Raw genomic sequence first — 115343 nt, 5'->3', positions numbered from 1 at the left:
GAACGTGGATACCCAAATGTCGCGGCCTTGGGAGCCACCAACCAGTTGGGATACACGGTCTTGCATCTCACGGGCGGCTTTGTTCGTAAATGTAATCGCTAAAATGCCCCACGGGGGTGCCTTCCGTGTTGCAATGAGGTAGGCAATCCGGTGTGTCAGCACTCGCGTCTTGCCAGAGCCCGCTCCGGCCATAATTAGCAGCGGGCCATCCGTCGCCTCGACGGCTTGCCGTTGAGGGGTGTTAAGTCGTGCAACGGCATCATGTATATTTACAGGTTGCATGCATGCATGCTCCTTTCGTTGGTTGGTCGGTATAAATGAACTATCCATTACACTTGGACTTCGATTGCAGCAGCATCTTCCGATCGTCGTTACCCCCAGATTTTTTGATTCCCTTTATCAAAGGGAAAATCCGGTGATAAATACGAACACTTCGTTTCTTCAGATTGCTTCTGCACTCTCCGTTTCTGTGTAAACATAGTCCGTGTATACGAATTTCTTAGTAAAAAAAGAACAATATCGGGTAATAAAAGTAGGCTTAGGATTTAGCTTTCTTACAGAAAGCTTTTAACGAGCATTTCGTTTCTCCAGCTCACTTCTCTCCTCTTCGTTCTCGTGTAAACGACATTACGCTCATATAACTTCTTTAATTAGTAAGGGCAAAGTTCTATTTTAACAGATCATAAAGGGAAAATGGGGGATTGGTAAACTAAACCGATTAAATGGTTCCTTTTACAGCCAACACTGTCTCAAGCGCCTTAGTCAAATCGCTGTATACAATGTTACCTACCACGACGGTATCTGCCACCTGGGCAGCTTGCGTGGCTTTCTCCGGATCATCAATTCCGCCGCCGTAGATAAGGTGTGCCCGATCCAATTGTCTGTGTGTCTCACCAACAAGCTCCATATCTCCAAACGTTCCGCTGTACTCCATGTATACAATTGGAAGATTGAGCAGACGCTCCGCAGCCTGGGCGTATGCCACCGCAGCTCCTGTCGTCAGATCCGTATCTGCACCAGTCAACCGAGCTACCGTGGAGTTTGCATTAAGCACAATATAACCCTCGGCAATCAGCAGATCCCAAGGGATAAGATAACCGTAACGCTCTATGGCTTGCTGGTGGTGCCCAATCATCCATTTGCTGTCCGTTGCATTCAGGACCATTGGGATCAAATAGCCATCAAAGCCAGGAACAACAGCCTCTAGGTCAGATACTTCAAGCACACAGGGCAACTCATAGCGACGCACACGGGACATCAGGTCTACCGTGTTATCATAAGTAATTCCGGAAGATCCACCGACGATAATTGCATCGGTCCCCGAGACGCAGACCAGATCGAGTTCTTCGTCTGTAATCTCCCGGTCCGGGTCAAGCTTAAATACATGTCTCCACTGCTTAATCATGTCTATCAACGAACATTCCTCCAGAGGTTCTTCTGCATCCTAGAAAGCTTGTAAACTAAGTCTAAGTCAGCAGGCATCGAGTGTCAACGTTCGTATAAAAGGGGAACAGAAAATCACAGGTATTTCCCTCTTCTGGTATGGAAAAGCCTGTGATTTGGATTCTGTAATGATTATAATTAAGACATTTTACGGTTTCCAGACAAAACGTGTATTCATCTCATCCAGTTCCTGCTCCGTTAACACGTCCGAGTAAACCCCGTACACGCCCCATTTCTCATAATTAGCCACCTGTTCAGTATCATTAATGGTGTGTACGTAAGTGACCGCCCCCACACTATTCAGATTGGCTACGAAATTCTGGTTTACTTTATATTCCGGCATGGTTACGGCATCGATATCATTTTTTTGCACGAAATCAACAACCTGAGCTTCTGTATCCTGTGTTGCATATAACGTATAGATAATGGAAGGGAATGCATAGACTTCTTTCACCGTATCAAGCATCGGTTCGTTATATATCTGTACCACCACCCGATCCAGCACGGAGGGATCATGTTCTTTGGCTGCATCCACCAGGGATTGTAATACCTGCTGAATGTCCTCGTCCTTCTGTTCCTTGGTGTCGGTTACGATATACATATCCGGGTACTGAGCCAGTACGTCAATAATGCCATCGGCATCCATAGGTTGATACATGCCCAAGATTGGCGTATCCATGAACTCATCATGTGTCAGCGCCCCGGCCTGTTTATCCTCCGGAAGCTCTTCGTCTTGTCCTAGCATTTTGCTCATATTAGCAGTCCATTCATGTCTGGCTACGGCTTTACGATCCGAGGTCAGCATAAAGTCGATTTCAAATACACGTGTGCCTTTCTCATAATTGGCTATCATCGCTTCATAGGCGTTGGTATATGGTTGATCACGAATGCTGCCCATTGCATGGGCTATTAATCTATAAGCGGTAAATCCGTCCCGTTGTTCTTCACTCTGGCTTTCATAGGCAAAAAAGAGTGTACCTACGGTAACGATTAATAATGTTAAAACGGCGGCAATGCGTTTCATATAGCATTCACATCCTCAGTACCTTTTTGATAGCTAACTACCCGAATTGAAGAGGTACAAAACAAAACAGCCGCCCGGAGGCGGCTGTTAAATGGTGGGATGAAATTGTAAATCAATACCTTCAGGTAATCCTAATATGCATTCTTGAGACCATTTCGAATGGTTTCCCATATGATTTTGATATCGAATAATAAAGACCAGTTTTCAATATAAAAGATATCTTGTTCAATTCGATCCTCGATTGAGGTATCTCCTCGTAGTCCCTTACTCTGGGCCAACCCCGTGATTCCTGGGCGGACATGGTGTTTGATCATATATTTCGGTATTTCATCTCGGAATTGATTCACGTAGTAAGGACGTTCTGGCCTAGGGCCAACTACACTCATATGACCAAGCAAAACGTTAAAAAATTGAGGTAACTCATCTAGACTTGTGCGTCTTATAAAAGTGCCAAAAGCCGTTCGTCGCGGATCATTCTTGGTAGACCACCCTGTGTCCATTGTGCCCTCAGGAATGACTTTCATCGAGCGGAATTTGAACATCATGAAGTTGCGTCGGTTAAGTCCTACTCGCTCTTGTTTGAAGATGACGGGCCCAGAAGAAGTAAGTCGTACTCCTACCGCGACAACGAGCATTACCGGAGAAGTTAAGAGGATCGCAGTGAGAGAGAAAAGAATATCGAAAGTTCTCTTCATCAATCGGTTCACCGCAATATCCAGTGGAATGTCGCGAACGTTAATCATCGGCATGCCTGCAAAATTATCAAAATGAGGCCGTGCTGGCAAGTAATCAAAGAAGTCAGGAATGATTAGTGTCCGAACGCCTGCCTTCTCACACACATTGATAATATGCGAATACTTATCGTGAGCATCCAGAGGTAATGCCAGAATGACTTCATCAACAAGATGCGTAGACAAGAACTCTTCCAGTTCGTCGATTCGGCCAAGAATGGGTTTGTATCTTTTCTGTTCACTCTGATCCCAGTGACGGTAATCATCCAAGAATCCAGTCACTTCATATCCAAGTTCGGGATAATTTCTAAGGTTGTCATAGAAACGCTTGCCTAGTGATCCAGCACCAAGGATGAGCACAAACTGACGGTTGAAGCCTTTTTTGCGCAAGCGTTTCAGTTGCACTTTCACTATATAGCGATAAAACAGTGTGAATGATACATTGCCAATCATATACATGGCGAGATATGCACGTGAGATGTTTACTTCTTTGAAAAAGAACATCAGGCTCAGCAACATGAAGAAGGCTATGCCATGAGACTGAACGATTTTCCAAAGTTCGTCTACAAATCGTTTTTTTCGCTTGGCTATATACAGAGAGGACATCAGTCCTGTGATAATGGTAAGAACTGCGTAAACCAAGCTCCACATCATATACTTCTCTATAGGTAGTGGATTTTGGTTCGTTAACAGGTCACTCTCAAATTTCAGCCACCAGGCTAGCAAAAATGAAATCTGAATCACGCCAAAATCAGCCGCAATATACAATTGGGTTAGAAATCGTTGATTACGCCGAATCATGGGTTCACCTCGGAAGATGCTTCATTCTCCGCTCTCAGGCGGGTTGCAGTCTGCCCTTGTCGAGAAGGAAGGGACAATTTGCTGCGCAGCAGGGACAAGGTAAATTTGAGAGAGATACCCACCCACACAGCGGTATTCGTGAGTAGATTGTACTTCTTCGCGTAATGTTTGCGGTGGAACACCCACATCGCTCTATGAAACTCATACGTTATTTTCAAAGGTTTACGACGAGCACTGCCGCCCTTATAGTGCACAATATATGTACGCGGATAATAAAAAATGCCCCATCCCGCCTCTTTGATGCGATAACACCAGTCAATATCTTCTCCATACATAAAGAACGTCTCATCCAACCCGCCAACCTGCTCAATCGTCTCACGCCGCACTAGCATGAACGCACCGACAAGACAGTCTACAGGATATTCATCATCCGGACTAAGATGCCCCAGTTGGTATTGATTGAACTTTGGCCGATCCGGGAAAAGACGAGAAATACCGAATGCATAATAAAATGATGCCGATGGTGTAGGAAATCCACGCTTACACGCCTTATCTAAGGAGCCATCCGGAAGAATGACCTTGCAACCAGAAGCACCCATCTCTGGATGACGATCCATGAATCCAACCATAGTTTGCAGCGTATCCGGCTGAATGACTGTATCAGAATTGAGTAACAGGATATAGCGTCCTATGGCTACTTTTATACCTTGGTTATTGGCAACAGCGAAGCCTGTGTTATGGTTATTGGCAATCAATTGCACACTTGGGTAAACCTCACGAATAGCTTCCACTGAGCCATCATGCGAAGCATTATCGATAACAATGATTTCAAGGCGATAGGAGGTGTGAGTAGCATACACTGAAGCCAGACAATCCAGCGTCAGCTGACGAGTGTTGTAGTTGACGATGATGATGCTGGCGTCTGGGGGGTGAACTGTATTGCTGATTTCCGATCCTACCCGCGGAGCACCTATGAATCCAGTCATTGTGTAAAAACTCCTGACATTTTTTTACTGTAACAACAGAATTTGATATTCAAGAATTCATAAAAATCCTTTTTATGAATTCTAATACTAATACTTATTTATTGAAAGTATAGCACATTATTCTGAACGAGAGGAAAGGAGATCTATCACAATTACCACATAATACTAAAATAAACAAACCATTCTCCACTTAATCTTTGAAGGTTGGTCATATTATTAACTCTGCCAACTGAATTTTGATCTAAGACGGATTCATGCATGTAATCGGATTGCATTAAGGCCTACTTTATTTACTATCTATCCTTTTTTTTGTAATATGTTGTTCCTGCTTTAATAAAGGAATTGTCTTCTATAGTGTTTCCGTTAATAATTATAGAGGAAGCCCCTAAGAAACAATTACTACCCACATGAACAAACCCGCAAACGTTTACTCCTGGTGAAAAGAAACTATTATCCCCAATTGTTGAATCGTGATTTATGATTACACCTGGCCAAATAAAATTCGCTTCCCCCAACTTAGCATTGAAATCTACGACTGAACCAACAGAAATTATGGTTCCCCTTCCAATACTAGCTGATTTACTGACATATGCTCTGGGGTGAATCAGCGATACCACTTCGTAACCCTGATTGATGATTTTCTCGTATACATCCCACCTGGCTGCCAAATTGTTGTATCCAATGGCTATTGCAATTTCATATTCATTTGGACTATATTTTTTGATAACATCCTCAAAAGAGCCGAGAACTTCCGTCCCTCCATTGAAATCATCAATAAATCCAATAAAATTATGCCCGCACTCCAGAACGAGTTCTCTCACATAACAGGCAAAACTTTGTGAACCATAAATAATCACATTTTTTTCTTTCATCAACTTCCACCACCTCAGTAAGTCCCATAACATATTGGCATATTATTAATTTCATACGTGGTTCTTACCACATTAAAAATAAGGTGCATAAGGTATATTGTTTTTAACAGCTTGCCTACGCCATTTGCCCAATCTACACGGCCTTCCAAACACTAAACCAATTTACTCAGTGCCAGACTGTCTGTAAGATAACTACATATGAAAGTTCTTTCACAACACTCCATTTTGATTGATTACTAAACTATAGATTACGGTAGCTATTTATTAATATCCTCCCATACTTTAACCTCTTCGGAAAAAGCATGGAGGATCTACTAAAACAAAGTACCAACTAAATATGATGGATCTAATCTTTTAATTTTGAAATCAAAAAACTTTTCAATCCTTCACGCCAAGGACGCAAATCGTTAAAACTGTTAGTCCGAATAGACAAATGGTCTATCACTGAGTTGCGTGGGCGTGGTGCCGGACGCGGAAAATTTTCGGTTGTACATGGCTCTAATTTTGCTTGAATGCAGATTCCCGCTACAGCTTGCGCTTCCTCAAAAATTGCTTGCGCGAACTCATACCAAGTGCAGGCCCCGCTGTTGGATGCATGATATACACCATACTTCTCCGTCATCATGAGCTCAAGTAGTAGCCCAACCAAATCCACGGTATACGTTGGTGATCCTTTTTGGTCATGGACTACTTGCAGTTTGGGCTTCTCTTGACCAAGCTTCAGCATCGTTTCGACAAAGTTATTGCCATGAAGTCCGTATACCCAGGATGTCCGCACAATAAACCATCTTGACGACAACGTCTGTACTAGTAATTCTCCTGCTCGCTTGGACTTCCCATATACGCTTTGTGGGTTGGTATTGTCATACTCCTGATAAGGCTTATCCGAGCTACCATCAAAGACATAGTCTGTACTGATATAGATGAGCTTCGCTCCTACCTTTTCTGACGCTACAGCAACATTGCGAGTTCCCACCGCATTCACCTTATAAGCTCTATCTGTATCTGTTTCAGCAACATCAACGGCTGTAAAAGCAGCACAATGGATAACTACCTCTGGTCCAAAGGAAACGATGACATCATTAACCTTTGATTGATCAGTAATATCCATCTGATCACGATTGCATGCTAGAATGGAATGTCCCTCCTTTTCCAAAAGCAGCACTACATCCCGTCCTAGTTGTCCGCTGGCCCCTGTAACTAGTACCTTCATTGCTTCGCATCTCCCAAGCGAGAGCCGTATTGTTTGGAGTAATACTGTTGGTAAACCCCCGATTGTATCCGCGTCCACCACTCTTTGTTGTCCAGGTACCATTGAATGGTCTCCTTGATCCCGGTCTCAAACGTGTGCTTCGGCTTCCAGCCGAGTTCGGACATCATTTTGGTCGGATCAATGCCATATCTGCGGTCATGTCCAGGACGATCCTGAACATATTTAATCAGAGACTCTGGTTTGCCAAGCTGCTCCAGAATGGTTTTTACAATGTGCACATTGGTTCTCTCGTTATTGCCGCCAATATTGTACACCTCACCATCCCGTCCCTGGTGGATTACCAGGTCGATAGCACTACAATGATCTTCAACATAGAGCCAATCCCGAATATTCAAGCCGTCTCCATATACAGGCAAGGCCTCATCTGCCAAGGCACGGGATATCATCAGCGGTATCAACTTTTCAGGAAACTGGTAAGGACCATAGTTGTTGGAACAGCGAGTAATGTTTACTGGCAACTCAAAGGTTTCATGATACGCTCGTACAAGTAGGTCTCCACCTGCTTTGGACGCCGAATACGGACTGTTAGGCTGCAGTGGCGTCTCCTCCGTAAACAAACCTGTAGGACCGAGCGAACCGTAGACCTCATCCGTTGATACCTGGACAAACTTGGTGACGTTATGTTTTTTGGCTGCTTCTAGCAGTGCTAGGGTACCATTCACATTGGTCCGCACAAACACATCTGGTTCCAGAATGCTTCGATCCACATGTGATTCCGCTGCAAAGTTAACAACTACATCTATGCCTTGACCGATCAGGAGATCCATCTTGACAGTATCTGTAATGTCAGCTTTGATAAAGGTATGTCGCGTATTACCCTCGAGTGACTTCAGATTTTCTAGATTTCCTGCATAAGTTAAGGCGTCCACATTGATAATTTCATAATCCGGGTGCTTCTGCAGCATATACATCACAAAATTGCTTCCAATAAATCCGGCACCGCCGGTAACGAACAGCTTCATAACATCGAAACCTCCTGTATCTCACTATCCAAAATTGAAGTTGATCTCTGCATCCTGCAAAAATGGGTGTTTCTCGTCCTTCACCGATAAAATAGGATTGGAAATAGGCCAATCTATTCCAAGCGCCGGATCATTCCATAATATGCCGCGGTCATCTTCCGGGGAATAGTATTCGTCCACTTTGTACAAGACTTGGGTGTTTGGCAAGAGAGTACAAAATCCATGAGCAAAGCCCTTTGGTACTAGTAACTGTCGATAGTTATGCTCACTTAGAATAAACCCTTCCCACTGTCCAAATGTTGGCGAACCTCTACGAATATCTACAATTACATCATAGATTCCTCCGGAAATGACTCGAATGAGCTTCGTCTGTGCTTTGGGGTTTAGCTGATAGTGCAAACCGCGTAATACGCCAGCCTGTGCGGACAAGGATTGGTTATCTTGCACAAAGTGGTAGTTGAGTCCATGCTGCTGCATGTGCTGATCATTATAACTTTCCATAAAAAAACCACGATGATCCCCGTGAACCATCGGTTCCAGTAGACTGGCTCCTTGCAGCTTCAAAGGAGTTACTTTCATGAGCAGGTTCCCCCTGACTTAAATTTTCAGTTTACCAAACTCTTCGCTAAAAATTAGCTCTTGGGCAAGTTCATTGGCTTTAGCCAGTGATGCATGCGTACCTGCATCTGTCCACCAACCTTGAAGGACATCGTATGTAAGCTGCCCTTTTTCAATATATGCATTATTAACATCTGTGATCTCCAATTCACCTCTTCCAGATGGTTTTAATGTCTTTATAATGTCAAACACATTGTGATCAAACATATATATCCCTGTTACAGCAAAATTACTTTTGGGTTTTTCGGGTTTTTCTTCGATAGATAAAATACGATCTTCCTGGATTTCAGGTACTCCAAATCGATTTGGATCATTCACTTCCTGTATGAGGATTTTAGCACCGTTAGCTTGAGCTTTAAAATTTTCAACAAAGGGTCCTATATCATCAGCAAATACATTGTCACCTAGAATGACAACCATTTTTTCACTCGCTACAAATTGTTTAGCCAGATTCAAAGCCTGAGCGATTCCTCCAGCTTCATCCTGTACTTTATAAGTAAAAGAGACATTCATCTCGCTACCACTGCCCAGTAGATTAACTACATCTCCCATATGTTCTTTACCCGTGACAATAAGAATATCTTCTATCCCTGCCAATTTAAGTTTATAAACAGAATGAAAAATCATAGGGTATTTACCGACGGGGAGTAAGTGCTTATTTGTTACTTTAGTTAAGGGGTACAAGCGAGAACCAGTACCACCTGCAAGAATTATACCCTTCATTTTAAAAACACCCTTCTATTAATGGTAAAAATTATATATTGCTTCAATAACTTTACCAATATTATTGTCATCTATATTATAATACATTGGAAGTCTTAGGATTTTGTCGCTTTCTGAAGTTGTAAATTTATCCACCCCATGAAACCTACCAAATTGTAAGCCACCAGTTGATGAGTGTAACGGAATGTAATGAAAAACGCTTTGAATTTCTTTACTTCTTAAAAATTGAATTAATCGTGTTCTTTCCTCAAGCGATTTACACTTAATATAAAACATATGGGCATTATGTTCACATTCACCGGGGATAAAAGGGAGTTTGATTAATTCCTCCTGTTGTAATTGCTCTAAGCCGGTGTAATATTTAGTCCAGCTCTCTTTGCGACTGTCATTAATAACGTCCGCCATTTGCAATTGAGCGTACAAAAACGCAGCATTTATTTCGCTGGGTAAATAGGAAGACCCTATATCTACCCAAGTATATTTATCTACTTGACCTCTAAAAAAAAGGGAACGGTCTGTTCCTTTTTCTCTGATTATTTCTGCTCGTTCCACGAACGATGAATCATTCACAAGTAAGGCCCCGCCTTCCCCGCAATTGTAGTTCTTGGTCTCATGAAAACTATAACAACCCATATGCCCAATACTACCTAGGTACCTGCCCTTGTATCGACTCATAACCCCTTGTGCTGCATCTTCAATAACAAGCAGGTTATACTTCTTTGCTATCTCCATAATCGTGTCCATTTCACAAGACACTCCTGCATAATGAACGGGAACTATAGCTTTAGTTCGTGTAGTTATCGCAGCCTCGATCAATGTTTCATCAATATTCATCGTATCTGGACGGATGTCGACAAACACAATGTTTGCACCCCTTAAAGCAAAAGCGTTAGCTGTTGAAACAAATGTATAAGAGGGAAGAATCACTTCATCTCCTTCTTTAATATCAGCTAATATAGCCGCCATCTCCAGAGCATGGGTACAAGAAGTTGTCAGCAATGTTTTAATTGTATCGAATTTAGATGCCATCCATTGGCTGCTTAATTTGGTGAACTCTCCATCCCCAGAAAACCGGCGATTTTCAACAACTCTCTGGATATACTCTTGTTCTTTACCAGTAACTCCAGGTACATTAAATAGTATCATGAGAAAAAAAGCCCCTATCGTTTAGATTCATCACACAACCTCATAAATTAAATATAATTACCCCAGCAATAATGAAGAAACTTGCAATAATCTTTTGTTTAGTAAACCTCTCTTTTAAGAAAATATATGAAAATAGCAGAGTACCCACATAGTTAAGTGCAATGATTATAGTGAAATTTTTCAAGGCTATGAATTTCAACAAATATACCGACAACACGGTCGATATCAAGAAGAGCATATACCCCGCCACTATAGGAAGATTAATAGACACTATAGCCTTATTCTTCTTTCCTTTTACTGCACCTACCTTCAACAAAATTTGAGCAAAGCTGTTGATTAAAATCAATAAGGCACTAACCAATAGAATCATGATTTTTCGCTCTTTATATTTAGGATAATGATGCCTGTCATAATAGTAAGCACTCCGATTATATTATTAAAAGTAACTTCTTCATGAAACAAAAAATAGCTAAAGGCAACAATAATAATATTGTTTAGTGCAGTTAATGGATATGCAAAGGACAGGTCTAGATCCTTTAATGTGCGCTGCCAAAAAATGGCTTGAAAAAACAAGCAAGCTACAGACGATATATAATAACTATTTGTAAAAACCAGTAATACATGACCTTCTCCCACAGTATCTGCTGCAAACTTTGAAAAAAGGGAAGCAGTAGATTGAAAAATTATGCTTAATAAAAGGAAAAGATAGCTTTTTCTTATTTCAAATTTCATTTTTTCTCCAGCCCCAAATATAATAGGAAGCATCCGATCCAGTCTGGAATAACAAATCAAAAATCGTGACATAGTGATCAAAAGGAGGGTGAAATTGATTGTATTCTGGATAATGATTGTAATCCTTATATACTAACTCAATCCCTTCTTCTTCAAAACGAGCATCGTCAATATAGTCCTTGGCAGCGGGCCCTGAAACGTAAAGATCCGTTTCAGATCTGTGGAGCAGTTCCATTAATCTGTCTAATTTTTTCCCTTCACTTCTAAACTCCCTTGAATCCTTAAACGTTGTTGAAATACCTAATATATCTTTAGAAATATATCGAATTAAATATTGATTGAGCTCGGATAGACTACTCCATTTTTGTTCCAAATAAACATGCTCAAGGAAATCTTTATACAATTTAAAATACGGCGCTTTTGAATACAACGCACTTATCGTTTTATAGTGCTTTACATTCCAATTCGAATTAGGCAACATCACTTCACAGATCAAGGAATCATTCGAATTATTCACGGGGATTGTAAGCCACTGAGCACCCGTCGTGCTTTTGACTTTATTGCGATTTCTCCAATCGTTTTTTGTATACTGAACATCGTCATAGAAGATGAATGTGTCCACATCATTAATGATATCGAAATAGCCTTTCCACGGTAAATAATTCGATTGAAGCACAGCTACTTTGTTCATAATTCATCCTCACTTATTTTTATACTTAAAAACATTCACACCCATTTACACCAATCTCATATAATTGAATAAACAATCCTTTAATTCCAATCACGTTTCGCTTCCCTGTTCATATACTTTTCTAACAACAGAGACTGGCCGATCTTTAGTCTCATTGAAAATTTTGGATACATAGACCCCTACTACTCCTACGGAAAAAATAATAAGACCACTCATTAACCATATAGAAACCATAACACTAGTCCATCCACCTATCACTGATTGGAAAAACACCTTTCGGAACACTAAAAATATAGCATAGACGAACGAGAAAAAAGCAATTAAAGAGCCACTTGCCATAATAAGCAGAAGAGGCCTGCTGCTAAAAGAAGTAACCCCATCCATCATGAGTGTCAACTTCCTAATTAAATTATAGGAACTTGAGCCTTTGTAAGTCTTTTTTATGGCATAAGACTTCTGTCTGTACCCTACTTTTTCAAACATCGCTGCTAAGAAAACGTTTTGATCTTTGAACTCCAATAGACTACTCACATAACGTTTAGTCATTATACGAATCGTACAAGGGTTTTTAGGGATTTTTTCATCCGAAATCGAATTAAAAAACTTATAAAACAAATCCCCAGCGATTTTTCTATAGAAGGTCCCTTCTCTTTCGCGCTGTACCCCGTAAATAACATCGTATTCTCCGTTCCCCCGTAACCATTCATTATAAAACAATTCCAGATTCTCGGGTTCCTCTTCTAGGTCACAATCCAACAAAAATATCAAATCACCTCTAGCATAAGAAAGTCCACTTAAAATGGCCTTATGATGACCAAAATTTTTAGATAAATCTATTACTTTCACACAAGGATCCTGTTGTTGAATTTTTATTGCAACATCTAAGGAGTTATCCGGAGAACCGTCATTTACCATGATAATTTCATGAGATAATCCAAGTTTAGTGATATTTTCTTTTATTCTTGCATAAAATTCAGGAATATACGCAGCGGAACGGTACATTGTAGTAACAATAGAGATATTCATAATTACTCCATTCTTGAAAATTAATTACCTTTAACAACTAATTAACCTTAAGGCTATTAATTATTAAAGATAACTCCCTTGTATCTTCTCCAATACCAATTTTATTTGGAATGAACGATTTATCTGATTCCAAACGTAATTCCATTTCTTCATTTTTCTCCAAATCATACTTTAATTGAAATTGCCCTTTTTCTAAGAACTCTGTCCGATATAACTGGTTATTAATATAGATTCTAAGTGTAGCCTTTTGTGAATTATCCGGTAAACTACCATTTATATCTACAATGCCTTTACTTCCAGTTGTAATCAATGCGGTTGCTTTTTTGCTTATCCACCTGTAACCTCCTTCATCATTGTACCAACCATCTAAATACTCAACATCATTACTCAATTTTTTTTGAATTTCAGCAAAATCAATTTTAATTAGATCATACTCATTGTCAGCTATTATATTTCCGTTAGCTTGACTTGAAGATCTTATTTGATCAAGTAAATTATAAACCAATGGCCATTCTCCAGAATTAGAGTGAGGCATTATTATATATTTCGTATCATTCCATTTCAGATATTTAATCAAACTTTCCATATCAGAGAACACTTTAGAGTTACCTAAATAATCGGATGCCGAAGCGTTAACAGTTTCCATTCGACATGAAAGCTGATTCAAGGCGACATCATCACCAAAGCCCAAGCATTTCTCCATGTTCCCAGTATTTTTTAAATAATTCTCAATACCTAACATACCCTTATATTCGAATAGTTTACGTTCAAATTTTTGTGTGTTATTTTCGTGAACCGGAAGTTGTAATGGTGAGAGGCCATAACTCCACGATGGATGTGATATAAACATGGTCAAAAATTGTAAAGGCACAAATAGAATAAGTGAAACTAACACTACTTTTCTTAATTTGAGCATTGAAACTGTCGAAATAAATTTAAATAAACCTATCATTGATAAAATCAAAGGAATTTGATAAACATTACCATCTCCTCCGTTTGGCAATGTAGTTCCATAATACAACCACGCAAGGAAAACTGGTAATACTAAAAGAAGAAAGCTATCTTTTGATATTCTCTTAACATTGCAAACATTAAAAACCAAGAAAAGAAAGAATAAAAATAAAAATATATTTCCAATCCAGAGCATTATTACGTGCCCAAAGGGTTGAGGATCAAGAAACATATGATACCAGCGACTAAAAATATCAGTTAACTTAAAAGAAGCAGATGTAGAAGTATCACCAACATTTTTCATAAGAAAGGGATACTTCACTTTAAACCCTAGAAATTCCCACAATCCACCCACTATTGGATACATAGGAACCCCCGTTATCCTGTATGTCCGATAACAAATCCCTATAAATACAGCAACTGAGACCACAAATAGTGTTAAATAATTATAATTAGTACGAACTCCACGAAGTATTGTTTTGATACCAAACAACTTCCCATTAATCATTAAATAAATTATAACTCCAAATATAACGAGTGGCGCATACAATATGCTCGTTGACTTTCCGCCTAGAGAAAGAATAAAAGCAATTATCGCTATCCAGAAATATCCTGTTTGAACGTTATCCTTTGTTTGCAAACTAATAATCCATCTCCATATATAGAGAGACCCAAGAAGAACTAGTGCAGTAGAAAATAAATCTGTTTTAGCTGTTGAGGCCATATTGGAAAGAGCGGGCATACAGCTTATTAAAGAGGTAAAAAACAGAGATTTAAATTTATCTAAATTTAGTTCTCTTAGTAAAGAATAAATAATGAAAATTATAAATAAATAAAACATAACATTTATAGAAAGAATGTAACTATAATTCCCTAAATTACTTAGCGGAATACTAAATAGCTCAAAGAGCTTAGGATACACATGTACGAAACTCAAAAAACCAAGATTGTCAAAAAAGGAACTATTACCAACTAGAACCGCTTCTGGTCGTAAACCGTACCACACAGAATCATATTCATATGCTAATAAAGTATTAGATTTTCCGAATTGAACCAAAACCAAAAGCAATAAAAAAAAGGAAAGCAACAACTCTCTTGGATTAAGTTTTGTTGCTCTAATATAGAGACTTATAACAAAAGGAGTATTAAATCCATTTAGGAAACTTGCTAATGTTAAAACTACAGTTATTATTCTCAAATCACTAAAGGTTCCGAAGTTAAAATAAGAACTGACAATGGCTATAAAACTCCATATTAGGAATCCAATCAAGAAAAATACTAAGTACTGATTCTTATTATCTTTGATGAATAAGTATTTTGAAATTGACCGTCCGACCGATATCATAGCTTCAAAATACAATAAAACAAGAAGTGCAGATACGAACACCCCATGAAAAATCAAAAAAATAACACTAACTAAGGTCGCAAAAAAAGTACTCCAGTACCCTTTTAAAAACAGGACACATGCCAGAAATAGAAGTGCAATCAATGAAATCTCTATAACTCCATGAATTGTTTCTGGTTGAACTAACTGCCATTTATATACTTTATATATAATATTTTTAAAAGTAGTGAACTGTAACAATAACGAAATCGAGATTATCGAAACGAACAACACATAGTATTTTTTCTTCTTAAGGCTGTGAATAACTTCCTCCATATGTTCCTCCAATCATAAAATCAATAAAAGAATAATGAATGCGTAATCTATATTCCAAATGAAAATTTATGAACTCAAAGAATACAAACAACTTTATAGAATTCTCAAAATTTATATCATTAGGACTCACACAGAAAATAATTCATAATACCCACAAATAAAAAACTTAAAATAGCCACGCTGTTCGGAGTAATGAATCACAATCTCAGCAAGTTGTGAAATGAAGAGTTCTATATCATTAATTTTCCAACCTTATCCAAAGACTTCTTTTGGGTCATAGTAACAACAGACGCGGGCTGGAGGCATCAATCTGTCCTACTGCTTTTTTCCTCGAACAATTATTTCACTTGGATCTTACTGATCAGTGCACTCATCTTACGCTGATCCTCGCTAGCTTGATCAGGAGAATGAACATCATTGAATTCCATTAGTATTATAGAATTTCCTTTCCCGTTACTAATGGGTATGTCAAGAAAAAAGCCTTCACCGATTACAAGTGCAGTATTGTATATCTCCTCATCATTTAAATATACTTTTATCGAATTTATTTCAGTAAATGTATCTGGAACAAAACCATCAATTAACAAATGACCATTGGTCGGCAAGTCAAGAACAATACCTGCCTGCTTTGCAACCCAACGATATTTCTCACTATTACTCTGGGGAAGCCAATCTCCTTTAAGAATATTCTGATTCTTTGTATATGGAAATTCGATAGCTGTAGGCTGTGATTGATAAGTAAGAAATATCGTAGCAGCAACTATAAGATAAGCGCCAAACTTGATCCAATTCATACGAAAGAAGTAACCGGAAACCTTAGCTATCCAACCATTCCAATGGTTATTCAATTGTAACATTGTCAAAGTAAGATGCTCCCCAAAAAAATTTCGTTTTTTGAAAAGAAGAGCTCTTTTTTCTATTACATACCATGAGATAACAGCCAAAATGTATGTAATTGGAACCGAAATTAAGAAGTTCAACCATACATAGGTGCTTCCTCCATAAAAATAAGTCACCATTTGTTGAACAGGGAAAGCGTACAAATACAAACCGTAAGAAAAATCTCCGTATTGGGTCAGTACATGCGCTCTGGATTTAGGTAAATAAGCGATATAAAGAATCAAATATGTTCCTGCAATAACAAAGACAGGCTTAAAGCCCTCATTGAAAAATGAAATCAATAATAATGAAAGGCTGAGCATTGCTATCTCTTTTTTTATTATGATTACATCCTTGAATAAATAAACTATGCTTCCTGCCATAAAATAAACAGATAATTCAATCAAAGTCTTAATTTCCATACCAAATAAATGTCCACTATTAGCAAGCAGGGAATCACCCAACGTATAAAAATAATACAAAATAACAGAAAATGAAAGAACTACATACTTATACCTTAGAATCCCTAAGAATCCTAGAAGGCCCACTAAAAGATAACAAATGAATTCAAATGGAATAGTCCATAAAGATCCATTAACTACTCCTTTATATACATTACTTTCGAATACCCCAGGTAAACTCCACTGCATAGGAAACAAGAAAACCGCTTTAAGATATTGCACAATTCCTTCACTTGTAAAGTAGTCTGCTAACGGAAGTTCTGTAACTATCGGTCCTATGATAAATACAGAAAATAGCAGAACCCCCATTAAACCAGGGAAAATCCTTAGGAGCCTAGATTTAAGAAATACAATTAAATTATTAGAATGTAAATAACTTTGAGTGATCAGCAATCCACTTATTACAAAAAATATAAATACAGCCAAGTTTCCAAAATTAATTTGACCGTTCGAGAAACGACTTAACGGTTCACCGGATCCATCACCCGACAATGGATAAGCATGAGAAAAAATTACAAGTATTGCTGCAACCACTCTGATGAGATCAAAATAGTTATTTCTCCCCATCAGCAGTTCACTTAACCTACGCGATACGTCCTGTCTTTTATCACCATTCACTTTATTCATTCTATACTCCCAACATTGTTGATTTAAGTATCAACTTCTGACCACATCATCTTCCCCAATGTACTCCCCTACTTGAACCTCAATTAAATGTAAATCGATCTTCCCTGGATTCTCAACCGTATGATCATCGCCCATATGAATGAAGGTTGATTCATTTCTTCGAAGCAGGGACTGTTCCCCATTCACTGTAATTAAAGCAGTCCCGCTTACAACGATCCAATGCTCATTACGGTGGAAATGTTTTTGCACGCTAAGCTTTTCTCCTGGCTTCACCACCACTTTTTTAATCTTATAGTTCGGTGAAATGTCTAACTCCGTATGATTTCCCCACGGTCTGTATGCAGTAACGTGGTTATCGCAAAGATTAGATTTTCTTCGTTTCAGTTCAGTAACGATTTCTTTTACTTTTTGAGAGGATCCTTGTTTGGATATCATTAATGCATCAGGCGTATCTACAATCATGAGATCTTCCACATCGATGGTTGCAATCATCCTGTCATTTGACAGGATGAGATTTCGCGAAGAATTAACGCTAATATAATGATCAGCCAGAGAATTACCTGCCTCATCTTTGGGCAGTTGTTCATATAAAGCTTCGAAGCTGCCAAGATCGGACCATCCAATGTCGGACGAGACGACTTTTACATTTGTACTGTATTCCATAACCGCATAATCTACACTGTTAGAAGGTATGGCCTCCATCTCTTCTTTGGATATGCGAGTGGTGTCATAATGCACTCTTGCATTGTTGAAAGCCAGGAGCGTTCTATCATAAATCTCATTGGCTGAGGCCTCTAATTCCTTGAGGAATACCCCTGCTTTAAATAGAAACATTCCGCTATTCCAATAAAAGTTTCCTGATTTCAAATACCTTTCAGCAGTTAATAGATCTGGTTTTTCTTTAAAGGAAACCACAGTCTGACCATCCGCTTCTATGTATCCGTAACCTGTTTCAGGATAATTCGGGTTAATCCCAAAGGTTACCATGTATCCTTCAAGAGCAAGTCCCTTGGCTGTTTCGAGACAACGATTATATTCTTGCTGATTTTGAACAACATGATCAGATGGTGTAATCAATACCAATTCATCTTCTTCTGCAGCAAAACAAGCCAAAGCTATAGCCGGCGCGGTATTCCGGCCGACTGGCTCCAGGATAAATTTATCTGCTTTCGTCTCTAACTCATTAAGATGATCTAATGCCAGGAAATACTGTTCTTCGTTAGATACAATATATGTTTGATCACAAAGGGAGGCATTTCTCTCCACGGTCATTTGAAATAAAGAGCGGTCTCCTATCATTTTATTAAATTGTTTAGGATACAAAGTTCGAGACAGCGGCCATAACCGGGTACCATTCCCTCCGCATAACACAACATTTATCATATTCGTATCTCCTAGTCTTTAAAATCGAGAGCAAGGATCTTACTAGCAGCCTCTCGCGTGAAATATTTTTCTATATATTGGACTGATGCTTGGAAATGGGCATTCCACATCGTTTCGTCTTGATACAATTGAATGACGGAATGAGCAAACTGCTGTGCATCATTGGCTATTGTCATTACTATCTCAGACTCTTCCAATCCTTCTGAACCGATTGATGTTGTAATAACAGGTACTTGATAATAAATCGCTTCGACTACTTTTCCTTTAACGCCCGCTCCATAACGTAGAGGCACAATGACAAGCTTGGACTGATTATAATATCTCTCTAGTTCTTCATCGGATACAAACCCAGTAACGATTACATCCTCTGCGGATCTTGCTTTTAAATCATCAGGAGGATTCGAACCCACAATATAAAGCTTCACATTTGGAATATCCCTCTTGATGGTATCGAAGATCTCATCCAAAAACCATACGATTCCGTCATAGTTCGGAGCATGGTTAAAACCACCAACAAATAGCAAATCTTTTCTAGCATCAAAACCCTCAATCTTTTTAGCGTAATTATAAGAATGTTCATACGGAAATAGCGGAATATTTCTTACTGGTTTATTTGGGAACTCATTTTGAAGCAGTGATTGTTCATACGAACCTACAACATGAATAACATCAGCATCATTAAATAGGGAAAACTCCATTTTCTTCCATTCTTCTGAGGACTTTATAAGATTTGTATTTCCCGTTAATTCATAATTTCTCATTTCTCTAAGAAAATGAAGATCGTGGCCGAAATAGATGATTTTCGCTGAAGTGAATTTCTTAAACGTTTCCATGTATTTTATAGAAATATGTGGACGATTAAGATAAACATAATCAATATAGGCACCATTATTTTTTATCCATTTGTTTATATTTTTCGCATAATAGTCTCCATACAAGACTTCTATTCCCAGTTCTTGTAAGTTCGAAGTGTAAGGCTCATGTTTAAAGAAATTATCTCCTATGAAAATCACATGGAAACCCATCGAAACAAATAACTGTAAATAGAAATACGTCGCTCTACTACCTGCATCTTTGTCATAATGCGGCACATAGTGGTCCACGACTACAATGGTTTTTCTACCTCCAGATCTGTCTCTTGCCCAAAAAATATGTTCTGCATTTGGAAAATGTTCTTGCTTCAGCACCGACTCCCATTTATGCAAAAACTTCTCTTTATTTTTGATCTGATAGCTTTTAATCCCACTGTTTGTATCTGTCCCATGAGATATTCCTTCGAAATGGACAATGACAGATTTGGGTTGGAATACAACTTTATATCCTAAATCCCTAATGGAAAACGCCAGATCTGTATCTTCAAAATAAGCGGGCACATAGCGCTCGTCAAATCCGCCCAAATCCTTCCATATATTGTGTCTAACTAAAATTGCCGCCCCTGAAATGTAGTCAACTTGCTTCACATAGTTGTATTCTGGCTTGTTTGGATCGTCCAATCTTCCGAAATTCCAACCACTCGCATCATTCCAAATAATGCCGCCTGCTTCCTGTTGTCTACCATCCGGATAAATCAACTTGGATCCTGCCATTCCAATTTGGGAATCTGAGTCCATCAGTTCCACTAGTGAACTTAACCATTTAGGCTGTACATTCGTATCGTTGTTCAGGAAAAATAGATATTCTCCTTTAGCACACGCCGCTGCATTATTGCAGTTAAGTAGGAACCCACGGTTAACTCCATCTCTTACTACTCTAATGTTAGAAACATATTCATTTATCTTTACGGTATCATCATCGGACATGTCATCGGCAATGATTATTTCGTAGGTTACATCAGTGGTGTTTTCAAGAATGGACTCCAAACAAAGATACGTATATTTCCATTGATTATACACAGGAATAATAATGGACACTCTTGGCTTCTCTTCAATTGGGAAGCTCAACTGTTCAAAATTCACAATGTCAGGCTCTGCAACTTGAAGAGTTGGAAGTGGCGTTTCATTATGTTTCTCAATATAGTTATTAATCCTGCCGTTAATTCGACCCGTGTCTTCCGCTTTTAAATAATATTTAAGTTTCCGAAAATTGGCTTTGTTCAAGGCGGATAACATGATTTGAGGTCTTTTTATAGTCATTTTGGTGAGTTTTAACAACATACGACGCTTGCTGTTCGTAGGAACCAGACTATCACGCAACCTATAATAACTGCTCAGAACTTTCCAACCGCTGGACTTGTAAATATTTTGGAGTGTCCTCTCTTCTTGAAGCAATAGATCGATATGCCCTTTCTGGTTCTCGATCCGAACTAAGTGTTCACTCACCTGCTGTGAGAGATATTCGTTCTCTTTTTTCACTTTTTGAAGTTCGTTCTCGGCCTCCTGCTTTGTGCCGTAAAGTTCATCAAGTTTCTTTTGAATTGCCTCATATTCTTTATTAGAATGTTCTAATTGAAAATTTAAATCTTCTTTCACATTCTTCATTTGCGCGAGCCTTATCCGGATTGATTCGAGTTGCTTATACTGTTCTCTTAAAAATTCAACTTCTTTGTCTTGAAGAGAAATATGATTATTCCGTTCTTCAACTTCATCCTGAAGAGTGATAACTCGTTCAATAAGATTTTGATATTGCCCTGACTGTACATTAATGGAGTATGCAGGTTCGGCATTCTGAGAATCATTAGAGCAAAATGCAATCATATACTTTTCATAAAATCCCTCTTTTTGCTCCTGTTCTTGCATAAAAAATTCAGTCTCTCTTGCGGTTGAAGGGTTATCGATTAGTGATACCACTTCGAAACGCTGAGAGACCATATTTACATAAATAAAGTATTCTTTTAGCAGTTCAAAAAATTCTTCTTTATATAATTCTTTCACATGAAAATTGTTACTGTATCCTCTTTGATCAGAATAGTATTTCTTGTTCGGGGTAGAGATAATGAAGGTTCCATTTTTCTTCAACAACCGTTGAACCTCTTTCAAAAATGCTAACTGCATTTGTTCATCTACATGTTCCAATGTTTCGAATGAAACAATGATGTCAAATGAGTGATCAGGAAAGGGCATATGATCTATACTCGTTACAAAGTAATCCAAATTATCCTTCACATATCTATTCTTCGCATGATTAATTGTCTCTGAATCAATGTCTATACCGATAACCTTAGCCGCGGAATTAGATAATAAAAATGAACCATAACCTTCGCCACATGCGGCATCCAGAACTGATTTATTTTCGACTAATTGATTTAGCATATTGTACCTTTGAGTATGCTCAATCTCTAACTCCTCATCTGATTCATTAGGTATAAATCGCTCCCCCGTAAAATCCAAGTTTATCCCCACTTTCTATACGATTGCTGAAAAAGAAACATCTTTCAAACACAGAATACCACTAACAGATTCATAGCCGAGAGGTAACACTTCAACGACCAAAGCATCGTGGACCCAGCTATGTTGCTTATGTTCTTGTTGCGTCCCGGAAGCAATTGCTGGCGATATTGTATAAGAACCATGATTAAGGCTTGGGAATCGGAAACCAAAGCTAAAAACGTAACTTTCACCAGGCTGAAGTGACTCGATTTCGTCTCCAAGGATATAATTGTTTGTTTGAACAATAATATTTCCAAGTCGATCCTTCATTGAAAAACCAACAATGGGATAATCAATAATTTCATAAATATCCAGTCTAATCAGGACTTCCACTTCTTGCTCCGCTTCTACAAGAGTGACCTTATCTTGCCCGTTGGCTTCAAACATTGATATTCCAGTGATAACTGCTTTTTCATCACCCATCATATCTAGATTACCTTGTAATGAATCTACCAAGTGTGCCTTCGAAGAACCAGTAAACTCTTCCCCGGAATCAGAGAACTCACTAAGATCTAGCTTTTTGTAATTAGCGCCAATCATAAACGCTTGGTATTTTTTTGAGATGTCTCTTGGCGAACCTTCCTCCACAAGTTTCCCCTCATTGATCCATACAACTCGATCACAATACTTGTTAATTACTGACATATCGTGAGTTACAAACAAAATGGTCTTCGTTTGCTTCAGCTCATCAATTTTTCTGTAACATTTCTGCTGGAACCGTAGATCACCAACACTAAGTGCTTCGTCTACGATCAATATATCAGGGTCAACGTTTATGGCTACTGCGAAAGCAAGTCTTACAAACATACCACTGGAATATGTTTTAACTGGTTGGTATATAAATTCACCAATGTCCGCAAATTCCAAAATCTCGTCAAGCTTCAACTGCATTTCGTCCCTGGAAAAGCCCATTATCGTTCCATTTAGATATATATTCTCCAGTCCTGTAAGATCAGGATTAAAGCCTGCTCCCAGCTCTAATAACGCAGAAATACTACCTTCTACATGAAGTGAACCGGATGTTGGGGTGAGTACACCCGTAATCATTTTAAGTAACGTAGATTTGCCAGATCCGTTTTTACCAATAATGCCGAGACATTCCCCTCTATATACCTGAAAATCAAGATGATCTAGCGCAGTGAATTTTTTATGATATATTTTGTTTGAAAAATGTAAAGCTTCTTTCAATCGATCTATCGGCTTATTATACAGTTTATATTGTTTAGTTAGGCCTTTAGCCTCAATCACATAATTGTTCATTATATTCCACCCTTAGAGAACATCAGCAAAATGCGGTTTCAGTTTGCGATATAAGAAGTACCCCACTACAAGTGTAACAAGAGTAAACGACCAAAAATAAATTGTAAGTTTCATGTCTTGCCAGAACCACTGCCGATAAATAAATACTCTCCGGTAACCGTCTGTAATATAGTACATAGGGTTAGCCTTAAAGAGAAACATGTATTTTTCTGGAATCATTTTTAGTGGATACATAATTGGAGTTAACCAAAACCCAAATTGAACGATCAAGGCCACAATCTGTGCGGTATCCTTAAAAAAAAGAAGCACTGAGCTTGTTATCCAAGATAGACCTACAACAAGCAATACTGTAGCAATCAGATAATAGAATATTTGGAGATAGTATAGCGTGAATTCATATTTATATATTGTAAACATGAGTATAAGGAAAACTAAAAAAAACAAATGGACAAACAATGAAGAACAAATACGAATAATCGGCAGTATCTCTAATTTAAATACAACTTTCTTAACGAGAAAATTGTTGTCGGTCACGGACGTAGTTGCCGTTTGAAATGCATCTGAAAAGAAATTCCAAGGAATCATGGCACATATCAACCACAGGATAAAAGGTGCATCATCTACTGGAGTTGATCTAAACCCAACTTGAAACACAAACCAAAACAATAGGATAGTCACCAGAGGCTGGATAAACGCCCATACAGCACCGAAATAAGATCCCAGATACCTTTTTTTGAAGTCACTTTTGGCCAAATCAAAAATTAGCCTTCTCATCTTTACAAACTCCGAATACATATGTTAAGTCCTCACTCACTTTTTATTTGAAGTGGAATAGCTGAATAATCCTATGTTAGAATATTGTCGTATCTACAAGAAAAGGAGACTCAAACCTTGTCGAATCCAGTATACGGGAAACAAAGGAAGACGTCGAGCAAAGTAAGTACTAGCTCAACTTCGCCTCTACTATGGACCCTGACCATAGGACTGATCATATTTTTACTCTGGTCCGCTTTTCAAGTTGCGCTATTCAATGGGCAATTGCTGCAATTTGAAGCTCCCATTTATTGGGCGGTTGCAATCACTACCCTCCTATTTATCATCTGGGTGGCCATTTACTTCAAACAAATCAAGTTAGAAACACAGCAAGATTGGCTCAAAGTGGCCGTGCTATTGATTCCACTTACCTATGTACTATCCCTCATCAATGCTGCATCGGAATATTTGGCAGTCAATATGATCCTCATCCAGTGCATTTATGCGATAATTTTTGTGATGATGATGTACCTGCTTCAAAACAACAAAATCAATCATATCATACAATCTTCTTTAATAGGAATTGCATATGTTATTGTGGGTTTTGGTTTGTTAAACTGGCTGGGAGCCTTCAGTTTCGCAGGCAAGCTGGTGGGTTGGTTTTCTGCAGGAGTTATTAACGGTGTATACAACCAAGCGATCTGGAATGATTCAAATGGACCACGACTTGCATCAGTATTTCAGTATCCTAATACATACGCCGCATTCCTGATGGCATTTTTATTTATCACCATTTTTAGTATGATCCGTTCCAAAAAAGTGTACACGCAGTTTCTACATAGTTTTATGCTTGTACCTATTATTTTGTCGCTACTGCTGACACTTTCCCGGACTGGGCTTGTCATGCTTCCGATTGTGTTCGTTATACTGTTATTATTGTTAAAACCCGCTAAACAAATTCTATGGTTTATCTATAGCGGAGTAGCCGCAATCGGCACACTGGTTGTATTGAATCCAATAAATACAGCAGGACTTGAATTGCAACTGCAATTTTCCGGCTCACTCGCAGCCAAGGGTTGGATTTATCTGATAGCAGCATCCATCATTGTGGCAATAGTAAGTTGGGTTATCCAGCGTTGGATCGCACCACAACTAGAGCATGGCATTCAATCCTGGTCAGCTCGAAAAGGCTCCAGTTTATGGATTCCACTAGGATCTGTTATTCTCACAGTTGTTGTTTCCGTGCTTCTGCTCGGTACGAGTGTGCGAAATATTTTACCTGATAGCATTAGTACACGACTTGAAAATACTAATTTCCAACAACACAGTGTACTCGAGCGAATTACGTTTTATAAAGATGCCACAAAACTATTTGCTGACTATCCAATCATAGGTGCGGGTGGTGGAGCATGGACCACTTTGTATGAAAAGTACCAGAACAATCCTTATGTCAGTGCTCAAGCACACAACTTCTTCATGCAATACCTCGTAGAAGTTGGGATCATTGGATTTGTTATCTTTATGGCATTTATACTCTTTGTTTTCTATCAGTATGTGCGTGCTTTTTTAAGGCGTAGTGAAGAAGAGCGTGAATCCCATTTTGTGTACTTTATCCTGTCCATGTCCATTCTGATACTGAGTTTACTCGATTTCAATATGAGCTATGTCTTTATTGGAATGTTGGTATTCCTTGGCCTCGGCGGTATGACTGCTGCGATGGATCCCAAACCACTACGTCGATTGAAGTTTAGCAAATCTGCGGTACGTGGGATCTACAGTGTAATTGCCGGGATAGCAGCAATTGTCCTGCTCATTACATCCGTTCGCTTCCTGCAAGCAAATCATTACGCTTACGAGGCGAAAAAGGTAGCTCAAACTAGCCAGGACTTCCAAGAGATAAAGGTGCCACTCGATAAAGATCTATCGATTCGCAGTACACACACAGATTCATTGCTAATGCTTAGTTCCCTCTATCAACAAGGCTTTCAGCAAACACAAGATGATCAGTTCTATTCGAACTCCATACAGTTACTCCAACGTGGTCTTGAAGCAGAACCATTTAATAAGAACATGGTTAAACAACTCATGAGTCTATATGAAATGAAAGGGGAATCTGTCCAAGCCTATAATCTCAAAAAAGAATATGCCAACAACTATATCTGGGATATGGATTGGTACGAAACACTGATAAGCCGCTCATTTGATCTAGGATATCAAGCACTTGGACAAGGCGATACAGCTAATAAGGAATCTTATTTCACTTCAGGTGTTGAAGCCTATCAGCATGTTGTTGATGGAGTAGAACATCTACAGACTCTCCCTGAAGGACAACTTCAAGGGCAGCCGTTCGAGCTGACCCCAACAATGATTCTGAACGCGGGAAAAATAAAATACATGTTAAACGATTCAGCTGGAGCTGCTTCTATCCTTAAGGGTGGGATTGCAGAGGATCTGACCGATGCTACCAACCGTGAAATTGCTCGTTGGTACCTTGCCGCTCTAACGAAGGATGGGCAACAAGATCAAGCTATATATGATAAGCTTATCGCTGTCGCACCTAACGAAGCAGACGAGATAAAACAGATAGCAGAACTGAATTTCTAATAAAATGCACTACTAGTAGCTCCATACAAAAAAGGTTTGCCCTCTTCAATAAACTGTACCCTATAGAGTAGATACTTTAAAAAAGTCTCTCTATGGGGTATTTTTGTTATATACCATGTACGAGACAAGGACGGAGAACGATTAATGAGTAAGAAAACATTTACAACAAGCGAACTAGAGCAACTTGCTACAAATCCCTATGTGAAGTCTGTTTCGACCAAGGGAATCACTTATACGGACGAGTTCAAACAACTCTTTATTACATTAAATCAGCAAGAAAGGCTGCCAAGAGAGATCTTTGAGACTTGTGGATTTGACGTTCAGATCATTGGGATGACTCGGGTCAAAGCCGCAGCTGACCGATGGAGAGCCAGTTACAACGAGCAAGGAGCTCTAGGCTTACAAGATACACGAGGCAAACATTCAGGAGAGTCTCTAAAACGTGAGTTAACCTTGGCAGAAAAGAACGCGAAACTCGAAGCACAGATTCACCTGCTCCAAGCAGAGAATGAACTCTTAAAAAAGATTCGCCTGGCCGAACGGGGGTGGAACCACGAGTAAAACTAACGTCTAGTCTTCGATACAGGTTAATCCGAACCGTGATTGAGAAATACCATCTTCAGCGAATGGTAAGTGTTCTGTGTGAGACCGCCGAGGTCTCCAAAAGCGGATACTACCGATACTGGAGCACTTCAGCCATTCACAGACGCACGAAGAAGGAACAGGTTGATGAGGAAATAGGTGTGTACATCCGTCGAGCCTTCCAATTTAAGAAACGTAACAAGGGCGCTCGCTCCATTAAGATGACGCTGCAAGGACAATTTCAGATCATGTGGAATCTCAAGCTCATCCGAAGAATCATGAAAAAATACGATATTGTATGTCCTCATCGACGAGCTAATCCCTACAAACCAATGATGAAGGCAACCCATGAACATCGAACCATGCCTAACCTGTTACAACGCAACTTCAAACAAGGCATCCCGGGCAAAGTACTTCTAACAGATATTACATACTTAAGTTACGGCCAAGGGAAACGCGCCTATCTGTCCACCATTAAGGATAGTTCCACCAATGAAATTTTGGCTTATCATGTGTCGGAGCGAATGACGATGGATCTGGCGACAAACACGTTGCTTCACTTACAGAAAAATCGCAAATTCAAGAAGAGTCGTAATGCCTTCATTCATTCCGATCAAGGTACACACTACACTCATCCGGATTTTCAGAAGAAAGTGAAACGGATGGGGCTTGGACAATCCATGTCCAGACGAGGAAATTGTTGGGATAACGCACCGCAGGAGTCGTTTTTTGGTCATTTTAAGGACGAAACTTCCTTAAAGAGCTATGCCACGTTAGACGAAGTCAAACGTGAAGTTAAAGCCTATATGACCTACTATAATCACTATAGATACCAGTGGAACCTAAAAAGGATGACCCCTGTACAATACAGAGATCATCTTCTTGAAGCCATATAGTTTTTTTTAGAAATGTCCTTTACATAGGGTACAGTTTATCAAAGGGCAAACCTTTTTTGCGATCTTATTCATTAGAAATATATTAGTTAGACGCCACTATCTTCTTCAGGTACGCCAACAAATCCTCCCGCAAATCCGGGCGCTGCAATGCGTAGTGAATCGATGTCTCAATAAAGCCCAACTTCTCACCAACATCATGACGAAGTCCGTCAAAATGATATGCGAGAATCTGCCGCTGTTCATTCAATCGGGATAAGGCATCTGTGAGTTGGATTTCGCCCCCGACACCAGCAGATTGTTGACCTAGTATCTCAAAGATATCCGGTGTAAGAATATAACGTCCCATAATAGCCAGGTTGGAGGGAGAGTCTTCGGTCTTTGGTTTCTCAATTAAGCGGCGGGCCCGAAAAACACGATCATCGGTAGGGGTCAGCAACTCTCCGTCTACAATCCCGTAGCGAGATACCTCATTCCAATCGACAGGCTGTACTCCAACAATCGGAGATTGCAGTTCATCGTAGACATCGATCATCTGCTTCAGGCAGGGATGTTCCGCTTCCACAATATCATCCCCTAACAGGACGGCAAAAGGCTCGTTGCCGATAAACTTGCGGGCACACCAAATGGCGTGACCAAGTCCCTTCGGTTCCTTTTGACGGATATAATGAATATCTGCCATCTCGGAGGGTTTGCGTACTTCGTTAAGCAAGTCCCACTTCTGTTTACCAGCCAGATTTTGTTCCAACTCGAATGAGTAGTCGAAGTGATCTTCAATGGCCCGCTTCCCTTTACCTGTCACAATAATGATATCTTCAATGCCAGAAGCGACAGCTTCTTCAATAATGTACTGGATCGTTGGCTTGTCCACGATGGGCAGCATTTCCTTAGGCATTGCCTTGGTGGCAGGCAGAAACCGGGTACCCAGCCCTGCGGCTGGAATAATCGCTTTGCGAATACGCACACGAACCCACTCCTTTTGCTAAACAAGTTGAACTAAAGCATATTTACACTTACTACTCCGATGACAGAACAACCTTCCGATCGCTGTTATCCACAGATTTTTTGATTACCTTTTCTAAAGGTGAAAATCCGGGGATAGCGTATGCTTCCGATGCAGCTTTCTTTCAGAAAGATTTTAGGCGAACGCTCCGCTTCTCCAGCCTTTTTCTGTCCTCTACGTTTCTCGTGTAAATGATTAGTCCCACTTGTAGAGATTCATATATTTAATGATTCTTATTGCTACGATGCTTGGACTCCATTATACCATCAATAATTCGCGAATATCCTGTTCGGATAAGGTCGTCGATCCCCCGTCTCCCGGTTCGATTACTTCGGCAATCAAGTCCTTCTTCCGCTGCTGAAGTTCCAAGATCTTCTCCTCGATCGTACCTTCGGTAACCAGACGGATGACTTGCACCACTTGTTTCTGTCCCATGCGATGGGCACGGCCAATTGCCTGTTCTTCCACGGCGGGATTCCACCATAGATCATATAATATAACGGTATCTGCACCCGTTAAGTTTAGTCCTGTACCGCCAGCTTTCAGGGAGATTAAGAACAGTTCAGCTTCGCCCTCATTAAATCTCTGGCACATCTCAACGCGGCTCTGTGCAGGGGTCTGACCATCGAGGTAGAAAAGATTCCTTCCCTGTGCCGAGAGGGTCTGACGAATCAGATTCAACATGCTCGCAAATTGGGAGAAGATGAGAATTCGTTTCCCAGCAGCCAAACAATCCTCGACCGTTTCAAGCAACTGTTCCATTTTCCCGGAATCGCCTTGATATCCTTCAACAAAGAGGGCCGGGTGACAACACAACTGACGCAAGCGTGTGATGCCTGCCAGAATTTTGATGCGATTCTTCTGGAATCCGTTATCCTCCATGTCCTTTGATGCTTCATCCTGAAGCTGGGAGAGGTATGCCGCATACAATTTCTTCTGTTCAACCGTAAGCTCTGACCGCTGTACCGTTTCAATGCGGTCAGGCAATTCTTCCAACACATCCTTCTTCAGGCGGCGCAGAATAAACGGACGCACCATCCGCGAGATCCGTTCCGGAGGAAGATCGCGGAATCTTCTGTAACTTGGAAACAACCCAGGGAATACGGCTTCAAAAATGGACCACAGTTCATCCAGCGAGTTCTCTACAGGCGTTCCTGTGAGTGCAAAACGACGCGGAGCCTGAATTTGTTTCACTGCCTGCGCAGTCTGGGAAGAGGCATTTTTGATTGCCTGAGCTTCATCCAGAATGAGCGTATGAAAGGTTCGGCCCAGGTAGGTGTCCAAATCCCGTCGCAACAGAGGATACGACGTCACAATCACATCTGCCTCATCCATGCCTGAAAGCATATTGGCTCGTTCTTCTTTCTGACCGGCTGCGATCAAAACTTTCAGATGCGGGGCGAACCGCGCAAACTCATTAGCCCAGTTGTAGGTCAGCGAGGCAGGCGCAACGACAAGTACCGGGGGATGAATAACTCTCGTTCGGATTGTTAGTCCATCCTGCTGCATCGTAGACCATAGGCCATCCGTATTCTCTGAAGCCATCTTATCCAATGGAAGCCCAGTTTTGGGATCGATGTCGGAAGTCGCCAACGTTTCACCGCCCCGTAATGATCCGCTCTCCCGGTATTTATCACCGCCCGTATGGTCCATATTGTACTCAGGCTTCTCCTGAAGCACCGCTGTGATATAGGCGATGCTTTGCAACGTTTTGCCAAGTCCCATATCATCCGCGAGAATGCCGCCAAAACGATAATAAGCGAGGGTACGCAGCCACTGGTATCCGCTGTTCTGATAATCCCGCAGGATGGGGGTCAGAGATCCCGGTAGTGCAAAATCCATCCGCTCAGGATCTCGGAGATCATCGAGGAAACGTTTCAGAGAACCTCCCCACTTCACATGACCGGAAACTTCATCCCTGCCCGGCAATTGTAACGCCCGAACCGCTGGCAGCCGGATATGGCTGCTCTTAATATCATCCGCTCCCAGTCCGAGTGAATCGGCCATATGAGCGAAGCTATCTGCACCTTCATTTTCAAGCGAGAGAAAAACACCGCTCTTGAGACGGAAATATGGTTTCTTTTCCACAATGCGGCGCATGAGTTCCTGAAGTTCCTGCTCGTCCACACCTTCCATCTCAAATGAAATTTCCAGCCAGTCCAGTCCTCTTCCCAAATCTGCTCGTACTTTCGGCGGTGTTGGATAGGATTGCACCATCGCCTTCACGGCGTTTGGCATATAGATATCTACCTGTTTTTCAAGTTCAGGCAACAAATGATACATAACATCATAGATCGCATCTTCCCGTTCACTCGCCCAGACACTACCATCACGTTCCAGAAAAGAACGATCGAGCCGTTCAATTAGATTCCGCTCTTTGTATCGATCACGCACCAAAATAACCTTTTTCTCTTCTTCATCTATCAAATACTCTGCAAGCGGATTAATGACCATGACCTCATAGTCGAATTCCAGACGTGCTGTAATACGCTCACGATAGAAGTCGATGTACAACTTGGGTGAAAGTTCCGGTTCCGCGATCTGTTCACGCACCTGTGAATCAATGGACAGATGTCCAAGCGTACGCAGTTCTGGCACGACATGCTGTACAAACTCATCCACCTGCTGGGTCGAAATATCGATGCTTTCCTTGATTCCATATGAAGTGAGTGCTCCACTCAAGTCCTCCAGACTTCGCATCTGCATCGGCTCCAACATATGCAACTGTCCTTCCACCACAGCGGCATCATAAGCAGGGAGAAGAATCAGCTCACGTAGTCCCGAAATTTCAAGCTGATACCCTTCATTCGCTCCCTGGGCGATCCGGTAAAATAAAGGCAATACTCCCTCACCCAGCGTGAGTGGTCCATTGGCGAATCCTGTACCCTCCATCCGACTATCAGCCTGCAGCAGCAATTCCAGCAGTGGCTTCCATACGAGTGGAGCAATCAATATATCCCGTCCATCTGACGCCCCCAAATAACCGGAAATGGATTCGCGGTATGCCTCTTCACTCTGCCTCATTCGAATGAGCATCGAGAGAATCGCCTGATCCTGCGGAGTGAACACATGCATTAATGGATCATAGTGGAACAGTTTGGTAAATGACATGGGCTCGCCCTTTTCGATGCAGTTCAGGAATTGCTTCACTTTCTGCACCACATACAGACGTTTGTTACCCACTTTCAGTTCAAGAGCGAGTTTCCCACCACCCTTGTGAACTTGTATCAGCTTGCATATAAACTGAACCTGCAATTCTTCCCGCAGGGAGGAACGGCTGACAGGGGCCGTGTATTTACGGTCATTTCCATGCAGCGGTCTCCGATCCTTGGCAAACATGGACAGAATCTGATCCGCCGTACGGTAAGAAGGTTTATCTGCCGAGCGGCCCCAACCCGAAGCTGAGCTTGGCCGACCTGCTTGGGCAAAGTGAACGGGCGGACGCTCTGGAGCATCATTCAGTTGCTCTCGTTGTGAAGCAGACTGGGGGCGCTCCCACATGCTCTCTTCGACCAACGTCCCAACCCTGGACTTGGAACCTGAGTTGGAACTGGTATTGGCTCCTTGGCCTGTAGCAGGTTGAGAAGGCTTCCCAGAGGCAATCGTCGCATTACGCTCCTGCTGCTCACCCCATTCGTGAATAGCCAACAGGACAGCAGCGACATGTTTGCAATAGTCATAATGCCTGCCGTCACCCGGACAACTGCAGTCTGCCACAATCTCACCTGATGCATCTATATCCACCGTCACCTGATAGCGCTCCGATCCACGTACCTGTGCTTCGTAATGAAGCTGATCCTCACTAACCACCAGATTAGTCACCCTGCCAGATTGGTTATAATCTTCTCCGCGCTTGAATGCCGTGACCCCGCACAGCAATTTGATATCCATAATTGTGAATGGTGCCACGCTTCTTCGCCTCCTGTGTCATGATGTAAAAAAACCCCAAGAGCTCCTTGAAGCAGAGATTGGGGTTCCTTCATGCTTGTAACTGTTGTTGTACCATACAATCGTTATTTCACCAATTGACCACGTGTAACGCCCAGTTGGTTCGTTGCTTTGAGTGTTTTCCAAACTTGTGTACCACTGATCTCGCCGCGCAGTGCACGGTTGTACAGATCGATAACTTCGCGTACCTGCTCCGGTGTCTCTTCCAGGAATTCCACACGGTAACGGGATACACCCAGATCCATAAAGTTGGTCAGATACTCGGCACCCGACTGCTCCACTGCGTTGTATACCGTATTACGGCAGCCTTCATCCACCCGTACGGGGTGTGACATGCCGATTCGGTCTTGCAGGGATGCACGCTGTTCCTCACAAGGACGGCCACAGTTCGTGAAGTCCGTTCCCTCACTCATGAATGTACAATATACACAGTGCTCGGTGTGGAACATCGGCAGATGCTGATGGATAACCACTTCGGTCTGACTTGTACGGGAGTGGCCCAGCAAATCAACCATTTGTTGAATGTTCAGGTCATAGGATGGCGTAATCCAGTCACAGCCTGCTTCCAGGAACAATTCAACTGCTTTGTGATTGGCGATGTTCAATGAGAAGTCGCCGATCAGTTCCGGGTGCTTCGCATCCGGGTTTTCCATCCGGTGGCGCAGGTAGAAGTACAGTGCGCCTGTATTACGAACCAATACCGCATCTGGCTTCAGACGCAGGATGTTGTTATGATATCCGTTCTCCCCAGGCATATGAATACGCGGTGTTGCCAACGCGATCTTGCGACCAGCGGCATGCACAGCTTCCACGGCTGCCGGGAACTGCTTGATGAACTCGAAGTCGGCATAGATCATGCCGATCCCTGCTTCAATCGCTGCCTCCACTTGTGGCAAGCTGCGGCAGAGCGCGGTCAGTTCTGCTTGACCGCGAGCGACTGGCGATGCCGGTTTAACCGAATCGCCGTACACATCTACCGCTCGTTTCACGTAGACGGGTGGTTTAGGACGCTCGCCCGCGAGTTGTTCTACCGCCTGACGGCGAATGTTATTCAACTCGCGCATCGGGATGATGACGTCACCGTGCAGGTTGACGTCCATTCCTTCCAACTGGAACACGGTGCCTCCCAGACGTCCGAACTGCTCTTCGAGCAATTCATGTGTCATTGGACGCTTCTGCGCGATGTCCAGTTCCATCTCGGAATCAATCCGGACAGTCGTGCCCTTCTGCACGTCTGTCCACCATGTGCTAAGCGGCTGCCCCGGGCTGCCAATGACCTTCACCTTCACTGGGAATACACGGTACGGCTTCTCCGTCTCAAAGCTTTGACGCAGTCGTTTGTCCAGCGCCGGGTCATTCGTTTTCCACACTTTGTCGCCAACTTTCACGCGGCGCAGATCCACGTCACTGCGGCCTGGCACGACATCAACGATCCAGCCCTCTTCGGCTTCACCTTCGAGTTTTACGCCTTTACGACGTACATCGTATACGCGTCCGCCCTCTTCCTTCTGAGTCGGGTCTCCGGCGTCAAATACAATTCCATCTCCACGTTTCACGGGTGCATCCAGCTTCAGAACCACACCATCGCGCAACACTTGATCCACACGACCAAGGTAGACACCACGGCTTTTCGGGAATGTTCCATCCACCAGTTCTTTGTTATTTGTACCGCTCAGGAAACCATGTGTGAAGCCACGGGAGAAGCTTTGCTGCAATTCGCGAACTTCTTCCTTGCTTGGCGGCGTGTTATCTCCATCAAAATAACGGTCAATCGCTTTACGATATTTGCTTACTACGTTTGCTACGTATTCCGGCGTTTTGAGACGTCCTTCAATTTTGAAAGAAGTTACTCCTGCTTCGATCAGTTCCGGCATCAGGTCAATCGCTGCCAGATCCTTCGGAGACAACAGATAGGCTACATCACCCATCGGCTTGTGCACCCCATCCACCATCAGGTCGTATGGAAGACGACAAGCTTGTGCGCACTCCCCACGGTTCGCCGAACGTCCTCCCCACATTTCGGAAGTAAGACATTGCCCCGAGTAGGATACACACAGCGCACCATGAACGAATACTTCCATCGGAAGCTTCGCCTGCTCCCCGATCTTCTGGATCTGCTTCAGGTTGTTCTCCCGTCCCAGAACGACACGTTCCATATCAAACGGCTTCGTAAACTCGACCGCTTCCGGGGACGTAATCGTCATCTGTGTTGAACCGTGAATCGGGAAATCCGGCGAGATCTCGCGGATCATCTTCACCAAACCCAAGTCCTGAACAATTACTGCGTCCACACCTGCATCGACACATGCATCAATCAGTTCTTTGGCATCCGTCAATTCATTTTCAAAAATCAATATATTAAAGGTCAAAAAACCTTTTACGCCATAACTGTGCAAAAACGCCATAATCTCCGGCAGCTCGTCCATGCGGAAATTGTTGGCCCGTGCCCGTGCATTAAACTTTTCGACTCCGAAGAAAATTGCATCTGCGCCATTAGCTACCGCCGAACGCATACAATCCCAGTCACCAGCAGGCGCCAGAAGTTCAACGTCTTCTCTTCGTATTGTTGCTGTTTTCATGTAGATCCTCCCCATAACCGGCTATCCGCCGGATTTCATCCCTATATCCTTAAACGCCTGAACATACCAAGCCTAAGACTGCACCTTATCGGGTACACCTGCATTGTCACATTAATTACAATATCTATCTATTATGTCTGTATTGCCCGAACTCCAAGCTTACAGTCATTCATATTCATCAGATCAGAGGTCATAACTCCTGAACTAGTATATTGTAACACTTCTGCACCGACTCTTCTACGGTTTCCTGAAAAAACCGTTTACCATTTTCATTTCCAGTACAACGAAAAAAACCGAAAGGTCTTTTGACCCTCCGGCTCCACTACAATTATTTAATAAAAGTAAATGAGTTCACTGCTTTTTCCAAGGCTGCCGCCTGAACTTCTGTTTTGTTAGCATCATTCAGCCCACTTGTGATCGTATAGGTTGTTCCGTCCTTCTCAAACACGATCTGGCGACCCGCATATGGCACACCTTTGTCCAGTTCATGATACGTAAAGGAAAATGCAGGCACACCCGCAAATGTCAGCTCCTCACTGCGAAGCAGCTGGAAGTTTTTCCGCGTTTTGGTGGCTTCGGCATAAGCTTCTCTCAGTTGGCTGACCGTCATCTCGATCGACTTGTCTTCGCTCGCCGCAATGGAGAATTCTCCGCCCGTAAAGGTGTATACCACAGGTGAATATTCGAATCGATCACTATACGGCGTCCAGTAACGCGGAATATCTACACTGTAATGATAACGTTTGGACGTACGTGTAAGTGTCTTCGTTTTGTCTGTCAAATAAGGATCTTCATCCAGCTGACCGAAATTATCGGCAACCGTATCAAAATCAATCTCCACACTCTTCATAATCCGTTCAAACCATGCCCGATCTGCACTTTGCTCCTCAGGGAACGTATACTCTGCATAATATCGATACCCATTCTTCTGCAAAAGAACATCAAACTCGGTCTGCCAGCCCCCGCCAAAGTTATAACGGAATTCATTCACCTCGGCAGTCTCTCCCGAGATATCCATCGTATATGAGCCAATTGGCTCGTAACTCTCTGGTGTAAATGTCTCGCGCATCCACTTATCCAGTTGGCCGCTCCAGTCTTTAACCGTAGTACCTGCCTTCGCCGAAGTGACACGCCATTGCAGATATGCACCGTCCTTGGCTTCGTAGATCATCTGATTGTTATCCATCGACCAGCCGGCTGGAATCATCAATTCAATACCATAGTCATCGTTCCATGCGGAGCGCATGCCATTATCTACGGTGGACAGATCCTTGATCGTTCGATCCGATTCCGCATAGGTTGGCTGGAATGAATTGAGCAGCGCTGCACGTTTGCCCAGATCTTTATAATTCAGGGCTTCGTAATCCGCGAGGTACACATCATATTGACGACCTTCGCTCAGATACTGACGCATCTCCCATAACATGCCGTCTACATCTTTCACGATAATCCGTGCATAAGGCGTTTTGCCTTTCGACACCGCTTCACGATCCAGCACCGTATCTCCCGATTGTTTGGCCTCCTGGACAAGTTGCTGCAACAAATCATCCGCATCCAGAGCTACATCCTGATCGCTAACATACACTTCAAGATAATAACTGTTGTCCGCAGCGCCAAAAGTCATCATGCGCTCCTGCTCACCGGTCTGGAAAACCATAAGGTCTGCCGGGTAGTTAATGGACCAACCGTAAAAACTGTTGCCAATTCTGGTTTTGCCTTCATCCGGATGAAGGCCATCCTCCTCATCCACCGAATCATCGGTTTGCAACAGACGAATGACCATTTCTCCAGAGCTGGTTGGAGCTAGCGTCGCTCCTATACCGGCAGCAACCGGACGAAGTGGAACCATAAGTACGCCATTCACCATCTTGGGAGCGGCACCCATCTCATGTTTTACACCATCCACCCAGGCAATGGAACTGCCAATCGTTAGGGTGACCGTGTGTGGACCTTCCTTGATTTTGACAACATCATTTTTCTCCAGCCGGATTTCACTGCCAAATGCTTTCTTGAACACACCAACAGGCACCATCGTAACACCCTTGAACTTGTAAGGTTTGGCTATGGCCTGCTTATCGCCGTTAATGTAGGCGCTCGTGCTCCCCGCTTTGACTCGTAGTTCACTTGTCGTCAGATCAGATGCCCATACAGGCAATGCCGCGCCAATGGTCAGCATCCCAGTTAATACACCTGTTCTTAGCACACGTATCCATGACTTTTTCATTCCGTTCTTTCGTCCTCTCTCCATCCGGGCTGATCGCCGGGCTTTATTGTTCTTCATCTGCAAGGAACGCTTCATCTTCCTCGTCTACGATGTCTGCGCGATCAGCAAGCACCAACGTGCGGGTGACGATATCGCCATCCGATTGCATCAACAGCTTTACCTTTTGTCCAGGCAGATACTTTTTGAGCAACTCATTGATATCCACTACTGAAGAGACACGTATGCCCGCGACACTGTAAAGGACATCGCCCTCTTTGATTTTGGCTTTCTTGGCTTCAGTAGACAGTACGCCCGTAATCGTTAAGGGATCATCTGTAGGCAGTCCCACAATCGCAGACCAACTTTCTTCCAGCTGTAGTCCCAGACTTGCACGTTTTATTTTGCCATATTTAAAAAACTGATCAATGATATATTGAACGGTATCCACTGGAATCGAAAATCCCAAACTCTCTACGCCGACCGCAGAAAATTTCATGGAATTGATACCAACCACTTCACCCTTCAGGTTGACCAGCGGTCCTCCGCTATTTCCTGGGTTAATGGCCGTATCGGTCTGAATCAACCGGTAGGTCGCCTCAACACCACGATTCAAGCCACTAATTACCCCTACCGTTGCCGAGTTGCGCAAAGAAAAGGAAATCGGCGTACCCAAGGCGATCACCGTTTCTCCAACAGTAGTTTGTGAAGCTTTGGCAAAGCTCGCCGGTTTGAGTGATTTGGCATTGATTTTGATTAGCGCCAGATCACTGAGTGCATCACTGTATGTTTTCGTAATTTTGTATGTATTGCCATCCGTTGTTACGACCACAGGGTTCATTAATCCGTCGACCACGTGAGCATTCGTTACAATCCATCCGTTCGACCGGATAATGACACCTGTACCATGTGCAAGATTATAACGGTCGTCTGATGTTGCCCCGTCCTGCACTTCGGTAGATTTCCCAATAATGCCTACGACCGAAGGAGATACCTTTTCGATCACTTTGGGAATGGCTTCACTTCCCTTGTACGTGTACGTTCCGGATTTGGCATCATATTGTCCACTTCCACCAACTGCCTTGAGCAGATCCTTGGTGTTCACATAGACTTGACCGTCTACCACTTTAGCTTGCATCGCCGCTTTGGATTCAGCTGCACCGGCCGTTGCCGCTACACTAATCGAGAGTACAGCAGCCATCAGTATGGCTATCCCCTTTTTACCCAACACGCTCATATTCTCACCTGACCCTCTCTATACATCCTTCTTGCGCGACTCGACAACGGATTCATCGCTGAATCCATTCTCTTTTTCTCTCATCTGCAATTCCGGTATCCCTCAATGTATCATACAGAATCTGGATATACAATTGTTTTAAGTCCTATTTTAGTAGAGAAGGTATAATCTTGTTCAATCGCTCGATATAAACGAAAAAAACACCCTCCATGTCTCCCGTGGAAAGTGTTCCTTCATACTCTTTTGGCTTAAATTCCATTCACTTCAGTGGCATTCCTACTGAGCAAACCAACCTGTTATCATCGCATAGTCTGTCATCAGAAATACCAGTAGGCTGACTACTGCAAATCCGATCGCAAACAGATTTTTCTTCGGTGCCCGAAGAAGCCGAACAACTCCGATGAAAATCAGGATCGTAAATAAGATGACAAAAATATCAAATGCATTAAAATTCGATGTACTCGCCGTGGCAGCTTCTGCAAACAGCATGGATAGACATACCTCCTTACCATAGTTGAACAGCTAACGCATACCCTAATATCTTCCTCTATGTTATCTGTACCCTGCTTGTAATGCAAGCCCTATCATCCATAAAAATGAAAAAAATCCAATTTGGCTGAATATTCCTGTAATGCTCGTCATCATGCATATGTAAACAGTTTCACGAAATAACCTTAGTTCAAAGGAAACACTGTTCCTACTCAAAATGAAAAGCCCTTCTTCTCGGAAGGAGAGCACATCAGATCGTAATCCAACGTCTCAACCTTTTCGAAAAGAAGGGCCAATACTGCCACTTCATATTGATATAACTACTGGTTAGAGGACCTTAGTCTACTAATTGCAGTGCCTTGCTCCGCTCGGTATCCCGCTCCAGAACCGGCTTCAAGTACTTGCCGGTATAAGAAGCTTCCACTTTAACGATATCCTCAGGTGTTCCAGTTGCAACAATGGTTCCTCCACCGCTACCGCCTTCTGGACCCAGATCAACAACATAGTCTGCCGTTTTGATCACATCCAGGTTATGCTCAATCACCAAGACTGATTCCCCGGAATCAACCAGACGGTGCAATACGTTCAGCAAACGGTCGATATCATCGACATGCAAACCCGTAGTCGGTTCATCGAGGATGTAGATGGTTTTCCCCGTACTGCGGCGATACAGCTCGGAAGCAAGCTTCACACGCTGGGCTTCACCACCAGACAATGTGGTTGCAGGTTGTCCCAGATTGATATAACCCAGACCCACATCCATCAGTGTCTGCATTTTGCGATGGATCTTCGGAATGTTCTCGAAGAATTGGGTTGCATCTTCAACCGTCATTTCCAGTACATCGGAAATATTTCTGTTTTTATATTTCACTTCAAGCGTTTCCCGATTGTATCGTTTGCCTTTGCAGACTTCACAAGGAACATAAACGTCCGGCAAGAAGTGCATCTCGATTTTGATAATGCCGTCTCCACGGCAGGCTTCACAACGTCCACCTTTGATATTAAAACTGAATCGACCTTTCTTATATCCACGTACTTTGGCTTCATTCGTCTGAGCAAACAGATCCCGAATATCATCAAAGACACCTGTATACGTAGCCGGGTTGGAACGTGGTGTCCGCCCGATTGGCGACTGGTCAATATCGATAACTTTATCGATATGCTCCAGACCACGAATTTCTTTATGTTGACCCGGGCGTACCCGAGCACGGTTCAGATCACGTGCCAGCGTTTTGTAGAGAATCTCATTAATCAATGTGGATTTACCTGAGCCAGACACACCCGTTACCGCAGTAAATACGCCCACTGGAATCTTCACGTTCAGATTCTTCAGGTTATTTTCTTTGGCTCCACGTACTTCCAACCAACGGTCTCCTACACTTCTACGTTCTGTACGAATCGGAATGAACTTGCGTCCACTCAGATATTGACCGGTTAAGGAGTTCTCATCGTTCATGATCTCCTCCGGTGTACCCTGTGACATGATGGTACCACCGTGGATACCTGCACCTGGGCCAATATCAATAATATAATCGGCAGCCATCATCGTATCCTCATCATGTTCAACCACGATCAACGTGTTACCAATGTCTCGCATATGCGCAAGTGTTGAGATCAGACGGTCATTATCCCGTTGATGCAAGCCAATACTTGGCTCATCGAGAATATACAGCACACCCATCAGGCTGGAACCGATCTGTGTAGCCAGTCTGATCCGTTGGGCTTCCCCACCGGACAATGTTCCGGCAGCACGACTCAGTGTAAGGTAATCCAGACCAACATTCACCAGGAAGCCGAGACGGCTGTTGATTTCTTTCAAAATCAGTTTGGCAATCGTCTGCTCCTTCTCCGTCAATTCCAATGAATCGAAGAATCGGCCAGCTTCACCAATGGACAAACTAGTCACATAGGCCATGTTGTGATCATTGATCGTAACCGCAAGACTCTCGCGTTTCAGACGCTGACCTTTACATGTACCACAAGGCTTCGCACTCATGTAACCCTCAATAAATTCACGGATTCCTTCCGATGCTGTATCACGATATCTACGCTCTAAGTTATTCACAATACCTTCAAAGGTAACCAGTGCTTCCTTCCGTTGTCCAAAATCATTCTCATAACGGAAACGAATTTTCTCCGTACCTGTACCCTGCAACAACTTGTTCATCTGCTCAGCTGGCAGATCTTCGACAGGTACATTTTGCGGAATGTTGAAGTGCTCACATACTGACTTCAGGAACTGCGGATAATAGGTAGATGTACCACCTGTCCAAGCATCAAAAGCTCCATCTTCGATGGTCTTAGTCCGATCTGGTACCAGCAGATCAGGGTCAACGATCATTTTGACACCTAACCCATCACAATCCGGGCAAGCCCCGAAGGGACTGTTAAATGAGAACATCCGTGGTGCAAGTTCTTCAATACTGAATCCACACACCGGGCAGGCAAAGTTGGAACTGAAGCGCAGCTCTTCTTCGCCCATAATGTCCACCAGGAGTTGTCCTCCGGACAAATTAAGTGCTGTTTCAATAGAGTCGGCCAGACGCGCCTGTACATCATCTTTAACAACGATCCGGTCAACAACGACTTCAATCGTATGCTTTTTGTTTTTCTCCAATTGAATATCTTCTGACAGGTCACGAAGTTCCCCGTTCACCCGCACACGGACAAAGCCCTGCTTGGACACATCAGCAAATACACTTTTGTGCTCACCCTTACGACCAGAGATAATGGGTGCCAGTATTTGTAGCCGGGTACGCTCTGGATATTGCATAATGCGGTCAACCATTTGTTCTACGGTCTGGGAACTGATCTCTACGCCGTGGTCTGGACAATGTGGATGACCCACACGTGCAAATAACAGGCGCAGGTAATCATAGATTTCCGTCACAGTTCCAACCGTGGAACGTGGGTTACGGCTTGTTGTTTTCTGATCTATTGAAATGGCAGGAGATAATCCTTCGATGGAATCAACGTCCGGTTTCTCCATCTGTCCCAGAAACTGCCGTGCGTAAGCTGACAATGATTCGACATACCGCCGCTGTCCTTCGGCATAGATTGTGTCAAAAGCCAGCGAGGACTTGCCTGAGCCACTCAGGCCGGTCAATACAACAAAGCGGTCACGCGGGATGGTAATGTCGATATTTTTCAGGTTATGCGCTCGTGCGCCTTTAATGACAATGTTATCGCTCGCCAATAGTATTCATCCTCTCAGTGTGTTAATCCAAACCTTTAAAGGCCTTTCGATCCCTCCCAAACCCTCCCTTCCAAGGGAGGGTTTGGGAGGGCGCAGCCCTCTGGACACCCGAAACAAGCGGTGCAACGGTGAGGGGTCGGGTCTTGCTATGTGAAGGGTGGTTGTGTGCCCGCGGCTCCGTATAAGGTTCCGGCTCATTGCCGGAACCTTATACGGCCGCTCTACTGCGAGGTGACGCTCTCGGCTTCGCCACGTTCGCGGCTAGGTCGCCATTGCCTTCGGCTCGGCTCCAAGGTCAACACCGGAACGCTCTCGGCTTCGCCACGTTCGCGACAGGTCGCCATTGCCTTCGGCTCGGCTCCGAGGTCAACACCAGGGCGCTCTCGACTCTCAGGGGGACACGACTCCCAATTGCTTTCCTATAAACCTTTTAACCAATTTCAACATTTCTATCAGTATAGACCCGAATTCAAGATTTCAACATCTCTTATTATCGGTATATATCAACGAATTCCTTACTCAACAAGAGAACGGCCAATTGGCCGTTCTCTTGTTACAGATCCATCATTACTGGAGCATATGAATGAGCAGTATCTTATTCAGCGCGAAGTTCCAGCAACGCATCGCGAAGCTCGGCAGCACGCTCAAACTGCAGGTTTTTGGCTGCATCTTTCATCTCTACCTCTAGGCGCTGAATAAGTGCCTGGCGATCTTTCTTCGACATCTTCTCGGCTGCGCCTGTGAGATAGTCTTTCTTGGATTCGGCAACTTTGGTTGCCTCAATCACATCACGCACTTTTTTGCGAATCGTCTGTGGTGTAATTCCATGTTTCTCGTTGTACTCGATCTGGATTGCACGACGACGCTCTGTTTCCTTTATCGCTTTATCCATCGAATCCGTCACTTTGTCACCGTATAGAATAACGCGACCCTCGCTGTTCCGTGCCGCACGACCAATCGTTTGGATCAGTGAGCGTTCGGAACGCAGGAATCCTTCCTTATCAGCATCCAATATAGCGACGAGGGAAACTTCGGGCAGATCAAGACCTTCCCGGAGCAAGTTGATTCCGATCAGGACATGGAACACGCCCAACCTTAAATCACGTAAAATCGCCATCCGTTCCAATGTTTTAATCTCGGAGTGCAGATAACGAACCTTGATTCCAACTTCCTTCAGATAATCCGTCAGGTCCTCGGACATCTTCTTCGTTAATGTTGTAATCAACACACGCTCGTCTTTGGCAATCCGGTCGTTAATCTCACCAATCAAGTCATCGATCTGTCCCTTCGTTGGACGCAGTTCAATGATTGGATCGAGCAGTCCGGTTGGACGGATAATCTGTTGCACCATCGTATCGGTGTGCTCAATCTCATACGGGCCTGGTGTTGCTGATACATAAATAATCTGATCCATCTTGCCTTCGAACTCTTCGAATTTGAGTGGACGATTATCCAATGCTGACGGCAGACGGAAACCATGTTCAACCAATACTGTCTTCCGCGCCTGGTCACCATTGTACATCGCACGGATCTGCGGCAGAGTCACGTGAGACTCATCAACCACAATCAACATGTCATCCGGGAAGTAATCCATCAATGTGTATGGGGTATCGCCGCGTTCGCGGAAAGTCAGTGGACCGGAATAGTTCTCAATCCCCGAACAGAAGCCAACTTCCTTCATCATCTCGATATCATACCGTGTGCGCTGCTCCAGTCGCTGAGCCTCCAGCAACTTCCCTTGTTCACGCAACACTTCAAGACGTTCTTCCAGTTCACGCTCAATGTTCACTAGCGCAACCTTCATCGTCTCTTCTTGCGTTACGAAGTGAGACGCCGGGAAGATGGCAATATGTTCACGTTCGCCAATCAGTTCTCCGGTTAACACATCAATCTCCGTAATTTTCTCGATCTCATCACCAAACAATTCAACCCGAATTGCATGTTCGCCCTTGGAGGCAGGGAAGATCTCTACGACATCCCCACGGACACGGAATGTACCCCGTACAAAGTTAATATCATTCCGTTGATACTGAATCTCTACCAGACGGGACAAAATCTGATTGCGCGGTTTCTCCATGCCTACCCGAAGTGACAGCAACATGCTTGAATACGAGTGCGGTGAACCCAAACCATAAATGCAAGAAACACTCGCTACAATGATGACGTCCCTGCGCTCAAACAACGAACTTGTCGCTGCGTGCCGCAGTTTGTCGATCTCTTCATTAATACTTGAATCCTTCTCGATATACGTATCGGAGGACGGGATATATGCTTCTGGCTGAAAATAATCGTAATAACTGACGAAATACTCAACCATGTTATTAGGAAAAAAATCTTTGAACTCACTTGCAAGCTGCGCTGCCAACGTTTTGTTGTGTGCAATAATCAGCGTAGGACGTTGCAGTTGGGCTATCGTCTGGGCTATCGTAAACGTCTTACCCGTACCCGTTGCACCCAGCAGTGTCTGGTACCTCTTCCCCTCCTGAACACCCTTCACCAATTCTTTAATGGCTGCAGGCTGATCACCTTGGGGAGAAAACTCTGACTCGATTTCGAACGTTTTGTCGCTCATTATAATATCGCTCATTGCCGTATCTCACCCTATCGTCTAAAATAATAGTCACTATATATTGTCGAAGTTCCCCGAATTTTCATATGGGAAAACTTATAGTAATAGGAATATTTGTTCCCGTTTAATTATACCTCGTTCGTTTTAGTGATGCAAACGTGAAATGAAGATAGGAGTGGGTTAATTTATGGATATTGCGACACTTATCGGTATTATTGCCGGAATTGCCGCAGTCATTAGCGGTTTTTTGTGGGAAGGTGGCCAATTGTCCGGTCTCCTGCAAAAAACGGCTGCTTTAATTGTATTCGGTGGAACGATTGCTGCTGTGGTTGCCAGTTTTCCGGCGCATCGCCTTCGTACGATTCCAGCTGCTCTGCGTATGGCTTTTGGACGTAACAATAATGAATCAGGCTTATGGGTCGAAGAACTGGTGGAGATGTCTTCAATCGCACGCCGCTCAGGTGTACTTGCATTGGAACGCAAAGTTATGGATCATCCGCATCCATTTTTGCAAGATGGTATTCAGATGGTTGTTGATGGTACCGATCAGGATGTGGTTCGCCAGATCCTGGAGATGGAGATTGACTCGATTGAACAAAAACATGAGGGTTATGCCAAAATATTCGAATCCGCTGGTGGGTATGCTCCGACCATGGGGATCATCGGAACCGTGATGGGACTTATTCAGGTACTTGGCAGTTTGACCGATCCCACAGGACTTGGACCTGCCATTGCTGTTGCCTTTACCGCAACCCTGTATGGGGTCGCCAGTGCCAATCTTATCTTTTTGCCCATTGCCTCCAAGATCAAATCCAGAGGTGCCGATGAAGTGCAGACCATGGAAATGCTTCTCGAAGGTGTACTTGCCATTCAGAACGGTGAAAATCCCCAGCTTGTACGCAAAAGACTGGAGTCCTTCACCCTCACGCATCGTCAGCATATACGCCCCCTAGCAAAGGAGGGATTGGATGAGTCGGCGCAGTAAACGGCGCGGAAAACGTGAAACTATCGATCATCGGGATCGCTGGATGATTACTTATGCCGATCTCATAACTCTGCTTTTGATCTTTTTTGTCATCATGTATGCCATGAGCAATCTGGATTCAGGTAAATATGACGTCGTTACTCAATCGTTACAAAATACATTCAATGCGTCCGACTCTATCCTTGAGCTTGGTGAGGGACTCGGTGAGAAGCCCGGACAGACGATTACAGAGACTCCGCCATCCGAGGTGCAGGGTGAAGACCCTTCAGAAGGTGAAGAAACTGCAACACCAGATGATGACAACAAACCCCTCACAGAACGGGAAGAACAGTTCAGGTCACAGGAGCAGGAATTGCAAAATCTGTTCAATGTGATTACCCAATATATTGAGGATAATAAACTGGAAAATCAGATTTTTGTTGCGGACAAGCCACAGGGCCTATCCATTACACTTAGTGACCGCTTCCTGTTTGATCAGGGACAGGCCGCTCTAAAGGATGGTGCAGCACCAACGCTCAGTAAACTTGCCAGCCTGTTCCGTGATCTAAATACCGTTGTCAGCATTGAGGGTCACACCGATAACATTCCTGTGGGAGCAAACTCCGCCTATACCGATAACTGGCAGCTTTCAGGAGAACGTGCACTGTCTGTATTGCGATTCTTTCTGGATACAGAGAAGCTTAACCCGGACAGCTTCCAGTATGCCGGATATGCGGATACTCGCCCAACGGGTGACAACACCACAGCCGCCGGAAGACAAAAGAACCGTCGGGTTGAAATAACGGTCCTGCGTCAGCTCCAGCCTTAATCATCCATATCTCACATAATGCAACATTACTCATGCAAAGAAAGCACGCTCTAACTGAATTCAATTCAGCAGAGCGTGCTTTCTTTTATGTCGTATAAACCTTATTTATGCCTCTACTCCTGGCTGGCTAGGGCGTAGAATCGCAGAGCCTACAGTCAGCAAAATGGCAGCCATGCCAAACAAAATCAATAACGGCAATGTAATATCCGACAATGTACCGCCAGCAGAGATCGTCTCCACCGCCTGAATCGCCCATTTCTGTGGAACAAAGTTAGCGAGCTTCTGCATATAATCCGGCATCAACGAGATCGGCCAGAAACAACCACCTATCATACAGGTTGGCATAATGACAAGTGAATTCAACATATTCGCATTTTTGGGATTACGAATTAATCCTGCCACGGTACTTGCGATCCCCATGGAGACCAGCATGAATGCGGCCAAGATGACGAAATGAATGCCAAAAGAAATACCGGCATCATAATGCAGCAGCCATCTGCTGACTCCTAGAACCATCACAATCTGAATCATGCCAATGACAAAGCTGCCCAGGAAATTGCCAAGCGCAATCTCATATGCACGGACGGGTGCCGTATATACTCTGGCCATCGTACGTTTTCTGCGATCTTCCATTATCACAGCCACTGCACTGGTCAACAGCCCCATCATAAACATGATTGTAAATCCAGTCACATTGTTCAGGCCTGGCTTGGGGTAGATCTGCAAATCGGTGACTTCACCAGCGACTTGATGTTTTCCTATCTCCTGTAAAAGCTGTTCAAATGGCTTCTGTATACTCGATAGTATATCCGTCTCACTTGAGACAGGACCTGCTGCCACCTTAACAGCTGAAGCAGATTGTAACAATCCGCTCGTTAAACCTTCAACTGCTGCTCGTAGGGTATAGGAACTTTCACTTATACGCAGTTCCACCAATTGAATTTCGGTTGGCTTTCCTTGTAACAGATCCTCTGTATAATGTGCCGGAATGATGATGCCAGAGCTTCCTTTTTGCTGAGCGATGGCTTCCTTCACTTCTGCTTCGTTTGTCATCGGCTTGAGCAGATATTCCTCTTTGTCAGCAAGTTCATGAATCATCCATGTCCCTGCCACCCCTCCATCCTCATTGACATAGGGAATAACAGTACGTGTACTCTGCTCGCTTCCAAATAGAGCAACCGCTCCTGTAACCACCAGGCAAGGCAAAAGCAGAAACGTAATGAAGCCCATTTTACGGCCAAGTGTACGTCTAATCATCAACCAGGCGATGTGTAGACTATTCATATCGGTATCCTGCCTTTCTATAGATCAATCCTGAGATGAACAGTAATACAGCGCATACCACGCCTAACATTAGAATGTTATATACAATCTCTCGTACAGGTGCATCCAGCATCATTCTCAGAAAACTCTGGAGCGCCCAGTGGTTAACCGTAAATTCGCTAAGCCGCTGTACAAAATCAATTGGAATGGGCATGAACCCACCGCTGATGAATGTCATGGCAACGATGATACCTTGTAAGGTTGCACTGGCCGATGTCGTGCTTTTGCATACCAATGCCACGATCACGCCAAGAGTCATGGATGCCAATGTGATACATACACAAGTCAGCACAATATACCAAGGATGGGTTCCCCAATCCACACCGTAGAACCAATACGTCATAAGAATGATCGTTGTTGCTTGTAAGAAAGCGAGCAGACTATTGCCTGCAATTTTTCCAGCGAAAATAACTCCATTGCCTATAGGCGCAGCCTGAAGGCGGATCAACGTTTTGTTATCACGCTCTCCAAAAAGGCTGGTACTGGTAGTCATGCCTGAGTACAACATGAACATTGCCAGCATGGAAGCTGCATAGTATTGGGAGGCACTATACGCCGTACCTGTCTTACCGGGATTAGTGACAGCAATGGAGGCAGAATTCGCCGTACCAGACTCCGAAACAGAGGCCATGGCAGCAATTACTTCCGGACCGAGCACTTTGGTAATCGCCATCTGTTGATTCCATTCATCCGTAAAACGTGTGAACAAAGTTTCACCCAAGGTATTAAGTGTGTTGTCCTTTCCTCGTATCCACTGTAACCTGGCCTCTTTCCCCATCATCACGTTTTGCTCAAAATCCGAAGGAATCATTACAGCAAAGTCCAGCTTGCCGGTACGCAGCGAATGAACGGCCTCTTCTTCAGTCGTAAAGTTCTGCACCTTGATCATCTCAGCCACTTCCGGGGATTTAACGAATGTATCCATCGCTTGATTAACCGTACTTGATCCTCCGCCAGATTCAGTACTCAATTGGATGATTCCCACACGTACAGTATCCGGAATAACATCCGCCGCCGTACCCATCGTACTGGAAAGTGCCGTACCCAATATAAAAATCAGTAACAACGGCAAAATAAACAGGTTTAACACCACAGATCGAATCTTAAGTATACGTTTCAATTCAAAGATGCAAATATGCCATATATTCATTTCTTGCTCCCCCTAGTCCCGAAGCGTACGCCCGGTCAGATTGAGGAACAACGTTTCCAGATCCGGCTCTTCTACCTTGAGCGACTGAATGGATACTTCATGTTTGCTGCAAATGAAGAGCAAATCCTGGAGATCCTGCTGTGCCGAAGGCAGCGTAATGGTCAGTGTATTCTCTGAAACGTCTACCATCCGCACACGGGGGTGAAGTTTCAGTTCTTCCACGACGTCGGGACCGATACCGGAAGTGGAGAGCACTACTTTTTCCTCCGATGCTACCCGTTCTCTCAGCTCTGCTTCAGTCCCACAGGCAATAATTCGCCCCTGATCCATAATCGCAACCCGATGACTAATTGCCGCCACTTCCTCCATGTAATGACTTGTGTATATGATCGTCGAACCCATCTTGTTAAGTGTGCGTACCGATTCAAGAATATGATTCCGAGATTGGGGATCAATGCCAACTGTCGGTTCATCCATAATAATGAGATCCGGGCGATGTGTAATCGCACATGCGATGTTTAACCTGCGTTTCATACCACCAGAGAAGGTCGAGGGGGCATCCTTTGCTTTATCCTGCAACCCTACAAATTCAAGGGACTCCTGCACTCTTTCCTTAAGCAACTTACCACGCAGTCCATACAGTCTGGCAAAAAAGGTCACATTCTCCGCAGCAGACATCGTTTCGTATAAAGCCAGATCCTGTGGAACCAGTCCGATCTTGCGCTTCACTTCAAGCGGTCGCTCCTTGACCGAGATCCCATCTAATCTGATTTCACCCTGATCCATATTCAGGAGCCCTGCAATCATGCTGATGGTGGTACTTTTTCCTGCTCCATTGGGACCAAGCAATCCAAAAATCTCGCCTTTGCCAACACTAAGGTTCAAATGATCCACGGACAGCTTGCTGCCGTATCGTTTTACTACATGATCTACTTCAAGTATGCCCATCCCTTTTACGCCCCTTTTCCGTTTCGGCCTTCGCCGCTGGATCTCATAATTTTATTGTAACGGATCGTAATCTGTAGCGAAGGTACAAAAGGTCATGAATCGAAGGTGACTTAAGTCATCTCCTGATTCGAATGCTGCTTATGGTATAATCAAGGGCGCATTACCAAGAGATTTTCTACTCCACTTTTTATATAAAGGATGTCATTTACATATGCCGATGCGGCTTCTGCAATATGGATTAATTATCGTTCCAGCAGTACTGTACATGTTGATGCTGCCCTTGGAAAATGAAGCCGTCTACACCCTGTATATCATCATTGCACTTGGACTCTCCGTGTGGAAAGATTTCAATCGTTCAAGTACACAGCAGTGGCTGTTGCTTCTGGCCGAAATACTCTGGGGCTGCTGGCTGATTGCTTCGTATGGACCATTCCTGCTATTCCTCTCTCTATCCGTACTCTACGTGTATATATACAGACTGGAGGGAAGTCGGAGATGGTTGATGTTTGCAATTCAGCTTATCGCTAACAATGTCGCTTTGCATTGGCATTATTCTGTCCCACAGGCACAGCAGCCAGGGTTAACCACACTAAATACAACCGCCACTACATTACTCTCCGCAGAGACAACTGCGATGGTTCTTGGCAACCTGCTTCTGCTCATCACAGCGGCTCTGTCCTGGCAGGGATCAAGAACGGCGAGCAGCCGCGGACAACTGGAACAAGTCTATGACGAGCTTCGCAGCAAACATTACGAGCTACAGGAAGCGCGTGCGCAATTACTACTATTCGCAAAGCAACTTGAAGGAGCGGCTCAGGCAGAGGAACGCACCCGGATCTCAAGACAGCTTCATGACGATATCGGGCATCGACTGATTCGCACCAAAATGATGTCGGAAGCCGCCCTGCTGACCCTCCCCCTGAATATGGAACAAGGAACGGAAATGGTGAGACAGATTCGCGATCAATTGGCCGATAGTATGGATGATATGCGCAGCACACTGCACAAACTGCAACCTAATTCCTATGCATCCCAAGCCTACGACCTGGATCGTCTCCTAGAGGAAGTCGGTAGAGATACCGGCGTGAAGACAAATTATCAAGTTCATGGCCCATCTCATGTGCTGTATCCCAGCATACAGATTGTTTTATACAAAAATGCCAAAGAAGCCCTGACCAATGCCCTGCGACATGGAAATGCTTCTTCGATCACAGTGGAGTTGGTATTCGGGGATCAGGAAGTGTGTATGAGTATAAGTAATGATGGCAAAATCAATCCTCATTCTTCCAAGCGAAACGGCATAGGACAGGAAGGCATGCTTCTGCGCACACAAATGGTGGGAGGAGTCCTGGAGATTCAATCAGCTTATCCGTATACAGTGATTACACGCATTCCATTAACGAACCAGATGGATATACTCTGAAAAAAGGAAGTGAATGTTCTCATGTCCGAACGGAATGATGTGAACAACAAGAATGATTCAGGCCAGCCCCCACTTATTCAGCTGATTCTCGCCGACGATGATTACTTCATTCGTGAGAGCCTGAAAGTGCTGCTCGGACTGGACTCCGGCATTCGCGTTACAGGCACAGCCTCAAATGGACAGGAAGCGTTGGAATTGCTTGAAGCAGGAACGCCTGCGGACGTGGTTTTAATGGATATTCGGATGCCGGAATGTGACGGAGTTGAAGGTACCAAACACATCAAGGCACGCTTTCCTGAAATCCAGGTGCTTATGCTGACTACGTTTGACGACGACGAGTATATCATTCAGGCATTACAGAATGGAGCAAGCGGTTATTTACTCAAGAATGTTCCACCTGAACGAATTGTTCAAGGTATCAAGACAGTACATAACGGCGATATGTTAATCCATCCGGATATTGCCCGCAAATTGGCAGGCCTTCTCCGTCCCTCTGCGATTCCCCTGACACAGAACCCAATCGAAGCCTATGGACTGACACGTATGGAGCTGGCGGTTGCCGAGGCCATATCGGAGGGGTTGTCCAATAAGGAAATTGCCGCCAAACTGTTCCTCAGTGAAGGCACGGTCAAAAACTACGTCACAGATATTCTCGGCAAGCTGAGCTTGCGCGATCGGACCCAAATCGCCATCTTTATGCTAAAACAATAACAAAAAAGGTATTTCCCTTGCCCGTGACGGCGCTCGGAAATACCTTTTTTCATTGCTTGATTTATGCAAACATACTTCATCACGTATGTTAGTTACATCTCCACGGACCCTTTATCACTGGCCACAGGGGCTGGCGGTAACGCCAAGGGAGCTTCGTCCCTTTGTGGTTTTTTCAGACGGGCAAACAATTTGAGGTTGATGACATGGAACAACGTCAGTGGACGTAACCGAATCGCCCAAACCTCGTGATTGTCCGGTGCCATAATGACCCCAAGCTGATGATGCTCCCCTTCATAGATCGCTCGTTGCATGAACTTGCTTTCTCCCTGATGATTTCGTACCTCAAGTTTGCAAAAAGCCGGGTTCATCCGCAGAGCACGATGCAACTCTTCTGGTGAATGAACCAACTTACCATTCACCTTGTACAAGGTCTCTCCTGCTTCAATCCCCAAATCTGCAGCAGGACTCTCCGGAATAACAGCCAGTACCTTCAATCCATGCTGCGGATGGACAAATACTGGACTGCGGTTTTGCTCTTCAAACGCACTGTACCATACCAGAAATTCATGTCCAATAAATGCGATTAGTGCAGCAACCACCATGAGTGGAGACCACCATACAGCAAGCAAACTGAACACGAGCAAAGTTGCCCCATATATCATCAACCGTTTTGATGAGATCTGTACCTTTTGTCCGGGAAGCATACTCTGCGTTATCTCACCAAATCCGAGCATAATCGGCAATGCAATCAGCATGTAACTATGTCCTGCATTCATCAGTGGATTCCAAGCCAGTTCCGCGCCACTGCCTGTGACAGGGACAAGAATCAGTAGAGGAATGGCCCAGAACTGTTGCAGTTGATATCCACCAACCAGTTTCCCGCGTTTTCCCTCGAAGAGAAGTGGTGATGCCATCGATACCCCCTGCATGCGTACCAACAGGGCTTCACCCATATGTAGAAGCGCCGCCAGGACAAGCAGTGCAGGCATATCCAGGGTACGTAGCGTTTCCGTTACACTACCCATCCAACCTGATGGTTGCCAGCCTGAAGCCAGATTCAAACCAAATTGCAGCACACCCAGTAACCCGGCTGCGTAAGCAAAACACAGATACCGGATACGGAACAAGGATAGAATTAATGTTGCACCCCATATGCATATCAGGCTTCCCAGTGTAAGATGTGCACCGAGGAATAAGGACACGATCGAGACAATGGTACCGATGAGTATACCTCCAAGCACCGCACGAATCGTCTGTGTTATCGAGCTTTGCAATCGGACATGAAATAATTTACGCTCCTGCAGTAACTGACGATGATAGATCAGCGCAATCAGGATCACCGCAATATAATAAAACGGCTGAATAAACAACTGCAACAAAGCTTCCCCTAATGTAGTTAACCACGGCCATACCCATTCCATTGTGGTCGGTCACCCCTCTCTTTCAGCCGGTTCAGAAAAAAAGAAGGCTGAAAATCAGCCTTCTTTATGGCTTCGACACAGCGGACGAAATATCCTTCGAGACATTTTCGATCGCGCGTTTCAGCTGTGCATCATATTGAGGATTGGCAATACGTTCAATCAGAGCCGCTTCCAGTGATTCAGCGGTTTTCTCGTCAATCTGGCCTGTAGCCTGAATGCCTTTTTGCTTCTGGAATGCCTTGACCGCTTCTTCCGTCTTCTGGTCGTAGTATCCATCCACACGATCCGGTTTGAAATCGAGTCCTCTCAGCATCGTCTGCGCACTTTTCACATCCGAGCTATTGCTGTCATATTTCAGTGGTAACTTCTCTTTGTTAATCGGTGCCACCGAGAAATAATCCGGCTGGTCTACCGCAATATCCGGTTTGATTCCTTTTTCATGAATCCAGTCTCCGTTCGGAGTGAGCCACTTGGCAATAGTGATTTTCAGCAAGCTGCCATCACCCATCTGCTTGTCATAACTCGTCTGGACGGTTCCTTTACCAAAGGAGTTTTCACCAATCAACTTAGCACCTGCTGACTGTTGTAATGCACCGGCCAAAATCTCCGACGCACTCGCACTGCCTTTGTTCATCAGGACTGTGACTGGATAAGCTTTGGCTGATCCATTGGACTTACTTTGTTCCTTTTTGCCGTTCTTGTCTTCCACTTGCACAATAACCTTGCCTTTAGGAACAAACTGCTCAGCGATATCAATAACAACTTGCAACACACCGCCTGGGTCATTCCGTACGTCGATGACCAGACCTTTCATGTTCTGCTTCTCAAGCTTCGCCAATTCTTCCTTAAAGCGATCGCCCGTATTCAAAGAGAATTGAGTAATGGCAATAACGCCAATTCCGCCATCCTCCATGTGCGCATATACGGTCTCCAGATCAATGTCATCCCGTACAATCACAAATTCAATCAGCTCGGAAGATCCGGCACGTTTGACCTGTACCTTCGCTTCACTGCCCTTGGGACCTCTGATTTTGTTAACAGCCTTGTTCAGTTCCAAACCTTGCAGGGATTCGCCGTTGACCGACATAATCATGTCTTTTGCACGAATACCCGCTTTCTCGGCAGGAGATCCTTTGATTGGGGAAACAACAACAACGTTTCCATCCTGAGAGGATACCTCTGCGCCAATACCGGTAAATGAACCTTCGATCGACTCTTCAAACTGAGCAGCCGTTTCCTGCCCCATATAGTTGGAGTACGGATCACCAAGCGATTCCATCATGCCGTTGATCGCACCGTCAATCAATTTGGTCTGATCCACGTCTTTATAATAGTTGCTGGAGATCAAATCCATCGCAGTTTCAATCTTTTTCAAATCGTTCTTCTGCTGTGTATTGCCGGTTACACTAGCCAGCAAACCTTCGCCCGCTGTGGTTTGGTTTGCTATTCCCGGGTAAGTCATTAGTACCAGGGTTAGCAAACTACCACCCAGGAGACCCACAATGACAAGCAGTAGCGCCGATCTTTTCTTCATCATCCGTTTGTCACCGCCTTTAGTTTTGAAGCGTGTCCGATTCCATTCTTGCCAGAATCCATTCCCTGAACATGCCAGCTTATTATATGTCTAGCTTGTACGGAATATGTTTTTTCCATTCGAACGATGGAGCAATAATTACAAATAGTTCATCGGATTTACAGCGGTACCGTTATCTCTCACTTCAAAGTGCAAGTGAGGTCCAGTAGAGTTCCCTGTATTTCCTGACTCAGCGATGGTATCCCCTTTGCTTACTGTGTCTCCCTTGCTGACTTTGAATCCACCTTCGCGCAAGTGACCATATAACGTCCATAGTCCACCGCCGTGGTCCACAATAACCGTATAACCATAACCGCTATACCATTCAGCCATGATCACGATTCCGCCAGAGGCAGCGTGAACCGAAGTTCCCACAGGAACAGCGAAATCAACACCGGCATGCATCTTACCCACTACACCCGTAATTGGATGGGTACGGGGACCGAATGGAGAAGAAATGCGACCTCCAGATACCGGTCTTGAGAAGATACCATTACCGGATGAGTACGTTACCTCACTGCTGCTATCCGAACTCACTCTGGTTGGTGTCTTGGCTGCAGCTTTCGCCCGAGCGGCGGCTGCGGCTTTTGCTTTGGCTGCGGCGGCTGCCTGTTGTTCACGCAATTTATTTTTCTCTTGAAGAAGTGCCGAACGTTTGCTGGCAATCTGCATTAATACATCTTCCTGCTCTTGTGTCAGCTCTTCTGACTCTTCAATTTTAGCATCATATGAAGCGAGAAGCACTTGCTTTTCCGCTTCTTTTTCATTCAATTGGGACTTGCGCTGTTTCTTCTGTGCATACAGACTCTTGGCTTCCGCATATTGCACATCCAGTTCTGCCTTTTTGTCCACAACCAGTTGCTTGTCCGCTTTGTGCTCATCCAGCAGATGCTGATCCTGATCCACAATCGTTTTGAGTGAATCCGCACGGGTCAGGAAGTCAGTGAAGCTAGTAGAGGACAACAATACATCCAGATAGGATACAGCACCGTCCGTATACATCAGGCGTACGCGTGACTCCAACAATTTTTCCCTTGCAACAATGCGTTCTTCTGCCGCTTGCAGATCTTTTTTTGTTGTACGGAGATCTTCCTCCGTGTTCTCGATCTGCAAGGATACACTCGCCAGTTCATCACTAACGACATTGATCTGTTCCATGACAACCTTCAGATAAGCGTTGGTTTTGTTCTTGTAATGCTGTGCTTCCTTTTTGTTGGAAGCAGCTTTTTTTTGCTCCTGCTTGGCAGAAGCCGCCTTGCTCTCCAGTTGCTGAATCTGTTGGTCAATATCGCTGATGCTACTCTTGGCATATCCGTCAGAAGGTTGAAGCGTCAAACTGGCCAATAACGTAAAGGCCAGCAGCGAAGCGGTTTTTTTCAAAATGATGATCCCCCATCCTATGATTTCACAAGAAAGCAACCTGCACAGGTGGTGAACAGCATGTTCTTTGCTTTCTTCAATCTTAAAAGACTCCGTCTTTCCTACATATCGTCAAACAGCGTCCATTAATGAACCTGCTTTGCCATTCTTATCGACATATTCTGCAATTCGATCGTTGAAAACAAAATTAAACGTTGAGTGATTTCCGAATGGACAGTGTACTTCCCAAAATACCTACCAGCACGCCGAGTCCGATCAACAGTGTTCCAAACAGCAACCAGATTTCGCCCAGCGGAATCAAGTTAAGCATCTGCATGAAGACATCCTGACCAATCGTCTTCATCAACTGGCTGTATCCAACAAACAGCACACCAACCGTAATGACCGAGCCAATAAATCCAATGAGTGCACCTTCAATAAAGAAAGGCCAGCGAATAAAGGTATTGGTTGCGCCAACCAGCTTCATAATTCCGATCTCCCGGCGACGTGCCAGAATCGTTACGCGAATCGTATTCGAGATCAGGAACATGGACATCAGACCCAGTCCCCCGACAAAAATAAATCCGATGTTACGAACAAGTTTCGTAAATTTGAATAACACTTCCACCGTTTCCTTGCCGTAGTTCACTTTCATGATCGGCTTCTCCGGGTGTTTTTCGTTCAAAGCTTCGATTTTTTGCGCCACAAAAGCGACGGTTTCCGGTTCAATGACCTCAACTTCAATGGTCTCCGGCAGTGGGTTGTTATCCACATCGAAACCGCTAAGCACGTTATCTGCACTCTCTCCAAGACGTTCACGGAACTCCTTGAGCCCTTCTTCCTTGGACACAAAACGAATCTCACTTACTTCAGGCATCGCGCTGATTTCTTGCTCCAGTGTATTACGCAGGTTCTCGTCCACATTCAGTTCGAGGAACGTGCTGATCTCCACCTGGCTATCAACCTGGTTCGCCATGGAATTCACATTGAGCACCAGCAGCATAAACACACCAAGAATCAGCAGTGACACAATGATCGACATAATGGAGGCTACAGACATCCAACCGTTGCGGAATACGTTTTTGAATCCCTCCCGCAGATGGCGCAAGAGAGTACTAAAATTCATAACCGTATTCCCCTCTCATCTGATCCCGTACAATCTGTCCACGTTCAATGGCGATAACCCGTTTACGCATCGTATTCACGATATCTTTGTTATGAGTCGCCATAACAATGGTTGTTCCCCGGAAATTAATCTCATCCAGCAGTTGCATAATGCCCCACGACGTCTCCGGATCGAGGTTACCTGTAGGTTCATCCGCGATAATAACCGATGGGTTATTGACGATAGCCCGTGCAATGGCAATACGTTGCTGTTCTCCACCAGAGAGCTGTGAAGGTTCACGACCCGCCTTGCTGCGCAGTCCCACCAGATCAAGCACTTCCATCACTCGTTTCTTGATATGACGCTTCGGTGCTTCAATAACTTCCATCGCAAATGCCACATTCTCAAATGCTGTCATCCGTGGCAGCAGACGAAAATCCTGGAACACAACGCCGATGTTACGACGCACATAAGGAATCTTTCTTGGCTTCAACTTACCAATATTAAATCCGTTAATGGATATTTGTCCTTTGGTCGGAACTTCTTCTCTGTACATCAATTTCATAAATGTTGATTTACCTGCGCCGGACGGACCGACGATATAGACAAATTCATTGCGGTCGATCTTCACCGACACCCCTTGTAATGCGTGGGTCCCATTGGCGTAGGTCTTCCACACGTCCTGCATTTCTATCACATCATCACTTCCTGCTCGCATAGTTAGCCATTATCATTTCGACACAATCCCGGCATTTCCTTTAAAAAGACCTGAATTTCATCAGGAAAAAATCCACTTCGTTCCTGTTTCAATGGTGAAGCATGGATTCATATGAAGTTTATTGTAACAAATTTGTTACCTATTGAGTACCCGAAAGTTTTCCTGCATTGGATCATATATATAGAAAGTGTTACAAAGTCGGGAACAACCGAAGTATAAAGGAGCGTACGGTTATGAAAAAAATACATTTGACGGTCATTGTTCTATTCTCTATCCTCTTGATCGGCTCCGCGTCTTATGGATTGCTGTATATGTACGTGAATCAACCTGCCCTGCCCAAGGACGTTCATGTTGGCGGCATACTGGTGGAGGAGAAGAATCGCAAGAACGTATTGCATGAATTGGATGAACAGATCCAAAAGCTGGAGGACTGGCCTGTCACCTTTGAAGTGACTGAACCCAACCCCCAGACGGTGTCGTATACCGCAGCTCAGGTGGGGGTGAGTTACAACGTTAACAGCTTGGAGGCCGCGATACAGCAGCTGGAGGAAGGTAACCTGTGGGAACGCGCTTATGCACGTTATCATTTTCCGAAAGAGTTCTCTCTCGATATGACCTACAGCTCAAGACCACTCCAAGAACATCTCAGCCCTGCCTGGGAAAAAGAAACCTTCGGTACACCTGCGGACGCTGTTCGCCGCATTACCACAAGTGACAAAGTCCAGTATATCCCGGAAAAGGGCGTCCGCCGGATTGATTGGGATACACTCACAAATCTCATACAGACGAAGCTGCACAGGGATTTCAGTGTACTCAACCCGGATGAGAAACCCGCCCCATTGCTGATCCAGGTACCACTTTATACGCTGAAGCCTGAAGTAACCCTTGATTCGCTGCGCCAGGAAGGCATTGACCGAAAGATCATCCAGTTCTCCACGGGTCTGGGCAATAGTAGTGAAGGCCGGATACATAATGTCAGCGCAGCGGCGGAAGCGATTAACGGCATGATTTTGCCACCGGATGCCACATTCGATTATGAGAAGGTCATCCGTAAAGCTGAAAAGGAGTATGGGTTTCGTGAGGCACCGGTCATTGTTAATGGAAGACTAACCCCCGGAATTGGCGGGGGAATCTGCCAGGTATCCAGTACGGTGTATAACGCAGCGCTATTGACGGGTCTTGATATTATTGAGCGTCGCAACCATTCCCTGCCGGTCAAATATTTGCCGAAAGGACTGGATGCCACCTTTGCCTCGGGAGCCATCAATTTTCGCTTCAAGAATAATACCGGAAAATCCTTACTCATTCATGCAGAGGTGAAGAACCACCAATTGATGGTGAAATTTTTCGGCACATTCCCGGAGAATGTCAGCTATGCACTTGAATCTCGTACCATTGAAACATTAAGTGTTCCAGTAAAATATGTGTCCAGTACTGTACTACCTGATGGTGTACAGCAGGTGTTGCAAGACGGACAGCCTGGATATATTGTGGAGACGGTAAGAACCAAGAGGCTGGACGGCAAAGTGGTCGAATCCAAAACGATTACACGGGACACGTACAAAGCTCAGAATCGCCTGATTGCCCGCTCCGGTCATAGTAGCCTGCCTGATCCACAAGGGCCATCTGTGGTCGAGGACGGGATTAGCGATACGAAGCAACCTTAGGCTCCTTTTCTGAAGCATCCAAAAGAGTTCAATCCGTAATTCATGCATTCTAGGATAAACTGATCCTACGAAAACAAAAAGACACACTTCCCGTCCCTTTTAAGGATACGCGAGAAGTGTGTCTTTTCATGGTTTAAGATATGTTCTTCGAGTTTTACCAAGCTACGATCAGCTGTACTACCTTAACTTATAGTTAGTTTACTGCATAACGGTTTAGTGACCGCCGGTGTATTCGCCTTGCTCTTCGCCTATAACCATCTTCTCTTTTCCCATGAAGAAGGAAGCGACCAACGCGAGTGCAGCCGGAATCACAGCCCAGGCAAATAACTGCACGATGGAAGAAGACAGGGCATGTGTGATGGTATCCAGCACCTGAGGCGGAATCGCCTGTCTGAGTTCTGGTGAGAGCAACGCATGTGGATCGGTCAGATCCACTCCCTGAGGCACGCCACCCGCTGAAGCACCGCCTGCTTCCGCAGCTGAACCAGCGAGAGCATCGTTCATTTTACGCATAAAAACCTGGCTCTGTACGATACCAAAGATCGTAATGCCCATCGTCATACCGAGGGACCGCAAAAAGTTAAGTGTGGAGCTTGCTGCTCCACGTCTTTGCGGTTCAAACGCATTCATGGCTGCATTGCTAAGTACGGAGAACGAAGCACCGACACCCAGACCAACCATCACCATGTAGATACGTATCGTCCAAAGGGATGAATTCTCATCCAGTGTAGTCAACAATCCAAGTCCAATGACAAGTAAAGCCAACGTAGGAATCATGATATTACGATACTTGATTTTGGTCATCAGCACCCCGCCCAAGGACGCCGTCACAACGGACCCAAGCATCATCGGTAGCAACACAAGACCGGAGTTGGTCGCTTTACCACCAAGTACCCCCTGTATGAAGATCGGAATGTACACGGATGCTGTAATGAACGCCGCACCACTGAACATCCCAATAACGTTACTGGACCAGTAGACCCGGTTGCGGAACATGCTGAAGGAGATGATTGGTTCTTTGGCTTTGGTTTCTGCAAAAAGGAAGAGCAGCGCTAATGCTACAAATCCGGCAAACAAGCCAAGAATCTGCCACGAACCCCAGGCAAATGTTTTGCCGCCCAGTTCCAGACCAAAGATCAGGCACACAACAGCACCGATCAGCGTTACGGCACCCAGCCAGTCGATCTGTTGAGATTGATGCTGATGAGACTCCTTGTAGAAGAACGCAATAAACACAAATGCAATCAAGCCTAGCGGCAGGTTGATATAGAATACCCATTCCCATGTCGCATATTGGGTAATGTAAGCACCGAGCAGAGGTCCGAATACGCTGGACAGGCCAAAGACGGCTCCAAACAATCCACCCAATTTACCACGAGATTCTGGTGCAACGACATCAAACATGATCGTAAAGGCAATCGGGACCAGGGCCCCCGCACCAATACCTTGAATCGCTCTGTACATCGTCAATTCCACAATAGACGTTGCCGTTCCGCACAGCGCTGAGCCAAGCATAAACACAATAATACCAAATACAAAAAACTTCTTCCGTCCATACATATCGGATAGCTTACCAAAGATCGGCATCCCTGCCATCTCAGCCACCATGTACGCGGAGGTAACCCAGACGAACTTGTCGAGCCCACCCAGCTTCCCGACAATGTCCCCCATAGCTGTTGCCACGATGGTGTTATCCATCGAAGCCATTAGTATGCTGAGCAGTAACCCTGCCAGCACCAATCCAATACTGTTTTTACGTGCAACCATTGTACTCAATCTCTCCATTCACGCTCTATTCATATGACTGCATTAGTATATCCGAAAAGAAGTTTTCGTTAATCAGTCCAAGGACCGATTGCTTTGCAGCAAAACTTCCGATTGCGGATGAATTTGCAGAGATGAACGGTATTCCACTGTACCAATCCGGCAGCCAGGACCGATTTTTATTTTATCGCCACGGACAATCTCGGCCTCCGTATTCTCTAATTCAATGTCATCACCTTCGATAATCTGTGCCTTGAGAATTGATTTATTCCCTGTAAACAAGTCATTCAACCGACCGCTCTTCACCGAAATGATGGAACCACCCATTTCCTTGACCTCGGATGGACCCATGATTTTGAGCGTCATGTGTTCAGCGCTGAGCATCCCCGCTATCGTCAAACGCCCGTTCAGCTTGATATTTTCCGCCTGACAATCCCCTGACAGATGAAGTTCACCGACCACTTTTATATGCTCAGCTTTGGCATGCAGGCCAGATGCCTGGATTCCATCATCACCATCGTTGCTGGCCTCTCGCTCTGTCAGAGTAAGGGTTCCGGTAATTTTAATATCTGTGGATTCAAGCGATCCGTATATGACCGACGTACCCGTGCATTTGAAACGATCACAAGATAGATTGTCGTTAAAGGACGCGTCCCCTACAACCTTGATCTTGCCGTACACGCCCCCAGAAGAACTGCCATCACCAACGATGCTGATATCCATTTTTTTGTCCAATGAACGCCCAGGATTGTTATTCATGTCCATCCCATCCCTTTCTCTCCATATCCAAACTTTATATTCGCTGACTGCTGCCCACCTTGGCATCCTGATCTACTTCAAGTTCACCTGAATACTCGACCAGCCTGATGTTACAGCCGCGACCGATAAAAATGTTACTCCCCCGAACAATGTCAGCTTCGGTATCTTCCAGCACAATCTCATCACCTTCAATTAAGGATGTCTTAAATGAAGGTGTCCCGCCCAGACCAATACTTTTCCAAAAGCCATTCTGTTGTTCCTTGCGACGAATATCGATGCGCTCTCCGCCAATCTCTTTAGCTGAAGAAGATGTGTGCAGCCTGATCTCCACTGTTCCCGCATTCAGTAAACCGCTGATCTTAATATTGCCCCGTACATTCAGGGACTCACATTGGACATCCCCTTCAATATCGATCACACCGCCAATATCAATTCGTTCCCCATCCACTCTTCCACGTACAGTACACTTTCCGTTCACCTCAAGCTCAGGGCTATGGAGATCTCCGTTAATCGTCGTCATGCCATCTACACGAACACGAGAACTGGTAAGAGGTCCATTCAACGTACACATGCCGTTAATCGTTGCACTCTCGGAGGTCAAAGCGCCGTGCATCTTCAATGTTCCATTCACTTCCATAGAGGTGCAGTCCAGGTTACCGTTCACCTTAGCCATGCCATCAATAGATACACGGTGAAAATTCCCGCCTGCCGTTTGACTTATGCCCGCCACATTCAGATCATTCCGCTTATTCCGCTCTTCCATAGATGATCCTCTCCTTATCCCAATTTGAGTTTTAATTCTTCCATAAATGTTCCCATCGGCTGTCTAAGAACCACTTTCACACCATTGTCAAAATAAAACTCCGTTCCTGCTGTTACCAGCATGAATGAAGGAACACCCATCTTACGAATAAGCACGAGTTCGCTGGGTTTGCCTGTAAAACGGTAATAATGTTCGGACATCACTTCGATCAGCAAAGCACCCTCTTGCCGAGTAATATCTCCGCTCATTAACAGCTTATCAAGGACGTAGAGCATCATAATCTGCTCCAAAGCATACAGCGATTGCTCTCGACCTGCTTCTTTCAATAGATCCAGGGATATTTGTGAAACAATGTTTCGCTCTAATAGTTGCTCTGCAGACATCTCCACTTCACCCAACGTAGGTGAGAACACGTCTGCCAGCTCATCCAGCGATAATCCGTCTTTCATATTGAGAATCTTGTCAATGCGCAGTAAAATCTGTTGTTTGGGAAAAAAGGTTTCTTGTCCGGTGTAGGAAGACTTCCGAATGAACCATTCTTCCGGAATGAGATTTTTCCGCTTCCAGCGGTATAACTGACCGTATGAGATTCCTGTCAGGTCCAACAATTCTTTCTTGGAGATCAAATCATCCGTCATATATGGTCCCCCTTTTTATTGAAACGAGCGTAACATAACATTGTTACGTTGTAAAGTGTGTTAAAGATCGATGATCAGATTACAGATTTCCACTTTAACCACTGGTGTGAAATTCTTTGTTTTCTACTGTAGATCTTGTTATTGCAATGGGAGAGTAATGCGTATAACCTGTTACATATAAACACTTTGGAGGCTTAGGCATCCGACTTCCATCCCATCGTCTCATGTCAGAACACGTGGTTAACGAACTTATGAAAGGGGTTTCTTATACTCATGGCACTTATTAAATGTGATTTTTACTCGGATACACTCGGGCTTAGCACCAGCATGCATGTCATTCTGCCGCAACAAACCCACAATCAGATCGGTATGGAGAATGTGACTGGCAAAGGGCTGCACCCAACTCTGTACCTGCTGCACGGTCTGTCTGATGATGATTCCATCTGGCTGCGCCGGACTTCCATCGAACGTTATGTGGCCAACCTCGGGATCGCCGTTGTTATGCCACAGGTACACCGCAGCTTCTATACAGATATGGTAGAAGGCGGACGTTACTGGAGCTTTATCAGTGAAGAACTGCCGGCACTTGCTCGTTCTTTCTTCCCGCTGTCAGATCAACGGAAGGACAATTTCGTTGCCGGATTATCCATGGGTGGCTATGGGGCTTTCAAGCTGGCCCTTCGTAAACCAGATCAATATGCGGCTGCTGCCAGTTTGTCTGGAGCACTCGATATGTCTGCACATATGGATAGAAATGCATCCTCAGCATTACAACAGACGGAGTTACAGCGGATTTTCGGACCCGAGGTCGCAGGTACAGAGAACGATCTGATCCATCTACTTAAAGAGAGTCAAGCCAGCCAAGGGCCACAGCCCCTGCTCTATCAGTGCTGCGGAACGGAAGATTTCCTGTATGAGGATAATCAAACCTTCCGTCAAGCCTGTGAACAGACGAACTTCGAACTGACGTACGAGGAAGGGCCTGGTGAACATGAGTGGGGCTACTGGGATGCCAAGATTCAGGATGTATTGAAATGGTTGCCTTTACAAAAGCGCGATTAGTGGAGAATTGCATTGGAGCTACCGCGAGTAACTAAACTGGTACTCCGATAGTAGAACAACATCCGTCGCGGTTGAGTAGAATGTATCTAGAGCACATTGCTGTAAAACACAAAGAAGCAGGCCGTTGAGAACAAAGTTCTCTGGCCTGCTTCTTTGTTGTACTGTTGTATCTGTAAGGGTACCTTATAGTAGCGGTGGTATTAACCGCGGTTCGTAATCCATTGCTCGGTGATCTCCAGTACCTTCTCACTGCGTCCAATCGCTTCAGCAACTTGACCCGAAGCTGTCCCGCCGTAAACATTACGAGCGTTCACAACCGCTTCCGGTTGCAGTACATCATAGATCCGGTCATCAAACAGTGGTGAGAACTGACGGAATTCATCAATCGTCAGATCCAGCAAATACTTGCTGTTCTGGATGCAGTACAGCACCGTTTTACCAATCACTTCATGCGCCTGACGGAAAGGCAAGCCTTCGCCTACGAGGAAGTCGGCAATATCCGTAGCATTGGAGAAATCCTGGTTGACCGCTTGACGCATCCGATCCTTGTTCACTGTCATCGTCGCGATCATTGGAGCAAACAGTTGAAGCGCACCTTCCAGCGTCGCTACAGTATCAAACATGCCTTCTTTGTCTTCCTGCATGTCTTTGTTGTATGCCAGTGGAAGAGATTTCAGTACTGTCAGCAAACCGATCAGGTTGCCGTACACACGTCCTGTTTTACCACGAACGAGTTCAGGAACGTCCGGATTTTTCTTCTGAGGCATAATGCTGCTGCCTGTGCAGAACGCATCGTCCAGTTCAACGAATCCAAACTCCGTGCTGCTCCATAGTACCAGCTCTTCACTCAGACGGGACAAGTGAGTCATGATCAGCGAAGCTGCCGCCAGGAACTCAACGATGAAGTCACGGTCGCTTACTGCGTCCAGACTGTTCTCGTACACGCCATCGAAGCCCAGTTGTTCCGCCACAAAATGACGGTCAATCGGGAAAGTTGTGCCCGCGAGTGCACCTGCGCCCAGTGGCAGGATGTTAATACGTTTGTAGCTGTCCATCAGACGCTCCGCATCCCGTTGGAACATGGAGACATATGCCATCAGGTGATGTGCGAACAGAATTGGCTGCGCCCGTTGAAGATGCGTATAACCCGGTACAATTGTATCGAGGTTATCTTTTGCTTGTCCAATCAGTGCTTCCTGCAAGGAATGCAGCATGCCTACAAATCCAACCACGCGTTCGCGCAGGTATAGGTGCATATCTGTTGCAACTTGATCGTTCCGGCTACGGCCTGTATGTAATTTCCCGCCTACAGGACCAATCGTCTCGATCAGGTTTTTCTCAATATTCATGTGGATGTCTTCGTCCGATACGGAGAATTCCACTTCGCCCGCACGGATTTTGTGCAGAACGGTGATCAATCCTTCTTTGATCGTCTCTACATCTTCCGCCGGAAGAATACCGCATTTGCCCAGCATTGTCACATGGGCCAGACTGCCCTGAATATCTTCCTCAGCCAAAGCCTTGTCAAAATTGATCGATGCCGTATATTCCTCAACCAAATGATTGGTTTGTTTTGTAAAACGTCCTCCCCACAGCTTGCTCACGGTGAGTACTCCCCTTTCGCTCATGGACAAAGCCGCTCCTGCCAGATGTGCAAGAACGGCCTGCCTTGTCATTTATATTGATATAGCTGCTCTATAGATGCAGGTTGAAATTAGTTTTTGTTTTGCTCCACGCCGGAGTTTACTTTCAAACGCAGTGCATTCAGGCGGATAAAGCCTGTTGCATCACCTTGATCGTAGGCTTGCGTTGGATCAGCTTCCATTGTAGCGATGTCCGGATTGTAGAGGCTGACAGGGCTTTTCACGCCTGCGCCGATAATGTTACCTTTGTACAGTTTCACACGAACCGTACCTGTTACATTTTTTTGGCTTTCAGTCACCAGCGCTTGCAATGCAAGACGCTCTGGTGCGAACCAGAAACCGTTGTATACCAGTGTGCTATAACGTGTGATCAGGCTATCACGCAGGTTCATCACTTCACGGTCCATCGTGATGGACTCCATTTTGCGATGTGCGGTGAACAGGATTGTTCCACCTGGTGTTTCGTATACGCCACGGCTCTTCATACCAACAAAACGGTTCTCAACCATATCTACACGGCCAATACCATGTTTGCCACCCAGCTCGTTCAGTTGCTCCATCACTTGCAGCGGGCTCAGGCGCTCACCGTTCAGTGCAACACAGTCACCTTGTTCGAATTCCAGTTCAACATATTCCGCTTGATCTGGTGCATCTTCAGGTGCACTGCTCAGCAGGAACATGTCTTTGTTCTCGTCCGCGCTTGGATCGAACCAAGGATCTTCGAGCACACCGCTCTCATAGCTGATATGCAGCAAGTTACGGTCTGTGGAGTATGGTTTAGCCGCAGATGCGGTTACCGGAATGCCATGTTTTTCAGCGTACGCGATCATCTCGGCACGTCCCGGGAACTGGTTACGGAATTCTTCCAGACGCCAAGGTGCAATTACGTTAATGTCTGGTGTCAGTGCAGCCGCGTTCAGCTCAAAACGAACTTGGTCATTTCCTTTACCTGTAGCGCCGTGAGCGATGGCTGTAGCACCTTCTGCACGAGCGATATCCACCATGCGTTTAGCGATCAGTGGACGAGCGATACTTGTACCGAGCAGGTATTGCCCTTCATAAAGGGCACCAGCTTGGAACATTGGATAGATGAAATCTTTTGCGAATTCATCGCGTAGATCGTCGATGTATACTTTGGAAGCGCCTGTTGCCAGTGCTTTTTCCTCCAAACCGTCCAATTCATCCTTTTGTCCAATATCCGCTGTGAAAGCGATAATCTCTGCATCATATGTTTCTTTTAACCATTTCAAAATTACAGATGTGTCCAACCCGCCTGAATATGCGAGTACAATTTTTTCCTTAGCCATGTTCGATGGTCCTCCCCAAGATCAGTTGCTATAAACTTTTATCTATCATCGCGAAATCTGCGCCTAAAATCAACCCATTCAATGAAATAGCAGCTATTCGCTCATTAAAGCAGCCATTAATGCTTTCTGTGCATGCAAGCGATTCTCCGCCTGATCAAAGATCAGGGAGTTCGGTCCGTCAATTACACCGGCACTCACTTCTTCGCCGCGGTGTGCTGGCAGACAATGCAAGAACATGTAGTCCGGCTTCGCGCCTTTCATCAGTTCCTCGTCCACTTGATATGCCGCAAATGCCTGCTCACGAATCTTCTGCTCTTCCTCAAAGCCCATGCTCGCCCATACATCCGTATACACGATATCTGCATTTTTCGCAGCTTCCTGTGCACTGTACGTTACAGTCACTTCAGAACCGCTCTCCTGTGCGATAATACGTGCCTGCTCCACAACCGCGCTATCCGGCTCATAGCCTTCTGGCGTTGCTACAGCAACATGCATACCCATCTTCGCTGCACCCAGCATCAGGGAGTGCGCCATGTTGTTGCCATCTCCGATGTAGGCCATTTTCAGACCTGCCAGCTTGCCTTTGTGCTCCAGTACCGTTTGGAAGTCTGCCAGTACCTGGCAAGGATGCGCTGCATCGCTCAGGCCATTAATGACCGGAACATCGGCATGCTCTGCCAGTTCAGTTACATTATGGTGTCCAAAGGTACGGATCATGATGCCGTCCAGGTAGCGGGACAATACTTTGGCTGTATCATGTGTTGTTTCCCCGCGACCCAGCTGGATATCATTTTTGCTCAGGAAGAGCGCATGTCCACCCAATTGGAACATGCCCACTTCAAAGGATACACGCGTACGTGTGGATGACTTTTCAAAAATAAGTCCGATCGTTTTGCCTTTCAACGGTTGAAAAGGTACACCGCTTTTTTGCTTGCCTTTAATCTCAATTGCGAGATCAAGCAGATAACGAATCTCCTCAGCTGTGTAGTCCGTGAATTCGATAAAATCCCGGCCTCTCAGATCAATCTTCTGAATCTTTTCCGTCTGTTGTGCTGTCATGTATAATGTCCTCCTTATTTCCGGTTCCCTGCACCCGCACGGGCAGAAGAGAGCACCGTTAACACTTTGTCTGGATGCTTCTCGGATTTATTCATTCCCGCCTTCTGCAATTTCACCGCGCGGCTACAGGGATTCATCATCTCATTCTGCTTCGAGGCCGGTAATGGCCCCGAGACAGAAAGGTTCTCATTTTTATGTTAGGCTTTCGCCGCTACGTGCTCTTCGATCAATGTGGCTACCAGCGATACTGCCTCGTCGATCTCTTCTTTGCTCACATACAGGTTCGGAAGCAAACGAATCACATTTGGTCCTGCAGAGACGAACAAAATCCCGCGTTTTTGCCCAGCAAGCACTATATCACCTACCGGCTCAGCACATTCAATACCGACTAACAATCCCAAGCCACGAACTTCCTTCACAAAGGAATTGCCTGCCAAACGATTCCGCAGGGAGCTCATCAGGTATTCACCCATCTCCGCTGCACGCTCTGGCAAGCGATCTTCCAGCATCGTTTCGATTGTTGCAATTACAACGGATGAAGCAAGTGGTGTTCCGCCAAATGTTGTCGCATGGCTACCTGGCGTGAACGCATCCCGCAGGAAACCTTTACCCAGCATTGCGCCTACAGGGAAACCACTGCCGATACCTTTGGCAACGGTGAACACGTCTGGCTCAATGCCATAATGTTCGTGTGCAAACAGTTTACCCGTACGTCCCATTCCCGTTTGAACTTCATCAACAATGAGCAACAATCCATGCTCGTCACACAATTTCCGTACATGTTTGACGAATTCCGGCTCAACCGGATATACACCACCCTCGGCCTGAACCATTTCCAGCATAATAGCTGCTGTGTTGGGTCCAATTGCCGCTTCAAGCGCAGGGATATCATGCAAAGGTACGGTTACAAATCCGGCTGGCAATGGTAAAAATCCTTCTTTCACCTTATCCTGTCCGGTTGCTGTCAGTGTAGCGAGTGTCCGTCCATGGAAGGACTGGGCAAAGGTGATCACTTCATAGCGATCTGTGCCTTTCACCTTCTGGTGATAACGACGTGCAACTTTGATAGCCGCTTCGTTCGCTTCAGCGCCACTGTTACAGAAAAACACCGCGTCAGCGCATGTATTGGCTGTCAACAATGCTGCTGCTTTCTCCTGGCCCGGAATCTGGAACAGGTTGGATACATGCCACAGCTCATCAATCTGAGCTTTCAGCTTGGCTCCGACTTTCTCCGGTGCATGGCCCAGGCTAGTTACAGCGAGTCCGCACATGAAATCGAGATATCGATTTCCCTGGTCATCCCACAACCAGCTGCCTTTACCTTTGACCAGACTGATTGGATAACGTGCATACGTTTGGAAAAGCGAGCTTTCCGTCTGTGCCGCTGCACCTGTTGCTGTTGCGCCCGCTACCGCTGTGCCAGAACCTGGCTGTTCGTTGCCTTTTGCCATGACCATATCACTCCTTATTGGTTGGTACACGAGCAATTATATAAGAAACCTGATTTACACTAGACCACTCCGATTGCGGAACCATCTTCCGAACGTATGCATACTCCACTTCGATGACAGAACAACCTTCCGATCGCTGTTATCCCTGGATTTTTTTTATTCCCCTTCAATGGGGAAAATCCTGTGATAAAGGCGCACGCTCCGCTTCTTCAGGTTATTTCTGTCCTCTCCGTTATGCATTTTTATTCTTCAGATTGGTTCTGCACCCTACGTTATTGTGAGTGTAATATTAGATTTCTTATATAAAAAAGCCGTGCACATATTTTTTATCTTGTATAAGAACCCAAATGAACCTTATTGCATACGGATGATTCTTGTTCCGATGATTTCTCCGCTGAGCACTCGGCTCAGGATTTGAGGTTCGCTGCCGTCTACGATGACGACCTCACGTACTTGGCCATGAATACATGCAATTGCTGCACGCACTTTGGGAATCATGCCGCCATAGATTTCTCCGGTCTGGATCATGTCCTCAATCTCTTGTACAGATACGGATGGCAGTACTTTTTTCTCGCCGCCTACGTTCTTCATGATGCCAGGAACGTCAGTCACGACAATCATCCGACTTACGCCGAGATGAGACGCCACTGCACCTGCCGCTGTATCTGCGTTAATGTTGTAGCGTTGTCCAGTTGCATCTACGCCAACTGGTGCAATAACCGGCATGTAACCCATGTTCACGATGCCTTGGATAATCTCTGCGTTCACACCAGTGACATCGCCTACCCAACCGATCTCTGCGTGGTTTGTAACAGGTTTAGCCTGAATCAGACCCCCGTCCACGCCAGACAAGCCTAGTGCACGGCCGCCCACACGTTGAATCAAACGCACGATCTGTTTGTTGATACTGCCCGCAAGCACCATCTCCACTACGTCCAGCACAGGTTCAGTCGTTTTGCGCAGGCCATTAACGAATTCGGTTTCGATACCAAGCTTCGCAAGTTTATCTGAGATCGCAGGACCTCCACCATGCACGATTACCGGCTGCGTGTCCTGAGACTGCAAATCACGCAGATCCGCAAAGAAAGACTCAGGCAATGCTGCCAGCGTGCTGCCTCCACATTTCATGACAAACATCTGTTTCTCTGTGCTCGCTTCCGTTGCGGTACTCTTGTTTGGCATTGTTGAATTCATGAGGGCAAGCTCCTTCCATAGTAAAAATTACATTCAAAAAAATATAACACTTTTATAAGGTGACGAAGGCTGGTAGGAGTCCATTCCGAATTCGGATTGTTCTTTCGATCGCTGTTGTCTCCAGGTTTCTTGAATTATCCCTATATAGGGGAATACCCGGAGACTAAGGCGACCGCTCCGCTTCTGCAGAATCAATTCCGTCTTCTCCATTACTATCGCTATATGTTCAATACCAAACAACAAGTTTAAATTTTATTGATAATTTTTGAATCATCTCACGAAACAGCTTCACAATAGAAGACAGCTGTTTCGCAAAACCTTTATCCCAAAGACTTATTACGTGCGGTATGCTGCGTTAATTCGGACGTAGTCATACGTCAGGTCGCAGCCCCAGGCTGTTGCTGTTCCTTCGCCGTGGTGCAGATCCACCACAATGCGAACTGTATCAGTCTGCAAATACGCCAGTGCCACTTCTTCGTCGAATACGACTGGGCGGGACTGCGCAAGTACCGAGATATCTCCCAAACGGATATCTACCGTATCCGGGTTCACCGGCTGTCCTGCACGCCCTACGGCTGCAATAATCCGTCCCCAGTTGGCATCTGCGCCAAACATGGCTGATTTCACAAGACTCGAACCGATGACAGTTTTCGCGATTGCTTGCGCGGATTCATCACTTACCGCACCTGTAACTTCTACCTCAACCAGTTTGGTTGCTCCTTCACCATCGCGAGCAATGGCTTTGGCTAGCACTTGGCAAACATAGGTGAAGCCGGCTGCAAAAGCGTCCCAATCTGGATGCTCTGTGGTCAGCTCTTCATTGCCTGCATAACCACTGGACATAGCTACCAGCATGTCGTTTGTACTTGTATCCCCATCAACGGTAATCATGTTAAATGTATGATTGGTTGCCTGGCGCAGCAAGCGCTGCAACGCTTCTGCACCAATGACCGCGTCAGAGGTCATGAAAGCGAGCATCGTCGCCATATTCGGATGAATCATACCCGAGCCTTTGGCGGCTCCCGCAATCGTAACCGTCTTACCGTTAACCAGAACGGAGACGCAAGCTTCCTTTTTCACCAAATCCGTTGTCAGAATCGCTTGTGAAAATTGTTCCGCCTCATTCGACTCCTTGCCCATATGCGCCGGAAGTCCGGTAATGCCTGAATGTACAGCATCCATTTTGAGCAATTCCCCAATGACACCTGTGGAAGCTACAGCTACATCCTCTTCTGCCACACCCAACTCACGCGCAGCGGCCGAACGCATCGCATATGCATCTTCTTCCCCTTGTTGCCCTGTACATGCATTCGCATTACCACTGTTAACGATAACAGCCTGAAGGCGTCCGTTGCTCAAGCTTTCGCGCGTTACTTTAAGCGGTGCTGCTTGAAACACGTTCGTTGTGTATACAGCAGCAGCTGTAGCCGGCACATCACATCGGATCGCTCCGATGTCATTACGAGATGTCTTTTTTAATCCGCAGTGAAGTCCACCAGCAGTGAATCCCCCAGGGGTTACAATCGTTCCGTTCTCAACCACGGTAAAAGTATGTTGCTCCACATTCGTTCCCATATCATATCCCCCGTATGCGTTCAGCCATATGCTGATGATCCGCCTGCTTACCTGATCCGTTCTTCCTAAGTTGACTCCGAGAAAGCACTTTTACACCGAGTGTTCCAGTGCTCCTCTTGAATTCCAATCCCTTATGGATATACCGGTGTCATGTTCAGCCCGAGGTTCTCCTCCCATCCCATCATCAGGTTCATATTTTGAATCGCTTGCCCGGAAGCACCCTTCACCAGGTTGTCGATGACCGAAATAATCGTTAAACGACCTGTGCGAGGATCCACCGCAAATCCGATATCACAATAGTTGGATCCGTACACTTCTTTGGTAGAAGGCCAGATGCCCGGTTCACGTACACGCACGAAAGGTCTGTTCTCATAATATTTGCGGTATAAATCTACGATCTCCCGATCACTGTGTTCCCCAACGAGTTTTGCATACATCGTACTCATGATTCCACGTGTCATTGGCACCAGATGTGTTGTGAAGGTAACCGTAACTGGCGTTCCCGTTATACTGCCAAGCACTTGTTCGATCTCGGGAATATGTTGATGTTTATTCAGTTTATAGGCTTTGAAATTCTCATTCATCTCTGCATAATGGTTTGTCAGACTTGTTCCACGTCCCGCTCCGGATACGCCTGATTTGGCATCAATAATAATAGTAGAAGGATCAATCCAGCCTGCCTCTACAGCAGGGATCAGTCCAAGAAGTGTAGCCGTTGGATAACAACCTGGGTTGGATATAAAATTCTGTCCCTTCACTTCTTCGCCATACACCTCAGCCATGCCGTATACCGCTTGTTCCAGCAAAGTAGCTGGAGGAGCCGGATGTTTGTACCACTCTTCGTACACCGTTCCATCCTTGAGTCTGAAATCGCCAGACAGGTCAATCACCTTAAGTCCTGCTGCCAGCAGGCTTGGTACGAGCTTAGCACTTACGCCGGACGGGGTCGCTGTGAATACCAGATCCGCACGACTCGCAATTTCAGCCGGATCCACACCGTCGAGTGGCCTGTGAATCACGTCCGTCAAATGCGGAAATCCATCTGCGATGGACTCACCACTGCTCGATGATGAGATCACCGATGTGATTTCAACCAACGGATGGTTCTGGAAAAAACGAATCAGCTCCACCCCGCCGTAGCCGGTGGAACCGACGATTGCTACTTTTAATTTGTTATTCACTCTCGCTCCCCCAATCTCGATGTATGCGCTACTTGTGCTATGTCCTTGCCTGAAGGATACTCGAACACAGCAATTCCGTCGCTTATATGCATATTTGTGTATTATTATACGACTCTGGTTATATAAATACAACACTCTATCATCAATTTCACATGGATTTCCATCCAATCCGAACATATCTTTTTTAACATCCGGGACGAATAGGTATACATCTGTTAAAATACGTATTAGTAGGAAACATTACAATCAGGGTCTCATTCATAACTAACCTGCTATCAAGGACATATGAATAGATTCATGATGGTCATTATGAGACGTGGGGGACTATAGTGCATATCGAATCCATTTTACTTATTGTACTCCTTGGCCTGAATATTATTTTTGCGGCAGCAGTCGTTTTCTTCGAACGGAAGGATGCTAGCGCTTCCTGGGCTTGGCTGCTCGTCTTGAACTTTATTCCGGTGTTTGGGTTTGTACTTTATCTTTTAACCGGTCAGAACCTGACCCGATACCGGCTTTTCCAGTGGAAAGAACGTAAGAAGCTCGGGCTAGAGGAACGTATTGAAGCCCAGCTCACGCAGTTGCACGATAACCGCACCCCTTTCCGCAACCAAGCAACCGAGACTAGCCAGGACATGATCTATATGAACCTGAAGCAGAACGGTGCTCTGTTAACGGAGGATAATGCGGTTGAGATCATTACGGACGGAACAGACAAGTTCCAGCGGCTCTTGGATGACATCGAAGCGGCTCAGGATCACGTGCACGTACAATACTACATTTATAGAGGCGACCGTCTGGGCAAAAGAATTCGAGATGCACTCATCCGCAAAGCGCGGGAAGGCATCAAAGTTCGTTTGCTGTATGACGCGCTCGGATCACGGCGGGTATCCAAACGCTTTTTCAAAGAATTGCGCGAAGCAGGCGGTTTGGTTGAAGTCTTTTTCCCCTCCAAATTCAGTCTGATCAACTTGCGTATGAACTACCGGAACCACCGGAAGATTGTCATCATTGATGGTAACCTTGGATACACGGGCGGGTTTAATGTCGGAGATGAGTATCTGGGCTTGAACTCGAAATTCGGTTACTGGCGTGACACACATCTGCGTATTCAAGGGAACGCCGTTCATGCGCTGCAGACTCGTTTTCTCCTGGATTGGAATGAAGCGTCCAAACAACACGATACACCTTACGTTCCGGCGCATTTCCCTCATATCGAGGGCACAGGAAAGATTGCCATGCAGATTGTCTCCAGTGGACCGGATGCAGAGACTGAACATATCAAGAACAGTTATCTCAAGATGATTAACGGGGCCAAACAATCCATTCTGATTCAAACGCCTTATTTTATCCCGGATGCCAGTGTATTCGAAGCTATTCGTCTCGCGTGTCTGTCCGGCATAGATGTTCGCATTATGATTCCAAATAAGCCCGACCATGCCTTTGTATATTGGGCTACGTTATCTTATATTGGTGAGTTGCTGAAGGTTGGCGCCAAAGTATTTATATACGACAATGGTTTCATTCATGCCAAAACACTTATCATTGACAGTTTAGTTGCATCCGTGGGAACCGCCAATATTGACTACCGCAGTTTCCGGTTAAACTTTGAGGTTAATGCCTTTATGTATGATGAAGCGATTGCGACAGCACTTGTACAAACCTTTGAACACGACCTGCATGTATCGCGGGAAATGACACTCGATGAATACCAAAAACGTAGTCTGATTATCCGCTTCAAAGAAGCGATTTCCCGTCTGCTGTCTCCGATTCTGTAGTGGTGGCACTCCGATGACAGCACATCCTTCCGATCGCTGTTATCCCCAGATTTTTTTGATTCCCTATTCTAAAGGGGAAAATCCGGGGATAAAGGCGAACGTTCCACTTCTTCAGGATATTTCTGTCCTCTCCGTTATGTGAAATGTTAAGTTGAACTTTTAATAATAGAAAAGCAGGTACTCCCTCTCCGTTATCTCAGAGGAGGGCGTACCTGCTTTTTTTCTTAAATTTTCAAACTTATGAGCCTATATTGGCTCACTCATTATATTTTCAACCAGTTCACACATGCTCTCCCCGCTTAAAACCTTCACCAAGCACTTCATGCGCGTTACTGATAATGACAAAAGCTCCAGGGTCCACAGACCGGATTAATGCTTTGAGTCTTGGTACCTCATTTTGTCCAACCACGACCATTAGTACTGTTCGTTGATCATCGGTGTAACCACCTTTGGCTTCCAGCTTTGTTAATCCGCGATCCAGATCATCCAGAATCACTTTGCTAATCGCTTCGGTCTGGTTGGAGATAATATAAGCCACCTTGGAAAAGCCTAGGCCCATCTCAACGGCATCGATCACTTTACCGGTAACATACAACCCAATTAGCGCATAGAGAGACTGTTCCAATGACAAAACAAATGCAGCCATAATAATAACGGTAGCATCCATAATTACGACACAAAGAGAATAACTCAGTCCGCTGTATTTCTGTACGATTCTGGCAAGAATGCTCATGCCACCTGTTGATCCTCTACCTCGGTATACAATTCCAATCCCTAAACCAACACCAATCCCACCATACAGTGAACCAAGTAGCGGATTCGTTGTTGGAATGGCCCAATCCTTCGTGAGATAAACTAACAGTGGCAGGACAATACTGCCCAGTACTGAACGAATCCCATACTGCTTACCAATAAGCAGGAAACCAGCGATCAGGAGTGGGATGTTAATCGCCCACTGGGTATATGCCGGCTCCCAATTAAGCCACTCCTTGCCCAGAATTGATAACCCGGACACCCCACCCGAAGCGATCTGATTTGGTAATAAAAATAAATTAAAGGCCACTGCAATTAAAAACGAACCTACAATGATAGATACCGTATCCACGACGTTTCTCCATGGACCATTGAGTGGAATGAGGCTAGTTATCCTCTTTTTGCGATTATTGTGAAGTTGTGATCGTTGTTGCATGTTCTCGTGCTCTCCTTTTATGTGACTGATCAGTTGTTCGCTCATTTTTTCTATCCTATAAAATTATTCAAAAAAAAGCTCCCGTATACACCAGCATACGCCTACACGTATGGGTCCATACAGGAACTTATATTAATCGGTTTCTACTTTAATCTGGCTACGCAAATAACCATCGATGAATGCATCGAGGTCGCCGTCCATTACTGCTCCTGTATTTCCTGTCTCTACGCTTGTACGGTGATCCTTTACCATACTATAGGGATGGAACACATAGGAGCGAATCTGGCTACCCCATGAAATATCCGACTGATCTCCTCGGATTTCATCCAGCTGTTGTTTTTGCTCTTCAATTTTACGCTCATACAATTTCGAACGAAGCATCTTCATCGCCCGCTCACGGTTCTTGATCTGTGAACGTTCATTCTGACACGTTACAACTACACCTGTCGGAAGATGGGTAATCCGCACGGCTGAGTCGGTGGTATTGATATGCTGTCCACCCGCGCCACTCGCACGGTAGGTGTCAATCTTGAGATCCTCTGTTCGAATGTCCAATTCAATCGTATCATCAATCTCAGGAACCACATCACATGATACGAAGGAAGTATGCCTACGGCCCGATGAGTCAAAAGGAGAGATCCGCACCAGTCGGTGTACACCCTTCTCGGCTTTCAGATAACCATAAGCATTGTGCCCCTTGATCGATAGCGTGACGCTCTTGATCCCCGCCTCATCTCCTGGAAGATAATCCAGAACCTCAACCTTGAAGCCACGCTTCTCGGACCAACGTGTGTACATCCGGAGTAACATCTGTCCCCAGTCCTGTGACTCGGTACCACCTGCCCCTGGATGAAGCTCTAGAATGGCATCCATCTTATCATACGGCTGGTTCAGGAGCAGCTGAAGTTCGAACTCTGCCACCTTGCTCACGATCGCCGTGACGCTTCTACCGATCTCTGCAGCGAGGTCTTCGTCGCCTTCCTCGTCAGCCAGTTCTACCATCATCACCGCATCATCATAATCCTGTTGGAGTTTGGTGTATTGATCCACAGATCCCTTCACCGCATTTAGCTCAGCGATTACGGATTGCGCCTTGTCACTATCGTCCCAGAAATCGGGGGCAGACATCTTCACTTCGAAGTTGCCGATCATCTCTTGTTTCAGATCTAAGTCAAAGAGACCCCCTAAGGTTGGTTAGTTTCTTGCCTATTTCACGCAGGTCATGCTTCACGTTTGGATCGATCATGTGCAATTCCTCTTTTCATTAAGATAAGCTCCCCGCATCCAGGGCATTCCTCCAGATCAAGTTTCCGATGCGTCACCCTGGTGTTGAGACTACTGTTGTATCAGTATACCTCTTCCCCGTGATCATGGTCTTATTATTATAACTATGCACCATTAATCGGTTTTGCATCCTTCACTTCATCCTATGGAATACCCGGCTGCAAGGAGCCATTCATGTCATGCTATCTAAGTTGACCTCATTCATGTTACACCTGTTACTCCGATTGCAGTAGCATCTTCCGATCGCCTTTATCCCCAGATTTTCTTAATCCCCTTACAAAAGGGTAAAATCCGGGGATAAAGGCGAACGCTCCGCTTCTTCAGATTGCTTCTGCACTCTCCGTTATGGTGTAAAATCAAGGTTCAACTTATTACACTATAGAGTGTATATAAAAACCATTGTACTACTCTTGACCATGACAGTGTTTGAACTTCTTGCCACTACCGCATGGGCATGGATCGTTACGTCCGATTTGGTCAGAAACCTTCACAGGACGTTTCTCAGCAGGTTCACCGCTTGTCGAGATCTGACTTTCCTCAACAACCGCTTGACGCTCCTGATTGCTCTCGATCTGTGCTCTCATCACATAAGTCGCTACTTCTTCTTGAATCGAAGCGATCATTTGATGGAACATCTCGAAGCCTTCGAACTGGTATTCACGCAGTGGATCTGTACCACCGTAGGCACGAAGGTGGATACCTTGACGCAATTGATCCATTGCATCGATATGATCCATCCACTTGCTGTCTACTGCACGGAGCACAACCACTTTCTCGAACTCACGAACCATCTCTTCGCCAATTCGCTCTTCACGTGCATTGTACTTGTTCTGAACTTTCGTGAACAGGAACTCGATGATCTCTTCTGCTTCCTTACCCCACAGATCATCTTTTGTTATGGAACCATCGTCCAGCAATTTGCTGTTCATGTAATCAGCAACTTCCTGAAGCTCCCAGTTTTCCGGGATATCGTCACTACAATGTGCTTCAACGATACGTTCAATGGAAGGTTTGATCATATCCATAACGATTTGTTTGATATTTTCGGACTCCAGTACCTCGCGGCGCTGTTTATATATAATTTCACGTTGTTGGTTCATGACATCATCATATTGGAGAACGACTTTACGCACGTCAAAGTTGTTACCTTCAACACGCTTCTGCGCTGATTCTACTGCTCGGGTAATCATCCGGCTCTCGATCGGTTGGTCTTCTTCAAAACCAAGGCGCTCCATCATGTTCAATACATTATCTGCACCGAAACGTCTCATCAATTCATCACCCAGTGACAGGTAGAATTGTGTTGAACCCGGGTCACCTTGACGTCCCGCACGACCACGCAGCTGATTATCAATCCGGCGTGATTCGTGACGCTCTGTACCGATGATATGAAGGCCGCCTACTTCAGCTACACCATCACCCAAGATAATATCTGTACCCCGTCCTGCCATGTTGGTTGCAATCGTTACTGCACCCGCTTGACCAGCTCCTGAGATGATCTCTGCTTCTTCCGCGTGGTACTTGGCGTTCAGTACCTGGTGTTTGACACCACGGCGCTTAAGCATGTCAGACAGGCGTTCAGAGTTCTCAATGGACACTGTACCTACCAGAATCGGTTGATTCTTACTGTGGCGTGCCACGATCTCTTCTACGACGGCATTGAACTTGCCATCGATGCTCTTATACACGACATCTGCCATGTCATCCCGCTTGTTTGGGCGGTTGGTTGGAATTTGCAATACTTCGAGACCGTAGATTTTTTTAAACTCTTCTTCCTCGGTTTTCGCTGTACCCGTCATACCCGCAAGTTTACGGTACATCCGGAAATAGTTCTGGAAGGTAATCGTAGCAAGCGTCATGCTCTCGTTTTGTACTTCAATGCCTTCTTTGGCTTCAATCGCCTGGTGCAATCCATCACTGTAACGACGTCCGGACATCAGACGACCTGTGAATTCATCAACGATCATAACTTCCTCATCACTGACCACATAATCCACGTCACGACGCATGATTGCATTAGCTTTCAAGCCCTGTACAATGTGATGGTTGAGAGTTACATTGGCATGATCATACAAGTTCTCGATACCAAATGCTTTCTCTGCTTTTGCCACGCCCGCCTCAGTCAACGCTACGGATTTCACCTTAATGTCTACCGTAAAGTCTTCTTCCGGCACCAAACGTTTCACAAAACGATCTGCTGCATAGTACATATCCGTCGACTTCTGAGCTTGTCCAGAGATAATGAGTGGCGTACGCGCCTCATCGACCAGGATGGAGTCTACTTCATCAATGATACAGAAGAACAATGGACGTTGTACCATTTGCTCTTTGTACAGCACCATGTTGTCACGCAGATAGTCAAAACCAAACTCGTTGTTCGTTCCGTACGTAATATCACATGCATATGCATGTTGTTTCAAGGCATGATCCATCCCGCTCAGGTTAACCCCTACCGTCATGCCCATGAACTCATAGATTTGTCCCATTTCCTGGCTATCCCGCTGTGCCAAATAGTCATTGACCGTAACCACGTGTACACCTTTGGACATCAATGCGTTCAGATATACCGGAAGTGTTCCTACCAGCGTTTTACCTTCACCCGTTTTCATCTCGGAAATACGGCCTTCATGCAGAGCGATACCGCCCAGCATCTGTACATCGTAGTGACGTTTGCCCAGTACACGGCGTGATGCCTCACGTACGGTTGCAAATGCCTCTGGAAGAAGCTCATCTGTTGTTTCTCCCTTTTCAATACGAGCACGGTATTCGTCCGTTTTACCTTTCAGTTGTTCATCAGACAACGCCTGAAATTGTGGTTCCAGTTTATTGATCACATCGACCGTCTTCATCAGACGTTTAACATCACGTTCATTCATGTCGCCGAAGATCTTTTTGACAAGTCCTAGCATGGTATACCCCTTTCGTGCAAAACAGAATAGACCCCCTGTTGCCGCCACGCGACACCATCGGATGGATGTTGCATCCACTTGCCCGGGGGTGACAAACAATATAAAAAGTAATATGGATGAATCAACTCCAGGCTTGCCAAGGGTTTCTCATGAAGCTGATTCGGTATTCAAACGGATTCGGTTATTAAAGACTAGCCGAAGCCCGAGCCTTGCGAATCATGTTCATGGTGCTGTGCCTGTCATTGATTATGATTAGCGATCATTCGTTGACAATTCCTCATCAGGACAATGATTCTCTTTGCATAAATTGTAACAGTTTGTAAGGGCCGCCGCAACACGCCACGGCACACTTCTTTGAACTTCTGAGCCATATCAAATGGAGTTTAAGTGCAAAAAATCATAGTCGTTAGCGGAAGCGTTCGATTGTCATGTTTCGTTTTGCAGGATAGACAGCCCTGTCAACGAATTTTGATGGTAAATTTGGATGGAAATCTCAATATCCAGTTCTCGAATGTAGGCGTACGAATATTTCCGTAAGCATCGGAATCTGGTGGTAAAGTTGTACCGATTGTGATTCTTCATACTATCTATTAGACGCAGCAGCATAGGGAATAGTTTCACCATTTTATTTCCAAAGGTCATTTCCCAGCTCCTCTACGCACAAAAGAGCCCCATCCCCTAAGGGATGGAAGCTCTTGATAAATCTAATCCAGGAAACAATAGTCCCTGTCTTCATTATTATTAGATATTCATACGCATGTTTGTTCCGGTGATCCTGTACGTTAAGATTAACCTTGTTCGATCAATCCGTACTTACCATCGTTCCGTTTGTAAACAACGCTAACTTCTTCACTGTCAATGTTGGAGAATACGAAGAAATTGTGACCAACCATGTTCATTTGGAGGATGGCCTCTTCCACGTCCATTGGTTTCAACATAAAGCGTTTCGTCCGTACAACTTCCAGATCATCGTCATCCGTGTCCGCATCCAGTTCAGCTGTAGCTACAGTACCTGTTGGATCTTCAACGAAGAGTGTTTTCAGGCTGCCTTCCTGGCGGAACTTACGGTTAATTTTTGTTTTGTGTTTGCGGATCTGACGTTCCAGCTTGTCCACCACGGAGTCAATGGATGCGTACATATCGTCGCTCTCATCCTCAGCGCGGAGCACAATGCCTTTCAAAGGGATCGTCACCTCTACCGTATGCAAACCTCTCGTCGTGCTCAATGTAACAGCACCGTCAGAGTTAAGGGGTGCATCGAAATACTTCTCGAGTCTACTCAACTTTTTGTCGACATAATCCTTCAAAGCATCAGTAACCTCGATTTGTTGACCTCGAATACTTAAATTCATAGGGCACTCCTCCTTTTTCCTTTGCCACTTCATTATAACACGAATGTAAGCGCCATGTAAAAACTCCCGGTGACCGAATAATGACATCTGTTCAAGCCACATCTGCCAACGTAGGCATAACGCCATATTTCGCGATATTTCATCATATTCAGCCATAATCGAATATTTACTTGGTATGAATTATTAGGCGCTTGATGATGTAATTAACCCATTTTGAGCCTGCTCAATCTAATATGTAAAATGAACTTCAATCTATCTCTTTAATCTAACAGATTCATAGGAATAATGTACCTCGGATGCTCCTCAAATCTCGAATCTATTGAAACAAAAAAAGACCCCGGAAAGTACCGGAGTCTGATGCTAGCGATAATTCAATTTGGTAACCATCTAACCATATATGTAGGTCGGATTGTCCGGATGATTATAATTTGATTACGTTAGCTGCTTGCGGTCCACGCGCGCCTTCGACGATGTCGAATTCTACGGATTGACCTTCTTCCAAAGTTTTGAATCCTTCGGATTGAATTGCGGAGAAATGTACGAATACGTCGCCGCCATCTTCAGTCTCAATGAAACCGTAACCTTTTTCTGCGTTGAACCATTTTACTTTACCTTGCATGCACTAACATTCCCTTCGTCATCAAATGAAGTGAAGCTTTCGGCCTTAACCTCTGCCCACAATTCAGATAATACCATCCAAAGTTATCCATTGTCAATTGGAAAAGTAAATGTTTTCTTGGAATTTTTTGTAGATTAATTGGGGATTGTGTTGAAAGGTGGGATAACTTGAATATATCAGGTAATTGGAGGGTTGGTGAGTCTATTTTTGATGTGTTAAAGAATAGATACGTTAGGAGGTTTTATGAACGAAAAGACCCGTACTGAGTACAGGTCTTCAACTTTATTTCATCTACTTCCGTTTATCCATAAGATAACTTTCAGATACATACTTGGTTTCATATAAACTACGTTGTGTTTTTGCTAAATTTCGCTGTAGTAACCATTCTTGTGCTTCATTTTTGATCAATAATATACGTTCCTGTATCATGAGGTCATACGACAAAATACGCTTCAGTTCTTCTTTTTGCAAACTATTCATTTTTTGAACATCCATAATCCCCTGTAATTGTTGCACTAAATCCTGTCGTTCACTAACGAAATTTTCAATATCTTCAGAATCCTTAGTTTCCAATTCATCTGTAAAATTCAGCGTTATATTTAATAGTTGGTGGAGAAGCATATCCAACTCTGACTGAATTTCACTAATCATTTGGTATAGTTCCCGCCACTTGTTTACTAGCAGCTGCCCATGTTTCCCGCAGTTCCTGCAAGTACCCCAATACTTCTTCTCCATATTTGGAATCTTTTTTTATATTAGCTTGAATTAGTAAATAGTTCATGTATTCATAGAGCGAGAACAAAGTTTTAGCCACAGGATAGGATTGGTTTAAGGTAGACATCAACTCACTGATAATAGTTTGAGCTTTGCCAAGGTTTACATTCGCTTTGGAGTAGTCCCTTGCTTCAATACCTTCCAGACCCGTTTTCGTAAATCGAATCGCCCCATCATACAACATGATCACTAATTGACCAGGAGTAGAGGTTTGTACCGAGGACTGCTTATATTTCTCGTAAGGAGATGATATCATATTAATTTATTCCTCCTCATTAATTATTGAAAATAACTTGCCATACTAGAAGACTGCGATTGAAGTTGACTCATTGCTTTCTCCATAGCAGCAAACTGCTTATAATAGCGTGTTTCCCAAGTAGAAACTTTTCGTTCCATCTCGGATGCTCTCTTATTGTACTGCTTTAATTGCTCACCCATAATACTTTCTGTTTTCAGTGTCATACTAGCATTAGAATCCAATTTCGATGTACCCACTTTTTTTACGAGCATGTCTAACGTAGAATTAAGTTCACCACGCATCTCACTAAACAGAGGTTTACTGTTTACGTCTGAAACTGAACCACGAAATATATTGAGAACTTTGTCAGGGTTAGTCGTAAGAACATCCTTAAGTTTACTCTCATCAATCTGCAGCTTACCTTTTTCATAATACTGTCCAGTTGTAATTCCTACTTCACTTAACATTTTCAAGTTCCCTGTAACAACCGTCCTCATTGAGTTAACAGCCGCACTAAGAATAGAATCATTTTTTAAGAGCCCACTTTTGGCTTTTTCATCCCAATTTTTAATGTCATCTTCTTTCATATCTTTCTTTTGATCAGCTGTTAAAGGTTGAAAATCACGAAACTTTTGCTCTGAGATTTTTCCATTTAACAATCCAAGTAATTCATTGTATGTGTCCACGAAAGATTTTATAGTTTCTACAGCCTTGGTCGGGTCAGACTGCGTTGTAATTTTGGTAGGATTAGTTGCAGTCGTTTCTTCTAAAAACGTCAAGTTAATACCGTTTATTTTCAACTTATTATCAGTTAGGGTGTATTTTACAGAATCTGTACCGTTTGATATTGACACTTCACCAGCTTGAGGAGGCGCATACGTTAATCCTAGAGCAGTATTCAGTGAGCTAGATTGCTGAGCACCACCTGTCCCCGTATCTGTGATAGCTTTCCCATGTTCTTTTGAAGTTATTGAAAACTTCCCGCTAATTTCATCAAAACTTGCCGTTACCGTTGGTATACTTGAATTAATGCGTGCAATAACAACAGATAAAGAATCTGTACTAAGAAAAGTTATAGACTTATCATTAATATTCAAATCGTATGAGGGAGCGCCTGTCCCTGTCAAATCTGCTAAAGTTGTATCAAGCGTAACCTTCGCGGTGGGCTGATTAGCGATTTCCAGTTTAGAGTTATTTTGCATCTGAGCTTGCTTGGCCAGCTTAATCTCAGTAATTGAAAAAGGAATCGAGCTCGCCTCAGCTGTTGCTTCCGCTCTTACTGCTGTTGTATTACCACTTACTGTTGATTTTTGAGTATTTGTAGCATCAGAAAAACTCATTTTCTGCAGCTTATCACTTAACTGAACAATTTTGCTATTTATCTCTCGATAGCTATCACGTGTCCATTCAAGAATTTGTTTTTGTTGATTCAACTTATCCAGTGGAACTCTCTTCACTGTCATCATTGATTTAACCATACTGTCGATATCCATTCCTGAAAAACCATTAATACGCATGCTCATCTAATCCAACCTCCTTATACTTTTTCATCGACTATAATCCCCGCTATTTCCATCATCTTGGCTACCAAGTCAAGTGTTTTCTCTGGAGGAATTTCACGAATCAGTTCACCTGTCTCCTTATTGAGCACTTTGACTAAAATCTGGCGGCTCTTCTCATGGACGCTCATTTCCAGAGTTGTCGTAGGGCCTGCCAGAGCTTTAACTGCTCTGTCTATTGCTTTAATAAGTTGCTCGTCTCCAAATGGAATGTTAACACCTTGCCGTTCAAGCTTGGATAACTCTGTCCCGCTTCTAACAGCTTGTAACAGAGCGCTGTCATGTTTGCCACGGGATTCACCTTGAGAGCCATTTGTAACCGATGTGCTATTGGCAGTATTGGTAGAAAGTGAAAACTGTATATTCATCGTTCATCCCCCGATGGAATTATTTATTATATTTATCGGTTAGTGAGGATTCAAATTGAATACAGCAATCATTCTTTTTGACACTTTCTTATAGACAAATCATTTCTTATTGATACTGCATAAAAGCTATTTATTCTTGCTGAGTACACCACATTTCAAGATCAACAAGATTAATATCAAGTTTTTTAAATTCAACTATTGCTTTGATTTCATTCAGATAATTTGAATTCGTTATAATAATCGTTGCTAAATCTTTCCTCTTTAAACTTTCAATTCCAACTATTTCATGACCAGTTCCAGGTAAATACTTACCTACCTTGTTAGGGTTCACATCTATTACACAATCAATATACTTCATCTCTGGATCGATTAAATTCAAGAATGTTACTCCCTTAGCCCCTGCCCCCCAAATAGCAGTTCTCCCATATTCTGAGTACATAGAAATCTGTTCCATTGTTCTACGTTTCCACTCAAATTCATTTTCGGAAAACCCAATACTACTTGAATCAGCATAATGTACATATGACTTGTCTTTCGATTCTCCATCTAATTCTGTTGATTTTGCTTCTAACCACATATACTGACCATTAAATATACGATCTACACTTATAACCTCAAACCCCGCGAGCTCAAATGCTTTAGAAATAGATTTTTCATTAAAATATGAACAATGCTCATAGAAAAAATCAAACATAACTTTATTTTCAAAAATCCAATCAACACAAGGCGTTTCGAAAAACACTCTCGCTTGGGGAGAATGTACTAATGCTTTTTTGATCGATTTAAGTAACATAACAGGGTCAGGAATATGTTCAATAACATGTCGGCAAAGAACTACATCCGCTTTAATATCAACACTATCTTCATTGTAGAGCTTCTTTTCAAATCTCAATCTCCCACCGTAATCTACTTCTGGTCCAATATAACTTGGGTCAAACCCAAATCCGTAATTATTTCCAGCCTCAACTACTTTTCTTAAGAATCCGCCTTTTCCACACCCAACTTCTACTACATTGAGATTACTGACACCTTTTTGGTTCACAAGAGTATCTACCAAATCATCTAAATAACTATTAAAGTATGTCGAATAGGACTGTGTATTTTCGTAATCGCTACTATAAACAACTTTATTAGTATCAAAAACGCTATTATAAACAAAACCACATTCCATGCACTCCAAAATCTCCAAATCCCCCCTCGGAATTTGTCTTGCAGCCTCAAAACTATTAATTAGGATATTTTGGTACACTGGAATATTACTACGTTTTAGTATGTCACTTATATTAGATGACTGACATATCGGACAATGATTTTTTTTCAACATTACTTGCCTCCAAACAGACTAGATTTCCACCACTGAACAGTTTCAAATAACCCATCTTCCATCTTCGTGGAGGGAGTCCAATCAGTATTTTCTTTCAGCTTAGTTATATCGGCCAGAACAACCTTAGGTTCTTCAAGTGAGGTTGGAATTACCCCTAACCGAATTAATTCTCTATGTTGAAGGATATCAGCAATTTTATATATAATTTCAGATAAGCTTATCGGCTTGCCAGAACCAATATTAACGGGTCCATTACTTTCACTGCTTAGCAATTCCACTAACGCCCGGGCTGCATCTTTAACGTACAAATAATCGCGGATCTGTTGTCCATGGGAACATTTTGCTTCCTTTCCCTTCAGCAAAGATAAAATCACCGACGGAACCAACCGTAATTGATGTTCACGTGGACCATATAGATAGAAAATTCGTGCCCATGTACTCGAAATCTCATAGTGCTGTGAATATGTCATTAGCATATGGTGTAGTGAGTTTTTACTTGACCCATAGATTGTATTGTAGTTCAAGAGAGTCTCAGATTCCTTGCATAATCCTTGACTTAAATCATACTCTGCGCAAGAGCCAACTCCCACAATCCTTTTACCTCCAGCTACACGAAAACGGTCAAATAGAGAAAGACTTGCACTTACCCATTTGAAATTTGATGAGGAGTTCCAATAATGATTTGGTGTGGTGTCCCATGCCAAATGCAGAAGATGAGTGGGTGAACTTATGCGAGTGAATATTTCTTCGATTTGATTATCATCAAGTAAATTAGCTTTCAACCATGTAATATTACTAGTATTTACCTTGTCTTCAACTTTTGATGATATAGCATATATTTCACAATCTGTAATCGATAATTCATCCACTACATGTCTCCCGATAAATCCATTTGCTCCAGTCACAATTACTTTTTTCTTCATGAATAATACCTATCATAATTCTGGTCTTTTTCTGACATAATTCTCTTGTCTTCTTCAGGCCATTCTATATTAAAAGCAGGATCGTCCCACCTGATTCCACAAGCATAATCCGCTTTATAAAACTGGGTCATCTGATAAAAAACTTCCGTATGATCAGACAATGTTTGAAAACCATGTGCGAAGCCTTTAGGAATGTAGAGCATCTTATAATTTTCATCCGACAATTCAAAAGAAAGTGACTCTTTGTACGTTGGAGAATCTGGTCTCAGATCCACGATTACATCATGAATAGCTCCCTTCGTACAGCGAACTATTTTGACTTCTTCGAAGGGCGAAACCTGATAATGTAACCCTCGGAGAGTTCCCCTTTTCTCGTTATATGAGATATTGCACTGAACAAATGAACTCTCAAGTCCATGTAACTTAAACTCATCTTGACACCAAGCCCTAGCAAAATGTCCCCTCACATCTGTCAGTAGCTCTATTTCTATAAGATAAGCCCCTGGTAACATCGTCTCAATAAACCTCATCAAATAACCCTCCTTTGGATGCACACTAGTCAGCTATACATTTCAGATACCCCTCAGGAGCAACAGTTATTAAAAGTTTATCTTCTAGATCTTTATCGTTTATGAAGCGATTGTTCTCCCGTAAAAATTGCCTTACAGCACTTTTCGGGCTGTTTCCCGCTTTCCACGGGCGGTCTTTGAAAAAATGATCCGGCATATCTTCAACAATCGTATCCAACACTACTAGATAGCTTCCGTTGGAAACTAATGGAGAAAACATCTCTAGTTCTTTTAGCACATGGTCGTGAGTATGGTTAGAATCTAGTATGACCATTACAGATTTACGTTCTGAAATAATATCTTTTACTTGATCTATAACCTTATCACTAGTAGAATCACCTTCAATTAAATGGACACAATCCGAAAATGGATGTTTCTCTATAGCTTCTTTGTTATGAGATCTAATATCAATATCTATACCTATGACTATTCCGCCTTTGCCAATCAATCTTTGCATTGACGAATGGAAAATAATAGATCCCCCACGTGCAATACCTGTTTCAATTATTACATCTGGTTTTACTTTCCAAATTATTTCTTGCAGGGCTATAACATCTTGTGGAAATTGAATAATAGGTAATCCCATCCATGTGAAGTTGTAGGTATAGTTATGCGCTGTCTGCTGGAGAATAAAATCATGTGCAGTCCCCCTCAAACTTCTATCCGCAGCTTGCCGTTTAATATTCTCTTTTTTCTCAATTTCAAACTTTTCTCTCTCCAAATCCCACACGACCCTTCAATTTATTCAACAACGTGTATATTCGGTACAGGTACAATCCATTTCCCGCCCCATTCGCGAATAAATGAGGTTTGTTCCATAATTTCTTCCTTTAAATTCCAGGGTAAAATTAACACAAAATCTGGTTGAGTTAATTTTAGTTTGTCTGGTGAGAATACTGGGATTCGTGATCCAGGCAGAAAGGTACCTTGTTTATACTGACTTCGATCCACAGTGAAATCAATAATATCGCAATCAATACCACAGTAGTTGAGTAAAGTATTGCCTTTAGCTGGGGCACCGTAACCCGCTACAACTTTCCCTTGTTCTTTCAATTCGATAAGAAACTTTGTGATTTCACGTTTTAACTGGACGATTTTTGTTTGAAACCCTTTGTACATCTCAATATTTGTTATCCCAAGTTTAACTTCTTTAGCAAGCAGTTCGTGAATTGAGGGTTTAATAACGAAGTCTGGGTTATCTGAATGAGTTGCGTAGATACGAATAGATCCACCATGAGTACTCAATTGGTCAACATCATACACAGTTAAGTGATGGGCTTTAAAAAGTCGAATAACTGTAGTAAGTGAAAAATATGAATAATGTTCATGATATATCGTATCAAATTGATTATGCTTTATAAGTTGAAGTAGATGAGGAAATTCCATCGTAATGGTTCCTTGAGGTTTTAACATGATTTTCATCCCTGCAACAAAATCATTTAAATCAGGGACATGGGCAAGTACATTGTTACCCAGCAGTAAGTCCGCCATCTTTCCTTCTTGTTTTAATTCTGTTGCTAGAGCAGTTCCAAAAAAATTCACTGACGTCTCTATACCTTTTTTAACAGCGACTTTTGCTACGTTTTCTGCAGGTTCTATGCCTAGTACAGAAACCCCTTTTTCTTTGAAATATTGAAGTAAGTAACCATCATTGCTTGCAATTTCAACAACTTGTGTATCGATAGCAAATTTGAATCTATCCATAATCATTTCCACATAATTATGGCAATGAGTTAGCCAACTATCTGAAAAACTGCTGAAATAGGCATAGTCACTGAATATATGTTCTGGCGACTCAAATTCCTGAACTTGAACCAAAAAGCAACTCTCGCACACATAAGTACGTAAAGGATACATATGTTCCATTTCATTCCTTGACTTCACGTAAGAGTTAGCAAGGGGAGACACTCCCAAATCCAGAAAAACACTATTTAAATTTTTTCCACAGCAACGGCATACTTCATTTGACATTAAATTAATTCTCCTTAGACTAAGAAAATTGTACAGCTTTTAATTTTTCGAAATTCTTAATTTGCTGTAGTGATATATCAGCGATACTATTGTTCATAGACTCCAAATACCAGCCCATAGTCCATTCTATTGTCTGATGTATAGTTAATTGTGGTTTCCAATTTAGCAGTGTTTTGGCCTTATTAATATCAAGCACTAATCGTGAAGCTTCATGTACATGCGCCTCGGACTCAGAACTCCACCAGTTCAACTTATTTCCTAAGTGATGATTACATTCTTTAATTAACTGCTCCACTGACCATATTGATGAATCCTCAGGACCAAAATTCCATGCACCTATGAATTTTCCGCCTGATTCCCACATATTCTTAGTCAAAAGTAAATATCCGTTCAAACAATCCAGCACGTGTTGCCAAGGTCGAATCGCATGAGGATACCTAATTTTTAATTGCTGTTTATTAATCACTGAGCGGATGATGTCCGGAATGATACGATCATCTGCCCAGTCACCGCCACCAATAACATTCCCTGCTCGTACAGAAGAAAGTAACTTTCCACTATGGGAATAAAATGATTTCTCGTACGCGGAAGTAACTATTTCTGAACACGCCTTACTAGCACTGTAGGGATCATGGCCTCCCAAAGAGTTAGTTTCTTTGAATCCTTGGGCTGATTCCCCATTATTTTCATAACATTTATCTGTTGTTACATTGATGACAACTCGAACTGAGTCAACATGTCTTGCAGCCTCCAATAGAAATACGGTCCCCATAACATTCGTAGAAAATGTTCCTATTGGATCAGCATATGACTCACGCACCAAAGATTGGGCTGCGAGATGAAATATGATATCTGGCTGAATTCTCTTAATAACCTTCTCTAGTTTACTAGAATCCAAGATATCGCCACATATAGATTCCATGTTTTTTGACACCTGGGCGGTTTCATATAAATTAGGGTCGCTGACTGGAGACGAGCTACTGTAACCATACACGTCAGCCCCTAGATGCTGTAACCATAGTGATAACCAACTTCCTTTAAACCCAGTATGTCCTGTTATCAATACTTTTTTTGTTTTCCAAAAATCATATTCCATTTATCCCCACACCTTCCACGGTGCTTTTTTCGAGTTCCATAGTTCTTCCAATTTCACTTTATCTCTAAGTGTATCCATAGGTTGCCAAAAACCGTCATGTTTGAATGCGGACAACTGATTATTTCTTGCTAATTTCTCAAGAGGTACATGCTCCCACACTGTGGCATCATCTTCAATGAGATCAAAGACCTCAGGTTCTAGAACAAAATAACCCCCGTTCACCCAATTACCATCTCCATGAGGTTTTTCTTCAAAGCTTATTATTCTGTTATCTTTAACAATGTCCACCGCACCAAAACGCCCCGGTGGCTGGACAGCAGTTAACGTAGCTTTACCTCCACTGGATTGGTGAAAATTAATTATGTCAGTAATATTCACATTACTGACACCATCCCCGTAAGTAAAACAAAATGTTTCATCACCAACATACTTTTGTACTTTTTTCAAGCGTCCCCCTGTCATTGTTTCTAGTCCAGTGTCTACAAGTGTTACCCTCCATGGTTCGCTTGTATTATGATGAATTTCCGTATGGTTATCCCGCATGTTAAAAGTGATATCTGACATGTGCAAATAGTAGTTGGCAAAATACTCCTTAATTAAATACCCTTTATAGCCTAAGCATATAATAAAATCATTAATTCCATAATGCGAATAGCTTTTCATAATATGCCATAAAATTGGCATTCCACCAATTTCAATCATTGGCTTAGGTTTCAAGTGAGTTTCTTCACTAATTCGCGTACCGTAACCTCCCGCCAGAATGACAGCTTTCATCAATCTCACTTCCCATACTAATTATTTTCCAGAACTTCACTAAATCTACCAACCAGTAATACGGCTAAACATTATTGCTGCACCATAAACGTTAGTAATATTAAAGTCACTCAAATCAAGTATAAGATCGCCATTTGGGCTGAACCCTTTTTGATAAACTCTAGCTGACCTTTTAGCAACTTGTTCATAATAGTCATAATTTTCAATATAGTTTTCTGTGAACCACTGTTGGAGATGAGTATCATCAACTAAACTGTCATAAATTTTCTGCAAATAAATTGGAAGATTGGAACCAGAAGCTTTCAGTTCTTCAGCACATTGTTCCAACATCTTCTTTCTATTTAAATCATACTTTAGATTCTTTTCTCCAAATGAATTACGAGCTGTTAAACATGCCTCTGCAACAGCTACGGCAACACTAGGTACATCAGGGATTATACTATATCGATCTACTCCATTATTATTAAGAGTTAAAAAGTCCTGATGTATTTTTTTAGATTCATTATCGAGATTTGGTTTTACAAAAGATATCCCTGTACTTTTCCCTGAAGATCCTCCGATTGTAATGGGGGCATCTATATGAGTATATTCTTCCTGAATGGATGCCAGTGCAAATCCAGAGTAAACATCGGGTATTAGTCCATTGAAAACTTGACCAGTTAACTCTTTCAATTCCAATACTATATCTCTGTGTACAACCGCATTGCAGTATAGCATTGGCATAGCGTTGTAGGGTAATTGATAATCCCCAATATATTTAACAACTTCACTATATTTGATCGTACTTAAATTCACCCTCCCCGACGGTATGTTAGGAATATGAATTAAGTTTTCCTGCCCTTCCAACTTAACGTCAGGCCAGCAATAAAACACAGAATTCCAATGCAAAATATTAACATTTGTTGAGAATATTATATCATCCAGTGTCTTTAGGGCATGTTTTAGCATACCATCATCAGAACCAAGAACTAGAATGTATTCTCCTTCTGCATTACTAATCGCAAAGTTAAAACTGTCTGTCATTTTTAATTCACTTACTGTTTTATAATATCTAATTTTAGAACTGTCCAACTCTTCTACTAGCAATTTTGTCAAATTATCACTACTGTTATCCCCAACAATAATCTCATAATTATGGAAATCCTGATCTAAACAAGTCATTAATGTATGTTTTAATACATTGGGGCTGTTTCTTGTTGGTATAACTATACTAAATCTCGGACGTTCCTTTTCAGTCGAGAATTTAAATTGTTTTATATATTTAGAGATGAGCATTTTTTCCTTCTCTTTAAATCTTCTGCTTTCTAAAATCCCTCCCCTACTTATAAGTATTTCACTCATATTTTTATTATAAATTGGACTCTCATATAAGAAATCACCCAGAATTTTATTGTACTCAATATTGGATTGATCATTCATGCCAATGTCATAATAGTAATTAGCCAGATTATATAAATATCCATTGTCGGTTACAGAATAAGAATTTAATATATTTCTAATTTCAAAATAATCACCAATAATGTGCAATAAACGAATCTTCAAATAATTCACTTTGTTACTCTCTGACAAATATAGAAGCTCGGCTCTATCTATTTCCCTTACATTGGTATCATCTACAATATTCTTTACACATTCTGCGATGTGACCGTTTAAGATTGAAGAATTGATATAATTCATTAATATAAATGGGATCTTTAAGTTTTTATAAGATTCATTAGCCCATTTATAATATTGTTTAACATCAGCTTTAGCAAATGTAAGAGATAATAAAGATTCGAGTAGTGGATTATGTGTTTCATTAATGTTCTCCAGCCATCTTTCTCGTAGATCTCCCAACACTAATTCTTCAGAATATTGTTGCGTTTCCCCATTCAAAATTTTAAGTAATTGTTCGCACCTTACAGTCCATGTATTTAATGAAACAAATTCATTCCGTAACTTCCAATCAACTTCTAGATTCAGTGATTTATTTAAAATTTGATTAAATGAATCAAAATCTTGACTTATTTTGATAGAATTCAGTTCAAGTATTAATTCAGGTATATTAGTTGCCACCACGGGTAAACCATTCATTACATATTCGTACAATTTTATTGGATTACAGTTTATGCTTAGTTCAGTATCATCTTTATAAGGTATAATTCCAACATTCATGTGTTGCAAATATGAGCTCAATTCAACATGTTTTTTTTCCCCGAGAATATACAAATTGTCTTCAGCATTGGTCAACATACCTTCTAACGTATTACCTATAACGACAAATGATTTATCTTTATTGCTTCTCACAAGTTTGTAAAATAGTTCCTCATCGAATCGTTCATTTACTGCGCCAATATAACAAATCCGGGGTTCGGGAATGCTAAGTAATTCAGTAGGCATGCTTGCTTCATCCATAAAATCTTCTATGTTAACTGCGTTTCTCATTAAATAGACATTCTCATTATTAATTTTTTTTGTTAAGTATAGAGCTGAACTAGTACAAGTTACAACTTCTGCCCTTCTCAACATCAACTTTTCATTTCCTTGTTCTTTTTTGCTAGTTTGATATGACGGTTCCAGATCAATCTGATCACCTTCGCAATCATAAACTACTTTGAAATTCCCACTCAATCTATCAATAATATTTATCTGAGATGGCAAGTAACAGATAATTATAACCTCTTCTTCTGACTTATCTATTATATTCTGAATAATTTCGTAATAGTTATCAAAGATTGAATTATCTATTTTATTTACAGAAATAGGGGAAATAATGTTCACTAAGTCTATATTTCTAATATTGTTGTTACTATAATCCATCAAATTAGCAATAGAAACATCTCTAATGGAAGGAGTAGCTTTAGCAACTGGTTGGATATATTCGACTGAATAGCCTAATCTAGATAATCCTTTTGATATATGATGAGACCTCTGTAGCACTTCTCCCCAGAAACATGAAGATAGCACTATGAATTTTCTGAACACACTTTTATTCAACAAATGATTATTTTGTATTTTAGCGCCTAATTCCTCTTTGCGGTGTGCATCTGTCGTTTTATGATAAGCGAGATAATTAAAATTAGAAGCCTTGGTGTTCTCTCCCTGAATTTCATATACGTATGCTAAATTAACAAAAGCATCACTATGATGTGAGCTCAAGTTGATAGCTTCCCAGAGCAGTTTTTCTGCGTCTTCTAGATTATTTTCTATAATAGATACAATAGCTTTCATATTCAAAATATCTATATCGTTTCCCTGTAGTTTTTTTTGGAATTCATTAATTAAAATTTTACTATTATCAATGTCACCCTGATTAATGAGGCTTTCAATCTGTCTCTTAATATAGTTTTTTTCTTGTTCGTATTGTTCATTGTTATAATTCATCTTCAATCACGCCCCTTGTATAGCCATTGGTTAAAATACGCGCTCCAGTTAAAACTTATTTTAACCAATGGCACAAATCAAATTTCTCTCGTATAACTTTGGATATACTTATTTTCTCAAATTGATTATTAGACTTTTCATACAAGTCATAAATCCGTTCATAAGAACTATACTCTCCACTTATTGTAAGTAACTTATTATAGAATAACTGTGCATCTTGTATATAATTAGTTTTCAGACAAATATCACCAAGTAACTTTATGATATTTACATTTCTTGGATATTGCTGAAACAACTTCAGTAATAAGTCAATAGAAATTTCACCAAAACCATAATCCGCCAGATGCTCACAAACTTTAATTTTAATTTCAACGCGACCATGCCATATATAATCAAGTATAGTTTCCATTACTTCGAACTCTTGTAAACGAATTAATTGAACTAACATTGTCTCTAAAATGCTTTCCAAATGAATTGTTAAACTCAACTTGTCGAGCGATTCATTCCGTACAACAATTGCTAGAATTTTCTTTTCTTTTTCACTTAGGTTAAGTAGTGGCACCGCCTTCTTGTATAACATCTCATCTTTGAGAAGAATCGCTAACAGCAATATATCTACTCCATTTTGCTCTTCATGATCAGGTAGACTTAACCATTTCTCTCGAGCCTGGCTATAATCCTTGGCGTATTGTTTTGCAACAGCCATAACATGCTCCTGAACCGTTATCTCATACAAGTCCAAATATTTCTGTAAGAGTGGATTTCTCAGCTGATAAAGCGCCTCTAGTATTTTCTCTAGCATTCTACTGTTGGTTATTGAAAATAAATGGTTAGCGTTTGTAAACGTCTCTTCCAGTGAAAGACCTGCTTTTTCTACAATTTCAAAATACTTACCTATCACGGGTAAAAAATCTTCTTTAATCTTAATTGCTTCTGTAATATGCTCATACGCTTTGTTATATTCATTTCGTGTTGTTTGCCACTCTGCAATCCTTAAATGTGCGATGTACGTACCATTACCTTCAGTGAATGAAATACCTTGATCACCAATCTCCAAACATCTATTCATACACGCCATTGCATCTTTATAATAACCAATTTCCATATAGAACAGCGCTTGCAGATGAGACAAATCAACTTCGAGCGGATATATATCTACAGCTTGTTCCAGAACCGCAAGTGCCTCTTCATATCTTTTCAGTTCACCAAGACTTCTGCATAAAGATGCAATCAACTCTGGAGCAATTGTAAGGTTTTTACATAATGGATATGCCTTTTGTAAATATTGAATAGCTTTCTCATGTTCACTCAGCCACATATAGGTTCTACCCATATTAAAAAGATTATATACAGATGGATTCTCCTTCACTTCCACTACCATAAGCGCCAAATTCCTTAAAGCCTTACCTCTGCTTTCCATAATCTCGTCAGTGTAGCCGGTATGCATAATCGTCAAATTGGAATAACCTGCTGTTAACTGATCTTCCTTTTCCCTTGTATTCAAATGTTCATGGAGCCTATTCTGATAACACAATCCTATTCTATTCCTGAAGATGCGGATAGCTAGGTGAGTCATCCCACGATCACCTGACATGAAATTAAAAATTTTCGTAAAATAGTAGTCTGCATTTGATTGTAACTCCTCAGCCAAATTCGTCGCCTGTTCCAAATATTCATCTGCGTCCAGCACAAGAATGTAATCTGTATTCGCATGACGTATGGACTCATTACGAGCCGCTGAGAAATCATTGGTCCACTCTATTTGAACAATATCTTTTGTGAACTCTTTAGCAATTGCGAGTGTATTATCAGTAGAACCTGTATCAACAATGACAATCTGATCAACTTTATCTTTTACGCTGTCCAAACATCTTCTAAGAAATTGCTCTTCATTTTTAACAATCATGCATAACGCAATAGTTTTCGACATGTATTCCCTCTCATTTCGCATTTACGAATCAAATCTATACCTATGTATATCGGTAAAAGTATCAACAATATTTAGAATTCTCGAAGTATTGGAATAAGTAAATAATCCCTATTTAAATACGTGCACAAAAAAACCATCGAGAAGTAATACTCGATGGCTCTTCGTACCAAGATTAACGAAGCAATTGCAGTACAGCTTGCGGTTGTTGATTTGCTTGCGCCAACATCGCTTGAGAAGCTTGTGCAAGGATGTTGTTTTTCGTTTGATTCATCATCTCTTTTGCCATATCTACATCACGAACACGGGATTCCGCAGCAGACAGGTTTTCCGAAGTCGTTCCCAAGTTGTTGATTGTGTGTTCCAGACGATTTTGGTTTGCACCCAGTTTGGAACGTTCCGCAGATACGGATGCGATAGCTGTATCCAAAGTAGCAATTGCAGCGTTCGCACCTGTTTGAGTAGAAATGTTTACTGATGCTGCAGCAACGCCTAGGGAGCCAGCTCCCATGTTACCAATATTCAGCGTAATATTTTGACCTGTGTTAGCTCCGATATGGAAGACTACAGAACTTGCTCCAGTACCGTTCAACAATTTCTTCGTATTGAATTCTGTTGTTGTCGAGATACGATCGATCTCTGCAGTCAATTCTGTTACTTCTTTTTGAAGTTCAACACGGTCAGCATTAGTATTTGTATCATTCGCCGATTGAACAGCCAATTCACGTACACGTTGCAGAATGCTGTGTGTTTCGTTCAATGCACCTTCTGCTGTTTGAATCAAAGAGATACCATCTTGTGCATTTTTGGAAGCCATATCCAAACCGCGGATTTGTCCACGCATTTTTTCGGAGATTGCCAATCCTGCAGCATCATCACCAGCGCGGTTGATCCGCAAGCCGGAAGACAATTTTTCGATCGCTTTGTTCGTGTTTGTTGTGTTCGTGTTCAGTTGGCGATGAGTGTTCATCGCAGCAATATTGTGGTTGATAATCATTGAGTGTTTCCTCCCTGAAATAAGTTAGTTCCACATCCTTGTGGTAAACATTACGTCTCTAAGGCTGACTTACCTTATCGGGCAACATCTTACTTTATATATCGACAGAAACATCAATACTGTTTATAGTGAAATGATTTTTTATTTTATTTTTTTGGAAAGTATTTTGTGACGGCTAGTGCTGTTGCTTCTGAGAGGAAGATAGTTAGAACAAAAAAAATAAAAGAACCTTCGGGATCCCGAAGGTTCTTTTATTTTAAAGATTAACGAAGCAATTGCAGTACAGCTTGTGGCTGTTGATTTGCTTGCGCCAACATCGCTTGTGAAGCTTGTGCAAGGATGTTGTTTTTCGTTTGGTTCATCATTTCTTTCGCCATATCTACGTCACGAACACGGGATTCTGCAGCAGACAGGTTCTCGGAAGTTGTACCCAAGTTGTTGATTGTGTGTTCCAGACGGTTTTGGTTTGCACCCAATTTAGAACGTTCCGCAGATACAGACGCGATTGCTGTATCCAGAGTAGCGATCGCAGCATTCGCACCCGATTGATTACCAATAGCAACTGTTGAAATACCAAGGGAAGTAGCTCCCATGTTACCAATGTTCAGCGTAATACTTTGGCCTGTGTTAGCTCCGATATGGAATACTACAGCAGTTGCGCCAGCACCATCCAACAATTTTTTAGTGTTAAATTCTGTTGTAGTCGAAATACGGTTAATCTCAGCAGTCAGTTCTGTTACTTCTTTTTGAAGTTCAACACGGTCTGCATCTGTGTTTGTATCATTCGCCGATTGAACAGCCAATTCACGCACACGTTGCAGAATGCTATGTGTTTCGTTCAATGCACCTTCAGCTGTTTGAATCAAAGAGATACCATCTTGTGCATTTTTGGAAGCCATATCCAAACCGCGGATTTGTCCACGCATTTTTTCGGAGATTGCCAATCCTGCAGCATCATCACCAGCGCGGTTGATCCGCAAGCCGGAAGACAATTTTTCGATCGCTTTGTTCGTGTTTGTTGTGTTCGTGTTCAGTTGGCGATGAGTGTTCATCGCAGCAATATTGTGGTTGATAATCATTGAGTGTTTCCTCCCTGAAATAAGTTAGTTCCACATCCTTGTGGTAAACATTACGTCTCTAAGGCTGACTTACCTTATCGGGCAACATCTTACTTTATATATCGACAGAAACATCAATACTGTTTATAGTGAAATGATTTTTTATTTTATTTTTCTGGAAAGTATTTTGTGACGGCTAGTGCTGTTGCTTCTGAGAGGAAGATAGTTAGAACAAAAAAATAAAAGAACCTTCGGGATCCCGAAGGTTCTTTTATTTTAAAGATTAACGAAGCAATTGCAGTACAGCTTGTGGCTGTTGATTTGCTTGCGCCAACATCGCTTGTGAAGCTTGTGCAAGGATGTTGTTTTTCGTTTGGTTCATCATTTCTTTTGCCATGTCTACGTCACGAACACGGGATTCCGCAGCAGACAGGTTCTCGGAAGTTGTTCCCAAATTGTTGATGGTGTGCTCCAAACGGTTTTGGTTTGCACCCAATTTGGAACGTTCAGCAGATACCGACGCGATTGCTGTATCCAAAGTAGCGATTGCAGCGTTCGCACCTGTTTGAGTACCAATGGCAACTGATCCAACACCCAGGGAACCGGATCCCATGTTACCAATGTTCAGCGTAATACTTTGGCCTGTATTAGCTCCAATATGGAATACTACAGCAGTTGCGCCAGCACCATCCAACAATTTCTTCGTATTGAACTCAGTTGTTGTCGAGATTCGATCAATTTCAGCAGTCAATTGCGTAACTTCTTTTTGAAGCTCAGCACGGTCTGCATCTGTGTTTGTATCATTCGCCGATTGAACAGCCAATTCACGCACACGTTGCAGAATGCTGTGTGTTTCGTTCAATGCACCTTCAGCTGTTTGAATCAAAGAGATACCGTCTTGTGCATTTTTGGAAGCCATATCCAAACCGCGGATTTGTCCACGCATTTTTTCGGAAATTGCCAATCCTGCAGCATCGTCACCAGCGCGGTTGATACGCAGACCGGAAGACAATTTTTCGATCGCTTTGTTCGTGTTTGTTGTGTTAGTGTTCAGTTGGCGATGAGTGTTCATCGCAGCAATATTGTGATTGATAATCATTGAGTGTTTCCTCCCTGAAATAAGTTAGTTCCACATCCTTGTGGTAAACGTCGCAACACTAAGGTCGGCCGCCCTTCTGAAACAACGTCTATATTATATATCGTCAGATATTCAAAAACTATTATAGTGGAATAGAATATTCACTAATTATCTTTTTCTTTAGTATCACGCACAAACTGCATAAAGGCTTCTACGTCGGACACAGGCGGTGCTGTAGATTCACGATTGGCTTCCTGAATAGAAGCGTACAGTTCTTGGCGAAAGATATCCACATGGTTAGGTGCCGAGATTCCTATCCTCACGGTGTCGCCATCCACAGCAAGCACAGTCACCTCAATATTATCCTGAATAATAATGGATTCTCCTTTTTTTCGTGACAGTACTAGCATAGTTAATCTCCACCTTTCACCGATTGCAGGTTATTTGACCAGATCCGATGTCTGGTTTCATATCCGGATTGGTGAAGCACGACTTGTTTGCCTTTTAGAGTAACAGGATTCATTACAAGCGGTGCCAACAAATTCATAGTTGATTTTACTGTTTCCGACTGAATAGTCACAATCGCATATACAGCTACCTTTTCTTCAAGCTTCAGCTCATCTTTGTCCTCATTACTCAACTCAAAACTATAGTCTTTCTTGAACTCAAACGGACTAACGATTACAAACGAAATTTCTGATTCATTTATAGATTGAAGATAGCTAAAAGGAGTTCCTTCCCATGGAATTAATGCAAAGTCAGTTTCCCGCTCAAATCCAGGCAATCCCTTTTCAAAATGATATACATCCTCTAGAGGTACATCAATTTCACCTAACATACTGGTTCTAATTAAAATAACAAACGCCCCCTTGGCAACAGTTTTGTACAAAAAAAGCTATAGCGGATGCCGAACATAACCGTCTACAGCCTATTATAGCCTTTATAGTCCTATATCTATAGCAGGTGGAGTGAACTGTATAGAAGCATACTGTTTAACGTAAATATCCAACTTACCACGTTGATATTCAATCTCTGGCTTGTTCACAATTACATTCATCTCGGATTCCGCTGCTTCGAAGCGAATGTCTGGTGCTTGCGTAAACACTCGTACATCCACATTATCAGAGGAAGCTGCCGTGCGTGTCTCCGGAAACGGCTTGGCTTGCCAATTCGTTCCTACAATATTTGCAATGGTATTGCCTGGTTTGTGGATGGCTGCCATATCATTCCCCTGTTGCACACGCTCAGCCATATTCTGCATGAATAATTGCTGAATACCCGAATATATTCGGGCATTCATATCGATCATATTCCCACCATGATAGGCAGAAAAAGCCTTGGATTGATCCACGTTCAACTCTATTGCATGGCTTTGCACCGTTAATTTACCAGGCTTGGTATGGAGCTGGACCTCTGCCTTCGGCTGGCGAATCGACTGCTGACCAATGTCTGCATCGATATACAGTACCGTTGGTGTCGTCTGAATCTGCACAATTGGAAGAGTACTCACCAGATAATCTCCCCTTTTATCTCAGAAAATCAACCAATGACTGGGATATAATTTTAGCACCAGCGGAAAGTGAAGCATTGTATATATTTTCTTGAATCTTAGACTTAATGGATAATTCAGCGTAATCTGCATCTTCAACCTTTGCTTGTAAATCCGTTAAGTTCACTTCAAGATCACTTAATCTACCTTGCATGAGTTCGACGCGATTGGTTTTCGCCCCAATCTCTGCACGGATCGCTAGCATTTTGTTTGTTCGAGTATCAATGTTCGCAAGCTGATTAGACACTTCCTTTTGATCCCCACTGGCCAGAGCCTGACTAATCGTATTAAAAATTACAAATAGATTATCAGCTTCCGTAGAATCACCAAATACTTCATTACCGGTTACGTTAATTGGTAATTGGATACTCTCACCCACGATAAAATTAATTTTACCGGAATCAGTAACGACGGAAGCAGCATTTGTTGTATCAAACGAACCGTCAGCACTGGTAGGAAAGTCATAAGGTTTCACATCGTAGGTTTCACCATTGAATACATACTTCCCGTTCAACGTACTGTTTGAAATATCAACAAGTTGCGCTTTTAATTGTTTGACCTCTTCGTTGATGCTATCTAGTGCAGATTGCGGGTTAGTCCCCGTAGCTGCCTGCACCGTCAGTTCTCTCAATCGTTGAACTACACTACCTGCTTGATCCATAACGGTATCATTAAAATCCAACCATGATACCGCGCTATCCACATTTTTTTGATACTGTTCATTGGAAGACAGTTCTGCACGATAGCGAAGGGAGTACGTAATCCCTACCGGATCGTCAGAAGGTTTGTTAATCTTCCGTCCCGTTGCCAGTTGTGTTTGTGTAGTATTCATCTGTTGAGCATTCCGGTTCAGGTTAAGAATCAATTGCGAGCTCAACATATTATTTGTAATTCTCATCGTCTGTTATGTCACTCCTTTCTATTATCTGCCTACTACGCCGGTAGAGTTAATTAATTTATCGAGCAATTGATCATATGTGGTCATAAAACGTGCAGAAGCACTGTAAGCATGCTGGAATTTGATCATGTTGGCCATCTCTTCATCCAACGATACACCACTAACAGACTGACGTCTGGTGTCTACTTGCTCTACCAAGAACTCTGAGTTTGAGGTTTGACGTGCCGCCTCCTGAGATTGAACACCCAACTGTCCAACGATCGCACTAAACTGAGCACCAATCGTTGCATTCCGCAAACCATCAATGGATTTCATCGGAGTATCCTTCAAGTTAGCTAGTAGATTAGCCAGTGTATTGTTACCTTTAATCACCGATTCTGCTCCTGAAGAATCCGTAGTGGTTCGGAGCGAAGTTGCAATCTTATTCGGATCAGCCAAAATTTCAGCATTCAATGAAATATTACCAGCTGTAATGGCTCCCGCCCCACCCGCTGCTGTAAAGAATGGTAATCCACCTGTATTGGTTCCATCCATACTGTATCCAAGCTGATGCAAACCATTTAGGCCTTTGACTGTAACTTTCAGGTCTGTTGCTAGTGTCCGCGCTGCACCTGTGTATGTAACACCATCCAAGACAGTATTATCCGGCAAGACAGAGCCCCCAGGAAGAGTGATTTCAATATCCCCATTGGCAAGTGTATTAGCTAAGTCATCCATTTGCTTCTGATAATCAGTCACCAAAGTGTCTCTAGACTTAATCATGCCGTGGACCTCACCGTTGGTGAGCGTGCCAGCTGTATACGCAGCATTCAGAAAAGCAGGGTCTACCGCAACTTGTACCGCCCCGCCTGTGACGAGTGCCTGTCCATTCATCTGAACTTGGTATCCTTGCGGAGTATCCGTAACGGTAACATTCATGATTCTGGACAACTTGTCCGTCATCAGGTCACGTTGGTCACGCAAATCGTTGGCATTGTCGCCAAGAGACTCGACTTTTACAATGGCACTATTAAGGTTCGCTATGTTACCGAGGTAGCCCTGAATTTCATTGCTTTTCACAGCAATGTTACTATCAAGATCCTCGCTAAGTGCATCCAGTTGACGGCTAATCTGATTCATCGCATCGGTCAGAGCCAACGTCGTTTCTTTTACGATCCGCCGTGCTGTGACATCCTCAGGATTTTTACTCAGATCTGACCATGATTTGTAGAAATTATCCATAACGGTTCGAAAACCAGTGTTTGATGGTTCATTTACAATAGCTTCAAGTTTCTCAAGAGTATCTCGTTGAATGGACCAACTCCCGAAGTTGGTATTTTCATTGCGATACTGGTCATCCAGAAATTTCTCACGCACACGTGTAATGGAGTCAAATTCTACCCCTGTACCGAGCTGTCCTGGTGTTGTACTATGCAGAAATGCGAACGGCTCCATTGGAATAGATGCCTGCATGTTTACCTTTTGGCGTGAGTAGCCTTCCGTGTTGGCATTGGCTATGTTATGGCCTGTTGTGCTAAGAGCTGTCGTCTGTGTGAACAAACTGCGTTTAGCCGTTTCGATTGAATGAAATGTAGATGTCACCTGGTTTCCCCCTAATTAATCAGGCACGCGTGTCAAACAGACCGATTCGCCCTGGATTACCGTTCTTATCAGCAGGATGCTGATATGTGGCATCCTGTTCTGGTCGAGAAGCAAAGATGTCCATAGATAAGTCAATAAACATCAGCGATTGCTCGATCAACTTTTGATTCAGTTGATTAATTTCTTTTAATTCATGCAGTGTTCCCGCCAGCTTTTTCTGGACTTCAAGCAATCGCAGTTTGTCAGCCGGATCAAAAATCAGCTTTGAGATCTCAGTAATGTTCAGGTTCAGCATAGATTTGATTCCACGCTCCTGTAGCAGTTCGTGTACTGCACTCTGCCGTTCGATCTCCAATGGCTCCTGTTGTTTCATGAAACGAGATTCTTTGTTGAGGAGGGCAATGAGTTCATCTACATCATTTTTGACAATAACCTGTCTCTTGACCTCACTGAGTGCCAGCATATCGCGGTGACTTTGTTCCATTTGCTGCAAAACTACAATCAATCTGTCCAGTGCTGCCATTACGTGATCACCTATTCCTTATCAAAAGACTTAAAATACGGCAGCAGCTTGTCAGCAAGCTTGCTACTATCTACCTGATATGTTCCCGAACTCACCTGTTCTTTGAGTTCCTGTATCCGTTGTATGCGTCCTGCATCCTGTGTACGACTTTGTTCCTCAAGCATCTTCATCGCCTCCGGAGAAATGGATACCTCGTCCTTACGGCGGCTCTTCTTGGCATCAGCCTGCTGATTGGATTCAACGTTCCTTTGATATGAATTGATGGCGCCAATTCTACTCGGTTCATTGATTTTCATTTAAAATGCACTTCCTTCCATGATTAGGAATTTATGTTGATATACGTTTTTCTTACTTCAATCTTTATGTTGTCAAAATGATTAGGATAATAAAAAAAACCGATAATCTTTAATAAGTTTATCGGTACGTTTCAAAACATTTGTTATAGCAAAACATGTATTTGAGCCCTCGCTCCTATTAATCGCGTAGTTTGTCGACAGCATTGTAGGTTCGTCCGCCTAAATTGTTGTTATCCTTCTGACCTACTTCACGAGCTGCTCCTGCCAAGTCTTTCGTTAAACGATTACGACAGGAGTCGCACATATGACCTTCACGAATCAATGTTCCGCATACTTCACAAGGATACATCATATTCGGGGCATTCTCGATGGAAATTCGTCCCTCACGGATGAACTTGGTAATGTTTTTAATTGAAACTTCTGTTGCATCAGATAGTTCCTGTATGTTGGTACCCTTGTTTTCGCGCAAATAATCTACACAGATCTGATATTCCTTCTCTATTTCCTTAATACAGTTTGAACATACATCTCGAAAATTCAACGCATATAATTTACCACAGCGAGGACAGTTACCTAGATTCATCGCTAAAACGCCCCTCTCAAACTTCCATTTCCGAATAGATAATAACTATACATTACCTTATTTTCTCTGATGAAGCCATAGTCTATTTGCAAAACAAAAGAGGGGAACAGGATGCACATATACGCAATCCTGCTCCCCATTATATATCACTAATTCAATGTTCTAATACTTAGTACAGATGACCATGCACTTGTGTTCTGATCGTTGAATGCCCGAATACGATATTTATGCGAACTGGACGGTAACAGATCAGAATGAATAAATGTTGCATCACTGACAGTCGCCACAATTTGCCCATCGGCTTCAATTTCGTAAGACGAAGCACCTATAGCCGCGTCCCATGTCAGAATAACGTTTGTTCTGTCCGAAGTTCCCTTCAGCACAGGTGTAGTTAATTGAGTCATTCCCGCTATAATTTCACTCCAAGCTCCTGCACCAGAAACATTTTTAGCACGAATCCGGAAAGTATGCTCCGTATTTGGTGCAAGTCCACTCTTCGTATAAGCAACTCCACTCACGGCAACCACCGTACCATCAATCTCCAGATCATACCCGGTAGCTCCGGTAACAGCACCCCATCTCAGCGCGATAGCCGCTGTTGTTGCTGAGTTAATACTTAAACCTGAGACACTGGCAGGTAACGTAGTTTGGGACAATATTGCTGTCCATGCACTAACATTAGTGTCGGTCAGGGCACGAATACGATATTTATGAATCGTTCCACCAAGTACCCCATTATGGACATACAAGAGATCACTTACTGTAGCAATCACTATGCCATCTGCCTCAATCTCATATTTTGTTGCACCAACAACTTCATTCCATGTCAGCGTAACTGCGGTTTCTTCAGGTACAGCTTTCAGCGTTGTTGGTACATTTAATTGGGTCGAGGCGGTTACAATTTCACTCCAGCTACCGACGCCGGCAGTATTTTTGGCACGAATACGGAATGTATGATCTGTATTGGCCAGAAGTGCTGCTTTGGTATAAGCCAAAGCGGTTACAGCGACTATTTTACCGTCAATTTCCAGATCATATCCTGTTGCTCCCGTAACTCCATTCCACTTCATAGCAATGGCTACTGTTGTTGCAGAATTCATACTCAATCCGGTCACAATGCCCGGGAAAGTGTTTTGAGTCAAGACCGTAGACCAAGCGCTACTGTTCTTATCCGTTAATGCACGCACACGATAGGTGTGCGATATTCCTGCAAGCAAATTACTATGAACATATGAGGGATCGGTTACTGTAGAAACAATTGTTCCATCTGCCTCAATTTCATATTTAGTTGCATCTTTAATATCAAGCCAATTCAAAGTAATAGCTGTTTCCTCTGATGTTGCTTTCAGAGCAGGTGTGTTTAACTGGGTTGTAACATCTGTTACATCTCCCCAAGCTCCAGCCCCAGCAGTATTTTTGGAACGAATACGGAATGTATGATCCGTATTCGCGATAAGTCCCGTTTTGGTGTAAACCACTCCACTAACAGGTACCACCGTACCATCAATTTCAAGGTCATATCCCGTCGCTCCTGAGACTGCGTTCCACTTCAGAGCAACAGCTGTGTTCGTTACACTTGTTACCGTTAGCCCGGTCACAGAACCAGGCAACGTATTTTGTGTCAAGACCGCAGTCCAAGCTCCAACATTGGTTTCGGTCAGAGCGCGTACGCGGTATTTATGTGCTGTTCCAGCTATCAGATTATTGTGAGTATAAGTAGGCACCTTAACAGTACCCACTAAGACTCCGTCCGCTTCAATCTCATATTTGGTTGCATCTTTAACTTCAGGCCATGTCAAGGTGACCGCTTGTTCCTCAGAAGAAGCCTTTAGCACAGGTGTGTTAAGTAAAGTTGTGCCATCTACAATCTCACTCCATATACTTGCACCTGCTGTATTTTTAGAACGAATACGGAACGTGTGATCCGTATTTGTCACAAGCCCACTCTTCGTATAAGCTACTCCCGTTACCGGTACAACTGTACCATCGATCTCAAGATCGTATCCTGTTGCTCCCGTTACTGCCGTCCATTTTAAGGCAATGGCTACGTTCGTAGTTGAACTAACAGTTAATCCTGTCACTGAAGCAGGTATAGTGCTCTGTGTCAGGATTGCTGTCCACGCACTTGTATTGGTATCCGTTAACGCACGAATACGATATTTATGGGCTGTTCCTGAAAGCAGTGTTGTATGAGTAAAGCTAGGTTCCCCTACTGTTGCTACTACTGCTCCATCGACTTCAATCTCATACTTCGTTGCGTCTGCTACCTCAGCCCACGTGAGGTTGATTGCAGTTTCTTCCGATGATGCTTTTAGTAAAGGTGTGTTTAGGAGCGTCGTTCCATTGATGAGTTCACTCCACGCTCCTACACCAGCTGCATTTTTCGAGCGAACACGGAAGGTATGGTCTGTGTTGGCTGCCAGAGCGCTCTTCGTATAGGCTACTCCCGTTACTGGGACAACCGTTCCATCAATCTCCAGATCATATCCCGTTGCTCCCGTCACAGCTGTCCATTTCAAGGCAATGGCTACATTCGTAGCCGAGCTAACAGTTAAGCCTGTCACGGAAGCAGGGATGGTGCTTTGCGTCAGGATTGCTGTCCATGCACTCGTATTGGTCTCCGTCAACGCTCGAATACGATACTTGTGCGCCGTTCCTGGTAGCAATGCTACATGGCTGTAGTTAGGTTCTTCTACTTTTGCCACTACTGCTCCGTCTGCCTCAATCTCATACTTGGTTGCGTCTGTTACATCAGCCCACGTGAGGTTGACTGCGGTTTCTTCTGATGATGCTTTTAATACCGGTGTATTTAGAAGTGTGGTTCCACTAATTAAATCGCTCCATGCCCCTACACCAGCGGCATTTTTCGAGCGAACACGGAAAGTATGATCTGTGTTGGCTGCTAGAGCGCTCTTCGTATAGGCTACTCCCGTTACCGGGACAACGCTACCGTCGATCTCCAGATCATATCCTGTCGCTCCTATAACTGCTGTCCACTTCAAGGCAATGGTTGCATTCGTAGCCGTGCTAACTGTTAATCCGGTAACTGAAGCAGGGATGGTGCTTTGTGTCAGGATTGCTGTCCATGCACTCGTATTGGTCTCCGTCAACGCTCGAATACGATACTTGTGCGCCGTTCCTGGTAACAATGATGTGTGACTGTAGCTAGGCTCTTCTACTGTTGCAACCACTGCTCCGTCTGCCTCAATCTCATACTTGGTTGCGTCTGCTACATCAGCCCATGTCAGATTGATTGCAGTTTCTTCTGATGTTGCTTTCAAGACAGGTGTGTTCAACTGCGTTATTCCGCTGATCAGATCACTCCATGCCCCTGCACCAGCGGCATTCTTTGAGCGAATACGGAAGGTATGATCTGTATTTGCTGCGAGACCATTCTTCGTGTAGGTTACTCCTGTTACAGGGACAACTGTTCCATCGATCTCGAGATCATAACCTGTGGCTCCGGTTACTGCTGTCCATTTCACAGTTACAGCTGCATTGGTCGCTGCACTGACCACCAATCCATTAACGGAATCAGGCAACGTATTCTGTGATTTCACTGCCGACCATGCGCTAATGTTATTGTCACTTATAGCTCGTACACGATACTTATGGGCCGTTCCAGGTTTGAGCCCTGTGTGCATATAGATTGAATCTGATATATCTCCAACGACAACGCCATCCGTCTCAACTTCATATGACGTTGCACCATCAACTGGTGACCAGATGAGAACAACTTCTTCTTGTGAAGGGTTGGACTGAATAACGGGTGTACTCATCTGGGTGATTCCTGTAGTTACATCACTCCAGCTTCCTGCACCACCAGCATTTTTAGGTCTGATTCTAAAGGTATACTCTGTATTGGCTGTAAGTCCAGTTTTACTATATGTGGTGCCGGTTACAGCAACATTAGTGCCATCAATCTCCAAATCATATCCGGTAGCACCCTTTACTGCAGTCCAAGTTACGGTTAGTTTATTAAATGTAGCATCAGTAACCTTCAACCCGTCGGCACGGTCAGGTACTGTTAACTGACTCACCAATTTACTCCACGTGCTCTCATTATTAGATGAGAAAGCTTTTAGCACATAAGTATGCGTTGAATTCGCTTCTAGGCCTTCATGCACATATGAGGTGAAGTTCCCGAGTTCAATTGGCGTCCCCCCATCAATCTGTAGCTGGTACCGATCTGCAAATTCAACCGCCTTCCACTGTACCGTATTCTTGCTTTCTTCTGAGGTTACGGTCAGAACGGGTTTCTCAAGCAAGGTTGTGATTGCAACCGGCTCACTCCACTCACTAGCCCCTAGTTGGTTAACTCCACGTACTCTATAGGTATATGTAGTATTGGGTATAAGTGATGAACTTGTATAATTAATTCCGTAAAAAGGCCCTTTGACTACGCCATTCTCTTCAATCTCATATTGGACAGCTTGTGGAGCAGAAGACCAATTGAGATTAATAGCTACATCATTGGCATCAGTCATTAAATTAGTTGGAACAGCTGGAACCGTAGTAATAGGCTGTGTTGGCCCCGGCTCTTTTACAAAACTGAATGATTCCGCTTTCCGTATGTAATACGGATTCAGGTTAGATACAAAATCGACTACCGCTCCTGTATCTGCGTTAATTACGAGACTTAGCTGTGTTGCCTCGTAGCTTTGCACATATCTTGGCGTAGTCATTCCAAACTCATCAACGGTGGAATTTTTCCATACTCCAACATTGGTTCCGGATTGTCTGTATTCCATAGTCGTGTAATACTCCCATACCTCAGCAAAGTCGACGATAAAGGCATTGGTAACTTTGCCGGTATACGTAGATGTGTAGGAGCCAAATGAAATCTTGGTTATGTCTCCAACTGCCCCATTGATCGATTGACTTCTCCTAAAAGAATATCCTGATGTTGAAATCTCGTATGATCTCGCCCAACTCAGATTAACTGATTTTTGATTCACCTGTAATTGGCCGTTGTTGTTGGTCAACACATATTGGTAATCATTACTTGATGAGACTATCCCGCTTCCTACTGCTGCATGTGCCCGGTTCCCCCCGTACACGCCAAACTGTCCGAATACCAGCATGAATACTAGTAGACGGACAGTCCATAAGTAAAATCCATTTTTTCTTTTTCCTGCGACCACTTTTGTTCTCCCCTTCAACAGATATGTTGTGCCACTCCCTATGCTGTCACCTGTGGTGAACGGCAAAACTATCTATTCTGCGCGAGAAAACCAATTCCTCTTTTTTACATGTAAAAAATTTCTTATTACGCTTTCATTTATAATTTCATCAAACAACTATATTTCAATCGGTAAAAATGGAATGGAGACACGCATTAACGTACCAATGATTAATAAAGGACATACTCTCCTGTCTGCTATTAATATGAATGTTTAGATTCCCCACCTAGAGTGGCTAAGAATACTGGACCGTCATTTATTATTTAGATTCAGCTTCTAGGATCTTGCCAGTGTCAGTGTGTAAATCTCGACGGGAATCTCCATTCTGAAGCCAGCATTTAGAATACCCCGCCCACAAGCGTCCAACGTGCTCCCTGTTGTGTATATATCATCAATCAGCAGTATCTGTATGGGTTTGGCATGTGACATGCCCTTTTGTGTTGGCAGATGAGATCCCCTGTATAGCTCTTCAATTAGATGCATACCATCCGGGTTGATGGAAAAAGCGTTCTTCATCGTTTCAATACGCTCACCGCGTGATTTGAAGCTTTGTTTGGTGGTGTTGATCTGGCGCTGCAACAGATCCACGATGGGTAGGCGGCAGGCGGTGGCGAGCCCAGCAGCCAGCCGCTCCGCCTGATTGAAGCCACGCTCGGCCAGGCGCTCGCCGCTCACCGGGACATAGGTGACCACGTCAGGCCGCCATTGTGGCTTCGTTTGTTGAGCATGTGTGGCGGGATGAGCCACGGGGGCTGGGGGTTCTTTTGCCAAAGCAGAATTCTGCTCCTCACTCATCGCTTGAAAGGCATGAATCAACAAAGCGGTTAAGAGCGGTGCGTAGCGTTCATGGCCTCTGAATTTGTACATGCCTATCCATTCTTTCATAAGAGTGTTGTATTGTACGGCGCTGCGATTGGAGATAAAAGAACGGTTTTGCATGTGTGGACGAGCACAGTCCGGGCATCCGACATCCCGACCACAACGCAGACAGCGGATAGAACGAATCCATGGAATCTGCTTCACACAACGTAGGCATATGCCTGGATAGATAGAAGACAGAATCGCTCGAGTCCCACATGTCAGACAAGTCGCTCCCGGCGGGGCGAGCAGGTGGTGGAGACGTTGGGTCAGGTGTTGCGCCTGATCGGATATGTTACTGAGCCAATTGAACATAGGGGGCATACCTCCAGTCTCGGGAATGTATTGTGACATGTGGATACGAACATGGCAGATGGCAATTAGGTTTGGGATGGTGGATGCAGGTAACCTTTGCGACGAGCGATGGTGTTCATTTTTCGAATCTGGGCAACGGCCTTCACCTGTGAACGTGTCCGACGAGATGATGCAAAAACTACTCTACCTGCCGGGTCATCCATGGAACGCCCAGCTCTGCCTGCCATCTGAACCAGTGATGCTTCATCAAAGAGACCATTGTCTGCATCCAATATAAAAACATCGCTGCGTGGAATGGTCACGCCACGCTCCAGAATTGTTGTCGTTACGAGCAAACGAATTGTGCGCTCACGAAAGGCTATAACTTTACTAGCGCGATCGGGGTCCTGAGATGAGGTTCCTTCGATATGGATTCCGGGAAAAGTACGACGCATCAGATTCACAAACGCCTCAATCTGGGCAATGCGTGTTACAAAGACAAATACCTGAGCGTCACGCTTCAATGAAATTTGGATGTTAGTCCTCAAGGCAGAAGGAAAATTTCGTTTCTTAATACACTCAGCAACGGTAACCATTTTGATCAATCTTGGCACGGGCAAAGGATGACGGTGGAAACGTACTGGAACTTTGGCATGATTGAGTTTCCCCCGTGCTGCTTCCCTCTGCAGCCGAGCAGGCGGTGTGGCAGATAGATAGACAAAATTCCCGTCCGTTTTACAGGAGGATGCCGCCGCGTGAGCGAGCATGGGATCGTTGTGATAGGGAAAAGCATCCAGTTCGTCGATAATGACGAGATCGAACCCTTGATAAAAACGCATCAATTGATGTGTGGTCGCAAGCGTGAGCTGAGCGTCTTTCCAGCGTTCGTCACTGCCTCCGTAAAGGGTAGCGAGTGAGGTGTCCGGAAAAGCTTTGGCCAGACGCGGAGCCAGTTCCAGCACCACGTCTCTGCGCGGCGTAGCGACCAAAGCTCGTCCCCCACGATCCAATGTATGTTGGAGCAATGGAAAAATCATTTCGGTCTTGCCGGCCCCGGTCACGGCCCACAGCAAGAACCGCCCCGGCCCATCCCCTGCGGGTGGCCGGGCCAAAAACGCAAGCGCCGCGGCAGCTGCCGCGCTCTGCGCTGCGCTAAGCCCCCACCGGGCGATCC

90 protein-coding genes (1 of these 90 running past the window's edge) are annotated in these 115343 nt (G+C 43.6%); 9 read left to right on the top strand and 81 right to left on the bottom strand.

Going from position 1 to position 115343, the window contains the following annotated elements; genetic code table 11:
* The 21 genes from pcrA to ACE04G_RS02735 all read right to left on the bottom strand — a co-directional run.
* Positions 1–282: the 5' end (the start) of a DNA helicase PcrA gene (gene pcrA / locus ACE04G_RS02835; RefSeq protein WP_449003817.1), read on the bottom strand. Its footprint begins 2073 nt before the window's first position; only the first 282 of its 2355 coding nucleotides appear in the window; the start codon lies at positions 280–282; its stop codon lies off the left edge, out of view.
* A gap of 436 nt (positions 283–718) precedes the next feature.
* Positions 719–1414, bottom strand: coding sequence for a heptaprenylglyceryl phosphate synthase (gene pcrB, locus ACE04G_RS02830; protein WP_449003818.1), 696 nt, complete (start codon positions 1412–1414; stop codon positions 719–721).
* A 177-nt stretch (positions 1415–1591) separates the two neighbouring features.
* Positions 1592–2467: a phosphatidylinositol-specific phospholipase C/glycerophosphodiester phosphodiesterase family protein gene (locus ACE04G_RS02825; protein ID WP_449003819.1), complete on the bottom strand. Its 876-nt coding sequence runs from the start codon at positions 2465–2467 to the stop codon at positions 1592–1594.
* Positions 2468–2598: 131 nt separating this feature from the next.
* Positions 2599–3999 (bottom strand): undecaprenyl-phosphate glucose phosphotransferase, encoded by a 1401-nt coding sequence (locus ACE04G_RS02820; RefSeq protein ID WP_449003820.1) that lies wholly within the window; start codon positions 3997–3999, stop codon positions 2599–2601.
* Entirely contained in the window at positions 3996–4985 is a 990-nt protein-coding gene (locus ACE04G_RS02815; RefSeq protein ID WP_449003821.1) for a glycosyltransferase family 2 protein, read from the bottom strand. The genes ACE04G_RS02820 and ACE04G_RS02815 overlap by 4 nt, the downstream gene beginning before the upstream one ends.
* A gap of 293 nt (positions 4986–5278) precedes the next feature.
* Positions 5279–5857 (bottom strand): PglD-related sugar-binding protein, encoded by a 579-nt coding sequence (locus tag ACE04G_RS02810; protein WP_449003822.1) that lies wholly within the window; start codon positions 5855–5857, stop codon positions 5279–5281.
* A 346-nt stretch (positions 5858–6203) separates the two neighbouring features.
* On the bottom strand, positions 6204–7070 hold the full coding sequence (gene rfbD / locus ACE04G_RS02805) for a dTDP-4-dehydrorhamnose reductase (protein WP_449003823.1): 867 nt from the start codon (positions 7068–7070) through the stop codon (positions 6204–6206).
* On the bottom strand, positions 7067–8092 hold the full coding sequence (gene rfbB, locus ACE04G_RS02800; protein WP_449003824.1) for a dTDP-glucose 4,6-dehydratase: 1026 nt from the start codon (positions 8090–8092) through the stop codon (positions 7067–7069). Before rfbB ends, rfbD begins: the two co-directional genes overlap by 4 nt.
* A 24-nt stretch (positions 8093–8116) precedes the next feature.
* The gene (gene rfbC / locus ACE04G_RS02795) at positions 8117–8671 is read right to left on the bottom strand and encodes a dTDP-4-dehydrorhamnose 3,5-epimerase (protein ID WP_449003825.1); all 555 of its coding nucleotides are present in this window, start codon (positions 8669–8671) and stop codon (positions 8117–8119) included.
* 18 nt (positions 8672–8689) lie between these two features.
* Positions 8690–9433, bottom strand: coding sequence for a sugar phosphate nucleotidyltransferase (locus ACE04G_RS02790; RefSeq protein WP_449003826.1), 744 nt, complete (start codon positions 9431–9433; stop codon positions 8690–8692).
* Between the two features lie 18 nt (positions 9434–9451).
* The gene (gene rffA, locus ACE04G_RS02785; protein ID WP_449003827.1) at positions 9452–10579 is read right to left on the bottom strand and encodes a dTDP-4-amino-4,6-dideoxygalactose transaminase; all 1128 of its coding nucleotides are present in this window, start codon (positions 10577–10579) and stop codon (positions 9452–9454) included.
* Between the two features lie 40 nt (positions 10580–10619).
* A complete protein-coding gene (locus tag ACE04G_RS02780; protein ID WP_076254133.1) occupies positions 10620–10949 on the bottom strand; it encodes an EamA family transporter in 330 nt (109 codons plus the stop codon).
* Positions 10946–11311, bottom strand: coding sequence for a DMT family transporter (locus ACE04G_RS02775; RefSeq protein ID WP_449003828.1), 366 nt, complete (start codon positions 11309–11311; stop codon positions 10946–10948). Before ACE04G_RS02775 ends, ACE04G_RS02780 begins: the two co-directional genes overlap by 4 nt.
* A complete protein-coding gene (locus tag ACE04G_RS02770) occupies positions 11301–12002 on the bottom strand; it encodes a WbqC family protein (protein WP_449003829.1) in 702 nt (233 codons plus the stop codon). The genes ACE04G_RS02775 and ACE04G_RS02770 overlap by 11 nt, the downstream gene beginning before the upstream one ends.
* Before the next feature lie 90 nt (positions 12003–12092).
* Positions 12093–13028: a glycosyltransferase family 2 protein gene (locus ACE04G_RS02765; RefSeq protein WP_449003830.1), complete on the bottom strand. Its 936-nt coding sequence runs from the start codon at positions 13026–13028 to the stop codon at positions 12093–12095.
* Positions 13029–13065: 37 nt separating this feature from the next.
* A complete protein-coding gene (locus tag ACE04G_RS02760) occupies positions 13066–15639 on the bottom strand; it encodes a hypothetical protein (RefSeq protein ID WP_449003831.1) in 2574 nt (857 codons plus the stop codon).
* 338 nt (positions 15640–15977) lie between these two features.
* A complete protein-coding gene (locus ACE04G_RS02755) occupies positions 15978–17606 on the bottom strand; it encodes an acyltransferase family protein (protein WP_449003832.1) in 1629 nt (542 codons plus the stop codon).
* Positions 17607–17636: 30 nt separating this feature from the next.
* Positions 17637–18989, bottom strand: a complete 1353-nt coding sequence (locus tag ACE04G_RS02750; RefSeq protein ID WP_449003833.1) for a mannose-1-phosphate guanylyltransferase/mannose-6-phosphate isomerase — start codon at positions 18987–18989, stop codon at positions 17637–17639.
* An 11-nt stretch (positions 18990–19000) separates the two neighbouring features.
* Complete coding sequence (locus ACE04G_RS02745) at positions 19001–22315, bottom strand: glycosyltransferase (RefSeq protein WP_449003834.1); 3315 nt, start codon at positions 22313–22315, stop codon at positions 19001–19003.
* A gap of 15 nt (positions 22316–22330) precedes the next feature.
* Positions 22331–23614 carry an ABC transporter ATP-binding protein gene (locus ACE04G_RS02740; RefSeq protein WP_449003835.1) on the bottom strand — a complete coding sequence of 428 codons (1284 nt, stop codon included), beginning with the start codon at positions 23612–23614 and terminating at the stop codon, positions 22331–22333.
* 12 nt (positions 23615–23626) lie between these two features.
* Entirely contained in the window at positions 23627–24388 is a 762-nt protein-coding gene (locus ACE04G_RS02735; protein WP_341344205.1) for an ABC transporter permease, read from the bottom strand.
* Positions 24389–24505: 117 nt separating this feature from the next.
* Between ACE04G_RS02735 and ACE04G_RS02730 the strand changes: the two genes are divergently transcribed.
* Entirely contained in the window at positions 24506–26971 is a 2466-nt protein-coding gene (locus tag ACE04G_RS02730; protein ID WP_449003836.1) for an O-antigen ligase family protein, read from the top strand.
* A 144-nt stretch (positions 26972–27115) separates the two neighbouring features.
* Positions 27116–28449 (top strand): IS3 family transposase gene (locus tag ACE04G_RS02725; protein WP_486094136.1). Its coding sequence is split into 2 segments (ribosomal slippage): positions 27116–27518 and positions 27518–28449, totalling 1335 coding nucleotides; the frame shifts between segments, so codons are not numbered across the junction.
* Positions 28450–28531: 82 nt separating this feature from the next.
* On the opposite strand, the gene galU is transcribed toward ACE04G_RS02725, so the two are convergent.
* The 8 genes from galU to uvrB form a co-directional block, all read right to left on the bottom strand.
* The gene (galU, locus tag ACE04G_RS02720) at positions 28532–29410 is read right to left on the bottom strand and encodes a UTP--glucose-1-phosphate uridylyltransferase GalU (RefSeq protein ID WP_449003785.1); all 879 of its coding nucleotides are present in this window, start codon (positions 29408–29410) and stop codon (positions 28532–28534) included.
* Between the two features lie 297 nt (positions 29411–29707).
* Complete coding sequence (locus ACE04G_RS02715) at positions 29708–33358, bottom strand: DEAD/DEAH box helicase (protein WP_449003784.1); 3651 nt, start codon at positions 33356–33358, stop codon at positions 29708–29710.
* A 104-nt stretch (positions 33359–33462) separates the two neighbouring features.
* A complete protein-coding gene (locus ACE04G_RS02710; RefSeq protein ID WP_017692029.1) occupies positions 33463–35976 on the bottom strand; it encodes a U32 family peptidase in 2514 nt (837 codons plus the stop codon).
* 328 nt (positions 35977–36304) lie between these two features.
* On the bottom strand, positions 36305–38200 hold the full coding sequence (locus ACE04G_RS02705) for a stalk domain-containing protein (protein ID WP_486094135.1): 1896 nt from the start codon (positions 38198–38200) through the stop codon (positions 36305–36307).
* Positions 38201–38243: 43 nt separating this feature from the next.
* The gene (locus tag ACE04G_RS02700; RefSeq protein WP_260632949.1) at positions 38244–39413 is read right to left on the bottom strand and encodes a S1C family serine protease; all 1170 of its coding nucleotides are present in this window, start codon (positions 39411–39413) and stop codon (positions 38244–38246) included.
* A 276-nt stretch (positions 39414–39689) separates the two neighbouring features.
* Positions 39690–39902, bottom strand: a complete 213-nt coding sequence (locus tag ACE04G_RS02695; protein WP_017692026.1) for a hypothetical protein — start codon at positions 39900–39902, stop codon at positions 39690–39692.
* A gap of 337 nt (positions 39903–40239) precedes the next feature.
* The gene (gene uvrA / locus ACE04G_RS02690; protein ID WP_221824032.1) at positions 40240–43098 is read right to left on the bottom strand and encodes an excinuclease ABC subunit UvrA; all 2859 of its coding nucleotides are present in this window, start codon (positions 43096–43098) and stop codon (positions 40240–40242) included.
* Between the two features lie 595 nt (positions 43099–43693).
* On the bottom strand, positions 43694–45685 hold the full coding sequence (gene uvrB, locus ACE04G_RS02685) for an excinuclease ABC subunit UvrB (RefSeq protein WP_091013102.1): 1992 nt from the start codon (positions 45683–45685) through the stop codon (positions 43694–43696).
* Between the two features lie 169 nt (positions 45686–45854).
* Between uvrB and ACE04G_RS02680 the strand changes: the two genes are divergently transcribed.
* Entirely contained in the window at positions 45855–46652 is a 798-nt protein-coding gene (locus tag ACE04G_RS02680; RefSeq protein WP_062837042.1) for a flagellar motor protein, read from the top strand.
* Positions 46636–47460 carry a flagellar motor protein MotB gene (locus ACE04G_RS02675; protein ID WP_221824030.1) on the top strand — a complete coding sequence of 275 codons (825 nt, stop codon included), beginning with the start codon at positions 46636–46638 and terminating at the stop codon, positions 47458–47460. Before ACE04G_RS02680 ends, ACE04G_RS02675 begins: the two co-directional genes overlap by 17 nt.
* Positions 47461–47565: 105 nt before the next feature.
* Here ACE04G_RS02675 and ACE04G_RS02670 read toward each other — a convergent pair whose 3' ends face one another.
* The 3 genes from ACE04G_RS02670 to ACE04G_RS02660 are packed head-to-tail and all read right to left on the bottom strand — an operon-like array spanning position 47566 to position 50881.
* Complete coding sequence (locus ACE04G_RS02670; RefSeq protein ID WP_449003782.1) at positions 47566–48744, bottom strand: ABC transporter permease; 1179 nt, start codon at positions 48742–48744, stop codon at positions 47566–47568.
* On the bottom strand, positions 48737–49933 hold the full coding sequence (locus ACE04G_RS02665) for an ABC transporter permease (protein WP_449003781.1): 1197 nt from the start codon (positions 49931–49933) through the stop codon (positions 48737–48739). The genes ACE04G_RS02670 and ACE04G_RS02665 overlap by 8 nt, the downstream gene beginning before the upstream one ends.
* 12 nt (positions 49934–49945) lie before the next feature.
* Positions 49946–50881, bottom strand: a complete 936-nt coding sequence (locus ACE04G_RS02660; RefSeq protein ID WP_036667718.1) for an ABC transporter ATP-binding protein — start codon at positions 50879–50881, stop codon at positions 49946–49948.
* A 211-nt stretch (positions 50882–51092) separates the two neighbouring features.
* Between ACE04G_RS02660 and ACE04G_RS02655 the strand changes: the two genes are divergently transcribed.
* Both ACE04G_RS02655 and ACE04G_RS02650 read left to right on the top strand, forming a co-directional pair.
* Positions 51093–52304: a sensor histidine kinase gene (locus ACE04G_RS02655; RefSeq protein ID WP_449003780.1), complete on the top strand. Its 1212-nt coding sequence runs from the start codon at positions 51093–51095 to the stop codon at positions 52302–52304.
* 21 nt (positions 52305–52325) lie between these two features.
* Positions 52326–53015, top strand: coding sequence for a response regulator transcription factor (locus tag ACE04G_RS02650; protein WP_339305851.1), 690 nt, complete (start codon positions 52326–52328; stop codon positions 53013–53015).
* A gap of 92 nt (positions 53016–53107) precedes the next feature.
* On the opposite strand, the gene ACE04G_RS02645 is transcribed toward ACE04G_RS02650, so the two are convergent.
* From ACE04G_RS02645 to ftsE, 5 genes are all read right to left on the bottom strand, one after another.
* Positions 53108–54436, bottom strand: coding sequence for a PDZ domain-containing protein (locus tag ACE04G_RS02645; protein WP_339305853.1), 1329 nt, complete (start codon positions 54434–54436; stop codon positions 53108–53110).
* A gap of 64 nt (positions 54437–54500) precedes the next feature.
* Positions 54501–55973 carry a S41 family peptidase gene (locus tag ACE04G_RS02640; RefSeq protein ID WP_237177463.1) on the bottom strand — a complete coding sequence of 491 codons (1473 nt, stop codon included), beginning with the start codon at positions 55971–55973 and terminating at the stop codon, positions 54501–54503.
* Positions 55974–56108: 135 nt separating this feature from the next.
* Positions 56109–57389 carry a murein hydrolase activator EnvC family protein gene (locus tag ACE04G_RS02635; protein WP_221824019.1) on the bottom strand — a complete coding sequence of 427 codons (1281 nt, stop codon included), beginning with the start codon at positions 57387–57389 and terminating at the stop codon, positions 56109–56111.
* 187 nt (positions 57390–57576) lie between these two features.
* Entirely contained in the window at positions 57577–58494 is a 918-nt protein-coding gene (gene ftsX, locus ACE04G_RS02630) for a permease-like cell division protein FtsX (protein WP_449003779.1), read from the bottom strand.
* Positions 58484–59170 carry a cell division ATP-binding protein FtsE gene (ftsE, locus tag ACE04G_RS02625; RefSeq protein WP_076209894.1) on the bottom strand — a complete coding sequence of 229 codons (687 nt, stop codon included), beginning with the start codon at positions 59168–59170 and terminating at the stop codon, positions 58484–58486. The genes ftsX and ftsE overlap by 11 nt, the downstream gene beginning before the upstream one ends.
* Before the next feature lie 254 nt (positions 59171–59424).
* Here ftsE and ACE04G_RS02620 point away from each other — a divergent pair, with 254 nt between their 5' ends.
* A complete protein-coding gene (locus ACE04G_RS02620; protein ID WP_339305857.1) occupies positions 59425–60858 on the top strand; it encodes a VanW family protein in 1434 nt (477 codons plus the stop codon).
* A gap of 213 nt (positions 60859–61071) precedes the next feature.
* Here the strand turns inward: ACE04G_RS02620 and ACE04G_RS02615 are convergent, their stop codons facing one another.
* The 4 genes from ACE04G_RS02615 to ACE04G_RS02600 form a co-directional block, all read right to left on the bottom strand.
* On the bottom strand, positions 61072–62625 hold the full coding sequence (locus tag ACE04G_RS02615) for an MFS transporter (protein WP_339305859.1): 1554 nt from the start codon (positions 62623–62625) through the stop codon (positions 61072–61074).
* A gap of 72 nt (positions 62626–62697) precedes the next feature.
* Positions 62698–63381: a hypothetical protein gene (locus ACE04G_RS02610; RefSeq protein ID WP_237177457.1), complete on the bottom strand. Its 684-nt coding sequence runs from the start codon at positions 63379–63381 to the stop codon at positions 62698–62700.
* Positions 63382–63415: 34 nt separating this feature from the next.
* Entirely contained in the window at positions 63416–64144 is a 729-nt protein-coding gene (locus tag ACE04G_RS02605) for a polymer-forming cytoskeletal protein (RefSeq protein ID WP_339305862.1), read from the bottom strand.
* A gap of 14 nt (positions 64145–64158) precedes the next feature.
* Positions 64159–64782: a YhbD family protein gene (locus ACE04G_RS02600; RefSeq protein WP_074096600.1), complete on the bottom strand. Its 624-nt coding sequence runs from the start codon at positions 64780–64782 to the stop codon at positions 64159–64161.
* A 273-nt stretch (positions 64783–65055) separates the two neighbouring features.
* On the opposite strand from ACE04G_RS02600, the gene ACE04G_RS02595 reads away from it, so the two are divergent.
* Positions 65056–65844 (top strand): alpha/beta hydrolase, encoded by a 789-nt coding sequence (locus ACE04G_RS02595; protein ID WP_221824006.1) that lies wholly within the window; start codon positions 65056–65058, stop codon positions 65842–65844.
* A 200-nt stretch (positions 65845–66044) separates the two neighbouring features.
* Here the strand turns inward: ACE04G_RS02595 and argH are convergent, their stop codons facing one another.
* The 8 genes from argH to argC all read right to left on the bottom strand — a co-directional run bounded on the left by argH (position 66045) and on the right by argC (position 75254).
* Positions 66045–67448, bottom strand: coding sequence for an argininosuccinate lyase (gene argH, locus ACE04G_RS02590; RefSeq protein ID WP_036612430.1), 1404 nt, complete (start codon positions 67446–67448; stop codon positions 66045–66047).
* Positions 67449–67558: 110 nt separating this feature from the next.
* Positions 67559–68794 carry an argininosuccinate synthase gene (locus ACE04G_RS02585; protein ID WP_017692004.1) on the bottom strand — a complete coding sequence of 412 codons (1236 nt, stop codon included), beginning with the start codon at positions 68792–68794 and terminating at the stop codon, positions 67559–67561.
* Positions 68795–68887: 93 nt separating this feature from the next.
* Positions 68888–69853 carry an ornithine carbamoyltransferase gene (gene argF, locus ACE04G_RS02580; protein WP_221824004.1) on the bottom strand — a complete coding sequence of 322 codons (966 nt, stop codon included), beginning with the start codon at positions 69851–69853 and terminating at the stop codon, positions 68888–68890.
* Between the two features lie 14 nt (positions 69854–69867).
* Positions 69868–69993, bottom strand: coding sequence for a hypothetical protein (locus tag ACE04G_RS02575; protein ID WP_486094130.1), 126 nt, complete (start codon positions 69991–69993; stop codon positions 69868–69870).
* Positions 69994–70050: 57 nt separating this feature from the next.
* Positions 70051–71304 (bottom strand): aspartate aminotransferase family protein, encoded by a 1254-nt coding sequence (locus tag ACE04G_RS02570; RefSeq protein ID WP_169479733.1) that lies wholly within the window; start codon positions 71302–71304, stop codon positions 70051–70053.
* Positions 71305–71658: 354 nt separating this feature from the next.
* Positions 71659–72498 (bottom strand): acetylglutamate kinase, encoded by an 840-nt coding sequence (gene argB / locus ACE04G_RS02565; RefSeq protein WP_221824002.1) that lies wholly within the window; start codon positions 72496–72498, stop codon positions 71659–71661.
* A 336-nt stretch (positions 72499–72834) separates the two neighbouring features.
* Entirely contained in the window at positions 72835–74073 is a 1239-nt protein-coding gene (argJ, locus tag ACE04G_RS02560) for a bifunctional glutamate N-acetyltransferase/amino-acid acetyltransferase ArgJ (protein ID WP_221824000.1), read from the bottom strand.
* 131 nt (positions 74074–74204) lie between these two features.
* Positions 74205–75254: an N-acetyl-gamma-glutamyl-phosphate reductase gene (argC, locus tag ACE04G_RS02555; RefSeq protein WP_449003778.1), complete on the bottom strand. Its 1050-nt coding sequence runs from the start codon at positions 75252–75254 to the stop codon at positions 74205–74207.
* Between the two features lie 329 nt (positions 75255–75583).
* Here argC and cls point away from each other — a divergent pair, with 329 nt between their 5' ends.
* Positions 75584–77032 (top strand): cardiolipin synthase, encoded by a 1449-nt coding sequence (cls, locus tag ACE04G_RS02550; protein WP_221823996.1) that lies wholly within the window; start codon positions 75584–75586, stop codon positions 77030–77032.
* 280 nt (positions 77033–77312) lie between these two features.
* Here cls and ACE04G_RS02545 read toward each other — a convergent pair whose 3' ends face one another.
* The 32 genes from ACE04G_RS02545 to ACE04G_RS02390 all read right to left on the bottom strand — a co-directional run.
* Positions 77313–78221 carry a YitT family protein gene (locus tag ACE04G_RS02545; RefSeq protein ID WP_169479738.1) on the bottom strand — a complete coding sequence of 303 codons (909 nt, stop codon included), beginning with the start codon at positions 78219–78221 and terminating at the stop codon, positions 77313–77315.
* Between the two features lie 132 nt (positions 78222–78353).
* A protein-coding gene (gene prfB, locus ACE04G_RS02540) for a peptide chain release factor 2 (protein WP_101313559.1) occupies positions 78354–79467 on the bottom strand; the annotation gives its coding sequence in 2 pieces (ribosomal slippage) (positions 78354–79394 and positions 79396–79467; 1113 coding nt in all).
* A gap of 442 nt (positions 79468–79909) precedes the next feature.
* Positions 79910–82414, bottom strand: a complete 2505-nt coding sequence (secA, locus tag ACE04G_RS02535) for a preprotein translocase subunit SecA (protein WP_036667733.1) — start codon at positions 82412–82414, stop codon at positions 79910–79912.
* A 788-nt stretch (positions 82415–83202) separates the two neighbouring features.
* Positions 83203–83766 (bottom strand): ribosome hibernation-promoting factor, HPF/YfiA family, encoded by a 564-nt coding sequence (hpf, locus tag ACE04G_RS02530; protein ID WP_047840659.1) that lies wholly within the window; start codon positions 83764–83766, stop codon positions 83203–83205.
* 421 nt (positions 83767–84187) lie between these two features.
* Positions 84188–84385, bottom strand: a complete 198-nt coding sequence (locus tag ACE04G_RS02525; protein ID WP_024631599.1) for a cold shock domain-containing protein — start codon at positions 84383–84385, stop codon at positions 84188–84190.
* Between the two features lie 291 nt (positions 84386–84676).
* Positions 84677–85036, bottom strand: a complete 360-nt coding sequence (locus ACE04G_RS02520; protein ID WP_221823992.1) for a hypothetical protein — start codon at positions 85034–85036, stop codon at positions 84677–84679.
* Positions 85029–85415 (bottom strand): flagellar export chaperone FliS, encoded by a 387-nt coding sequence (gene fliS / locus ACE04G_RS02515; protein ID WP_221823990.1) that lies wholly within the window; start codon positions 85413–85415, stop codon positions 85029–85031. The genes ACE04G_RS02520 and fliS overlap by 8 nt, the downstream gene beginning before the upstream one ends.
* Before the next feature lie 23 nt (positions 85416–85438).
* The gene (fliD, locus tag ACE04G_RS02510; RefSeq protein ID WP_243391393.1) at positions 85439–86920 is read right to left on the bottom strand and encodes a flagellar filament capping protein FliD; all 1482 of its coding nucleotides are present in this window, start codon (positions 86918–86920) and stop codon (positions 85439–85441) included.
* A 14-nt stretch (positions 86921–86934) separates the two neighbouring features.
* Entirely contained in the window at positions 86935–87324 is a 390-nt protein-coding gene (locus tag ACE04G_RS02505) for a flagellar protein FlaG (protein ID WP_221823988.1), read from the bottom strand.
* Between the two features lie 130 nt (positions 87325–87454).
* Complete coding sequence (locus ACE04G_RS02500; RefSeq protein ID WP_221823986.1) at positions 87455–88648, bottom strand: class I SAM-dependent methyltransferase; 1194 nt, start codon at positions 88646–88648, stop codon at positions 87455–87457.
* Positions 88648–89571 carry an NAD-dependent epimerase/dehydratase family protein gene (locus tag ACE04G_RS02495; RefSeq protein ID WP_221823984.1) on the bottom strand — a complete coding sequence of 308 codons (924 nt, stop codon included), beginning with the start codon at positions 89569–89571 and terminating at the stop codon, positions 88648–88650. Before ACE04G_RS02495 ends, ACE04G_RS02500 begins: the two co-directional genes overlap by 1 nt.
* A complete protein-coding gene (gene rfbC / locus ACE04G_RS02490) occupies positions 89568–90101 on the bottom strand; it encodes a dTDP-4-dehydrorhamnose 3,5-epimerase (protein WP_339305870.1) in 534 nt (177 codons plus the stop codon). The genes ACE04G_RS02495 and rfbC (ACE04G_RS02490) overlap by 4 nt, the downstream gene beginning before the upstream one ends.
* A gap of 25 nt (positions 90102–90126) precedes the next feature.
* The gene (locus ACE04G_RS02485; protein ID WP_313771499.1) at positions 90127–90870 is read right to left on the bottom strand and encodes a cephalosporin hydroxylase family protein; all 744 of its coding nucleotides are present in this window, start codon (positions 90868–90870) and stop codon (positions 90127–90129) included.
* Positions 90871–90881: 11 nt separating this feature from the next.
* On the bottom strand, positions 90882–92111 hold the full coding sequence (locus tag ACE04G_RS02480; RefSeq protein WP_221823977.1) for a class I SAM-dependent methyltransferase: 1230 nt from the start codon (positions 92109–92111) through the stop codon (positions 90882–90884).
* A gap of 19 nt (positions 92112–92130) precedes the next feature.
* On the bottom strand, positions 92131–93207 hold the full coding sequence (gene rfbG / locus ACE04G_RS02475; protein ID WP_449003776.1) for a CDP-glucose 4,6-dehydratase: 1077 nt from the start codon (positions 93205–93207) through the stop codon (positions 92131–92133).
* A complete protein-coding gene (rfbF, locus tag ACE04G_RS02470; RefSeq protein WP_100528430.1) occupies positions 93208–93981 on the bottom strand; it encodes a glucose-1-phosphate cytidylyltransferase in 774 nt (257 codons plus the stop codon).
* A 45-nt stretch (positions 93982–94026) separates the two neighbouring features.
* Entirely contained in the window at positions 94027–97344 is a 3318-nt protein-coding gene (locus ACE04G_RS02465) for a glycosyltransferase (RefSeq protein WP_221823973.1), read from the bottom strand.
* Positions 97345–97399: 55 nt separating this feature from the next.
* Positions 97400–99274 carry a glycosyltransferase gene (locus tag ACE04G_RS02460; RefSeq protein WP_221823971.1) on the bottom strand — a complete coding sequence of 625 codons (1875 nt, stop codon included), beginning with the start codon at positions 99272–99274 and terminating at the stop codon, positions 97400–97402.
* Between the two features lie 172 nt (positions 99275–99446).
* On the bottom strand, positions 99447–100268 hold the full coding sequence (gene hag / locus ACE04G_RS02455) for a flagellin Hag (protein WP_100528427.1): 822 nt from the start codon (positions 100266–100268) through the stop codon (positions 99447–99449).
* 263 nt (positions 100269–100531) lie between these two features.
* Positions 100532–101347, bottom strand: coding sequence for a flagellin N-terminal helical domain-containing protein (locus tag ACE04G_RS02450; RefSeq protein WP_339305875.1), 816 nt, complete (start codon positions 101345–101347; stop codon positions 100532–100534).
* A 262-nt stretch (positions 101348–101609) separates the two neighbouring features.
* Positions 101610–102425: a flagellin Hag gene (gene hag / locus ACE04G_RS02445; RefSeq protein ID WP_221821794.1), complete on the bottom strand. Its 816-nt coding sequence runs from the start codon at positions 102423–102425 to the stop codon at positions 101610–101612.
* Positions 102426–102568: 143 nt separating this feature from the next.
* Positions 102569–102814 carry a carbon storage regulator CsrA gene (csrA, locus tag ACE04G_RS02440; RefSeq protein ID WP_221821796.1) on the bottom strand — a complete coding sequence of 82 codons (246 nt, stop codon included), beginning with the start codon at positions 102812–102814 and terminating at the stop codon, positions 102569–102571.
* A 2-nt stretch (positions 102815–102816) separates the two neighbouring features.
* Complete coding sequence (fliW, locus tag ACE04G_RS02435; protein ID WP_221821799.1) at positions 102817–103242, bottom strand: flagellar assembly protein FliW; 426 nt, start codon at positions 103240–103242, stop codon at positions 102817–102819.
* 102 nt (positions 103243–103344) lie between these two features.
* Positions 103345–103914: a DUF6470 family protein gene (locus ACE04G_RS02430; protein WP_221821800.1), complete on the bottom strand. Its 570-nt coding sequence runs from the start codon at positions 103912–103914 to the stop codon at positions 103345–103347.
* A 16-nt stretch (positions 103915–103930) separates the two neighbouring features.
* Positions 103931–104851: a flagellar hook-associated protein FlgL gene (gene flgL, locus ACE04G_RS02425; protein WP_221821801.1), complete on the bottom strand. Its 921-nt coding sequence runs from the start codon at positions 104849–104851 to the stop codon at positions 103931–103933.
* Positions 104852–104875: 24 nt separating this feature from the next.
* A complete protein-coding gene (gene flgK / locus ACE04G_RS02420) occupies positions 104876–106432 on the bottom strand; it encodes a flagellar hook-associated protein FlgK (RefSeq protein WP_221821802.1) in 1557 nt (518 codons plus the stop codon).
* Positions 106433–106451: 19 nt separating this feature from the next.
* Positions 106452–106955: a flagellar protein FlgN gene (locus ACE04G_RS02415; RefSeq protein WP_221821803.1), complete on the bottom strand. Its 504-nt coding sequence runs from the start codon at positions 106953–106955 to the stop codon at positions 106452–106454.
* Positions 106956–106966: 11 nt separating this feature from the next.
* A complete protein-coding gene (flgM, locus tag ACE04G_RS02410; protein ID WP_047840678.1) occupies positions 106967–107251 on the bottom strand; it encodes a flagellar biosynthesis anti-sigma factor FlgM in 285 nt (94 codons plus the stop codon).
* A 178-nt stretch (positions 107252–107429) separates the two neighbouring features.
* Positions 107430–107834 (bottom strand): TIGR03826 family flagellar region protein, encoded by a 405-nt coding sequence (locus ACE04G_RS02405; RefSeq protein ID WP_047840679.1) that lies wholly within the window; start codon positions 107832–107834, stop codon positions 107430–107432.
* Positions 107835–107983: 149 nt separating this feature from the next.
* On the bottom strand, positions 107984–112978 hold the full coding sequence (locus tag ACE04G_RS02400; protein WP_486094122.1) for a fibronectin type III domain-containing protein: 4995 nt from the start codon (positions 112976–112978) through the stop codon (positions 107984–107986).
* Between the two features lie 315 nt (positions 112979–113293).
* Positions 113294–114190 carry a ComFC family protein gene (locus ACE04G_RS02395; protein ID WP_221821805.1) on the bottom strand — a complete coding sequence of 299 codons (897 nt, stop codon included), beginning with the start codon at positions 114188–114190 and terminating at the stop codon, positions 113294–113296.
* Between the two features lie 65 nt (positions 114191–114255).
* Positions 114256–115343: helicase-related protein (locus tag ACE04G_RS02390; RefSeq protein ID WP_486094121.1), on the bottom strand; the 1088-nt coding region annotated here is incomplete at its 5' end.

This window comes from Paenibacillus sp. AGC31 (genome assembly GCF_057334655.1).
The sequence above is the reverse complement of the archived record's forward strand: the minus strand, read 5'-3'. Positions and strand labels throughout refer to the sequence as shown.

Bases quoted from the DNA above. Each gene is read 5' to 3' on its own strand.
- ACE04G_RS02825 (WP_449003819.1), bottom strand. From the start codon at position 2,467: ATGAAACGCATTGCCGCCGTTTTAACATTATTAATCGTTACCGTAGGT.
- ACE04G_RS02820 (WP_449003820.1), bottom strand. From the start codon at position 3,999: ATGATTCGGCGTAATCAACGATTTCTAACCCAATTGTATATTGCGGCT.
- ACE04G_RS02815 (WP_449003821.1), bottom strand. From the start codon at position 4,985: ATGACTGGATTCATAGGTGCTCCGCGGGTAGGATCGGAAATCAGCAAT.
- ACE04G_RS02810 (WP_449003822.1), bottom strand. From the start codon at position 5,857: ATGAAAGAAAAAAATGTGATTATTTATGGTTCACAAAGTTTTGCCTGT.
- rfbD (WP_449003823.1), bottom strand. From the start codon at position 7,070: ATGAAGGTACTAGTTACAGGGGCCAGCGGACAACTAGGACGGGATGTA.
- rfbB (WP_449003824.1), bottom strand. From the start codon at position 8,092: ATGAAGCTGTTCGTTACCGGCGGTGCCGGATTTATTGGAAGCAATTTT.
- rfbC (WP_449003825.1), bottom strand. From the start codon at position 8,671: ATGAAAGTAACTCCTTTGAAGCTGCAAGGAGCCAGTCTACTGGAACCG.
- ACE04G_RS02790 (WP_449003826.1), bottom strand. From the start codon at position 9,433: ATGAAGGGTATAATTCTTGCAGGTGGTACTGGTTCTCGCTTGTACCCC.
- rffA (WP_449003827.1), bottom strand. From the start codon at position 10,579: ATGATACTATTTAATGTACCTGGAGTTACTGGTAAAGAACAAGAGTAT.
- ACE04G_RS02780 (WP_076254133.1), bottom strand. From the start codon at position 10,949: ATGATTCTATTGGTTAGTGCCTTATTGATTTTAATCAACAGCTTTGCT.
- ACE04G_RS02775 (WP_449003828.1), bottom strand. From the start codon at position 11,311: ATGAAATTTGAAATAAGAAAAAGCTATCTTTTCCTTTTATTAAGCATA.
- ACE04G_RS02770 (WP_449003829.1), bottom strand. From the start codon at position 12,002: ATGAACAAAGTAGCTGTGCTTCAATCGAATTATTTACCGTGGAAAGGC.
- ACE04G_RS02765 (WP_449003830.1), bottom strand. From the start codon at position 13,028: ATGAATATCTCTATTGTTACTACAATGTACCGTTCCGCTGCGTATATT.
- ACE04G_RS02760 (WP_449003831.1), bottom strand. From the start codon at position 15,639: ATGGAGGAAGTTATTCACAGCCTTAAGAAGAAAAAATACTATGTGTTG.
- ACE04G_RS02755 (WP_449003832.1), bottom strand. From the start codon at position 17,606: ATGAATAAAGTGAATGGTGATAAAAGACAGGACGTATCGCGTAGGTTA.
- ACE04G_RS02750 (WP_449003833.1), bottom strand. From the start codon at position 18,989: ATGATAAATGTTGTGTTATGCGGAGGGAATGGTACCCGGTTATGGCCG.
- ACE04G_RS02740 (WP_449003835.1), bottom strand. From the start codon at position 23,614: ATGAACAATTATGTGATTGAGGCTAAAGGCCTAACTAAACAATATAAA.
- ACE04G_RS02735 (WP_341344205.1), bottom strand. From the start codon at position 24,388: ATGAGAAGGCTAATTTTTGATTTGGCCAAAAGTGACTTCAAAAAAAGG.
- ACE04G_RS02710 (WP_017692029.1), bottom strand. From the start codon at position 35,976: ATGAAAACAGCAACAATACGAAGAGAAGACGTTGAACTTCTGGCGCCT.
- ACE04G_RS02705 (WP_486094135.1), bottom strand. From the start codon at position 38,200: ATGAAAAAGTCATGGATACGTGTGCTAAGAACAGGTGTATTAACTGGG.
- ACE04G_RS02700 (WP_260632949.1), bottom strand. From the start codon at position 39,413: ATGAGCGTGTTGGGTAAAAAGGGGATAGCCATACTGATGGCTGCTGTA.
- ACE04G_RS02695 (WP_017692026.1), bottom strand. From the start codon at position 39,902: ATGCTGTTTGCAGAAGCTGCCACGGCGAGTACATCGAATTTTAATGCA.
- uvrB (WP_091013102.1), bottom strand. From the start codon at position 45,685: ATGAGCGATATTATAATGAGCGACAAAACGTTCGAAATCGAGTCAGAG.
- ACE04G_RS02680 (WP_062837042.1), top strand. From the start codon at position 45,855: ATGGATATTGCGACACTTATCGGTATTATTGCCGGAATTGCCGCAGTC.
- ACE04G_RS02675 (WP_221824030.1), top strand. From the start codon at position 46,636: ATGAGTCGGCGCAGTAAACGGCGCGGAAAACGTGAAACTATCGATCAT.
- ACE04G_RS02670 (WP_449003782.1), bottom strand. From the start codon at position 48,744: ATGAATAGTCTACACATCGCCTGGTTGATGATTAGACGTACACTTGGC.
- ACE04G_RS02665 (WP_449003781.1), bottom strand. From the start codon at position 49,933: ATGAATATATGGCATATTTGCATCTTTGAATTGAAACGTATACTTAAG.
- ACE04G_RS02660 (WP_036667718.1), bottom strand. From the start codon at position 50,881: ATGGGCATACTTGAAGTAGATCATGTAGTAAAACGATACGGCAGCAAG.
- ACE04G_RS02655 (WP_449003780.1), top strand. From the start codon at position 51,093: ATGCCGATGCGGCTTCTGCAATATGGATTAATTATCGTTCCAGCAGTA.
- ACE04G_RS02650 (WP_339305851.1), top strand. From the start codon at position 52,326: ATGTCCGAACGGAATGATGTGAACAACAAGAATGATTCAGGCCAGCCC.
- ACE04G_RS02645 (WP_339305853.1), bottom strand. From the start codon at position 54,436: ATGGAATGGGTATGGCCGTGGTTAACTACATTAGGGGAAGCTTTGTTG.
- ACE04G_RS02640 (WP_237177463.1), bottom strand. From the start codon at position 55,973: ATGATGAAGAAAAGATCGGCGCTACTGCTTGTCATTGTGGGTCTCCTG.
- ftsX (WP_449003779.1), bottom strand. From the start codon at position 58,494: ATGAATTTTAGTACTCTCTTGCGCCATCTGCGGGAGGGATTCAAAAAC.
- ACE04G_RS02620 (WP_339305857.1), top strand. From the start codon at position 59,425: ATGAAAAAAATACATTTGACGGTCATTGTTCTATTCTCTATCCTCTTG.
- ACE04G_RS02615 (WP_339305859.1), bottom strand. From the start codon at position 62,625: ATGGTTGCACGTAAAAACAGTATTGGATTGGTGCTGGCAGGGTTACTG.
- ACE04G_RS02610 (WP_237177457.1), bottom strand. From the start codon at position 63,381: ATGAATAACAATCCTGGGCGTTCATTGGACAAAAAAATGGATATCAGC.
- ACE04G_RS02605 (WP_339305862.1), bottom strand. From the start codon at position 64,144: ATGGAAGAGCGGAATAAGCGGAATGATCTGAATGTGGCGGGCATAAGT.
- ACE04G_RS02600 (WP_074096600.1), bottom strand. From the start codon at position 64,782: ATGACGGATGATTTGATCTCCAAGAAAGAATTGTTGGACCTGACAGGA.
- ACE04G_RS02595 (WP_221824006.1), top strand. From the start codon at position 65,056: ATGGCACTTATTAAATGTGATTTTTACTCGGATACACTCGGGCTTAGC.
- ACE04G_RS02585 (WP_017692004.1), bottom strand. From the start codon at position 68,794: ATGGCTAAGGAAAAAATTGTACTCGCATATTCAGGCGGGTTGGACACA.
- argF (WP_221824004.1), bottom strand. From the start codon at position 69,853: ATGACAGCACAACAGACGGAAAAGATTCAGAAGATTGATCTGAGAGGC.
- ACE04G_RS02575 (WP_486094130.1), bottom strand. From the start codon at position 69,993: ATGATGAATCCCTGTAGCCGCGCGGTGAAATTGCAGAAGGCGGGAATG.
- ACE04G_RS02570 (WP_169479733.1), bottom strand. From the start codon at position 71,304: ATGGCAAAAGGCAACGAACAGCCAGGTTCTGGCACAGCGGTAGCGGGC.
- argB (WP_221824002.1), bottom strand. From the start codon at position 72,498: ATGAATTCAACAATGCCAAACAAGAGTACCGCAACGGAAGCGAGCACA.
- argJ (WP_221824000.1), bottom strand. From the start codon at position 74,073: ATGGGAACGAATGTGGAGCAACATACTTTTACCGTGGTTGAGAACGGA.
- ACE04G_RS02545 (WP_169479738.1), bottom strand. From the start codon at position 78,221: ATGCAACAACGATCACAACTTCACAATAATCGCAAAAAGAGGATAACT.
- secA (WP_036667733.1), bottom strand. From the start codon at position 82,414: ATGCTAGGACTTGTCAAAAAGATCTTCGGCGACATGAATGAACGTGAT.
- hpf (WP_047840659.1), bottom strand. From the start codon at position 83,766: ATGAATTTAAGTATTCGAGGTCAACAAATCGAGGTTACTGATGCTTTG.
- ACE04G_RS02525 (WP_024631599.1), bottom strand. From the start codon at position 84,385: ATGCAAGGTAAAGTAAAATGGTTCAACGCAGAAAAAGGTTACGGTTTC.
- ACE04G_RS02520 (WP_221823992.1), bottom strand. From the start codon at position 85,036: ATGATTAGTGAAATTCAGTCAGAGTTGGATATGCTTCTCCACCAACTA.
- fliS (WP_221823990.1), bottom strand. From the start codon at position 85,415: ATGATATCATCTCCTTACGAGAAATATAAGCAGTCCTCGGTACAAACC.
- fliD (WP_243391393.1), bottom strand. From the start codon at position 86,920: ATGAGCATGCGTATTAATGGTTTTTCAGGAATGGATATCGACAGTATG.
- ACE04G_RS02505 (WP_221823988.1), bottom strand. From the start codon at position 87,324: ATGAATATACAGTTTTCACTTTCTACCAATACTGCCAATAGCACATCG.
- ACE04G_RS02500 (WP_221823986.1), bottom strand. From the start codon at position 88,648: ATGTTGAAAAAAAATCATTGTCCGATATGTCAGTCATCTAATATAAGT.
- ACE04G_RS02495 (WP_221823984.1), bottom strand. From the start codon at position 89,571: ATGAAGAAAAAAGTAATTGTGACTGGAGCAAATGGATTTATCGGGAGA.
- rfbC (WP_339305870.1), bottom strand. From the start codon at position 90,101: ATGAGGTTTATTGAGACGATGTTACCAGGGGCTTATCTTATAGAAATA.
- ACE04G_RS02480 (WP_221823977.1), bottom strand. From the start codon at position 92,111: ATGTCAAATGAAGTATGCCGTTGCTGTGGAAAAAATTTAAATAGTGTT.
- rfbG (WP_449003776.1), bottom strand. From the start codon at position 93,207: ATGGAATATGATTTTTGGAAAACAAAAAAAGTATTGATAACAGGACAT.
- rfbF (WP_100528430.1), bottom strand. From the start codon at position 93,981: ATGAAAGCTGTCATTCTGGCGGGAGGTTACGGTACGCGAATTAGTGAA.
- ACE04G_RS02465 (WP_221823973.1), bottom strand. From the start codon at position 97,344: ATGAATTATAACAATGAACAATACGAACAAGAAAAAAACTATATTAAG.
- ACE04G_RS02460 (WP_221823971.1), bottom strand. From the start codon at position 99,274: ATGTCGAAAACTATTGCGTTATGCATGATTGTTAAAAATGAAGAGCAA.
- hag (WP_100528427.1), bottom strand. From the start codon at position 100,268: ATGATTATCAACCACAATATTGCTGCGATGAACACTCATCGCCAACTG.
- ACE04G_RS02450 (WP_339305875.1), bottom strand. From the start codon at position 101,347: ATGATTATCAACCACAATATTGCTGCGATGAACACTCATCGCCAACTG.
- hag (WP_221821794.1), bottom strand. From the start codon at position 102,425: ATGATTATCAATCACAATATTGCTGCGATGAACACTCATCGCCAACTG.
- csrA (WP_221821796.1), bottom strand. From the start codon at position 102,814: ATGCTAGTACTGTCACGAAAAAAAGGAGAATCCATTATTATTCAGGAT.
- fliW (WP_221821799.1), bottom strand. From the start codon at position 103,242: ATGTTAGGTGAAATTGATGTACCTCTAGAGGATGTATATCATTTTGAA.
- flgL (WP_221821801.1), bottom strand. From the start codon at position 104,851: ATGAGAATTACAAATAATATGTTGAGCTCGCAATTGATTCTTAACCTG.
- ACE04G_RS02415 (WP_221821803.1), bottom strand. From the start codon at position 106,955: ATGGCAGCACTGGACAGATTGATTGTAGTTTTGCAGCAAATGGAACAA.
- flgM (WP_047840678.1), bottom strand. From the start codon at position 107,251: ATGAAAATCAATGAACCGAGTAGAATTGGCGCCATCAATTCATATCAA.
- ACE04G_RS02405 (WP_047840679.1), bottom strand. From the start codon at position 107,834: ATGAATCTAGGTAACTGTCCTCGCTGTGGTAAATTATATGCGTTGAAT.
- ACE04G_RS02395 (WP_221821805.1), bottom strand. From the start codon at position 114,190: ATGTTCAATTGGCTCAGTAACATATCCGATCAGGCGCAACACCTGACC.